The sequence below is a fragment of the Arthrobacter glacialis genome, assembly GCF_002909415.1.
Taxonomy (GTDB): domain Bacteria; phylum Actinomycetota; class Actinomycetes; order Actinomycetales; family Micrococcaceae; genus Specibacter; species Specibacter glacialis.
Genome location: NZ_PPXB01000001.1, coordinates 343,913 through 459,255, shown reverse-complemented (window position 1 = coordinate 459,255; position 115,343 = coordinate 343,913). Strand labels below are relative to the sequence as shown.

General features: G+C 62.4%; 101 protein-coding genes, 5 tRNA genes and 1 riboswitch (2 of these 107 running past the window's edge). Of the genes, 47 read left to right on the top strand and 59 right to left on the bottom strand.

Annotation, left to right across the window (positions count from 1 at the left end; translation table 11 throughout):
- Nucleotides 1-686, bottom strand: the 5' portion of a protein-coding gene (locus CVS28_RS02020) for a trans-sulfuration enzyme family protein (RefSeq protein WP_103480486.1). It extends 493 nt beyond the left edge of the window; the window shows 686 of its 1,179 coding nt (coding positions 1-686); the start codon lies at nt 684-686; the stop codon falls past the left edge of the window.
- A gap of 125 nt (nt 687-811) precedes the next feature.
- Here CVS28_RS02020 and aztD point away from each other — a divergent pair, with 125 nt between their 5' ends.
- Nucleotides 812-2,119 (top strand): zinc metallochaperone AztD, encoded by a 1,308-nt coding sequence (gene aztD / locus CVS28_RS02015; RefSeq protein WP_243399632.1) that lies wholly within the window; start codon nt 812-814, stop codon nt 2,117-2,119.
- Between the two features lie 86 nt (nt 2,120-2,205).
- Here aztD and aztA read toward each other — a convergent pair whose 3' ends face one another.
- On the bottom strand, nt 2,206-2,853 hold the full coding sequence (aztA, locus tag CVS28_RS02010) for a zinc ABC transporter ATP-binding protein AztA (protein WP_103464086.1): 648 nt from the start codon (nt 2,851-2,853) through the stop codon (nt 2,206-2,208).
- A gap of 51 nt (nt 2,854-2,904) precedes the next feature.
- Here aztA and aztB point away from each other — a divergent pair, with 51 nt between their 5' ends.
- From aztB to CVS28_RS01975, 7 genes are all read left to right on the top strand, one after another.
- Nucleotides 2,905-3,786, top strand: coding sequence for a zinc ABC transporter permease AztB (gene aztB / locus CVS28_RS02005; protein ID WP_103464085.1), 882 nt, complete (start codon nt 2,905-2,907; stop codon nt 3,784-3,786).
- A gap of 50 nt (nt 3,787-3,836) precedes the next feature.
- Nucleotides 3,837-5,054, top strand: coding sequence for a PQQ-like beta-propeller repeat protein (locus CVS28_RS02000; RefSeq protein WP_133159023.1), 1,218 nt, complete (start codon nt 3,837-3,839; stop codon nt 5,052-5,054).
- Nucleotides 5,051-6,016 carry a zinc ABC transporter substrate-binding protein AztC gene (aztC, locus tag CVS28_RS01995; protein WP_243399631.1) on the top strand — a complete coding sequence of 322 codons (966 nt, stop codon included), beginning with the start codon at nt 5,051-5,053 and terminating at the stop codon, nt 6,014-6,016. The genes CVS28_RS02000 and aztC overlap by 4 nt, the downstream gene beginning before the upstream one ends.
- Before the next feature lie 143 nt (nt 6,017-6,159).
- The gene (tmk, locus tag CVS28_RS01990; RefSeq protein WP_103480450.1) at nt 6,160-6,855 is read left to right on the top strand and encodes a dTMP kinase; all 696 of its coding nucleotides are present in this window, start codon (nt 6,160-6,162) and stop codon (nt 6,853-6,855) included.
- Nucleotides 6,852-8,021, top strand: coding sequence for a DNA polymerase III subunit delta' (locus tag CVS28_RS01985; protein ID WP_103480449.1), 1,170 nt, complete (start codon nt 6,852-6,854; stop codon nt 8,019-8,021). Before tmk ends, CVS28_RS01985 begins: the two co-directional genes overlap by 4 nt.
- Before the next feature lie 18 nt (nt 8,022-8,039).
- On the top strand, nt 8,040-9,587 hold the full coding sequence (locus tag CVS28_RS01980; protein ID WP_103480448.1) for an alpha/beta hydrolase: 1,548 nt from the start codon (nt 8,040-8,042) through the stop codon (nt 9,585-9,587).
- A 119-nt stretch (nt 9,588-9,706) separates the two neighbouring features.
- Nucleotides 9,707-9,782: transfer RNA gene (locus CVS28_RS01975), tRNA-Thr, on the top strand.
- Nucleotides 9,783-9,968: 186 nt separating this feature from the next.
- On the opposite strand, the gene CVS28_RS01970 is transcribed toward CVS28_RS01975, so the two are convergent.
- The 8 genes from CVS28_RS01970 to CVS28_RS01935 all read right to left on the bottom strand — a co-directional run bounded on the left by CVS28_RS01970 (nt 9,969) and on the right by CVS28_RS01935 (nt 21,173).
- Nucleotides 9,969-11,114, bottom strand: coding sequence for an ABC transporter ATP-binding protein (locus CVS28_RS01970; protein WP_103464080.1), 1,146 nt, complete (start codon nt 11,112-11,114; stop codon nt 9,969-9,971).
- Nucleotides 11,111-12,709, bottom strand: a complete 1,599-nt coding sequence (locus CVS28_RS01965; protein ID WP_103480447.1) for an ABC transporter permease — start codon at nt 12,707-12,709, stop codon at nt 11,111-11,113. The genes CVS28_RS01970 and CVS28_RS01965 overlap by 4 nt, the downstream gene beginning before the upstream one ends.
- 5 nt (nt 12,710-12,714) lie before the next feature.
- Nucleotides 12,715-13,770, bottom strand: coding sequence for an iron ABC transporter substrate-binding protein (locus CVS28_RS01960; protein ID WP_103464078.1), 1,056 nt, complete (start codon nt 13,768-13,770; stop codon nt 12,715-12,717).
- Nucleotides 13,771-14,047: 277 nt separating this feature from the next.
- Nucleotides 14,048-14,917: a sugar phosphate isomerase/epimerase family protein gene (locus CVS28_RS01955; RefSeq protein WP_103480446.1), complete on the bottom strand. Its 870-nt coding sequence runs from the start codon at nt 14,915-14,917 to the stop codon at nt 14,048-14,050.
- Nucleotides 14,918-15,088: 171 nt separating this feature from the next.
- A complete protein-coding gene (locus CVS28_RS01950) occupies nt 15,089-16,729 on the bottom strand; it encodes an extracellular solute-binding protein (RefSeq protein ID WP_103480445.1) in 1,641 nt (546 codons plus the stop codon).
- 52 nt (nt 16,730-16,781) lie between these two features.
- A complete protein-coding gene (locus CVS28_RS01945; RefSeq protein ID WP_103464075.1) occupies nt 16,782-17,675 on the bottom strand; it encodes a carbohydrate ABC transporter permease in 894 nt (297 codons plus the stop codon).
- Nucleotides 17,672-18,652 carry an ABC transporter permease gene (locus tag CVS28_RS01940; protein ID WP_103464074.1) on the bottom strand — a complete coding sequence of 327 codons (981 nt, stop codon included), beginning with the start codon at nt 18,650-18,652 and terminating at the stop codon, nt 17,672-17,674. Before CVS28_RS01940 ends, CVS28_RS01945 begins: the two co-directional genes overlap by 4 nt.
- Nucleotides 18,653-18,680: 28 nt before the next feature.
- Complete coding sequence (locus CVS28_RS01935; RefSeq protein WP_103480444.1) at nt 18,681-21,173, bottom strand: glycoside hydrolase family 95 protein; 2,493 nt, start codon at nt 21,171-21,173, stop codon at nt 18,681-18,683.
- Nucleotides 21,174-21,438: 265 nt separating this feature from the next.
- On the opposite strand from CVS28_RS01935, the gene CVS28_RS01930 reads away from it, so the two are divergent.
- Nucleotides 21,439-22,440, top strand: coding sequence for a hydroxyacid dehydrogenase (locus tag CVS28_RS01930; protein WP_103480443.1), 1,002 nt, complete (start codon nt 21,439-21,441; stop codon nt 22,438-22,440).
- Nucleotides 22,441-22,455: 15 nt separating this feature from the next.
- On the opposite strand, the gene CVS28_RS01925 is transcribed toward CVS28_RS01930, so the two are convergent.
- From CVS28_RS01925 to CVS28_RS01895, 7 genes are all read right to left on the bottom strand, one after another.
- Nucleotides 22,456-22,962, bottom strand: a complete 507-nt coding sequence (locus tag CVS28_RS01925) for a hypothetical protein (protein WP_103464071.1) — start codon at nt 22,960-22,962, stop codon at nt 22,456-22,458.
- 5 nt (nt 22,963-22,967) lie between these two features.
- On the bottom strand, nt 22,968-23,630 hold the full coding sequence (locus CVS28_RS01920) for a bacterial proteasome activator family protein (RefSeq protein ID WP_103480442.1): 663 nt from the start codon (nt 23,628-23,630) through the stop codon (nt 22,968-22,970).
- 169 nt (nt 23,631-23,799) lie between these two features.
- Nucleotides 23,800-24,045, bottom strand: coding sequence for a YbdD/YjiX family protein (locus CVS28_RS01915; protein WP_103464069.1), 246 nt, complete (start codon nt 24,043-24,045; stop codon nt 23,800-23,802).
- On the bottom strand, nt 24,003-26,270 hold the full coding sequence (locus CVS28_RS01910; protein ID WP_103480441.1) for a carbon starvation CstA family protein: 2,268 nt from the start codon (nt 26,268-26,270) through the stop codon (nt 24,003-24,005). The genes CVS28_RS01915 and CVS28_RS01910 overlap by 43 nt, the downstream gene beginning before the upstream one ends.
- A 176-nt stretch (nt 26,271-26,446) precedes the next feature.
- Nucleotides 26,447-29,374 carry an FtsX-like permease family protein gene (locus tag CVS28_RS01905; protein WP_103480440.1) on the bottom strand — a complete coding sequence of 976 codons (2,928 nt, stop codon included), beginning with the start codon at nt 29,372-29,374 and terminating at the stop codon, nt 26,447-26,449.
- Nucleotide 29,375: 1 nt separating this feature from the next.
- Entirely contained in the window at nt 29,376-30,101 is a 726-nt protein-coding gene (locus CVS28_RS01900; RefSeq protein ID WP_103480439.1) for an ABC transporter ATP-binding protein, read from the bottom strand.
- On the bottom strand, nt 30,098-30,721 hold the full coding sequence (locus tag CVS28_RS01895; protein ID WP_103480438.1) for a PadR family transcriptional regulator: 624 nt from the start codon (nt 30,719-30,721) through the stop codon (nt 30,098-30,100). Before CVS28_RS01895 ends, CVS28_RS01900 begins: the two co-directional genes overlap by 4 nt.
- A 184-nt stretch (nt 30,722-30,905) precedes the next feature.
- Between CVS28_RS01895 and CVS28_RS01890 the strand changes: the two genes are divergently transcribed.
- On the top strand, nt 30,906-31,418 hold the full coding sequence (locus tag CVS28_RS01890) for a hypothetical protein (protein ID WP_103480437.1): 513 nt from the start codon (nt 30,906-30,908) through the stop codon (nt 31,416-31,418).
- A gap of 151 nt (nt 31,419-31,569) precedes the next feature.
- Here CVS28_RS01890 and CVS28_RS01885 read toward each other — a convergent pair whose 3' ends face one another.
- Nucleotides 31,570-32,553, bottom strand: coding sequence for an NAD(P)H-quinone oxidoreductase (locus tag CVS28_RS01885; protein WP_103464132.1), 984 nt, complete (start codon nt 32,551-32,553; stop codon nt 31,570-31,572).
- Nucleotides 32,554-32,648: 95 nt separating this feature from the next.
- Here CVS28_RS01885 and CVS28_RS01880 point away from each other — a divergent pair.
- Both CVS28_RS01880 and CVS28_RS01875 read left to right on the top strand, forming a co-directional pair.
- Nucleotides 32,649-32,736, top strand: a tRNA-Ser gene (locus CVS28_RS01880).
- Nucleotides 32,737-33,029: 293 nt separating this feature from the next.
- Nucleotides 33,030-37,811, top strand: coding sequence for an ExeM/NucH family extracellular endonuclease (locus CVS28_RS01875; RefSeq protein WP_103480483.1), 4,782 nt, complete (start codon nt 33,030-33,032; stop codon nt 37,809-37,811).
- Between the two features lie 124 nt (nt 37,812-37,935).
- On the opposite strand, the gene CVS28_RS01870 is transcribed toward CVS28_RS01875, so the two are convergent.
- Entirely contained in the window at nt 37,936-39,879 is a 1,944-nt protein-coding gene (locus tag CVS28_RS01870; RefSeq protein WP_279325052.1) for an FAD/NAD(P)-binding protein, read from the bottom strand.
- Between the two features lie 80 nt (nt 39,880-39,959).
- Between CVS28_RS01870 and CVS28_RS01865 the strand changes: the two genes are divergently transcribed.
- The 3 genes from CVS28_RS01865 to CVS28_RS01855 all read left to right on the top strand — a co-directional run bounded on the left by CVS28_RS01865 (nt 39,960) and on the right by CVS28_RS01855 (nt 43,068).
- Entirely contained in the window at nt 39,960-42,080 is a 2,121-nt protein-coding gene (locus CVS28_RS01865; protein ID WP_103480436.1) for a prolyl oligopeptidase family serine peptidase, read from the top strand.
- A 116-nt stretch (nt 42,081-42,196) separates the two neighbouring features.
- Nucleotides 42,197-42,284, top strand: a tRNA-Ser gene (locus CVS28_RS01860).
- Nucleotides 42,285-42,396: 112 nt separating this feature from the next.
- On the top strand, nt 42,397-43,068 hold the full coding sequence (locus CVS28_RS01855; RefSeq protein ID WP_103464062.1) for a FadR/GntR family transcriptional regulator: 672 nt from the start codon (nt 42,397-42,399) through the stop codon (nt 43,066-43,068).
- 238 nt (nt 43,069-43,306) lie between these two features.
- Here CVS28_RS01855 and CVS28_RS01850 read toward each other — a convergent pair whose 3' ends face one another.
- From CVS28_RS01850 to CVS28_RS01815, 8 genes are all read right to left on the bottom strand, one after another.
- On the bottom strand, nt 43,307-44,290 hold the full coding sequence (locus CVS28_RS01850) for an ABC transporter substrate-binding protein (protein ID WP_103464061.1): 984 nt from the start codon (nt 44,288-44,290) through the stop codon (nt 43,307-43,309).
- 60 nt (nt 44,291-44,350) lie between these two features.
- Complete coding sequence (locus CVS28_RS01845; protein ID WP_207767426.1) at nt 44,351-45,373, bottom strand: ABC transporter permease; 1,023 nt, start codon at nt 45,371-45,373, stop codon at nt 44,351-44,353.
- A 16-nt stretch (nt 45,374-45,389) separates the two neighbouring features.
- Nucleotides 45,390-46,937, bottom strand: a complete 1,548-nt coding sequence (locus CVS28_RS01840; RefSeq protein WP_103480435.1) for a sugar ABC transporter ATP-binding protein — start codon at nt 46,935-46,937, stop codon at nt 45,390-45,392.
- A 221-nt stretch (nt 46,938-47,158) separates the two neighbouring features.
- A complete protein-coding gene (locus CVS28_RS01835) occupies nt 47,159-48,028 on the bottom strand; it encodes an amidohydrolase family protein (protein WP_243399630.1) in 870 nt (289 codons plus the stop codon).
- Nucleotides 48,021-48,989: an aldo/keto reductase gene (locus CVS28_RS01830; protein WP_103480434.1), complete on the bottom strand. Its 969-nt coding sequence runs from the start codon at nt 48,987-48,989 to the stop codon at nt 48,021-48,023. Before CVS28_RS01830 ends, CVS28_RS01835 begins: the two co-directional genes overlap by 8 nt.
- Nucleotides 48,986-49,300, bottom strand: a complete 315-nt coding sequence (locus CVS28_RS01825; protein ID WP_103480433.1) for an L-rhamnose mutarotase — start codon at nt 49,298-49,300, stop codon at nt 48,986-48,988. Before CVS28_RS01825 ends, CVS28_RS01830 begins: the two co-directional genes overlap by 4 nt.
- On the bottom strand, nt 49,297-50,631 hold the full coding sequence (locus CVS28_RS01820) for an alpha-L-fucosidase (protein WP_103480432.1): 1,335 nt from the start codon (nt 50,629-50,631) through the stop codon (nt 49,297-49,299). The genes CVS28_RS01825 and CVS28_RS01820 overlap by 4 nt, the downstream gene beginning before the upstream one ends.
- Before the next feature lie 4 nt (nt 50,632-50,635).
- Complete coding sequence (locus CVS28_RS01815) at nt 50,636-51,970, bottom strand: enolase C-terminal domain-like protein (protein WP_103480431.1); 1,335 nt, start codon at nt 51,968-51,970, stop codon at nt 50,636-50,638.
- Nucleotides 51,971-52,180: 210 nt separating this feature from the next.
- On the opposite strand from CVS28_RS01815, the gene CVS28_RS01810 reads away from it, so the two are divergent.
- Together CVS28_RS01810 and CVS28_RS01805 are read left to right on the top strand one after the other, a co-directional pair.
- Nucleotides 52,181-53,074 (top strand): fumarylacetoacetate hydrolase family protein, encoded by an 894-nt coding sequence (locus CVS28_RS01810; RefSeq protein WP_103480481.1) that lies wholly within the window; start codon nt 52,181-52,183, stop codon nt 53,072-53,074.
- Nucleotides 53,075-53,833 carry an SDR family NAD(P)-dependent oxidoreductase gene (locus CVS28_RS01805; RefSeq protein WP_103480430.1) on the top strand — a complete coding sequence of 253 codons (759 nt, stop codon included), beginning with the start codon at nt 53,075-53,077 and terminating at the stop codon, nt 53,831-53,833.
- A gap of 118 nt (nt 53,834-53,951) precedes the next feature.
- On the opposite strand, the gene CVS28_RS01800 is transcribed toward CVS28_RS01805, so the two are convergent.
- The gene (locus tag CVS28_RS01800) at nt 53,952-56,120 is read right to left on the bottom strand and encodes a RecQ family ATP-dependent DNA helicase (protein WP_103480429.1); all 2,169 of its coding nucleotides are present in this window, start codon (nt 56,118-56,120) and stop codon (nt 53,952-53,954) included.
- Between the two features lie 96 nt (nt 56,121-56,216).
- On the opposite strand from CVS28_RS01800, the gene CVS28_RS01795 reads away from it, so the two are divergent.
- The 4 genes from CVS28_RS01795 (at nt 56,217) to CVS28_RS01780 (ending at nt 59,877) form a co-directional block, all read left to right on the top strand.
- Nucleotides 56,217-57,632: a phosphomannomutase/phosphoglucomutase gene (locus CVS28_RS01795; RefSeq protein ID WP_103480428.1), complete on the top strand. Its 1,416-nt coding sequence runs from the start codon at nt 56,217-56,219 to the stop codon at nt 57,630-57,632.
- A gap of 61 nt (nt 57,633-57,693) precedes the next feature.
- Nucleotides 57,694-58,152, top strand: coding sequence for a hypothetical protein (locus CVS28_RS01790; protein ID WP_103464053.1), 459 nt, complete (start codon nt 57,694-57,696; stop codon nt 58,150-58,152).
- A complete protein-coding gene (locus CVS28_RS01785; protein ID WP_103464052.1) occupies nt 58,152-58,601 on the top strand; it encodes an RrF2 family transcriptional regulator in 450 nt (149 codons plus the stop codon). Before CVS28_RS01790 ends, CVS28_RS01785 begins: the two co-directional genes overlap by 1 nt.
- Nucleotides 58,602-58,710: 109 nt before the next feature.
- Nucleotides 58,711-59,877, top strand: coding sequence for a globin domain-containing protein (locus tag CVS28_RS01780; RefSeq protein ID WP_103480427.1), 1,167 nt, complete (start codon nt 58,711-58,713; stop codon nt 59,875-59,877).
- 88 nt (nt 59,878-59,965) lie between these two features.
- Here the strand turns inward: CVS28_RS01780 and CVS28_RS01775 are convergent, their stop codons facing one another.
- A complete protein-coding gene (locus tag CVS28_RS01775; protein WP_103480426.1) occupies nt 59,966-61,795 on the bottom strand; it encodes a phosphoenolpyruvate carboxykinase (GTP) in 1,830 nt (609 codons plus the stop codon).
- Between the two features lie 298 nt (nt 61,796-62,093).
- On the opposite strand from CVS28_RS01775, the gene CVS28_RS01770 reads away from it, so the two are divergent.
- A tRNA-Arg gene (locus CVS28_RS01770) sits at nt 62,094-62,166 on the top strand.
- A 430-nt stretch (nt 62,167-62,596) separates the two neighbouring features.
- On the opposite strand, the gene CVS28_RS01765 is transcribed toward CVS28_RS01770, so the two are convergent.
- The 3 genes from CVS28_RS01765 to CVS28_RS01755 form a co-directional block, all read right to left on the bottom strand.
- Nucleotides 62,597-63,343, bottom strand: a complete 747-nt coding sequence (locus tag CVS28_RS01765; RefSeq protein WP_103480425.1) for an alpha/beta hydrolase — start codon at nt 63,341-63,343, stop codon at nt 62,597-62,599.
- Nucleotides 63,340-64,086: an alpha/beta fold hydrolase gene (locus tag CVS28_RS01760; RefSeq protein WP_103480424.1), complete on the bottom strand. Its 747-nt coding sequence runs from the start codon at nt 64,084-64,086 to the stop codon at nt 63,340-63,342. The genes CVS28_RS01765 and CVS28_RS01760 overlap by 4 nt, the downstream gene beginning before the upstream one ends.
- 479 nt (nt 64,087-64,565) lie before the next feature.
- Nucleotides 64,566-65,297: a FadR/GntR family transcriptional regulator gene (locus tag CVS28_RS01755; protein ID WP_103464047.1), complete on the bottom strand. Its 732-nt coding sequence runs from the start codon at nt 65,295-65,297 to the stop codon at nt 64,566-64,568.
- Nucleotides 65,298-65,642: 345 nt separating this feature from the next.
- On the opposite strand from CVS28_RS01755, the gene CVS28_RS01750 reads away from it, so the two are divergent.
- The 9 genes from CVS28_RS01750 to CVS28_RS01710 all read left to right on the top strand — a co-directional run bounded on the left by CVS28_RS01750 (nt 65,643) and on the right by CVS28_RS01710 (nt 77,113).
- Nucleotides 65,643-67,262, top strand: a complete 1,620-nt coding sequence (locus tag CVS28_RS01750; RefSeq protein ID WP_103480423.1) for an ABC transporter substrate-binding protein — start codon at nt 65,643-65,645, stop codon at nt 67,260-67,262.
- A 134-nt stretch (nt 67,263-67,396) separates the two neighbouring features.
- The gene (locus CVS28_RS01745; RefSeq protein WP_165788026.1) at nt 67,397-68,353 is read left to right on the top strand and encodes an ABC transporter permease; all 957 of its coding nucleotides are present in this window, start codon (nt 67,397-67,399) and stop codon (nt 68,351-68,353) included.
- 3 nt (nt 68,354-68,356) lie between these two features.
- Nucleotides 68,357-70,390, top strand: a complete 2,034-nt coding sequence (locus CVS28_RS01740) for a dipeptide/oligopeptide/nickel ABC transporter permease/ATP-binding protein (RefSeq protein ID WP_103480422.1) — start codon at nt 68,357-68,359, stop codon at nt 70,388-70,390.
- Nucleotides 70,390-71,211, top strand: coding sequence for an ATP-binding cassette domain-containing protein (locus CVS28_RS01735; RefSeq protein ID WP_103464044.1), 822 nt, complete (start codon nt 70,390-70,392; stop codon nt 71,209-71,211). Before CVS28_RS01740 ends, CVS28_RS01735 begins: the two co-directional genes overlap by 1 nt.
- 70 nt (nt 71,212-71,281) lie before the next feature.
- Nucleotides 71,282-72,211, top strand: a complete 930-nt coding sequence (locus CVS28_RS01730) for a dihydrodipicolinate synthase family protein (protein ID WP_103464043.1) — start codon at nt 71,282-71,284, stop codon at nt 72,209-72,211.
- A gap of 136 nt (nt 72,212-72,347) precedes the next feature.
- Nucleotides 72,348-73,280, top strand: coding sequence for an ROK family protein (locus CVS28_RS01725; protein WP_103464042.1), 933 nt, complete (start codon nt 72,348-72,350; stop codon nt 73,278-73,280).
- Between the two features lie 25 nt (nt 73,281-73,305).
- Complete coding sequence (locus CVS28_RS01720; RefSeq protein ID WP_103464041.1) at nt 73,306-73,992, top strand: N-acetylmannosamine-6-phosphate 2-epimerase; 687 nt, start codon at nt 73,306-73,308, stop codon at nt 73,990-73,992.
- A gap of 284 nt (nt 73,993-74,276) precedes the next feature.
- On the top strand, nt 74,277-75,080 hold the full coding sequence (locus CVS28_RS01715) for an ABC transporter ATP-binding protein (protein ID WP_103480421.1): 804 nt from the start codon (nt 74,277-74,279) through the stop codon (nt 75,078-75,080).
- Nucleotides 75,077-77,113: a YhgE/Pip family protein gene (locus CVS28_RS01710; RefSeq protein WP_103480420.1), complete on the top strand. Its 2,037-nt coding sequence runs from the start codon at nt 75,077-75,079 to the stop codon at nt 77,111-77,113. Before CVS28_RS01715 ends, CVS28_RS01710 begins: the two co-directional genes overlap by 4 nt.
- A gap of 31 nt (nt 77,114-77,144) precedes the next feature.
- Here CVS28_RS01710 and CVS28_RS01705 read toward each other — a convergent pair whose 3' ends face one another.
- The 4 genes from CVS28_RS01705 to CVS28_RS01690 all read right to left on the bottom strand — a co-directional run bounded on the left by CVS28_RS01705 (nt 77,145) and on the right by CVS28_RS01690 (nt 80,974).
- Nucleotides 77,145-77,666: a SixA phosphatase family protein gene (locus CVS28_RS01705; protein ID WP_103480419.1), complete on the bottom strand. Its 522-nt coding sequence runs from the start codon at nt 77,664-77,666 to the stop codon at nt 77,145-77,147.
- Between the two features lie 100 nt (nt 77,667-77,766).
- Nucleotides 77,767-78,609: a winged helix-turn-helix domain-containing protein gene (locus CVS28_RS01700; RefSeq protein ID WP_103480418.1), complete on the bottom strand. Its 843-nt coding sequence runs from the start codon at nt 78,607-78,609 to the stop codon at nt 77,767-77,769.
- 622 nt (nt 78,610-79,231) lie between these two features.
- The gene (locus CVS28_RS01695; protein WP_243399629.1) at nt 79,232-80,497 is read right to left on the bottom strand and encodes an MFS transporter; all 1,266 of its coding nucleotides are present in this window, start codon (nt 80,495-80,497) and stop codon (nt 79,232-79,234) included.
- Nucleotides 80,498-80,974, bottom strand: a complete 477-nt coding sequence (locus CVS28_RS01690; RefSeq protein ID WP_103480417.1) for a MarR family winged helix-turn-helix transcriptional regulator — start codon at nt 80,972-80,974, stop codon at nt 80,498-80,500. It lies immediately after the preceding gene.
- 215 nt (nt 80,975-81,189) lie between these two features.
- Nucleotides 81,190-81,386, top strand: a riboswitch (cyclic di-AMP (ydaO/yuaA leader).
- 2 nt (nt 81,387-81,388) lie between these two features.
- On the opposite strand from CVS28_RS01690, the gene CVS28_RS01685 reads away from it, so the two are divergent.
- Nucleotides 81,389-82,108 (top strand): aggregation-promoting factor C-terminal-like domain-containing protein, encoded by a 720-nt coding sequence (locus CVS28_RS01685; RefSeq protein WP_103480416.1) that lies wholly within the window; start codon nt 81,389-81,391, stop codon nt 82,106-82,108.
- A gap of 30 nt (nt 82,109-82,138) precedes the next feature.
- Entirely contained in the window at nt 82,139-82,921 is a 783-nt protein-coding gene (locus tag CVS28_RS01680; RefSeq protein ID WP_243399628.1) for a formylglycine-generating enzyme family protein, read from the top strand.
- 164 nt (nt 82,922-83,085) lie between these two features.
- Here the strand turns inward: CVS28_RS01680 and upp are convergent, their stop codons facing one another.
- Entirely contained in the window at nt 83,086-83,724 is a 639-nt protein-coding gene (gene upp / locus CVS28_RS01675; RefSeq protein WP_103480415.1) for a uracil phosphoribosyltransferase, read from the bottom strand.
- Between the two features lie 85 nt (nt 83,725-83,809).
- Here upp and tadA point away from each other — a divergent pair, with 85 nt between their 5' ends.
- Nucleotides 83,810-84,241: a tRNA adenosine(34) deaminase TadA gene (gene tadA, locus CVS28_RS01670; RefSeq protein WP_103480478.1), complete on the top strand. Its 432-nt coding sequence runs from the start codon at nt 83,810-83,812 to the stop codon at nt 84,239-84,241.
- A gap of 145 nt (nt 84,242-84,386) precedes the next feature.
- Here the strand turns inward: tadA and CVS28_RS01665 are convergent, their stop codons facing one another.
- Together CVS28_RS01665 and CVS28_RS01660 are read right to left on the bottom strand one after the other, a co-directional pair.
- Nucleotides 84,387-84,635, bottom strand: coding sequence for a hypothetical protein (locus tag CVS28_RS01665; protein ID WP_133159022.1), 249 nt, complete (start codon nt 84,633-84,635; stop codon nt 84,387-84,389).
- 92 nt (nt 84,636-84,727) lie between these two features.
- Nucleotides 84,728-85,903 carry a DNA glycosylase AlkZ-like family protein gene (locus tag CVS28_RS01660; RefSeq protein ID WP_243399627.1) on the bottom strand — a complete coding sequence of 392 codons (1,176 nt, stop codon included), beginning with the start codon at nt 85,901-85,903 and terminating at the stop codon, nt 84,728-84,730.
- Between the two features lie 81 nt (nt 85,904-85,984).
- Here CVS28_RS01660 and CVS28_RS01655 point away from each other — a divergent pair.
- Nucleotides 85,985-86,074: transfer RNA gene (locus CVS28_RS01655), tRNA-Ser, on the top strand.
- 62 nt (nt 86,075-86,136) lie between these two features.
- On the opposite strand, the gene CVS28_RS01650 is transcribed toward CVS28_RS01655, so the two are convergent.
- Complete coding sequence (locus CVS28_RS01650; protein ID WP_103480412.1) at nt 86,137-88,479, bottom strand: coiled-coil domain-containing protein; 2,343 nt, start codon at nt 88,477-88,479, stop codon at nt 86,137-86,139.
- 190 nt (nt 88,480-88,669) lie between these two features.
- On the opposite strand from CVS28_RS01650, the gene CVS28_RS20060 reads away from it, so the two are divergent.
- Together CVS28_RS20060 and CVS28_RS20055 are read left to right on the top strand one after the other, a co-directional pair.
- Nucleotides 88,670-89,011: a hypothetical protein gene (locus tag CVS28_RS20060; RefSeq protein WP_243399626.1), complete on the top strand. Its 342-nt coding sequence runs from the start codon at nt 88,670-88,672 to the stop codon at nt 89,009-89,011.
- Nucleotides 89,008-89,382, top strand: a complete 375-nt coding sequence (locus tag CVS28_RS20055; protein ID WP_243399625.1) for a potassium channel family protein — start codon at nt 89,008-89,010, stop codon at nt 89,380-89,382. The genes CVS28_RS20060 and CVS28_RS20055 overlap by 4 nt, the downstream gene beginning before the upstream one ends.
- A gap of 122 nt (nt 89,383-89,504) precedes the next feature.
- Here the strand turns inward: CVS28_RS20055 and CVS28_RS19885 are convergent, their stop codons facing one another.
- Both CVS28_RS19885 and CVS28_RS01635 read right to left on the bottom strand, forming a co-directional pair.
- The gene (locus CVS28_RS19885) at nt 89,505-90,383 is read right to left on the bottom strand and encodes an excalibur calcium-binding domain-containing protein (RefSeq protein WP_103480411.1); all 879 of its coding nucleotides are present in this window, start codon (nt 90,381-90,383) and stop codon (nt 89,505-89,507) included.
- Nucleotides 90,384-90,529: 146 nt separating this feature from the next.
- Entirely contained in the window at nt 90,530-91,264 is a 735-nt protein-coding gene (locus tag CVS28_RS01635) for an NUDIX hydrolase (protein WP_207797144.1), read from the bottom strand.
- A 106-nt stretch (nt 91,265-91,370) separates the two neighbouring features.
- On the opposite strand from CVS28_RS01635, the gene CVS28_RS01630 reads away from it, so the two are divergent.
- Together CVS28_RS01630 and CVS28_RS01625 are read left to right on the top strand one after the other, a co-directional pair.
- Nucleotides 91,371-92,414, top strand: coding sequence for an SPFH domain-containing protein (locus CVS28_RS01630; RefSeq protein WP_103480409.1), 1,044 nt, complete (start codon nt 91,371-91,373; stop codon nt 92,412-92,414).
- 7 nt (nt 92,415-92,421) lie between these two features.
- On the top strand, nt 92,422-93,318 hold the full coding sequence (locus CVS28_RS01625) for a diacylglycerol kinase catalytic domain-containing protein (RefSeq protein ID WP_103464014.1): 897 nt from the start codon (nt 92,422-92,424) through the stop codon (nt 93,316-93,318).
- A gap of 39 nt (nt 93,319-93,357) precedes the next feature.
- Here the strand turns inward: CVS28_RS01625 and CVS28_RS01620 are convergent, their stop codons facing one another.
- A complete protein-coding gene (locus CVS28_RS01620; RefSeq protein ID WP_103480408.1) occupies nt 93,358-94,002 on the bottom strand; it encodes an MBL fold metallo-hydrolase in 645 nt (214 codons plus the stop codon).
- A gap of 159 nt (nt 94,003-94,161) precedes the next feature.
- Here CVS28_RS01620 and CVS28_RS01615 point away from each other — a divergent pair, with 159 nt between their 5' ends.
- The 5 genes from CVS28_RS01615 to CVS28_RS01595 all read left to right on the top strand — a co-directional run bounded on the left by CVS28_RS01615 (nt 94,162) and on the right by CVS28_RS01595 (nt 98,698).
- Nucleotides 94,162-94,899: a response regulator transcription factor gene (locus CVS28_RS01615; RefSeq protein WP_103464012.1), complete on the top strand. Its 738-nt coding sequence runs from the start codon at nt 94,162-94,164 to the stop codon at nt 94,897-94,899.
- Nucleotides 94,890-96,458: a sensor histidine kinase gene (locus CVS28_RS01610; protein WP_103480407.1), complete on the top strand. Its 1,569-nt coding sequence runs from the start codon at nt 94,890-94,892 to the stop codon at nt 96,456-96,458. Before CVS28_RS01615 ends, CVS28_RS01610 begins: the two co-directional genes overlap by 10 nt.
- Before the next feature lie 28 nt (nt 96,459-96,486).
- On the top strand, nt 96,487-97,128 hold the full coding sequence (locus tag CVS28_RS01605; protein ID WP_103480406.1) for a hypothetical protein: 642 nt from the start codon (nt 96,487-96,489) through the stop codon (nt 97,126-97,128).
- A gap of 74 nt (nt 97,129-97,202) precedes the next feature.
- Complete coding sequence (locus CVS28_RS01600) at nt 97,203-97,907, top strand: YcnI family copper-binding membrane protein (protein WP_103464009.1); 705 nt, start codon at nt 97,203-97,205, stop codon at nt 97,905-97,907.
- 134 nt (nt 97,908-98,041) lie between these two features.
- A complete protein-coding gene (locus CVS28_RS01595) occupies nt 98,042-98,698 on the top strand; it encodes a DUF4232 domain-containing protein (RefSeq protein WP_103480405.1) in 657 nt (218 codons plus the stop codon).
- Between the two features lie 39 nt (nt 98,699-98,737).
- On the opposite strand, the gene CVS28_RS01590 is transcribed toward CVS28_RS01595, so the two are convergent.
- Nucleotides 98,738-99,307: a hypothetical protein gene (locus tag CVS28_RS01590; protein WP_165788025.1), complete on the bottom strand. Its 570-nt coding sequence runs from the start codon at nt 99,305-99,307 to the stop codon at nt 98,738-98,740.
- 206 nt (nt 99,308-99,513) lie between these two features.
- Between CVS28_RS01590 and CVS28_RS01585 the strand changes: the two genes are divergently transcribed.
- Together CVS28_RS01585 and CVS28_RS01580 are read left to right on the top strand one after the other, a co-directional pair.
- Complete coding sequence (locus tag CVS28_RS01585; protein ID WP_207797143.1) at nt 99,514-104,382, top strand: ATP-dependent helicase; 4,869 nt, start codon at nt 99,514-99,516, stop codon at nt 104,380-104,382.
- Nucleotides 104,375-105,217, top strand: a complete 843-nt coding sequence (locus CVS28_RS01580) for a DNA-formamidopyrimidine glycosylase family protein (RefSeq protein WP_103480403.1) — start codon at nt 104,375-104,377, stop codon at nt 105,215-105,217. Before CVS28_RS01585 ends, CVS28_RS01580 begins: the two co-directional genes overlap by 8 nt.
- Here CVS28_RS01580 and CVS28_RS01575 read toward each other — a convergent pair.
- The 3 genes from CVS28_RS01575 to CVS28_RS01565 form a co-directional block, all read right to left on the bottom strand.
- A complete protein-coding gene (locus CVS28_RS01575) occupies nt 105,207-105,650 on the bottom strand; it encodes a GNAT family N-acetyltransferase (protein WP_103480402.1) in 444 nt (147 codons plus the stop codon). The genes CVS28_RS01580 and CVS28_RS01575 overlap by 11 nt on opposite strands.
- Nucleotides 105,651-105,682: 32 nt before the next feature.
- Nucleotides 105,683-106,333, bottom strand: coding sequence for a maleylpyruvate isomerase family mycothiol-dependent enzyme (locus CVS28_RS01570; RefSeq protein ID WP_103480401.1), 651 nt, complete (start codon nt 106,331-106,333; stop codon nt 105,683-105,685).
- 64 nt (nt 106,334-106,397) lie between these two features.
- On the bottom strand, nt 106,398-107,051 hold the full coding sequence (locus CVS28_RS01565) for a hypothetical protein (RefSeq protein WP_103480400.1): 654 nt from the start codon (nt 107,049-107,051) through the stop codon (nt 106,398-106,400).
- 135 nt (nt 107,052-107,186) lie between these two features.
- Between CVS28_RS01565 and CVS28_RS01560 the strand changes: the two genes are divergently transcribed.
- Nucleotides 107,187-108,113: a pseudouridine synthase gene (locus CVS28_RS01560; protein ID WP_103464001.1), complete on the top strand. Its 927-nt coding sequence runs from the start codon at nt 107,187-107,189 to the stop codon at nt 108,111-108,113.
- A gap of 74 nt (nt 108,114-108,187) precedes the next feature.
- Here CVS28_RS01560 and CVS28_RS01555 read toward each other — a convergent pair whose 3' ends face one another.
- The 12 genes from CVS28_RS01555 to ppc form a co-directional block, all read right to left on the bottom strand.
- Nucleotides 108,188-108,553, bottom strand: a complete 366-nt coding sequence (locus CVS28_RS01555) for a hypothetical protein (RefSeq protein WP_103464000.1) — start codon at nt 108,551-108,553, stop codon at nt 108,188-108,190.
- Nucleotides 108,550-109,161 (bottom strand): Asp23/Gls24 family envelope stress response protein, encoded by a 612-nt coding sequence (locus CVS28_RS01550; protein ID WP_165788024.1) that lies wholly within the window; start codon nt 109,159-109,161, stop codon nt 108,550-108,552. Before CVS28_RS01550 ends, CVS28_RS01555 begins: the two co-directional genes overlap by 4 nt.
- Nucleotides 109,158-109,727 (bottom strand): RNA polymerase sigma factor, encoded by a 570-nt coding sequence (locus CVS28_RS01545; protein ID WP_243399623.1) that lies wholly within the window; start codon nt 109,725-109,727, stop codon nt 109,158-109,160. The genes CVS28_RS01550 and CVS28_RS01545 overlap by 4 nt, the downstream gene beginning before the upstream one ends.
- 137 nt (nt 109,728-109,864) lie before the next feature.
- Entirely contained in the window at nt 109,865-110,122 is a 258-nt protein-coding gene (locus CVS28_RS01540) for a GlsB/YeaQ/YmgE family stress response membrane protein (protein WP_103463998.1), read from the bottom strand.
- A 39-nt stretch (nt 110,123-110,161) separates the two neighbouring features.
- Entirely contained in the window at nt 110,162-110,389 is a 228-nt protein-coding gene (locus CVS28_RS01535; RefSeq protein WP_103480399.1) for a CsbD family protein, read from the bottom strand.
- Between the two features lie 38 nt (nt 110,390-110,427).
- On the bottom strand, nt 110,428-111,045 hold the full coding sequence (locus tag CVS28_RS01530; RefSeq protein WP_103480398.1) for a hypothetical protein: 618 nt from the start codon (nt 111,043-111,045) through the stop codon (nt 110,428-110,430).
- Nucleotides 111,042-111,686: a DUF6286 domain-containing protein gene (locus CVS28_RS01525; protein WP_133159021.1), complete on the bottom strand. Its 645-nt coding sequence runs from the start codon at nt 111,684-111,686 to the stop codon at nt 111,042-111,044. The genes CVS28_RS01530 and CVS28_RS01525 overlap by 4 nt, the downstream gene beginning before the upstream one ends.
- Entirely contained in the window at nt 111,683-112,075 is a 393-nt protein-coding gene (locus CVS28_RS01520) for a hypothetical protein (RefSeq protein WP_103480396.1), read from the bottom strand. Before CVS28_RS01520 ends, CVS28_RS01525 begins: the two co-directional genes overlap by 4 nt.
- Complete coding sequence (locus tag CVS28_RS01515) at nt 112,072-112,278, bottom strand: DUF2273 domain-containing protein (RefSeq protein WP_103480395.1); 207 nt, start codon at nt 112,276-112,278, stop codon at nt 112,072-112,074. Before CVS28_RS01515 ends, CVS28_RS01520 begins: the two co-directional genes overlap by 4 nt.
- Nucleotides 112,275-112,781, bottom strand: coding sequence for an Asp23/Gls24 family envelope stress response protein (locus CVS28_RS01510; RefSeq protein ID WP_423716373.1), 507 nt, complete (start codon nt 112,779-112,781; stop codon nt 112,275-112,277). Before CVS28_RS01510 ends, CVS28_RS01515 begins: the two co-directional genes overlap by 4 nt.
- Before the next feature lie 265 nt (nt 112,782-113,046).
- Nucleotides 113,047-113,352: a hypothetical protein gene (locus tag CVS28_RS01505; protein ID WP_103480393.1), complete on the bottom strand. Its 306-nt coding sequence runs from the start codon at nt 113,350-113,352 to the stop codon at nt 113,047-113,049.
- A gap of 125 nt (nt 113,353-113,477) precedes the next feature.
- On the bottom strand, nt 113,478-115,343 hold the 3' portion of the coding sequence (gene ppc / locus CVS28_RS01500) for a phosphoenolpyruvate carboxylase (RefSeq protein WP_103463990.1). Its footprint extends 954 nt past the window's final position; only the last 1,866 of its 2,820 coding nucleotides appear in the window; its start codon lies off the right edge, out of view; the stop codon is at nt 113,478-113,480.

Here is a 115,343-nt window from a genome sequence, read left to right as displayed (position 1 = left end):
GGATTGGAGGTGGCCAGGGCACCCAGCACCACGTCCGAGTGCCCGGCCAGGTATTTGGTGACGGAGTGCAGGACGAGGTCGGCACCCAGTTCCAGCGGCTTTTGCACCAGCGGGGTGGAGAAAGTGTTGTCAGTGACGATGATGGCACCCACGGCTTGAGCCGAACGGCACAAGACCTGCATGTCGGCCACCTCCAACATGGGGTTGGTGGGGCTTTCCAGCCACAGCATGCTGGCGGCCTTTTCGCCCGAGCCGGTGAGGGCCGCAATGACCTCGTCATTGTTGGCAATGTCCACGGTACGCAGAGTGAACAGGCCCTTTGCCGATTGCTCCTGCGCCATGACCAGCGCACCTTGGTAGGAGTGGGTGGGCATGACCAGCACGCCGCCCACGGGAATCAGGGACAGTGCCGCCGAAACTGCAGCCAGGCCCGAGCTGAAGAGGAGTGCCGGAAGTGTGGCACCCTCCAACTCCGACAACGCCTCCTCCAACGGATCCCAAGTGGGGTTGGAGTAGCGCCCGTAGGCCCTGTCCCCATCCACCACTGCGCCGGTGCCCACGTACGTCGAGGACAGCACAATGGGCGGGTTTACGGGGGAATCATGTTCCCGCGCCGGCCGTCCTGCCGCCACAACCATGGTGTCGGGGCTGAGGTTCTCAAGATGGTTGGGTGCGTGGAGAGTCATACCCTCCAGATTAGTGCCCCGCGTCACCGTGGTGGCAATTTCATGACGGCGACGGCCCGCGCACTTGGCCGTCACACCTTTCCTTCATTTTGATAATGATTCTCATTAAGATTAGCATCGGTGTCATGACCATCACACAACACACCCATCCACCAGAAACCACCACCCGGCGGGCACGGCGCCTCACGACACCTGCCCTGTCGGCTTTTGCACTCGCCGCAGCATTGGCCTTGTCCGCCTGCGGCAGTGCGCCGACACCGTCCGCCGCCGACCAGCACACCAGCCATGCGGCACATGCCGAGGGGGGCGATGAAGCGGAGACAGCCCAGAGCCGGCTGGTCCTGACCCACGACGGCGGCATGAGCGTTCTCGACGCGGACACAGGCAAGGTTGCGGCCGAGCTGCCCCTGTCCGGATTCAACAGGGTCAGTCCGGCTGGCGACGGCCGGCACGTGCTGGTCTCCACTGCGGGCGGGTTCCAGGTCCTCGACATGGGCAGCTGGTCCGAAAAGCATGGCGACCATTTCCATCACTTCACGGGGACCCCCGCCTTGGAAGAACTCAAATTCCCGGCCAACAAACCGGGGCATGTGGTCAACCACGACGGCCGCACGGTCCTGTTCGACGACGGAACCGGCAGCATCCAGATCTTCAATCCGGGCGACCTTGGGCAAGGCGCCCTGCCGGCGACACAGGAATTCAAGACCAGCGCCGCGCATCATGGCGTGGCCGTGCAACTTGCCGGCGGCGAGCTGGTGGTCACCGAGGGCACCAGTGAGAGCCGCTCAGGCGTCAAGCTGCTGGCAAAGCCGGCAAGCAACGGCACCCGGGAAGTCCTGGCGGAAAGCAATGACTGCCCAGGGGTCCACGGTGAGGCAACGGCGCAAGGCGGGGCCGTCGTCGTCGGCTGCCAGGACGGCCTGCTGGTGGTCAAGGATGGAAAGATCACCAAGATCGCCGCACCCGAGCGCTATGGGAGGATCGGTAATCAGGCCGGCAGCGACGCATCGCCGGTGGTTCTGGGCGACTACAAGAAGGACAAGAACGCCGAATTGGAGCGCCCCGCAACGTTTTCGCTGACCAACACGGCCACCGGAACACTCACGCTGGTCCCCATCAACTACTCGTACTCCTTCCGCTCCTTGGCCAGAAGTGCCGACGGGGCCGCGCTGATTCTGGGCACGGACGGCAAGCTGCACATCCATGACGCCAACTCCGGGAAGGAGAGCGGCGCCGTCACGGTTGTGGCGCCGTGGGAGGAACCCCTGGATTGGCAGCAGCCGCGCCCGGCCATCTTTGTGGATGGAACCACCGCCTACGTGAGCGAACCGGCCAAGAAACTGCTCCACGTGGTGGACCTGGGCTCGTCCACCGTCACGGCAAGCCACTCGCTGGCGCACACACCCAATGAAATCACCGGCATCTCCGGCTGATCCAGCCAGTCTGATCCACCCGGCGCGGGTGTTGCGGGCTCCGCGGAGCCCGCAACACCCGCACTTTTGCATCAGGGCTTCACATCCTAGGCAACGCCCAGTGAGTCGGACACCAGGCGGCCGTCCGCCAGCACAAGCACCCGCCCAGCTTCCGCGGCATCGGCATTGCTGTGGGTCACCTCGATGACAGCAACCCCGCGCGCCAGTTCATGGGCGATGACCTCCCGAATCCTTGCATGCGATTGCTCATCCACACCCGCTGTTGGCTCGTCCAGCAACAGCAGCTTTGAGCGCTGGGCAAGCCCCTGAGCCAGCAACACCCGCTGGCGCTGCCCACCGGAAAGCTCCCCCAATTGGCGATGCGCCAGCTCGGTCAAGCCGAGCCGGTCCAGCAACTCCGCCACCTCCCCGCGCTCTTGCGCACGCAGGCGGCGCAGCCAGCTGCGATTGCCCCAACAACCCATTTCCACCGCCGCCCGCACGGTCAGGGGAAGTGCCTGGGAAACAGCGCTGTGTTGCAACACCAAGGCGGGACGGGCCGCCTCGGCCAGATGAACGGCCCCCTGCGAGGGCCGCAAGGTGCCGGCAATCAAACCCAGCAAGGTGGACTTCCCCGAGCCATTGGCGCCCTTGACAGCCGTTAGCGCCCCGGCACGGAAATGAATGTCCAACCCGTCAATCACCCGCCGCGATCCATAGGAGAAAACAACGTTCTCAACACTGGCAGCACCCAAGGCACACTCCTTCGTAATTGATAATGATTCTCATTATAGTATGCTCAAGTGATGGACTGGCTGCTTGAACCCTTCGACGTTTCCTTTATCCAACGTGCCCTGATTGGCGGTTTCGCCGTCGCACTACTCTGCGCCATGGTGGGCACTTGGGTGGTATTGCGGGGCATGGCGTTTCTGGGCGACGCCATGTCCCACGGCATGCTCCCGGGCATCGCCGTGGCGCTGCTGCTTGGCGGCAACCCCGTAGTGGGCGCAGCCGTCAGCGCCGCAGCCATGGCGTTCGGCGTTTCAGCGATGTCCCGGCACCGGCGGCTGACCCACGACACCTCGATCGGGCTGCTCTTCGTGGGGATGCTGGCGGCAGGTGTCATCATCATTTCGCGCTCTCGGTCATTTGCCGTGGACCTGACAGGGATTCTCTTTGGCGACATTTTGGCCGTCAAATTCAGCGACATCTGGCTGCTCTGCGGCATTCTGGCGGCCACAGCCCTGGTGGCAGCCATTTTTCACCGTCCGTTTACGGCACTGGCCTTTGACGCACGCAAGGCGGCAACCCTGGGAATGCGCCCCGATCTTGCGGCAACAGTACTTTTACTGCTGGTGACAGCCGCCATGGCCGGATCGTTCCAAGTAGTGGGCACCTTGCTGGTATTTGGCCTGCTCATCGCCCCACCCGCGGCCGCCCTGCCCTGGGCGAAGTCCATTCCAGCCGTCATGGGCGTCGCAGCAGTTCTGGGCTGCGTGTCAGTGATGGTGGGAATCCTGCTGTCATGGCACGCACGGACGGCCGCCGGCGCCACCATCGCCGCCACGGCCGTGGCGCTGTTCTTCATCTCCAGCGCCATCAAGGCGGCTTGGCCCCTGCTGCGCCAACGCCGCTGTTCACCGGCAGTTCCCACCAGCGCTGACACAAAACCCGCCCCCACCACATGACTTCACAAACTGATGCCACCGTCGCGGTGGTGCAGAAAGGTTCTTCCCGCATGACTTCTCAACAAGCCACGCTGACCGCCATGGCAGCACTGACCATCACCGCCCTGGCTGCGTGCGCCCCTGCACCGGCACACACCCCTGTCCCTGGCAGCAGCGTGGCTGCCCACGGCTACGTTGCCGGCGCCACAGAGACCGGCGAAGCTCAAAGCCTGCTGCCGTACCTTTCGGCGGCAAACGGCACCGTCGCCATGGTTGATCCACTGTCCGGGGAGGAAAGTTTCAGCGCCTCCCTTCCCGGCGCGAGCTCCATGGCGGACGACGGCCGGTATTTGTTTGTTCACACAGCAACCACCGGGAAGCTGCACATTATCGATACCGGCGTGTGGACAGTGGAGCACGGCGACCACAAACACTTCTACCGCACCGCCGCGCGCCAGTTGGCAGGTGATCTATCTGTGGGGGCCGGGTCCGTTGCCGGCGATGGGCACCACGTGGCGATCTTCGAGGAACAGACGGGGAAAACATCGCTCCTCTCCCGGGAAGACCTGGACTCGGGTGAAATCAAGGTGGCGGCGACCATCCCAGGGCCACCGCACCGTGGCTTGGCGGTCCCTTATAAGGGGCATGTCCTGATCACGGGCTCCCCCGGCCCGGACAAGCTGCCCACCACCATCAGCGCCTTCGATTCCGCGGGGGGCGACGAAAAAGCCCTGGCCACCACGTGCCCGTCGCTCATGGGCCATGCGAGCACCCGGCACGGTGTTGTGTTTGGCTGCAGCGACGGCGTCCTGGTGGTCAATGACGACGACGGATCCCTGACGTCCACAAAAATTCCCTATCCCAGCCCTGCCGAACGCATCACGGCCTTTGACCACCGGCCCGGCTCCAGCGAATTGGTTTCATTGGCGGGCGCCGCGGGATTGTGGCACCTTGACGTGGCCAGCGCAAAGCTGCAATTCATGGCCAGCCCGGAACCCCTGGCGGCTTCCACCACTGCCGGCAACGGCTCCGCCGCCTTGGGTGTTGGCAGAAGCGGGACCTTGTACGCGTTTAACACGCTCACGGGCACGGTGGAGAGTCAGCAGAAAATTCTCCCCGAGAGTGAAGAGGGCGCTCCCCCGTCCCTGCTGGTGGATGCCACCCGCGCCTACCTCAGCCACCCCGCAACCCAGACCATCCACGAAATCGACTACCGGGACAAGCTGCGGGTGGCCCGGACATTCGCCACCTCCGGAGCCACATCCCAGCTCGCGGAGACCGGACTGTGAGCGGGCGGTTGGCAGTCCCTTGGCAGCGGGCCGGGGCAGGCCGCCGTCGTGCAACCATCGCGGCGGCGGCACTCATGGCAGCAGCAGGGGTGTTGACGTCCTGCGCGGCGGTACCTGCGGGCAGCGAAAAAGCCACCATCATGGTCACCACCAATATTTTGGGTGACATCACACGCAACATTGTGGGCGACGCTGCCGACGTGGTGGTCCTCATGGAGGCGAACGCCGATCCGCATTCCTTCGGCGTATCCGCCCACCAAGCGGGCCAGATGGAACAGGCGCAACTGATTGTCTTCAATGGCCTGGGACTGGAGGAAGGTGTCCTGGCTCACATCGACTCAGCCAAGGAACAGGGGGTGCCGGCATTGGAGGTGGGCGTGGCAGTCAATCCACTCGCAATCCAGGACGCAGGGTCTGCGGGCACACCCGACCCGCACTTCTGGACAGACCCCCAGCGCGTCGTGATGGCCGTGGATGCCATTGAGGACGCCGTGGCACAGCATGTGAGCCTGTCCGATCCGGGATTGCTGCACAGCAACGCAGCCATCTACGGCGCACAGGTGGCCGCCCTGGACCAGTGGATGGCCACGGAATTTGCTGCCTTGGCTCCAGACAGGCGCAAAATCATCACCAACCACCATGTGTTTGGCTACCTGGCGCACCGCTTTGGCTTGGAGGTCATTGGCGCCGTCATGCCCAGCGGCACCACACTGGCGGCCCCCAGCGCCGCTGACCTGTTTGATTTGGCCACCACCGTCCGGGACGCAGGGGTCCCGGCCATCTTTGCCGACACTTCCCAACCGGACAAGCTCGTGCGTGTCTTGGCAGAAGAGGCCAACGTGAAGGTGGTCATTGTGCCGCTCTTCTCGGAGTCACTCAGTGTCCCAGGCGAGGGCGCCGGCAGCTATTTGGAAATGATGCGAACCAATACGAGCCGTATGACCGCTGCCCTGTCCTCCTAGCCAGCAGCTGCGCCACGCCCGGACCGGTCTGAGGATTATTTGAGGGTAGTCAACGTCTCGCCGCTCAGGAGCGAGGCGGCGGCGGCGGCGGGGCCTGTGGATGACTCGAGGAACCATACAGCTTGGGCCGGTAGGCTAATGGTGTGACTCCTACTTCTGCCCCGTCGCCGGGCTTATTCATCGCTTTTGAAGGTGGCGACGGTGCGGGAAAATCAACCCAAACTGCGCTGCTCACCACATTCCTTACCCAGACGGGCCGGACGGTGGTGCGCACCCGCGAGCCAGGCGGCACCCCCATTGGTGAAAAACTGCGCTCCCTGGTCCTTGACCATGGGCAGGGCGAGATTGACGCCAAAACGGAGGCTCTCATTTTTGCCGCCGCCCGGGCCGCACATGCCACCCAGGTTATTGCCCCGGCGGTGGCCCGCGGCGAGGTGGTCATCAGCGACCGCTACGCCGATTCCTCCATTGCCTACCAAGGCGCCGGCAGGGGGCTGGGCATCGACACCATAGTGCAACTCAACGATTGGGCCACCAGCGGTCTGTGGCCGGATTTGACGGTCCTGCTGGATGTAACACCTGCTGCAGGCCGGTCCAGGCGCACGGCAGGAGATGCGCAGGAAGACAGGCTGGAATCCGAACCTGACGCCTTCCACGCCACGATTCGTGCCGCATTCCTGGAGCGGGCAGCGGCACACCCCAACCACTATTTGGTGTTGCCCGCCGGCGATGCAATACCGGAACTTGCCCAGGCCATTGAACAACGTGTTACGGCACTCCTGGCTCAGAATTCCGCCCAAAATGCCGGGACGGCCACCGGCGACGCTGGCCGCGCATGAGTGTCTGGGTAGACCTCCAGGGGCAGGACTCCGTGGTGGCACAGCTGCGCCGCGCAGCCCAGTCGGAGAAGCCCACACATGCCTGGCTTTTGACGGGCCCGCCGGGATCCGGCCGCTCCAATGCGGCGCTGGCTTTTGCCGCGGCACTGGTGTGCGAACGCCCGGAGCTGGTGGCAAGGGGCTGCGGCATCTGCAAGGCGTGCCACACCACGTTGGCCGGAACCAATGCCGATGTCACCTTCGTCGCCACGGAAAAAACCACCATCTCCATCGAGGAAGCCCGCAACTTGGTGCGCAAGGCCCACGACAGCCCGTCTTCCGCCCGCTGGCGCGTCATGATCGTGGGCGATGCAGACAGGATGGCCGAGCGCACCACCAATGTGCTCCTGAAGGCCATCGAGGAGCCGCCGCCTAGGACCATTTGGATCCTCTGCGCACCCAGCCCGGCGGACGTGCTTGTCACCATCCGTTCCCGGTGCAGAACCCTGACATTGCGCTTGCCGCCGGTGGCCGATGTTGCCGCCTTGCTGGTGCGCCGTGACGGCATTGACCCCGAACTGGCCCTCAATGCTGCCCGCGCCGCACAAAGCCATATTGGCATTGCCCGCCGCCTGGCCAGCGACCCCGGAGCCCGGGAGCGCCGTGTTGCCACTGTCCGGCTGCCGTTGAATCTGCGCGATGTCACCACGGCTGTTCACGCCGCGGCGTCCTTGCTGGAGCTTGCCCAGGCCGAGGCGTCCTCCTCCAATGAAGAGCGCGACGCCGTCGAGAAGGCCACGCTGCTGCGCAACCTGGGCGCCCCCGAGACAGGGGCACTGCCGCCATCGATGCGCAGCCAGGTCCGGGCCCTGGAAGAGGACCAAAAACGCCGCGGCAAGCGCTCGGTGACGGACCACTTGGACCGGGCCCTGACCGACCTGCTCTCCTTCTACCGGGATGTGCTGGTACTGCAGCTTGACACCCGGGGAGGGTCCGGCGTCGAACGGGAAACCGTGGAGCTCGTCAACGACCCGCTGCGTGCACAGTTGCAGGAATTTGCGGCCCGTACCCGGCCCGAACAAACCCTTGAGCGCATGGACGCCGTCAACGCCGTGCGCCGACGCCTCACCACCACCAATGTTGCCCCGCTGCTGGCCCTTGAAGCCATGGCAGTCAGCCTGCTCTAAGCTGTGAAGGATTTATCTATGTCTGCCGGAAAAGTATTGCGGCGCCACCGCCACCGCCTGTTCCTCACCGCCGCGGCCAGCATTGCAACATTGTTGCTGAGCTCGTGTTCAGTGCTGGCGCCCGATGCGCCCGTCAAGATCTCTGCGGCGCCGGAGGTTGTGGGTGATGTGCCGGCTGAATTGCTGGACTTCTACACCCAGAGCGTGACATGGAGTTCGTGCAACGGCGGTTTCCAATGCGCCGAGGTTGACGTCCCGATGAACTACGAGGATCCGGCGAAGGACTCCATCAAGCTTGCCGTGACGCGGCTGCCTGCCACCGGAAAACGCTTGGGCGCCATGCTGGTCAACCCCGGCGGGCCCGGCGGCTCGGGCGTGAGCATGGTCAAGGACGGGGCCAAAAGCTACTTCTCCGACAAGCTGCGCGGCGCCTACGACGTGGTGGGCTTTGACCCTCGCGGCGTGCAAGCCTCCGCCGGCGTGAAATGCCTGGACGACGCCCAGATGGACGCCGCCCGGCAGGTGCCCTTTAACCCGTCCACCGACGCCGGCCTGGCCCGCGCGGAGGACGAGACCAAGCGCCAAACAGAACTGTGCAAGAAAAACTCCGGGCCAGTCCTTGAATACATTGACACTGTCAGTTCAGCCAAGGACATGGACATTTTGCGGGCCATTGTGGGCGACGCTGCACTGAACTACATGGGGTTCTCTTACGGCACCAAACTAGGTGCCACCTACGCCGGACTATTCCCTGCCCGGGTTGGAAAATTCTCCCTTGACGGCGCCATGGACCCGTCCCTGGACATTGACCAGGTATCCATGGGCCAGGCCGTTGGTTTTGAAAATGCCTTGCGGGCCTGGGCCAAGGACTGCTTGGGAACAAACGAATGCCCCGTCACGGGAACCGTGGATGAAGCCATGGCGCAGATCCGCGATCTGCAGGCCGTCTACACGGCCACCCCGCAGGAAACCCCTGCCGGCCGTGTGGTCACTGGAACAGAGTTCACCGGTGGACTGGCCTTTGGCATGTACTCCACCGATCTCTGGGAACCCTTGAGGGGCGCCTTGAAACAAGCATTCGCCGGCGACGCCTCAGGGATGCTGCTGTTGGCTGATTTCTCCGCCGACCGCGATTCGGACGGCAAGTACCAGTCCAACACCGCAGCCGCTTTTACGTCCATCAACTGCCTTGACTACCCCATGAACTCGGACATTGCCCACATGCGCGAACAGGCGGTTGCCCTTGAAGAGGCTTCCCCCACCTTTGGGAAGTTGCTGAGCTTCTCCGGACTGTCCTGCAAATACTGGCCGCACCAGGCCACGGGAAATCCCGCCCCCATCTCTGCGACTGGTGCGGGCCCCATCCTGGTGGTGGGCACCACTGGCGATCCTGCAACACCGTACGGGTGGGCGGAGGCGTTGGCCACGCAGCTTGACTCAGCTGTTTTGGTCACGTGGAACGGCGATGGCCACACGGCTTACGGCCGCGCCAACGAATGCCTGACATCCACGGTGGACGCATACTTTGTGGACGGAAAAGTGCCGGCATCTGGAACCAGCTGCTAAATCTTCTGACTTCTGGGCAGCTTCTGGGCAGGGCCGATTTTGTACATCCGCCCCGCGCATATTAGAGTTGTTTCTTGTGTTCAGCAGCTAGCCCCAATAGGGACTTTCAGCTAGCACAGGCCTCCATAGCTCAGTTGGTAGAGCGTTTCACTCGTAATGAAAAGGTCAACAGTTCGATTCTGTTTGGAGGCTCCACTAAAACCCCGCCAAGGCGGGGTTTTTTGGTTAATGAATGCTGGGTTTCGGCCCCTGCCAGCCGCCGAGTCCTATTCTCCGCCTCACCGGTCTTCTGATTCCAAACCGCAGCTGATGCGGGTGCGACGCCGTCGCACCCGCATCAGCTGCGGTTTGGAATGGGTGAAGGGCCTGAACTGGCCCGAATCAGCCCTCCAGCGGGAAGACGACGCCCTCCCCCACAACTTTCAAGAACAGTTCAGTTCCCGGCCGGGCCAGCATGGCGTTCCAATGCCGGATGCTGATGATCTCCCCGCCCACCGGCTGGTGCGGGTCCACGGGGTGGGCTGCATCGGCCGCGATGGGTTCCAGCTGGATCCGCACAGTGGTTTCCGGGCCAAAGTAGTCGGTGTCCACCACACGGCCGCGGATGGGCCCGCCACTGGCAATCCGGATCTGCTCGGGGCGCAGCATCAAGTTCACCTTGCCTTGGGCAGGCGGGCGGCGCACAGGGATTCCACCCAGTGAACACAGGGCCAGCGAGCCCTCCATCCACGCCTCAAGAATCACTGCGTCCCCCAGGAACTCGGCCGTGGCCCTATCCGAGGGCCGCGTGTAAACAACAAACGGGCTGCCGATCTGCGCCAATTTGCCGTCCCGCATGACAGCCACTTGATCGGCAAAGCTCAAAGCCTCGGCTTGGTCATGGGTCACCAAAATGGTGGTGACACCTGCCTGCTCAAGCGTCTGGGCCACGGCCCGGCGCGTAGCAACCCGCAAACCGGCGTCCAGGGCGCTGAACGGTTCATCCAGCAGCATCAGCTCGGGCTGCCGGGCCAGGGCACGCGCCAGCGCCACCCGCTGCTGCTGGCCGCCGGAAAGCTGGTGCGGGCGGCGCTTGGCGTAGGAGGCATCCATCGACACCATTTCCAGCAGCTCCCCCACCCGCAAGGAGGCAGCCTTGCCCCGCAGGGGCAGGCCAAACGCGATGTTTGCGCCAACGCTCAGATGTGGGAACAGCGCCCCATCCTGGGCCACATATCCGACGCTGCGCTTGTGGGCCGGAACCCAGGTGGATTGGCCCGCCACTTCCTCACCGGCTAAGGCAATGCGGCCGGAATCGGGGGCTGAAAAACCGGCTATCAGGCGCAGTAGCGTGGTCTTTCCCGAACCGGAGGGGCCAACAATGGCCGTGGTGCGGCCCTGCGCCACAGCCAAATCCACACCCTTAAGCACTTCGGTACTGCCAAAATTCTTGCGTACGCCCGTCACCTGCAAGTGGTCCGGCACGTCACCGGCGGTCCGGCCCGCCTTGTTGGTGGTGCCGCCGGGGTTGGTGGGCTGAGACGTCATTGGCCTGCGGCTTTCTTGGATTGCACAAAAAGTAAGTACGTCATGGGAGCTGAGAGCACAATCATCAACAGCGCATAGGGCGCTGCACCCATGTAATCAATTTCGCTGCTGAGGGACCAAAACGCGGTGGCCAAAGTCCGGGTGCCGTTGGGTGCCAGCAGCAAGGTGGCCGTCAGTTCGTTGACAATTCCCAGGAACACCAAGGCAGCGCCACCCGCGGCCGCGGGGGCCGAAAGACGCAACGTCACCCGCAGGAAGGCAATGAACGGCGGCTTCCCCAATGCCTGTGCCGCTTCATCGAGCTCACGCGGCACCTGCGCCAGCCCGGCCCGCAGATTCACCAGGGCCCGGGGCATGAACAGCAGTGCGTAGGCTGCCACCAGCACCACCGAGGTTTGGTAGATGGCGGGGACGTTGTGAACGGTGATTGTCACCAGCGCCAGCGCCACCACAATGCCCGGCATGGAGCTGGAGATGTAGTTGACGGCCTCAAGGACCTTGCTGAAGGGGCCCGGATGGCGCACCACCAAGTACGCCAGCGGAAAGGCCAGCACTGTGGTCAGGGCGGCGCCGGCCAGGCCGTAGCCAAGGGTTTGCAACAACGCGGTTAGCAGATCGTCCCGGACCCAAATTTCGCTGCCTCCGGCAAGCAGCCAGCGGCCCACGTGCCACAGCGGCACACCGAATGCCAGGACGGTCAGAGCCACCAGGGCCAACTGCCCCGGCAGCTGCCACATCCCCAAGGCCAGGCGTGTGGGGTTGGACTGCACTCCGGCACCCACCCGCGCATACCGTGCGCTGCCGCGCGATTTGGACTCAGCCACCAGCAGCAGCAGGCAAAACAGCACCAGTACACTGGCCAGCATGTTGGCCGCCGCCCCGTTGAACGTTGACCGGTACTGGTCGTAGATGGCTGTGGTGAAGGTGTCGAAAGCAATCATGGCGAAGGCGCCGTATTCAGCCAACAGGTGCAGTGCCACGAGCAATGCGCCACCGGCCGCCGCCAGCCGCAACTGCGGCAGCACCACCCTGTAAAACACCCGCCAGGGTCCCAGCCCCAGTGACGCTGCGGATTGTTCCAGGGCAGGGTCCAGCCTGCTCAGCACCGCCGCCACTGGAATGTAAACCAGCGGGAAGTAGGAAAGCACGGAAATCAGGACGCCGCCAAAGATTCCACCCAGGGACGGAATGGCGCTAACCCACGCATAACTGTTCACAAAGGCCGGGATGGCCAGCGGCGCCGCCAGCAACACCGCCCACGCCTTGTGCCCGGCCAGGCGGGTGCGCTCCACCAGCCATGCCCCGCCAATGCCCAGCACCACACACAGCGGCACTGTGATCAGGACCAGTGACAGCGTGTTAAACAACAATTCGCCAACACGCGGGCGGAACACCAATTTCACAACGGTGTCCCACCCGGCGTTGGCGGTGGCAACCACCACGAAGCCCAGCGGCAGCAGGGAGAACGCGGCAATCAGCAAACAAAGTACGACGACGGGCCGGGGGCCTAGGCGTGAGCCCCGGCCCCCAGCGGCGCTAGGTGAGATTGTGGCACCCGGCGCACCATCCGCCGTCGTACTGTGTTCAGAGGTCATTGAAACTACAGTAGACCAGCCTGCGTCATCAGCTCAGTCACCTTGGCGGAGTTCAGCTTGGCAGGGTCAATCTTGGGGGCCTGAAGATCGGCAAGCGGGGTCAGCTTCTCGTTGGCGGCAACGCCGGAGCCAACCGGGTACTCAAAGCTGGTGCCGGTCTGCAGAATGGTCTGGCCGGCCTTGCCCGTGACGTACTCGAGGAACTTCGAGGCGTTGTCCTGGTGCTGGCTGGAGGCCAAAACGCCACCGCCGGAGATGGAGACAAAAGCGCCCGGATCTTCATTCTTGAAGTAGTGCATGGCCACGTTTTTGGAATTCTCGCCGGTCTTGTTCTGATCGCCGAACCAGTAGTAGTGGTAGATGACAGCGCCTTCAACTTCGCCGGCGTTGACGGCTTTCATGGCGGTGCTGTTGCCCTTGTAAGCCTTGAAGTTTTCCTTCATGGACTTCAACCAGGACAGCGTTGCATCCTCACCCTCGAGCTCCAACATGGCGGAGACGATCGCCTGGAAGTCGGCGCCGGACGGTGACGCGGCCCAGCGGCCCTTCCACGCGGGATCGGCCAAGTCCATGAGCGACTTGGGCAGCTGATCAGCCTTCAGCTTGGTGGTGTCGTAGGCAAAAACGGTGCTGCGAGCGGCAATGCCGGCCCACTTGTTCGTGGAGGGGCGGTACTCGGCAGGAACCTGCTCCTGCACCTTGGCGCTGATGTCGGCGAAGAGGCCGGCATTTTCAACCTGCGTCATGGCGGGAGAATTCTCGGTCAGGAACACATCGGCCGGCGACTTGGCGCCTTCTGCGATGATCTGGTTGCTCAGCTCCAAGTCGTCACCGTTGCGCACGGTGACCTTGATGCCGGTTTCCTTGGTGAACTCGTCCACCCACGCCTGCGTCAGCGACTCATGCTGGGCGTTGTAAACAGTGATGGCGTCAGTGGCTGAGCCTGCTGCGCTTGTGCTTTCGGCCGGTGCCGCTGCGCCACTGCAGGCGGCAAGTGCCAGAACGGATACTCCAGCCAGCGCCGTCAAAGCGGCTTTGCTGAACTGCAATTTGCTAAACATTATGGGGGCCTCTCGGCGGTAGAGATAATTAGCGAACAAAAATTGATCGCAATCCATTAGAAGGGCAGGCTCACCTTAGGCGCAACTCAATGTGACGCAGGTCTACCGATTTCACGTCATTTTTAGTGACTAAGCCGAGCTACTTGTCAGTAAGCGGCTTTGTTGTGTAAAAGCTGGCCAGCACGGCTCACGTGCTGGCGCACTATTTCTGCCTTGCGTTCGACGCCGGACGGCTCACCCATGCCGAGCCGCAGCAACGCCAGCGGACACACCTCGACTAACACGGTTGCACGAGAGACCGGAGATAGGTGAGATTGTCGGCGGTACGTTCTGCGAGGGGCAATTCGGTGGAGAAGTCCTCCACTGTCACCCAGCCGTCATAGCCAACGGCAGCCAGAGCCCCGAAATACCGTGGCACGTCGGCGATTCCACCTCGCAGGGTTGACCACTCGTGTTTCCAAGCGGATTCCGCACCCGTGCCAGGGAGTTGACGCCACGCAGCGTTTTTGACGTGGACATGGGCGAGGTAGTCCCCCAAAAGTTGCAGCCCTGCCAGGCTTTCTTCACCACCTTCGACGACGAGGTTTCCCAGATCATGGATGACGCCAACATGGTTCGGGTCCAGCCCTTCCAGCAAGCGCAAGGCGGACGACGGCGATGATGTCACCGTCTGGTGGTGGAGCTCAACCAGGGCCTTCACGCCATGGAACGAAGACCGTTCGGCAACCCAGGCAAAGTGCTCCCGAGTTTCCGCAAAAAGGTCCCGGTAATCACGCCCGGTGGGCTCTCCGCCCATGGCAGAGGCGCCCAATGGCAACACCACAATACGGACTTGTCCGGCACCCAGGTGAGCCGTCGCCGCCAGGATGCGCTCAACGTCATCATGGTTGTCACACCGCACGTATCCGCCGATACCGGAGTACTCGAGGCCGGCTGCTGAGGTGACGGCCGCGATTCGCGCCAGAACCTTTTCCAGCCCGGTGAGGGCCCACGTGGACCTATTACCGGCCCAGAATCCTGGTTCAGCGGCTGGTTCCTGATCGGTGATTCGCCATTCAATCCCGTCCCACCCTTGCGCGGCGAGGGTTGCTGCAGCCTCCTCCGGCGTCCATTCCGGAGTTGAAGCGGTGAATACTGAGAATTTCATGGTGTGCTCTTTTCGATGCGTCCGGACGGGTACGGTGGCAGGCCTTCGTTTCACTAGGCGGACGGTCCGCGCGCAGAGAACTCAGGTGCGCGGACCGTTCCGTGTCAAGTTGTTCCAGCCATTTATAGGCGCACGGCCTGCTCATTGGGATCCGGCCATGGTGGGATGGGGTCAGGCGTTTTTGAGTTGGGCAAACGCCTCTTCATACTCTGAACGCATTTTGTCACCGGCTTTGCCCTGCCAGTCCTTCACTCCTGCATCCCAAGCGGATACCGGCTTACGGCCCTGAACAATGTCATTTTGCAGTGCCTCCATCGACTTGAGCTGTTGCGCCCCGGTACGTGATGCGGTCGCAGAGTACAACCCGTTGCTGGCGTCCTTGACGGCCAGGGGCACCAGGGCTTCCTCCGCGTCATGGCGGGCCCGTACTGCGTCCTCACCCTGTGAGATGTACAGCGTTGCTGGTGACCCGGTGAGGTAGACGGGATTTGCCTTGATTTCAAGGGTGCCCTGGTCCGTCAAAATGGGGTCGCTCCCATCCAGCTCATAGTCGAGCCCCTCAACGCCATACTGCCTGAGCATGTCTTCTTCGGTGCCAAACGGTGATGCCAGCCAGTTGAAAACGTTCAGAATGGTTTCCACCCTGTCCTTGGACTTTTTGTTGATGGCGCTGATGGAGTGGTTGGGATCTCCGAGCCAAAAGCTGCCACTTCCACCGTCAGCACCGGGTGCCGGGTACGCGGCCATCTTGAACCCCGGAATGGCGACGCCTCGGCGCTGGAATCCCTGCCAAGCGCTCAAGCTGTCTTCAACCATGACAGCCGTGCCAGCGTCAAACCATTTTTTGTATTGCGCCTGCGCCGATGCGAACGCGTCAGGGTTGACAACTTTTGCAGCAACGAGCTGGCGGCCTGCTTCCAGTGCTGCCTTCATGTTTTCATGTTCGAAAAGATGACTGAAGGCCCCGTCGTGTTCAGACCAGTTGTTGGGCAGCTGGTACATTTCCTGAACGAACGTCATGGGAAGACTGGCAAGGGCCCAGCGGTTCTTGGAGGGTTCGGTCACTGTTTCACAGAGTTCGAGGAATTCGGCAAAGCTGGTCGGCACGGCGGTGGCCCCCAACTGCTCAAGAATGTCCTCCCTGCGGTAGAGGATTCGGGATGTGGTTATTCCGCGGGGAATCGGCAGGCCAAAAATCTTGCCGTTAAAGACTGCCCCACGCCAGCTTTCCGTGGGGATGTTGGCCAGCGCGGGATACTTCTTGATGGCGTCGCCGGCCAGATACGGCGTCAGGTCCAGGGCCTTGGCCTCCAGCATCGAAGGAAAGTCGGGAGTTTCATTCAACAGATTGAAGACGTCCGGAAGCTGATCGCCGGCAATGGTCGTGGCCAGCTTCTGGGACCAGTCGGCAGAGGGTGTCCACGCCACTTTCAGCTCGGAACCCAACCTCTTGTTCAGCTCCTGCGCGTAGGCGTTCTGGTCCGGGGCCGGTGGGATGGCGCCGGCCGCGGGCATCATGACGGTGATGGGCTTGCCGTCACCGGGAATCCCTGTGGTAGTTTTCGGCGGGTTGGCCGGGTAGGTGAAATACCCATCGGTGACGCCTGCATTGGTGCCGGGCAGGTCGGCAGTGACACCAGGGAATTTAACGAAAGTCGGGAGCGAGGCGTTGCCCGCATTGGCTCCGGCAGGTATGCCGCCGTCACCACACGCGGTGAGAAGCGGTGCGCCAAATGCGGCGATTACACCCATGGCGAGGGTTCCTCGAAGAATTCCGCGGCGTGACAGTTCTGATTTTTGGAAAGTTTTCATGGTTTCATCTCTCTGGTGGATTCAAAGTCAATTATTGGCAATCAGCGACTGGCTAGCCCTTGACGGCGCCAGTCATCACGCCCTTGGCAAAGTGCTTTTGCAGGAACGGGTACACGAGCAGAATGGGCACAATCGCAATGACGAGGATGGCCATTTGAATTGATGGCTCCGGCGGAAGCACCGCGTCCAGGGCTCCCAGATCGGCTTCGCCGAGTTGGGTGCCGTTGACCACGTACGTCCGCAAGACAAGCTGCAACGGCCACTTTGCAGAATCGCTGAGGTACAGCATGGCGTTGAAGAAGGAGTTCCAATATCCAACGGCGTAGAACAGGCCAATGACCGCCATAACTGCCTTTGAGAGAGGCAACGCGATCCGTCGGAAGATTTGCCACTCGCCGGCACCGTCCATCCTCGCGGCATCAATAAGTTCAGCGGGAATACCTGAGAAGAAGGAACGCATGACAATGACGTTGAAGCCGCTAACCATGGTGGGAACAATCAGGGCCCAGTAGGAATCGAGCATTCCAAGCTGCTTGACCATCAGGTAGGTGGGGATCATCCCGGGGGTGAAGAGCAGACTGAACAGGACCAGCATGATCATGAACTTGTTGCCCACCATGCTGCGCCGGCTCAGTGCCCAGCCCAGCATGCTGGTGACTGTGAGGCTGAGAAGCGTTCCAACAACGGTAATGCCTGCACTGACAAACAAGGAGCGGGTGACCACTCCCCCGGAGAGGACGGACGCATAGGCTGACCACTGCACCGAGTCCGGGAATAGGACAAATCCACCGGCCTTATTCACTTGCTCCGGTGAGGCCACTGACGTCGAGATGATGCCAATGAACGGGACGATGACCACGGCGCAGATAAGGAGAAGGATGAACCCCTTGAGTAGCCTTGTCCCCATGGCGGGCGCGGGCATTCCGTCAATAATTTTCCGGCTCATGATTTGTAAACTCCTTCTTCGCCGAAGAAATGGGCTAGTTTGTTGGCCAAAAGGACCAGGACCACACCGACAACGCCCTTGACGAGCCCGACGGCGGCTGCGACTCCCCACGCTCCGCCGATAATGCCGTTGTTGAATACATAGGTGTCCAAGACTTCTGACACGCCCAGCCCCACCGCCTGCTGTTGGAGGACCAATTGTTCGAAACCGACGGTGAGGGAGTCCCCCAGCTTCAAAATAAAGAGCAGGATGATAATGGAACGCAACCCGGGCAGGGTTATGTGCCAGGTCTGCATCCAGCGGCTGGCACCATCGACGGCCGATGCCTCATAAAGGGAGCGGTCAATTTGGGCGAGCGCTGCCAGAAAGAGAATCGTTGCCCAACCCGTGTCTTTCCAAATAACCTGGCTCGTGATCACAGTGGTGAACAGTTCCGAATTTCCAATAATGGAGATGGGGTCATGGCCGTTTGCCCGCAAGTAATTGTTGATCATGCCGGAGCCGCCCAGGATCTGCTGGAAGACAGCAACAACAATGACCCACGAGAGAAAATGCGGAAGGTACAGGATGGATTGGACAATTTGCCGGATTCTATTCGACAGCAGGCTGTTCAGCAGAAGAGCGATCAGGATTGGCGCCGGAAAAACGAAGACCGCTTGCAGGGCCGTGATGATCAGCGTGTTCTTGAGGGCGTTGAGAAATGCCGGGTCACCGTTGAAAATGACGGAAAAATTGTCGAAGCCTGACCATCGCGAGTGCATGATCCCCAGGAACGGTTGGTAGTCCTGGAATGCAATCACATTTCCGAGCAGCGGAATGTATTGGAAGGTCAACAGCAACGCTATGCCTGGCAAAGCAAAGAAAAGTAGGAGTTTATCGCGCTTGATCCGTGACCACAACGAGAGCTTGGGCCTGATAGGCAGGTCTTTCCTTGCTTCCAGAGGCGGCGGCGATGGGCGAATTTTGGTCAAGCTCATGGACAATTCCTTTCGAGTGGATGTTCCATCAATGTGCCAGTGCCTCGTGATTGAGGGCCGTCGCAGCAGGACGGCATGGATTCAAACGGTATTTTCCGGATTCCGGAATTTGAATGGTGTGCACTACGTCCAGGTTCAAGGCTTGGGCCGAGAGGGTGGGCAGTCGCAACCGGACCACTTGCAGGGGCCTGCCCTCGAGCTCAACGAAGGAAACCACGCCGTCCGCCCAGCCAATGGCTGCAACCAGGCCGTTTCGGGCTCGTAATCCGCGGACGCTTCCCCGCGGCCATTCCGGCGGGAGGGCCGGGAGTATTTTTACTTCCCCACTGTGGCTCTGCAACAACATTTCGGCCATGGCAGCGGCAACTCCAAAGTTTCCATCGATCTGGAAGATCCGGGGCGGGTGGAGGTCCAGCAAATTGTCGGCCACGGAGTCGCTCAGGAGCGAGTTGATGCTTCGTAAAGCTGCCGATCCGTCGCCGAGCCTCGCCCACAGGCACGCGACCCACGCCTGGCTCCATCCCGTTCCGCCACCGCCTGACTTGAGTCGGCGCTCAAGTGCCAGTCGAGCCTCTTCGGCCATGCGTGGAGTCTGATGGAGATCCACCAGGTTGGAGGGGTACAGTCCATAAAGATGGGACAGGTGACGGTGGCCGGGGTCCTCATCCTGATACTTGCTCTCCCATTCATTGATGCCACCACCCTCCAGCAACCCAATGTCCGGCAACCTGTCCAGGGCCTCTGCGAGGCGGCTGGAAAATCCGTCCGGGGCCAACGCCGCACACTGCGCATCAGTGGCTGCGAGGCGGAGGCAGGAGCCGAACAGCTCCCTGATCAGCCAGTTGTCCATGGTGGTCATGACCCCCAGGGCCATCACTTGACCGTCCGGCCCAATGAATGAGGCCTCCGGTGACGTGGAGGGCGCCGTTACCAGGGTGCCGGGGGCCGCTGTCGGCCGCGGATCTGTCACAAGGAAGTCGAGCAGGAACTCCGCGGCTCCTCGAATCACCGGCCACGCCCGCCGACGAAATGCCGGGTCCGGGGAAAAATCATTGTGGTCAACGAGGTGGCGGCACAGCCAGGCCGCCGAGAGGGGCCACATGGACCACCGCGGCTTGCCGTCACCCCCACCTACAGGCCATGTGGTTCCCCAAATGTCGAGATTGTGGTGGGAGGTCCAACCGCCAGCGCCGTAGAGTTCCGTCGCTGTGTGGCTGCCGGATTCTGCAAGCTCGGCGATAAATTCGAGCAGCGGTTCGTGGCACTCCGCCAGCCCCGTTGTCTCGGCAGCCCAGTAGTTCATCTGCACGTTGATATTGGCGGTCCAATTCGAGCGCCAAGGCGGACGGACGTCCGCGTTCCATATTCCCTGCAAGTTCGCAGGTTTGGTTCCTGGCCTGGAGGAGGCGATTAGAAGGTACCTGCCAAAGTTGAACAGCAGTTCGGCGAGGCCGGCATCCGTTGATCCGGCTCTCAGGCCCACGAGCCGTTCATCCGTGGGCGATGCGTTCTCCGAAGCGGTACCGCCAAGGTCCAACTCAACACGATTGAACAGTTTTGAGTTGTCGTCCCGGTGGCGGGCCAACAATGCTTCATGGTCCAATTCGGCCGCGGCAGCCAGGATCGCCAGATTTGAAGCGCGAAGATCGTCAAGCCGTTCATGTGGTGCGGAGGACCAGCCGATGTAGGAGTCAGCTGCGCTGAGCAGAATTGATACCGTCGTCGCCCCCCGGACTTCCACCGACCCGTCAGCACAGAGTGAGACTTCGCCCTGATCTGCAGTGACCAGTGCGGCAAGGTCGAACAGCATGCCCTGTTGCTGACTGTACGAAACGCCTGCATCGACGTCGGAGCCCATACCGGGAATGGAATCCGGAGCGCGTCCCGACAGGCCCATGGTTTGCTCCAGCGGACGCGGAGACCTGCCTCCATCAGGTGCTGCCACGGACTTGTGCACACTGTGAAGCGTGACACGCAGATTCAACCCGCCCTTGATGGTCGATACCTGCCGGACAACCAGCACATTATCTGCGTGGGGACAGAATGCTTCCCGGGAGAATCCTCCCTGCTGACTGGCAAAGTGTGTGGTGGCAACAGCAGTGGAAAGATCCAGCTCACGACTGTAGACATGGGATGTTTCATCTGCCATGGCGTCGAGCTGCTCGATAATCAAATCGCCCAAAGGCTGGAATGATTCAGTGGCTGGACCCTGCATCTGCCGGGCGAGGGCATCCACGCCAGACGGGTCCGCATTGCCGTCAAAAATCAGTCCTCGCATTGCCCGGAGAATGTCCGGACCACCGGAGACATTGTGGTTCCGGGGCCCCCCAGACCAAAATGTGTCCAGGTTCAGTGCGATGCGCTCACGCTGCACCCCACCATGGACCATGGCCCCCAGGCTTCCATTTCCAAGAGGCAGGGCATGGAGCCACTGTTCTGCCGGTTTCCTGAAAGACAAGAGTTTTTCGGGATTCTTCCGCACCTCTTTGCCGTCGTTCGCTCCCTCAGCAGCGATAGTCATGAATACTCCTTCGTAATCGTGTTGACCATTGTTTGGATCCTGTTAGTTGCCCGGCCCCGCGTTGGGACTGCTCTCCGGTAATCCCCGTCGAGCCTTGATCGCAACGGCGCGGTCGATGCCATGGACGACTCCACCCCGGACAGGAAATATTCAGACGTTCACAGGGCGAAAATGCTAACCTTGGAAAGCGGTTGCCACAAAACTATCGCATGACCTGAATCACGTCAAACATCCGATGTTAATGATCGGACCGGGAAGGATTGCCATGTCTCAAAAACTCCGTGCACTGCTGGTTATGAATGACGATCGACGTGCGGATGTATACCCCCGCCATATCCTGGACCGGCTGGAGGAATCAGTTGATTTTTGCCACCCGCCACTGAATCGAAGCCAGTTGGCTGCTTCCCCCGACCTTATGAATGACGTCGACGTGCTGCTGACCAGCTGGGGTGCCCCAAGGCTGGACGCCAATTTCCTGGCCTCAGCCCCCAACTTGAAGGCCGTACTTCTCGCTGCTGGATCGATCAAAGAAATCGTCACGGACGACTTCTGGTCCCGGGAAATTCCCATAGTTTCAGCCGCTGCAGCGAATGCCATTCCCGTCGCCGAGTTCACGCTGGCCCAAATCCTGCTGAGCCTGAAGCGCGCCCCTGTCCTTGCTCGTGAAACGGCACGAGCTGGAGCGCTTGCACAGCGCCCACCCCTGGCCGGAACCTATGGCAGCAGGGTTGGCCTGCTCTCACTGGGGGAGATCGGACTCCAGGTGGCCAGGTTCCTTCAGGCTTTCAGTGTCGATGTGGTGGCCCACGACCCCTACGCTTCAACCGAACAGGCAACAGCGGCCGGCGTCGAATTGGTCACCCTTCAGGAATTGTTCGCGAGCTCGCAGGTGGTCAGCATCCACTGCCCGCTTTTACCGGCGACTCGCGGCATGGTGAACAGGGACCTACTCGAATCCATGCAACCGGATGCCACACTGATCAACACTGCCCGCGGGGCGCTGATAAACGAATCGGACCTGATAGATGTCTTGGCTGTCCGACCCGACCTGACGGCCATGTTGGATGTGACGTGGCCGGAGCCTCCGGCGCCCGGATCTCCGCTCTACACCTTGCCGAATGTGTTTCTAACACCCCACATTGCCGGTTCGCTGGGATCCGAGTGCGGCCGGCTGGGCGCTTTGGTGGCAGACGAGTGCGAGCGGTTCGTCAAGAATGAGAACTTGATCCACGAAGTCAGTCAAGCTAGGGCCCAGAAACGGGCCTAGCGACCCACCCGGGACCTACCCGCCTGACTGCTTGCGTGCCAGCAGTTCCTGTGCCCTGCTGACGTGTTGGCGCACGATCACCGCTTTACGTTCGACGCCGGACGGCTCGCCCATGCCGAGCCGGAGCAACGCCAGCGCTTCAGCTGTTGCCGCCAGGGCATTGCCGGCACGTGAGAGTTCACGGTGGACGTCGTTGAGGTACCCGCCGCTGCCTGCGGGGATCTCCATCCCTTCGCTGGGCCCCACGGTTTGGGCTTGGGTGGCAATGCTGCGCACCTCGGGCAGGAGCTCGGCAAGGCTGTTGGCCAACTGCACCATGGCCTCATAGTTTTGGGCTGATTGCCGGGCCACTTCCGTGGACGCCGAGGCGTCTGGCACTGCCTCCGCCAATCCCTCAAGCATTTGATGGAAGCGGTCAAGGCCGCGACGGAATCTGTCGTGGGCGCGGCGCCACACACCCTTGCCGAGGTCGGCGTCGTCGCGCTTGGCCTGCCTGTTGACGCTGAAGAGTCCCTTGAGCATGCGCGTCAGAGGTATTGTCCGGGGCCACCGGAATCCGAATCGCCAGATGCTGGCTCACTGCCTGAACCGCCGATGGGTACGCCCGACTGCCCCGCAGGAGCGCGGCGCGGTTCACCGTTTTCACCCACCACAACACCCGGGGCAATCACTGTTCCAGGGGCAAGCTGATGCATGGCCAGCCTTGCTGCAAGTTGCTGGTTCGCCATGGACTGGGCCGCCAAGGCTGTCTGGATGCCGTGGAACAAACCCTCCAACCACCCCACCAACTGCGCTTGGGCAATGCGAAGTTCTGCGTCCGAGGGCGCCTTTTCATCGGTAAACGGCAGGCTCAGCCGGTGCAGTTCGGCTACGAGTTCCGGGGCCAGGCCGTCCTCGAGTTCGGTGATGGACCGCTCATGGATTTCAGCGAGCCGGGTCCGGGCGGCATCATCGAGCGGCGCGCTTTTCACTTCGTCCAGCAGTTGTTTGACCATGGTGCCAATGCGCATCACCTTGGCTGGCTGGTCAACCATGTCGGCGACGCTCACGGGTTTGCCGAGCGACTCATCCGGCATTCCCGAGCGCGTTGGTCCTCCTGCTGGTCCTCCCGCCAGGGAGGGTGCAATGCTGTCCATGATCTTCCCCTCCGCGGCCAAACCTTTAGCCTGTGTGTGCGCCTTGTCAGTCATAGTGAAAGTCTCTCACGGAGGCGCCGGTTCCGTCCCGGGCCCTCCCCTCGGAACACGAAACCAGGAACAGCCCCACCATTCCCCGAGGCCGTGCCAAAGTGGCGGGGGCGCATGAAATTTCACCCACCCCCGCCACTTTGGCACGCCGTCGGCGGCAGGGATCGCCGCGTTAGCAGCAGCGGCCCTCCGGATTTGCGTCCTGGCGGTCAGTTTTGTCGCGCCAGAACTCCTTGAGCGTCATGGGTTCTGTGGCGCATCCGGTGGCCCCGTGGTGGTCAAGGTACTTCTCATAGCTGTCCTCCCCCAGGACCCCCTTGAGGTACTTGCCGACGGCGCCCAAGGCACCGCCAGCCCGGCGCAGCGAATCCACAGCTAGTGCCCGGACCGCACCGGTTGCTTGCCCGATTCGGCCCATTCCTTCAGGATGGCCTTTTCCGTGGCTGTGGCTGCCATGGAGGCCGGCGCGAAAATGCGCGATGCAACGGCCGGGTCTTCCTTGCTGACTCCGCCGCCTGCCTGGATGGAGCGGATGGCGACCCTGACCGCCGTCGTAATCACAATGATGGACAGCACCACAAAGATGATGGACAAGGTGCCCTGAACTGCCGAGTTGCGGACCACGGCTTCCATGGCTTCCACGGTCTTGGCGTTGCCGAACGTGGTCTTTCCATCCGCCAGAGCCTGCTTGAATGCCAGGTGTTGCGCCCAGTAGCCCACGGCGGGGACCGTGGAGAAGATCTTCTGGAAGGAAGCCACCACTGTCACAACTGTGACAAAGACCAGCGGCAGCGCCACCATCCACAGGTACTTGATGCGCGTGTTCTTGGAAACGATGGTCAGGCAAACGGCCAGCGCAATGGCGGCCAGGAGCTGGTTGGCGATGCCGAACAGCGGGAACAAGGTGTTGATGCCGCCGAGCGGATCGGTCACGCCCATGATCAGGATGGCGCCCCAGCCGGCCACCATGATGCCCGTGGTGATCCACGAGCCCAGCCGCCAGGACGTGTCCTTGAACTTGGGGATGAAGTTACCAATGGAATCCTGGAGCATGAAGCGGGCCACGCGGGTTCCGGCATCCACGGCTGTCAGGATGAACAGTGCCTCAAACATGATGGCGAAGTGGTACCAGAAGCTCATCATGGCCTTGCCGCCGGCCACCTGCTGCATGATGTGGGCCAGCCCCACTGCCAGTGTTGGTGCGCCGCCGGTGCGGGACACGATGGACTCCTCGCCGACGTCGGACGCGGTTTGGGCTAGCGTGGCGGCGTCAACGCTGACGCCCGTGAGACCCAGGGAGTTCACAAACGCGGCCGCACCCTCAATGGTCCCGCCGGTGGCTCCAGAGGAGGAGTTCATGGCGAAGTAGATGCCACGGTCGATCGACAGTGCAGCCACCAGCGCCATAATGGCCACGAAGGATTCCATGAGCATGCCGCCGTAACCGATGTAGCGGGCTTGGCGCTCTTTTTCGATCAGTTTGGGCGTGGTGCCTGAGGCAATCAACGCGTGGAAACCGGACAGGGCGCCGCAGGCGATGGTGACAAATAGGAACGGGAACAAGGATCCGGAGAACACCGGACCGTCCGAGCGGCCAGCGAACTCGCTGAATGCGGGGACGTTGATTTCGGGGCGGACCAGCACAATGGAGCCGGCCAGCATCACGATGGTGCCGATCTTCATGAAGGTGGAAAGGTAGTCGCGCGGTGCCAGCAGCAGCCAGACGGGCAGGATTGCGGCAATGAACCCGTAGATGATGACGGCCCATGCCAGTGTGGTCCTGTCCAGGTGGAAGGTCGCCGCGCCCCACTCGGTGGCAGCAACCATGCCGCCGCCCACAATGGCTGCCAGCAGCAACACCACGCCGATCAAGGACACTTCCATGACCTTGCCGGGGCGCAGGTAGCGCAGGTATACGCCCATGAACAAGGCGATCGGGATGGTCATGGACACCGAGAACACGCCCCACGGGGATTCACCCAGGGCATTGACAACCACCAGCGCCAGGATGGCCACAATGATGATCATGATCAGCAACGTGGCGATGAGTGCGGCAGTGCCGCCGATGACGCCGAGCTCTTCGCGGGCCATCTGGCCCAGGGAACGGCCGCCGCGGCGCATGGAGAAGAAGAGAACAAGGTAGTCCTGCACGGCGCCGGCAAGGACGACGCCGACAATGATCCAGATGGTGCCTGGCAGGTAACCCATCTGGGCTGCCAGGATGGGACCCACCAAGGGACCTGCGCCGGCAATGGCGGCAAAGTGGTGGCCAAAGAGCACGTTGCGGTCCGTGGGGACAAAGTCCTTGCCGTCAGCCTTGTATTCGGCCGGGGTGGCCCGCAAGTCATTGGGCCGGATCAGGTACTTTTCAATGACCTTGGAGTAAAAACGGTAGCCGATCAGGTAGGTGCACACTGCGGCGAAGACAAACCAGATGGCGTTGACGGATTCTCCGCGAACCACCGCCAAAACAACCCACGCGACACCGCCCAGAAGCGCGATGGCAGCCCAAAGGGCAATCTTCAGCGGCGTCCACTTTTGCTTTTCCGCCTCAGCGTCAAGATCAACTGCCACGGGCGGCAACTCTGGATCCTGAACGAGAATATCGCCCGGATCGGCGGCCCTCTGTGACGGCAGTGTCATGATTTTCCCTACGCTAAGACTTAAATATGGCCACTTGACGGTAGCAGTATGACCCGCAGCACACGGGCGGTGTGCTGCGGATCATGCATGAAAATCTGTCAAAGGTAGCGTTGACGCGACGAACGGCAATTCCGTCAAACGGCGACATTTTGCTCGGAAGTCCCTCGTTCGGTGGCTCAGACCAGGGTTTGCCTCCGCGTCATGGGCAGTTTGCCCTTGGTGAGGAGCCACGCGGCGGCTGCACCGAACAGCGGGACCAAGATCATCAACGCAGCTATTTGCAGCCAGGGGATGACGATGGGGAAGCCACGCTGCAAGGACAACACCACAATAGTTGGCACCGCCCCGGCAAAGACGCCCAATACTGTCCCCAGCATGGCGGTCATCAGCGTTTGCGAACCAGAGATGGCCTTGCGCAGCTGCGTGTCTGCCCCAATGCTGGCCAGGGTCGCATGGTCATTACGGCCGTCGGCGAGCGCCAGACCGGCGGTAATGCCGGCTGCGCTGAGCGTGATGAGGGCCCCGCCAGCAACAATGAGCCAGAGGATGCTCGCTATGTTGCCGGCGGGACCCTTTTCAAAGAAGACACTGTTGTACTGGCCCAAAATTGGAGCCATGGCGGATTGGACCTGGTCCGTTTCCGCCTGGCTAAGGCTCTTGGGTGCCGTGACCAACAGGGTCTGGTCACTCACAGGCATGTCCATGGCCGCCGCCGTTTCAGGCGAAACGACACCGTAGAAGTTAAGGTTCTTCTCCGGCGCTTCCACTACCGCCGGCAGCGACCGCGAACTCAGTGGTGTCACGAGTGGTCGCATGTACTGCCTGCCGGGAGTGCCGGGAACATCTTGGTCGCGGTTCCCGGGCGACGATGGATCAAAGGTGATGACCTTCGCGGTGCCGTCTTGCTGTAGATAGACCTTGTTGGTGATGACCATGCCGCCACTCCGCAATGTCTGCAGGGCATCGGCGCTGGGCGCCCGCCCCAACAAGGCAGCTAGTTCTTTTTCCCCTCCGGCGACAATGGCGGGGATGTTGCTGCCATAGCTGCTGTTGCCCATGGCCCCGGTGCAACGCCAGTCAACGAGATCTGCTGGTTTCCTGTCCGACGCCACTTCGCAGCGGTTTGTTGCAGGTTCCGCGAGCGCCCACTTGGGGCATGGTGCGGCATTGGGCAGCTCGTGCCCGGAGTTGTTTTCCATGGCGAGTTCCTGTTGGTCCAACTCGCACTGGGTGTTTGCGGGCGTGCCCCGCAAGACGTGGGTTGTGATGGCGGGGCCCAGGGCATCAACCATGAGGTTGGTGGCTTCCTTGGAGTTCACGGTGGCCAGTCCCTGTGATTCCCACCGCTGCGCCCCACCGCCCATGTCTGTGATTTTGGCTTTCACAAATTCCAGCGGCACGCCGGTTTGGTTCAGGTTGTACTGCCACTGGTGGTTATTGCTGCTGTCCTGCATGGCACTGGCGGTGCCCACCATGAGTGCCCCTGACAGCGTGGCTGCCGCCAGCACTGCGGCGACGGCCGGAACCGTGCGTCCACGGTTGCGGGCCGAATCCCGGGCAGCCAGTCTCAGTGGAACGGGCAGCCAGGACGTCCTGGCCGTAAGTAACGCAACGATGCTTCCCGTCAAGCAAATCAGGCCAACAACCAGCGCCACGGCACCGCCAATGATGAGGCCTGAGCTGAGCGGCAACCACACATAGGAGTCGACCTGCCCCCTCACCGTGAAGCTCACTACAGCCCCGGCTCCCATGACCACGGCCGCCAACCCCAAGAAGCCCAGGCCAACCCACTTGGTCCACTTGGACGGCAGCTCGGCCGTCCGCCCAGATTTTAGCGCTGACAGCGTGGCTTGCCTGGCAACGGCGCGGGCGGGCACCATGGCCGCAACAAGGCCTGCCACAACTCCCAGGAGGACTAGGCCAAGGGCCGGCAGCCACGTGACGTGCAAGCCAGGGAACATGGCGCTGCCCTGCCCCCGGACCACCAACACCAGCACTGCTGCGGCAATGCTGCCCAGCACGGCCCCCACCATGCCGCCGGCCAAGCCCAACCACAAACCGCTGGCCGTAACGGTTGTCCGCACCATGGAGCTTTCCGCACCCGATGCGGCAAGCAAGGCGAGGTCGCGCTGCTGCTTTCTGGCCCCTACCGCAAAGGCGGCGCCGGCCAGCAGCCCCACTTCCATGAGGGCCAGGACTCCGATGAGAGAAGCTGCCAGAATTGTGGTGACCATGTTGCCCTGCCGCCAGTCACCATTCATGCTCCCGGCATCGGCTCCCAGCTCCGCCTTGTTGGGCGGGTCCAGAAGAAGACTGCGGGATGTCAGAGTGATGCCCTTAGCGTTGAAGGCCTTGGCATCGGCCCATTTCAACGACTTGTCCCCCGCAAGATAAACGACGGCGGGGCTCAGCTCCGCCGCTAGCGCTGCCGGGATCTGCTTTGGGCTCAGGAATAGGTACGACTCCCCGTCACCCTGGCGCTCGGGGCGGATGGTGCCGACAATCTCAAAGGTGCCGGCCGACGTCGTCAATTCCTCGCCAAGCTTCAATCCGAATCGCTCCATGAGGCCGCGACTTGCCAGTGCTTGACGATCGGAGGCTGGTGCCACGCCGTCGAGCAGCGTGTACTTGCCCGTGAAGGCGGGGTTGAGAACATCGGTGACGGTGATGGGCACCTGCACCTGAGCCTTGCCCACAGGCGTGTGGACGGTTGCTGTCTGCCAAAGGATGGTGGTGAAGCCAGCCGGTACGGCATCTACGGGGGCAGTCGCCGCGAAGGCGGGGTCGGGCCCAACCCCGGGGGCACCCAGCCCGAAGCTCAGGTCACCCTGAACGGATTGCACTGACGTGGAGTTCTGGGCACCCATGTCTGTCAAACGCCCTTGGGTCTGGCCCAGCTCCATGGCGACAGTTTCGGCTGGGGTGGCCTGAGTGCTCATGCCCGCCGTGGCTGCGAAGGACATGGCAACGATGGGCAGCGCGATCAGAGTAACAATCAATGCCGAACGCCCCTTGTGGCGGCGAATGTCCCGCCATGCCATGGTCAGGGCAAGGCGCAGCCGGTGCTGCCCGCCCCCTTTGACGGGCGTCAGGTCAAGCGCCACCTCAGTGCGCCCATCCAGCCAACAGCACTGACGGGTCCTGCTGCGAGGCGGCCTCGTCAACAATGCGGCCGTCCTTGAGGAACACCACCCTGTCAGCCCAGCCGGCGTGCCTGGCCTCATGCGTGACCATGACGACGGCGGCCCCGGCCTCAGCCCGGCTACGCAACACTTCCAGGATGCCGTCACCCGTGGCCGAATCCAGCGCGCCCGTGGGCTCATCAGCAAGAATCAGACGACGGTTGCCCACAATGGCGCGGGCAATGGCCACACGCTGCTGCTGGCCCCCAGACATTTGATCCATGAACCTGTCAGCCAAGTCCTCAATGCCCACCAGGCGCAGCGCATCCTTGGCCTGGCGTCGGGCCTTGCGGGCAGGAATGCCATCAAGTTCCCGGGGCAAGGCAACATTTTCGGCGGCCGTCAATGTGGGGACAAGGTTGAAGTCCTGAAAGACGTATCCCACGGCACGACGGCGCAACCTGGCCAGCTCGTTGATGCTGAGCCCGCCCAACGGGGTTCCTTCCACGAAAATTTCCCCACTGGTGGCCTTGTCCAGGCCGCCGGCGAGCGTCAGGAGCGAGGACTTTCCGGACCCCGAGGGCCCCATGACCGCCACGAACTCGCCGGCGTTGATGGTCAGGCTCACGCTGCGCAGAGCCGCCACGGACATGGCGCCTTCACCATAGGTCCGGCTGACGCTTTCAAGCTGCAAAATTTCGTTGCTCATTTGGCCACCGCCGTGTCAGCAGTGGCGCGTGCCTGGGCCGGCTTGGCTGCTGTGCCCGCCGATGCTGCGCGTTTGGCCATCCAGCCTTCGCAGTGGTCCAGCCAGCGGACCTCGGCTTCCGTGGTGAAAATGAGCGAATCCAACACCAGCAGCCAGGCTGCGTCGTTGGCGTTGCCCGTGCCGGGCTCGCCGGAGAGTTGTGTGCCAGCATGGGTGGCCGCGGCTCGGCGTTGGCGGGTGTAGTCCTGCAACAGTTTCATGGAGGCTGTGCGCTGTGCCTGAACGACGGCGGAAACGTTCACGTCGGCGAGCGTCAGGGCCAGCGCCAGCTTGATGGCCAGCTCATTGCGCGGCGGGTTTGTTGCGGCAACGGGCTGGGCAAACCAACCCATCACCTCGGTGCGCCCGGCGTCGGTGATGCTGTAGATGACGTGACCTTCGCCGTCGTCGCCTTCCTTTTCCACCAGGGCATCCCGCTCCAGACGGTCAAGGGTGGTGTACACCTGCCCAATGTTCAGCGGCCACGTGGAACCTGTCCGCTCCTCGAACTCGCCGCGCAGCTGGTAACCATAGCGCGGACTTTCCGCCAATAACGCTAGTAATGAATGCTTAATGGACATCTGCAGCCCCCTTGTTCGGCGCGAGAGCCCCCAACGAACCCTCACGACAACGGTATACATACCGCGTATGCCTAATGTAGCTACTGAGTATGGTCAACGCAAGCGCTGACTGGGACTTTCGCCAAAATGACATCTCTGCGGCTTGCTTGCTACCTTTTAGTCACCCGAAAGGACGAAAGGCACCGTGCTCCCCGAATTTTCCGACATGACCGAGGGCCACATTTTTTTGGTCATATTTTCAGCGGCGCTCGCCGCCGCATCCTTCATGGCCACCTGGTGTGGACTGAACGGAAAACGCCGCGGTTGGGTCTTCTACAGTTACCCCAGGCATCTGGCCAATTGGCCCTTCAAGATGGCCTCAGGCGGGGTCTTTTTGCTTGTCATACTGCTGGAATCCCTGCTGAAGTACTCCGACTACGAGAATCTTGCGAGGGGCCCTTTCATTGCGTGCCTAATGATGCCACCCCTCTTGGGAGTCGCTTGCTCCTCCTTCTGGTGGCCGCCCTTCCTCGGACCACGCTGGTACCGCGAGTGGCGGGCATCGGCTCACCCGGAGCGAACCGCGCCATACTCGCAGCGAGAGATCACTGTCATCCGGGCGCGCCCCGACAGTCCCCAAAAGCAGCGGTTGCTTGCGCAGATCGACGGACGCACGCCGAAGATCAGGGCCCCGCGTCAGCGCAACCACGGCAAATAGGAAAAGCCGGCGCGCAGTGGCGCAGCGCCAAACGACCATCGAATAAAAGCGCCCCGTTCCGCTTTTCGCGCCCGGTCAACGGGGCGCCGGAAGCGGAACGGGGCGCCGGAAGCGGAACGGGGCGCATTTTTCGAATGCAGGCGGCTAAGCGCTACAGCGTCAGCAGCACCTTGCCCACATGGGCACCCGAATCAAAGTACTCGTGTGCCGCGGCAACCTGGGTCAGCGGGAACGTCTTGTCCACCATGGGCTTGACGGCTCCGCTGGCCACCAGCGGCCAGACGCTATCGCGCACGCCCTCCATGATGGCCGTCTTCTCATCTACCGGGCGGGCCCGCAGCGTGGTGCCGATGATGGCCGCGCGCTTGGTGAGCAGCGCGCCCAAGTTGAGTTCCGCCGTCGCACCTCCCTGCAGGCCGATGACCACCAGGCGGCCATAGGTGGCCAGTGATTCAACATTGCGCGCCAAATACTTGGCCCCGACGACGTCGAGGATCACGTTTGCGCCGAGCCCGCCGGTGAATTCGCGGACCCGTTCCACAAAGTCCTGGGTGCGGTAGTTGATGGCCAGGTCCGCGCCGAGGTAGCCGGTGAGCATGGCGGCCTTCTCGTCACTGCCGGCCGTGGCGATGACGCGGGCACCGGCAGCCTTCGCCAGCTGAATGGCCATGGCGCCAATACCGCCGGCACCGCCATGAATCAAGACTGTTTCCCCGGCCTGCAACTGCGCCGTCATGAACAGGTTTGAATGCACGGTGGCGGCAACCTCGGGCAGGGCGGCGGCCGTGACAACGTCGATTCCCTCGGGCAGGGGCAGCACTTGGCCAGCCGGGACGGCCACCTGGGCGGCGTAACCGCCACCTGTGAGCAACGCCACAACCTTGTCGCCCAGGCTGAAAGGCTTGGTCACATTCGGGCCAAAGGCGGCTATCCGGCCGGACACTTCAAGGCCCAAAATCTGCGATGCGCCCGGCGGCGGCGGATAGAAGCCACGCCGCTGCTGCACGTCAGCACGGTTGATTCCCGCAGCAACCACGTCAATGAGCACCTCGCCCGGACCCGGCACCGGAGCTGGCGCCTCCGTGAGAGCCAAAACTTCCGGCCCGCCGGCACCCGTTGTAATAATCGCCTTCATGACCTTCTCCATCGCCTTCAAGTACCCGTGAATCCTCGTTGTGCCGCCGCTCATTTTGGTGGCACAGCCCTGCTTATGAAACACTACTAGGGTAAGGAAGGTTGTCCGAGCGGCCGATGGAGCTGGTCTTGAAAACCAGTGTGCGGTAACCCCGTACCGCGAGTTCGAATCTCGCACCTTCCGCGCGTATGAAGGGAAGCAGTCTCATCACGAGGCTGCTTCCCTTTTCTTTTGCCCCGGCGCACCCCCGGCCGCCGTCGGGCCGCCCTAACCTTTTGACTGGTTTTCAACAAAACCCCTGGTATTTCATTGACCGCGGCCGTCCGTTCATGGTTGATTCACATTCACGTGTTTGGCTCAAACACATTCCCGCGCGGCAGGTTGAGGGCCGCCTTGTGCCGTCCTCCACCCTTGAAAACTGCGGATCATCATCACTCACGGCGTTGGGGAACGCCACACTTTTGAGAGTTGGAGACATGACGAGCAACACCTTCATCAAGGCTGGGTTGGGCGCCGTACTGGCCCTTGGCCTGGCGGTGGCCCCGCTGGCGGTTTCACCCGCCCTGGCCACAGACGACACGGCAAACACCGAATCCACCGGGGCTGCCGCTTCCACACCCACTGAAAGTGCGACGGCGGCACTCGCCCCAAGCGGCGCGCTCGCCCCCGCTGTCGCCCTGCCAGGCGCCTTGGCCGCACCGCACGTGGTCATTAACGAGGCGTACCTCAACGGTGGCAGCGCCAACGCCACCTACAAGAACAAGTTCGTGGAACTGTACAACCCCACAGGTGCCGACATCAGCCTCAACGGCTGGTCGCTGCAGTACCGCTCCACCACCGGCCAGGCGGCACCCACCGGGCTGACAGCCCTGACCGGCACCATCAAGGCCAACGACTATTACCTGATCAAGGGCAACTCCAATGGGGTTGTGGGCAGTGAACTGCCTACCAGCGACGCGGATTCGAGCGGTTTTGCTTTTGCCGGTGGCGGCGGCACGCTCATCCTCTCCAGCCAAGCGTCACGACTTCCGGCCGATCTCCCCACCGGATCATTGGTGGGAACCGCCGATGTGGTGGACCTGCTCGGTTACGGCACCTCCAACAGCTTTGAAACCGCGGCGTCCTCGGCTGCGAACGCTTCCTCCTCACTGAACCGCACGGGCTTTGCCGATACGAACAGCAACGCGGCAGACTTCACCACGGCGGCTCCCTCGCCGGTTGGCACCGGTGGCGGCGCCGAACCACCCGCTCCACCGGTTGATTCCGGGTCCAAGACCATCGCCGAGATTCAGGGCAACGGCGCAGCGAGCCCCTTGGTGGGCACCAGTGTCACCACCAAGGGCAAAGTTACTGCGGCCTACCCCAGCGGCGGCTTCAACGGTTACTTCATTCAGACTCCGGGCACCGGCGGCGACCTTGACCTCGCCACGCATAAGGCTTCCGATGGTGTGTTTGTGTACTCCCCCGCCACGGTGGCCACAGTCAAGATTGGTGACTACGTCCAGGTCACTGGTCTGGTCAAGGAATTCGGCGGCGCTTCAGACACCGCAACCACTACAGAGATTGATGTTGCCGCTGGCGGAATGACCCAGCTCTCCGAACCTGCCACGGAAGTCAAGGCGGCTGTCATCACCGTGCCTGGGTCCGTCGCGCAGCGTGAAACCCTTGAGGGCATGCTCGTTGCGCCCCAGGGTGACTTCACCATCACGGACAACTATTCACTGAACAACTACGGTGAGGTTGGCTTGGCCACCGGAACCACACCGCTGGTTCAGCCCACGGCGGTGGCACCCTACGGTTCAGCCGCGTACACCGCCGCAGTTGCCGAGAACACTGCCCGTGCCATCAAGCTCGACGACGGCGCCAGCACCAATTTCCTCAGCACCGCCGGTTCCTTGGTGCCGCTTCCCTGGTTGAGTCAGGCAACGCCGATGCGCATCGGCTCCACCTCAGAATTCATGGCCCCGGTCATCTTCGACAACCGCAACAACGCCTACAAGTTCCAGCCCCTGGAAGCACTCACGCCTGCGAATGCCGGCACCGTGCAACCCATCGCTTTCGGGAACACCCGCGCCGACGCACCGAAGCCCGTTGGCGGAAACCTCAAGGTTGCCTCCTTCAACGTGCAAAACTACTTCACGGAGACTGGCGACAAGAACCCCTCATGCCAGTTCTACACGGACTACAACGGCAACAAGATCAGCGTCAGGGGCGGCTGCGACCAGCGCGGCGCTGCTGATGCGGCGAACCTCCAGCGCCAGCAGGACAAGATCGTGGCCGGCATCAATGCTTCCGGCGCTGACGTGCTCTCGCTGGAAGAAGTAGAGAACTCAGCCAAGTTCGGCAAAGACCGCGACAGCGCCCTAGCTACCCTGGTTGGCGCTCTCAATGCTGCAACGCCGGGGGTCTGGGACTACGTCCGCTCCCCCGCAACGCGACCCGCCGAAGCGATTGAAGACGTCATCCGCACGGCATACATCTTCAAGAAGAACGTTGCCGAGCCCGTAGGCGATTCCGTCATTCTGGACGACAAGGCGTTCACAGGCATTGCCCGGCAGCCGCTGGCCCAGTCTTTCAAGCCCGTGGGTGCCGAGGATTCAGCCAAGGTGCTGCTGATCGTCAACCACTTCAAGTCCAAGGGCTCAGCCATTGGCAATGACACCGATCAGGGCCAGGGCAATTCAAACCTTGCCCGCACAGCCCAGGCCCAGGCACTTGTTGCCTTCTCCACCAAGCTGCAGCAGGACCAGAACACCGACAAGGTGCTGCTGATGGGTGACTTCAACGCTTACAGTTTTGAAGACCCCATCAATGTCATGACGGCTGCTGGCTACGTGGACCAGGATCCCAAGACCGGAAAACACTCCTACAGCTTCGGTGGCATGGTCGGCTCGCTGGACCATGTCCTTGCCTCGCCTGCCGCAGAAGCGCTGATCACCGGCGCGGACATCTGGAACATCAACTCCGCCGAATCAATTGCCATGGGCTACAGCCGCTACAAGTACAACGCCACCGATTTCTACACGGCTGGACAATACTCTGCCTCCGACCATGACCCCGTGGTGGTGGGCCTGAACCTGGGTGACGTTCCGGCGGCAACCAAGGACATCAACCTCCTGAACATCAATGACTTCCACGGCCGCATCGACGCCAACACAGTGAAGTTTGCCGGCACGGTTGAGCAGCTCCGCGCAGCCGCCGGTGACGCCAACACGGCTTTCCTTTCCGCCGGCGACAACATTGGTGCCAGCTTGTTCGCCTCGGCCTCCCAGAACGACAAGCCCACCATTGACGTCCTCAACGCACTGAAGCTGCAGGCATCCGCCGTCGGAAATCACGAGTTCGACAAAGGCTATGCAGACCTGGACGGGCGCGTCACCGCTGCGTCCGACTGGGACTACCTCGGCGCCAACGTGTACGCGAAGGGCACCACCACGCCTGCGCTCGATGAATACAAGATCGTGAGCGTCAATGGGGTGAAGGTTGCCATCATTGGCGCCATCACGCAGGAAACCCCCACGCTGGTCACCCCGTCCGGCATCTCCATGCTGGACTTCGGTGACCCTGTTGAAGCCGTGAACCGCGTGGCCAAGAAGATCACCGACGGCAAGCTCGCCGATGTCATCGTGGCCGAATACCACGACGGTGCCGGTGCCGGAACGCCCGAGAAGGCAACCTTGGCGGAAGAAATCGCCACCGAGGGCATGTTCAAGGAGATTGTGACCAAGACCAGCGCATCGGTCAACGCCATCTTCACGGGCCACACGCACAAGCAGTACGCGTGGGACGCTGCGATCCCGGGCGCTGCTGCTGATGCGGCATTGAAGACTCGCCCCGTGCTCCAGACCGGAAGCTACGGCGAGTTCATCGGCCAAATCGTCTTGACGGTCGACGCGGACAACAATGTTGTCTCCTACACCCTGAAGAACGAACCCCGCACCAAGGCCGACGACGCCGCACTGGTAGCCGAATTCCCCCGTGTTGAAGCAGTCAAGACCATCACTGACAAGGCCCTGGCCGATGCCAAGATTGCCGGCAGTGTTCCCGTCGGCAAGATCTCAGCCGACATCACCACGGCACAGACCTTCGACGCCGCAACGGGCAAGTACACACGCGATGACCGCGCCAGTGAGTCCGCCTTGGGCAACCTGGTGGGCAACTCGCTCTTGGACGCCCTCAAGGGTGAGCAGACCGGCGGAGCCGAGATCGGCGTCGTCAATCCCGGCGGACTCCGTGCGGACCTGCTGTACAAGAATGCGGGCTTCGAGGACGGCGTGGTCAGCTATGCGAACGCCAACGCCGTGTTGCCGTTCGTGAACAACCTGTGGACCACCTCCCTCACCGGAGCCCAGGTGAAGACCATGCTGGAGCAGCAGTGGCAGACCAACGCGGATGGCAGCATCCCCAGCCGCCCGTTCCTGAACCTTGGCCTGTCCTCCAATGTGGACTACACCTACGATTCCACCCGCAAGCTGGGCGACCACATCACCTCCGTGGTCATCAACGGTGCACCGCTGGATCCCGCACGGTCCTACCGCGTGGGTACGTTCAGCTTCCTGGCAACAGGCGGCGACAACTTCCGCGTCTTCACGGAAGGCAGCAACACCAAGGATTCCGGTTTGATTGACCGGGACGCCTGGATCAAGTACCTGGGTGAAAAGTCGGCCACAACGCCGATTGCGCCAGACTTCTCCCGCCGCGGCGTGGACGTTGTCAACGCACCGGCCACTGTCACGGAAGTCCAAAAAGTCAGCCTCGGCCTGAACAAGCTGGACCTGACCTCGCTGGGAGTCACCAAGTCCACCCAGGTCACACTCCGCTACGAGCCTTCGGGCAGTGGCGGCGGAACCGGTTTCGCCATCCTGGCCGGCGCGGTCCTGCCGTCCGAGCTGGGCACCTCACCGGTCACCGGTGGTGTGGCAACACTGAGCTTTACGGTCCCGGAAAAGCTCAACGCCGGCCGCTTTGTCATCACCACTGATGGTGGAAGCTACGCCCGCCTGCCGATCACCATCCCGGTCACTGCGGATACGGGCGTTCCGGCGCCCTCCACCAGCACGACGCCGGGAACGTCACCTTCTGCGACGGCCGGTGCGGGTGCGGGCAACGGCTCGGGCTCGGGCTCGGGCTCAAGCTCAAGTGACCTTGCTGCCACGGGAACCGCAGCACTTCCGCTGGGCTTGGGCGCACTGGTCCTGCTCGGTGCTGGTGCCGCAGTTGCCCTGGCGTCACGGCGCAAGGCGGCCGCCAAGCACTGATCCCCACTGGCACCCTGCCAGCGTGGGCCCACCCGATGCATCACCGCGCCCGTCCCCGCTTTTCGCACCCGTTCCTACGGGCGCGAAAAGCGGGGACGGGCGCGGTCGTGTCAGGGAAGATCGATCAGGCCAGAATGTCTGCGGCGATCGCGTCGGCGTCCAGGACGGTGCGGTAGCCGCTGCGGTACTTCGCCGAAGCCTCGGCGGCGATGGCAGTGCCCCATTGCACCGAGGACAACTGCAGTCCCAGGACATACAATCCGTCAACGGGGACGCCCGTGCCGTCCAGGGGCCTGTACGGCGGCGCCGAGACGTCCAGGCCGCTGGTCACAACGGGTTCGCCGTCGGACGGGAGCATGACGCGGGGACGTGCCAAACCGTCGGCGAGCAAGTTTGTCAGCAACAGTGAGTCGCTGTTCACGATTTGGTTCGCCGGGGCCAGCGCCTCCACCAAATAGCTGGCTTCCCACGGATGGTCGGCGACCCAGGGCGAATTGACGCTAAACAGCCCGTGCTCGATTCTAAAGACCGGGTCGGGGCCGGCAAAATGGACCACACCGGCCCGCACCAGTGCCGCCAGCTGCTCCATGCGCACTGCAGGAGGCCCGCTGGCCAGCCCCTCCACGAAGCCCTCGAACCAGCCGCGCAGCTCCCCGAGCCAGGAAACCTGAGTGATTCCCTTGTCCGCCACGAGCGACTTGATGATGGCCCGCCCGGCATTGAGCGCACCAATGGCCATCTTGACGGGGTCATCCTCGCCGCGGGCCGAACCGGCAGCATCGGCGCTCAGGTACGCCAGCACGGCCGCGTCCATCTGTGCATGTGAGGAGAATCTGTGGGTTGTGCCGGGGCGCAGCGGGTGCTTGGTCAACGGCCGGGCAAGGCCCCGCAAATCAAGGATGTGGTCAACGTGGACGTGCTGCACCAGCAGGTCCTTGAGCCGCAGCGCCCACCCAGGGTCGCCGCCGTCGAGCCCGGCATGCAGCAGTGCATCCAGCTCCGGCAGCAACTGCGCCGAGACAGTCTCAGGACGGGTCCGCGCCAGCGTGGTGTAGTACGCCCAGAGGGTGTCGCGGTGCAGCAGCGGCCAAATATCGTGGTCAAACCCGGCCGTGGCGCCCATGGCTTTGATGGCGGCAACCGCGTCCTCACCCAGAAAACGCAAGGTGACACTGTGCGGATAGTAGCTCTGAAGCTCCGCCTTGGCCCGGTACGGGGTGCCGCGCCGGGAGGCCCCCACAATGACGGGTTCCTGCCCCGAGGCCACGTATCGCAGCGCCTCGCCGGCTGGCTGTCCCGTGGGTTCAAAAGTGCCGCCGCGCCCCTCGGTGAGCTGGCCCAGAACGTCAAAGAAGTTCAGCCCCATGCCGCGCACCAGGACAGTGGCACCCGCGGGAAGCTGCGCCCAATTCACGTCATTGGGCACGGCTGGCGGCAGGTACGTCAGTCCGTTGGCGCGGGCGTCGTCACGCAGGGCACGCTGGGCGGGGTTCAGTTTCGATTCCACATGGCCCACAGCCAGCACCACCTGATGGGCGTGCAGTTTCTCCCCGTCCAGAAGTGCGACGTCGAACCCACCGTTTTCGTGGTCCCTCGCCACCCGCTTCGCCTCAGTGGCGTGGACTGTGAGTGTGACGTTATGGGGCAGTTGAGCCACGAGCCGCTCAAAGGACCAGCTCAAGTAGCGGCCGTAGAGGGCCCGGCTGGGGAATCCGGTGGCTGCGAGCGCGGCAAGTTCGGCCTTGTCTTCGGCAGTGAGCATGTCCGCGGGCTGTTCCCTCTGGGCAGCACGCCACTCGTTGAAGCTGGAACCGGCCAGCGGCAGGGCAGACACACCCTGGTCCGGGATCAAGGTGGGGAAAAAGCTCTGGGTGTTCATCAGGTACAGCCGTGATTGCCCGGTGCGCCACACATGCCCGGCACCCGGCGGAAAGGGATCCACCAGGTGGATGTGCAGCTCGTGCGCTGACTGCTTGTTCACATACTGGGCCAGCAGGCGTTCCATGACGGAAGTCCCGCGGGGCCCCGCCCCCACAATAACCACAGTCTGCGCGCCCAAAGATTTCACCCCTTGAGCTTAACTGATGCGTCCCAACGCCGCTGGCGGAACCGTGAACGGGCGCCCGCGTGGGTGCCTAGGATGGGGCTATGACGCAAGCACCAACACCTTTGAACATTGCCCCCGAGCCCGCCGATGAGAACCTCTGGTTGGAGGACATTCACGGCGAAGCCGCCATGGCCTGGGTCCGCGAGCGCAATGCACGCACCGACTCCGCACTGCTGACTCCGGGCTATGCGGCTCTTGAAGCATCCGTGTTGGAGGTGTTGGACTCCAAGGACAGGATCCCCATGGTGTCCAAACGCGGCGACTGGTATTACAACTTCTGGCGCGATGAGACCAACCCGCGCGGGCTTTGGCGGCGCACCAGCTGGGAGAGCTACCTGGGCGAATCCCCTGACTGGCAGATCCTGCTGGACGTTGACGCCCTGTGCGAGGCGGAGGATGCCCAATGGTTGTGGGCGGGGGCCTCGCTGCTGCGCCCGGCACCCGGACAGGAGTACCGGCGCGCCATGGTGGCACTGTCCCCCGACGGCGGCGACGCGGTGGCGTACAGGGAGTTTGACCTGCCCACCCGCAGTTTTGTGGAGGGCGGCTTTGACCTTCCCGCCGCGAAGACCCGCCTGAGCTGGCGTGATGCCGACACCCTGTACGTGGGAACTGACACTGGCGAAGGATCCATGACTACCTCCTCCTACCCGGCCGCCACACGTGTACTGCGCCGCGGCGAGTCCCTGGCGGATTTGACCGTCAAGGAGCCGCTGTTCGCGGTTCCCGTGGACCACCTCAGCGGCGGCGTTTCCCACAGCAGCACACCCGGATTTGAACGGGACGTTGCCTACGATGTGCTGGATTTCTTCAACTCGCGCAGCTACCTGCGCGTGGGTGACGACTGGGTGCACATCGACGTCCCGGACAGCATGAACGTTTCACTGCACCACCAGTGGCTCCTGTTGCGCCCGCGCAACGATTGGGCTCTTGACGGCGCTGTCCATGCCGCCGGGACCCTGCTGGCCATTGAGTTGGCTGCTTTCCTGGCTGGCAGCCGGGACTTGCGCACCGTCTTTGCCCCCACGTCGGCCCAGTCGCTGCAGTCATGGAGCTGGACCCAGGACTACCTCCTGCTGAACCTGCTGGCGGATGTGTCCTCCAAGATCCTGGTGCTGAACCCTGCCGCGGATTGGGCTGTCCAGGAACTTGACGCCTGCCCACCTCTGCATTCCGTGGATGCTTACGCCGTGGATTCCGAGGACGCCACGGCCGGCAACGACTACTGGCTCATTGCCACGGGCTTCCTCACCCCCTCCACCGTGTACCGCGGAACCCTGCCCGCAGGTCTTGGCACCCACGCCACCGGCACCCCGGTGGCGCCGGCAACGCTAGTGCGGGAGGCACCGTCGTTCTTCACGGCCGAAAAATACAGCGTGGAACAACACTTTGCGGTCTCGGCCGACGGCACCCGCGTACCGTACTTTCAGGTGGGGCCCAAGGATCTGCGGCTCGACGGCGCGAACCCCACCTTGCTGAGCGGGTACGGCGGCTTTGAGGTGTCCCGCACCCCCGCCTACAGCGGCACCGTGGGCCGGACGTGGCTGGATCGCGGCGGCGTGTACGTGGTGGCGAACATCCGTGGCGGCGGTGAGTACGGGCCCAGCTGGCACACGGCCGCACTGCAGGAAAACCGTCACCGCGCCTACGACGACTTTGCCGCTGTGGCCCGTGACCTGTCGGCCCGCGGCGTGGCATCACCAGCGCACCTGGGTTGCGCGGGCGGCAGCAACGGCGGGCTGCTGGTGGGCAACATGCTCACGCACTACCCCACGCTCTTTGGCGCCGTGTCTTGCGGCGTCCCGCTGCTGGACATGCGCCGCTACACGAAGCTCTCAGCAGGTGCCTCCTGGATGGCTGAATACGGCGACCCCGACGTGCCCGAGCAATGGGAGTTCATCAAGACGTTCTCGCCTTACCACCTGCTGCGGTCCGACGTTCAGTATCCGGCAACGTTCATTTGGACGGCGACCTCCGATGACCGGGTGGGACCGGTGCAGGCGCGCAAGATGGCTGCCCGGATGGAAGCCATGGGCATTGACGTGTGGTTCCATGAGGCATTGGAGGGCGGCCACGCGGGGGCCGGCAACAATGAGCAAGCAGCCCGACTCCACACGGCGTCGCACGAATTTTTGTGGCGGGCACTCACCGGCGGATTGTAATTATCTGCAGTAATTGCGTCGGTAAAGGCGCCACCCCTCCCCTCGTTTTGCATTGAGGGCCCTCTCATGGGTAAAGTTTGGGATGCTGGTTAGGGGCTTCTACCTTAGCCAGTGCTGGAGACGTGCCAGAGCGGCCGAATGGGCTTCACTGCTAATGAAGTGTGGGGCACAACTCCACCGGGAGTTCAAATCTCCCCGTCTCCGCAGTGAAAATGCACCCTCAAATTTGTTGGGGGTGCATTTTTGTATGGACTTGCCGTGCCGCCAACTGCGCGTTGGCCCGCAAAAATAAACATCAGACCATTAGACTGGTTCCATGGCCGTAACTGACGAAGCAATCACCAGAATCAAGGAAATGATCATCTCCGGGGAGCTCTGCGCCGGGGATCGATTGCCGCCGGAAAAGGAACTCAGCGAGAAGCTGGGACTTTCCCGCAGCTCCCTGCGTGAAGCCGTCAAGGCGCTGGAGATCATCCGGGTCCTCGATGTGCGCCGCGGCGACGGAACGTATGTGACAAGCCTTGAACCCAAGCTGCTCACCGAGGCCATGACCTTCATCGTGGACCTGCACCAGGACGAATCAATCCTGGACATCTTTGAAGTCCGCCGCATCTTGGAACCCGCCGCTGCCGCCATAGCCGCCGGTCGCATCACGCCCGAGCAAATTGCTGCACTGCGGGCCACCATGGAGAACATCAACGATGAAACCAGTGTTGAGTCCTTGGTTGACCACGACCTAGTCTTCCATGAACTCATCGCCACAGCGGCCAACAACTCCTACTTGTCCAGCGTTCTGGACGGGCTCTCCAGCAGCACTGTGCGCGCACGCATCTGGCGCGGCCTCACCCAGGAGAAGGCCGTGGACAGGACGCTCTCGGAGCACGCAGCCATCATCGAGGCCCTGGAGCGCGGCGACGCCGAACTGACCAAGTCCCTGCTGACAGTGCACATCAGCGGCGTGGAGCACTGGCTCCGCCAAGCCCTCTAACACCGCAATAGGCGTGACGGCGTGCCAAGCTGGCGGGGGCGTATGAAATTTCATACGCCCCCGCCAGTTTGGCACGCCCTCGGCACGTAGGGGCGAAGTTTGGCACGCCCTCGGCGAGCCGGCACATGAAGGCAAGCACCGGCGTCGAACGTTAAAAACAAACTGACCCGCAGAAAACGCCGAAAATCACGTCAAAATCGTGAATTTTCGCCGTTTTCTGCGGGTCAGTTGCGAAATTCTACTCGTAGAGGTTCGCGGCGATCTTGGGATCGGCAATGTTGGTCTTGTCGTACCAGTAGAAGCCGGTGTCAATGACCTTCTCCACCGTTTCACCCTTGATGGCGGCAACGGCTGCCTTGACGGTCTCGTAGCCAATGCCAACGGGGTTCTGGGTCACGGCGCCTGCCATGAGGCCGTCCTTGATGGCGTCCATCTGGGCCTTGCCGGAGTCGAAGCCAACAATGGTGAGCTTGCCGGTCTTCCCGGCTTCCTTCACAGCGTTGACGACGCCGATCGCGGCACCTTCGTTGGTGCCGTACATGCCAGCCAGGTTCGGGTAGGCGGTCATGATGGACTTGGCGGCGTCGGTGGACTTGGCCTGGTCGCCGTCGGCGTACTGGATGTCAACGATCTTGATGTCCGGCGCATTGGTCTTCAAGTAGTCAACGAAGCCGTCGCGGCGGTCGGTGCCTGAGGTGGCCGTCTGGGAGTGGCCGATGATGGCGATCTCACCCTTCTTGCCCAACAGCTCGGCCATGTGCTTTGCAGCTTCGGCGGCAGCAGCCTTGTTGTCGGTGGAGGCGGTAGCCAACGGAATATCCGAATCCACGCCGGAGTCAAAGGCAATGACGGGAATGTTCTTGCCCTTGGCGTCCTGCAGAATGCCTTCAGCAGCCTTGGAGTCCAAGGCGGCCAGGGCCAGTGCCTGCGGGTTCTTGGCCATGGCGTTATTCAGCTGGTCCATCTGCTGCTGAACGTTGGTTTCCTTGTCGGGACCTTCGAAGGAGATTTCAACGTTGAATTCCTTGGCAGCGTTCTCGGCACCCTGCTTCACTGACTGCCAGAACTGGTGCTGGAAGCCCTTGGAAACAATCGCGATGTACGTCTTGCCGTTGGTGGCTGCGGCGCCGCCAGCTGCGGGGGTGGCAGCCGTGTCACAAGCAGCAACGCTCAAGGACAGGGCAGCTACTGAGGCCAAGGCCAGAAATTTTCTTCTTTGCATGGGGGTCTAACTCCTTCGTATAAACACGTGAACAAATGGGGTGCTGCTGTTTGTGGAAAACTAGTTGGCGGCCTTTTTGCGGCGCATCATGTCCAGGTACACGGCCAGGAGAATGACTACACCGACAGCTACCTGCTGCCATTCCTGCGGGATGGACATGATGGACAGGCCATTGGTCAGCACGGACATGATCAACGCACCAATCACGGTGCCGATGATGGAGCCCTTGCCGCCGGCCAGGGAAGTGCCGCCAATGACGACGGCGGCAATCGCCTGGAGTTCCAGGCCTGCACCGCCCGCGGGCTGGGCTGAGTTCAAGCGTGCCGTGGCGATGACGCCGGCCAGACCGGTGAAAGTTCCTGCAACCGTGTAGATCAGCACAGTCCACTTGGTGACATTCACGCCGGAAAGAGCCGTGGCCGCCTCATTGCTGCCAATCGAGTAGGTGTAGCGGCCCAAAACAGTCTTGGACAGCAGCAGACCGGCCACGACGGCGGCTGCAAACAAGATGAAGACGGCATTGGGGATGACCAGGCCGGGGATGGACTTGCCCAGGGCGAAGATCTTCTGGAAGCCCTCAACCTCTGTGGTGTAGACGGGCTTGGTGCCGGAGATGACCAAAGCCAGGCCCGCAGCCACCATCATCATGGCCAACGTTGCAATGAAGGGGGGTATTTTCATCACGGCAACTAAGAAGCCGTTGATCCCACCCATCAGGGCACCGAACAAAACACCACACAGCACGCCCACAATCATGGGCATGCCCATCTGGGTCATGAACACAGCCGTCATCACCGAGCACAAGGTCATGCCCGTTCCGATGGACAGGTCAATACCGCCGGTAATGATGACGAATGTGGTGCCCAGTGCCAACAGGCCCGTCACAACGGTGGAGAGCAGGATGTTGGAGAGGTTTGCGGCCTGGTAGAAGTTGGCGTTGGCCACGGAGAAGAACAACACCAATGCCAACAAGCTGGCGAAAGCTAGAAGCTGTTGGAAGCTGGCCCGGAGCCGGGTGTTCATTTCTGATTTCTTGTTACTGGCAATCTGGGCAGCTTGCGCAGCGTCCTTTGTCAACGTCATTGTTTGCCGTACTTTCTTACGTCGTGGAGCGCTGCGCGCTGGAGGTTGGTAGGGGTGTCAGCACTGAACTCCCACTGTTTTGTGTTGCCAGTTCCATGATGTTTTCCTGGTTGGCTTCGGCATTGCTCAGGAACCCGGTGAGGCGGCCTGCACTCATCACGGCAATGCGATGCGAGAGGCGCAGGACTTCGGGAAGTTCCGAGGAAATCATGATGATGGATTTGCCCTGGGCCACCAGATCGTTCAGGAGTGCGTAGATTTCCTCCTTGGCGCCAACATCGATTCCCCGGGTTGGTTCATCAAAGATCAACACATCGCAGTCCTTGACGAGCCACTTGGCAATGACAATCTTTTGCTGGTTGCCACCTGAAAGGTTCTTGGCGATCTGGCCGCTGGAGGGGGTTTTAATCCGCAGCTTGTCGATATAGGTGGAGGCCGTTGATTTCATGGCCTTGTTGTCCAGCACACCCATGCGGCTGAACATTTTCAAGGAGCTCAGGGCGATGTTGTCCTTGACGTCGCGCTCCAACAGCAGGCCCAGGTGCTTGCGGTCCTCGGAAAGGTACCCCACGCCCAGGCTGGCGGCAACGGCCGGATTGCTGATCTTCACTGGCTTCCCGTTGAGCTCAATGGTGCCGGCCGAGATGCTGTCAGCGCCAACAATGGCACGCGCAATCTCGGTGCGTCCGGCACCCATCAGGCCGGCGAAACCAAGAATCTCGCCCTTGTGCAGTTCAAAGTTGATGTCCCGCAGCAGGGATTTGGTGGACAGCCCGCTGACCTTCAGCACCACATCGTTCGACGGCGTGGTGGGTTCCGGACGCTGGTTGCCGGAAATTTCACGCCCCACCATGAGATTGATGACCTCACGCATGGTGGTTTCGGCCGTGCCCACGGTGTCGATGTATTCGCCGTCGCGAATCACAGTGATGCGGTTGGAGATGGCCTTGAGCTCATCCATGCGGTGCGAAATGTAGATGACACCGGTTTTTTCGTTCGTGAAATTGCGGATCAGATCGTGCAAGGTGGCCACTTCGGCGTCGTTGAGTGCAGCCGTGGGCTCGTCCATGATCAGGATCCGGGACTTGTAGGACAGGGCCTTGGCAATTTCCACCATCTGCTGCTTGGCAACAGTCAGATCGCCCACCCTGGCCTTGGGATCAAGGTCAATGTTGATCCTGTCAAAGAGCAGGCGGGCCTTGCGGTTGAGGGCGCGTTCGCTCAGGAAGAGGCCCCCGACGCGCGGTTCGCGGCCAATGTAAATGTTCTGGGCCACTGTCAGGTCCGCCATCAGGTTGAATTCCTGGTGGATGATGCTGATGCCCAGTTCCTGCGCATGCTTGGTGCCATTGATGATGACTGGCTCGCCATCAATTTCAAAGGTGCCCGAATCCGGGACGTAGATGCCGGAGAGCAGTTTCATCAGGGTGGACTTGCCAGCACCATTCTCGCCAACAAGGGCCAGTACCTCATTGTGCCCCAGCTCCAGCTGCATCTCTGATAGCGCCTTGACGCCGGGGAAGCTCTTGTTCACCCCGGAGATCCGGAGAAGTTGATTACTCATACTGCCCTCTCAAGCTTCAATTCAAAAGATCTGACATCAGACCTCTTTTGAAGCCTTACGTCGTTGATCGAAATCAGTCTTTTCGCCCATGAAAATGCCGGAATTCCGCCTGATTTGGCGGACACTTTGGCCGCCGATGCCGTTCAACTTTCACCATGGTATGTTACCTGCGACACAAATACATACTTTTTACGCTAATACATCCGATGTTTACGGAAATGTTATCGCTTATACACGCGTTGTGCAGTTCCAGCCCAGAAGGCCTGTGATTCCGCTCCGCTCAAGGAGTCCATCAGGGTGGCCGCGAGCTGGATAGTTTGCGCATAGCTGCCGCCGAGCAAACTCACCGGCCAGTCGCCGCCAAACATGAGCCGGTGCGGACCGAAGGCCTCCAGCGCCACGTCCCAGACCTGCTCCAGGGCTTGGGCGGAAAACTCCGCCGCGTCCGTGTGCAACCCAGATACTTTAGCGACCGTGTTTGGCAGAGCGGCAACGTCGCCCAATTGTTTCGCCCATAGTTGCATTTGCTCAGCAGTGCCACCCCGCGGCGGCTTTCCCAGATGGTCCACAACAATCATCAGCTCGGGCATGGCCGCGGCAAGATCTGCCACCTGTCGCAGGTGCCGGGGAAAGGCGTCGGGCACATCAAAGGGGATGCCCGCCCTCGCCAACAGAGCCAGCGATGCACGCACTGTTTCCAACTCCAGCACATGGGGGCGCGGGTCGCTATGGATCAAGGTGCGGACACCGCAAAACTTGTCGTTCTCCGCCCACCGTTCCAAGAGGGCTGCCGCCGCAGATGGTTCCTCCAAGGGCAGCCATCCCACCACGCCAACAATCCAGTCATGGGCGGCTGCTGCGGCCAGCATGGCTTCGGTGTCGGCAGCAGTGTCATCGGCCTGCACCAAAATGGCTTGGCCAACCCCTTGTGCCGCGAGCGCCTGCCGGGCCATCTCCGGGGTAAAGGTGTTGTACAGAATGCCGTGGGCGGGCTTCACCCAGGAATACTGCCCATCGCCCAGCGCCCACAGGTGCAGATGGGAATCCAGCCGCAGCGGCGCTGACCGTTCAGCCGCGTTGAGGCTAGACATGGACCAGGCTTTCGCCAAGCAGTCCTCGGGCAACCAGGGCTGCCCACAATGCGGCCGGAATCTCCGCTGCCATCCGCGCTGCGGTTTGGCTGATCTGCTCCGCGGTGGACGCGCCAACCACCACATTGCATACGGCCGGGTGCGCCGCCGCGAATTGCAGGGCGGCCGCGGGCAGTTCCACGCCAAACTCGTCGCAGCAGGCGGCGAGGGCCTTGGCTTTGGCCAGGATGTTCGCCGGTGCCGGTGCGTAGTTGTAGTTGGCGTGCTCCGGCACCACGGGGCGGGCCAGCAGGCCGGAGTTGTACACACCGCAATTGGCTACCATCACGTTGCGTTCTTGGCATAGCGGCAGCAAGTCGGTGACGGCTGGCTGTTCCAGCAGGGAGTAGCGCCCGGCCAGCATGATCACATCAAGGTCGGCGCCGAGCACGCACTCGCGCAAGGCGTCGGCGGAGTTGGCGCCCACACCAATGGCTGCGACCAGCCCTTCGGCCCGCAATTTTTCCAAGGCCGGCAAGGCTTGCTTGATGCCCGCGTCAAGATCGTAAACATCGGGGTCGTGGAGGTAGGCAATATCGATCCGGTCAAGGCCCGTGCGTTCCAGGGAATCCTCAATGCTGCGGCGAATCCCAGCTTCTGAGGGATCCCAGCGCCGAACAACGTCTGCCGGCACGTCAAAGCCCTGCGAGTCCCTGGCACCGGAGGGGTTGGCCACGGGTTCCAGGATCCGCCCCACCTTGGTGGAGATGACAAATTCATCGCGCGGCTTGGTGGTCAGGAAGGCGCCGAGGCGGCGTTCGGACAGCCCCAAGCCGTAGTGCGGTGCCGTGTCAAAGTACCTGATGCCGGCGTCCCAGCTGGCAGCAAGGGTGGCGTCAGCAACGTCGTCGGACATGGCTCGGTACAGGTTTCCGATTCCTGCGCCACCAAAACCCAGGCGGCCCAACTCCGGCAGGCTCATGGCAGTTCCCACACTTTCGCCAGGCCCATGTCATCGCCTGAGTAGTCGTCTTCAACCTCGAGCAGTTCGCTCATGACGGCCTGCCAGGCAATGTTGACGGGGTTAAGCGCCAATTCCTTGCGCATTGCCTGGTAGTCGGCCACCTCCACCACGTGGAAAAGCTCCCGGCCGCTGCGCCAAATGTTCCAGCTCGTGACCCCGGCGGTGCGCAAGGCAGCGTCAAGATCGCCGCCAATCGTGGCGTGGACGGAATCATAGTCAGCCTCCTTGCCGGGCAACAACCTGGTGTGGAGCGCAATTTTCTGGGTCATGACGCATCGCTTTCGTCGTTCAGGAATAGCTCAATGACGGGGACGGCCACGCCGGGCCGCTGGACGGGGAGTTTGAGGGTCAAGGTTCCCGATGCCTGGCCGGCGGGTGTCATATGCCCGGCAGACTGCCCCGGGTCCAGCACCATCATGGCCACTTCAGAGGCGTCGTTGAGCAGTTGCGCATAACGCACCTTGCCCGCCAGCCCCGGCAGGTGGATGAACTGGAACGGCCACGCGAACAGGTGCAGGTACAGTCGGTTTCCGCGCAAGGTGTAGCGCGCATCTTGTGGCGCGGTGATGCCCGCGGCCCCGGCCCCGTAGATGGAGCGGCTGTGCAAGTGCATCCAGCCCCCAATGCCTGCCAGTGCCTGGTGTGCCCGCGGGTCAATCTGCCCACGGGCGGTGGGGCCAACGTTGAGCAGCAGGTTGCCACCCTTGGAGACGCCGTCAATGAGCATGTGGATCAGCTGCTCGGAGGACTTGTAGTCCAGGTTGTCCCTGTCATATCCCCAACTGCCGTTGAGCGTTTGGCAGGCTTCCCAGGGAACTTCCTTGCCGCCACTGAGCATGGCGCCGGCGGGCTGGTACTGCTCGGGGGTCACAAAGTCACCGGGAACGTTGAGCCTGTCATTGACCACAATGCCCGGCTGGAGGTCGCGGATCATTTCCATGAGCTCCACGGAACCCCAATCGTTGGCGCCCTTGCCGGCGAACTTGGCTCCGCCGTCGGGGTTGGCAGTGGCAACATCCGGGTACGAGAAGTCAAAGAACAAGTAGTCGATCTGCCCGTAATTGCTCAGCAGCTCGCGCACCTGGCCGTGCAGGTACTCCCTGTACTTGGCGCCGTCGCGAGTCTTGTTCAACTCCTGCCAGTGCGGATTGTTCCTGTCAGCGTGGTTGCCGTCGATGGTGTAATCCGGGTGGTGCCAGTCAATGACCGAATGGTAGAAGCCAACTTTCAGGCCGGCCTCACGCAACGCGGCCACATAAGGCGTCAGCAGGTCCCGCCCGCACGGGGTGTTGGTTGACTTGCACTCCGTGAGAGCGGAATCCCAGAGGGCAAAACCGTCGTGGTGCTTGGTGGTCAGGACCACGTACTTCATGCCGGCATTCTTGGCTGCCGCCGCCCACTCCCGCGGATCGTAGAGGTCCGGGTCAAAGTGTTCAAAGTACTTGCTGTACTCGCCCACGCTCATGCTCTCCCGGTACATCACCCATTCATGCCGGGCAGCCAGGGAATACAAACCCCAGTGAACAAACATGCCGAGGCGATCGTCGGTGAACCAGGGCGCATGCGGGATAACAACCTGGGTGGGAGGCGTTGCTGCCATGATGCTAGACCAATTCCTTCTGTTCTGCGTGCTGTGCGGCGTCTGCCACCCAAAATTCTCCGTCGGGGAAGGTGTACTCGGCCACCGAGGCGGCATACATTTCGCTTCCACCTCCGGGAGCCAGCGGCGGCCAGTAGCAGCCGTGGTGCACATCGATGGGGGTGACAAAGTGTTCGTGGAGGTGGTCCACAAACTCGATCATGCGGTCATCTTTCTTGCCGGACACTGCTACAAAGTCAAACATGGACAGGTGCTGGACGGCCTCACACAAGCCCACACCGCCGGCGTGGGGGCAGACCCTGACACCAAATTTGGCGGCCAGCAGCAAGATGGCAACGTTTTCATTGACGCCGGCCACGCGGGCTGCATCAATTTGGAGCACCTGCAAGGCGTCCGCCTGGAGCATCTGCTTGAAAACCACACGGTTTTGCACATGCTCGCCCGTTGCCACCGGGATGGGTGCAACGCCGCGGGCAATGGCCGCGTGGCCCAAAATGTCATCCGGGCTGGTGGGCTCTTCAATCCAGGCGATATCAAATTCTGCCAGGTGCGACATCCACTCGATGGCCTGCGCCACGTCCCAGCGCTGGTTGGCATCCACTGCCACCTTAATATCAGGTCCGACGGCGGCACGTGCTGCCCGCAGTCGGCGAATGTCATCGTCCAGATCGGCACCCACCTTCAGCTTGATCTGCTTGAAGCCAGCGGCAACAGCCTCATGTGCCAGGCGTGTCAGCTTCGCATCCGAGTAGCCCAACCAGCCGGGTGTGGTGGTGTAGCCCGGGTAGCCTTCAGCCAGCAACGTGGCGGTGCGCTCCTCGCGGCCAGCTTCTGACGCCCGCAAAATATCCAGTGCTTCTTCGCGGGTCATGGCGTCCGTCAGGTAGCGGAAGTCGACCAGGTCAACCAATTCTTCCGCGGACATGGTGGCAAGCAGCTGCCACAATGGCAGACCCGCACGCTTGGATTTCAGGTCCCACAACGCGTTGACAACAGCACCGATGGCCATGTGCATGACACCCTTTTCCGGGCCCAACCAGCGTAGCTGGGAATCATGGGTCAGCTCCTTCCAGGTGCCGCCCATGTCCGCGAGCAACTCTTCAACATTGCGGCCCAGCAAGTACGGAGTCAGCGCCTTGATGGCTGCTGTTTCCACATCATTGCCGCGGCCAATGGTGAAAACAAAACCGTGGCCCTCAAGACCATCCTCGCTGTCTGTCACCACACGAAGATAGGCCGCCGAGTAGTCGGGGTCTGGATTCATGGCGTCAGAGCCGTCCAAATTGCGCGACGTCGGGAAACGAACGTCGCTGGTCTCCACGGCAATGACTGTACTCACGGGCTGCTCCCTATAGAAATCAGATAAATGTGCTGAAAAAGTTAGAACAAGCTAAACATCCGATGTTTTACATGTCAATATAGAACATGTAGCTGAAATAGCCACATAGTGTGGGTAAAGTTGCCTGAAAGCTCAGATGTTAAGATCCCGCAATGGATCATCAACCATAAGAACCGCGCCGAACAAGCGGCTGTAGAGGATATGAATTTCATGAAGATTGCACGCCTTGGCGAGCAGGGGCGGGAAATTCCCGTTGTCATTGCCGCCGACTCCACCGGAACCGAGCAAAGCTACGATGCGAGCTCGGTAACCAGCACCATTGACGGCCCGTTCTTGGCCAACAAGGGTCTGGCCGCCTTGCGCGAAGCACTGGACAAGGGCGCCTTGCCGGTGCTGGAGAATGCCGCCGCACTGCGCATCGGCTCCCCCATTGCGCGGCCCAACAGTGTCATCTGCATCGGCATGAACTACGCCGCCCACGCGGCAGAGTCGGGCGCCTTGCCGCCCACCATCCCCGTTGTTTTCCTGAAGCCGAACAACACAGTTGCCGGCCCGTTTGACGCTTCACCGATCCCGCCACTTTCCGCAAAATATGACTGGGAAGTTGAGCTGGGCATTGTGGTGGGCAGTGAAGTCAGCTACCTCTCCACCCTCGAGGAAGCCGCTGCCGCCGTTGCTGGCTACGTGGTTGCCAACGACCTCTCCGAGCGTGAATATCAGCTCCCGGGCGCCGCAGGCCAGTGGACCAAGGGCAAGTCCCTGCCCAAGTCCACACCGTTGGGCCCGTGGCTTGTTCCGGCCGCCGACATCGACGCCAACAACTTGCAGCTGCGCAGCTGGGTCAACGGTGAGCCGCGCCAGGATTCCAACACGGCGGACTTGATCTTTGACGTGCCCACCATCATCCACCACTTGAGCCAGTACATGGTGTTGGAACCGGGCGACGTCATCCTGACAGGAACCCCTGAAGGTGTGGCCCTCTCCGGCCGCTTCCCCTACATCCAGGACGGCGACGTTGTGGAAGTTGAAATTGCCGGCTTGGGACGCCAGCGCCAGGAATTCTTCCGCGCCGGAACCCCTACTTCTACTTCGCAGGAGGCATAAATGAGCCAGGAACTTTCAACACTGACAGCTGTTGTCACGGGCGGTGCATCAGGAATTGGTGCAGCCATAGCGGCAAAACTGCAGGCCATGGGCGCACAGGTTTCTGTCCTTGACCTGAACCCAAAGGATCTTCCCGAAGGCCAGCTCGGCTTTGCCTGCGACGTATCTGAGGACACCTCGGTCAAGGCGGCCATCGACGGCACCGTAGCGGCCTTTGGTGGCGTGGACATTGTTGTCAACAACGCCGGCATTGGCGCCATCGGCTCCGTTGAGGACAACGACGACGCCGAATGGGCGCGCGTTTGGAATATCAACGTCATCGGCATGGTCCGGGTTTCCCGCGCCGCCCTGCCGCACATGCGCCAGTCCCCCAGCGCGGCCATTGTCAACATCTGCTCCATTGCAGCAACCGCCGGCCTGCCCCAGCGGGCCCTGTACTCAGCCACCAAGGGTGCGGTACTGTCCCTGACCCAGGCCATGGCTGCCGATCACCTGCGCGAAGGGGTGCGCGTGAACTGCGTCAACCCTGGCACGGCCGACACCCCGTGGGTTGGCCGGCTGCTCTCTGCGGCCGATGACCCGGCCGCCGAGCGCGCTGCACTGAACGCCCGCCAGCCCCACGGCCGGCTGGTCAGCGCCGAAGAAGTTGCCGGCGCCGTGGCTTACCTGGCCAGCCCGCTGTCAGGTTCCACCACCGGCACCTCCATAGCCGTCGACGGCGGCATGCAAGCCCTGCGCCTGCGCCCCGTCGAGGCATAACCCCAAGCGACGCTCGCTCACTAACGGGGCACTTTTTGGCAACGCTCGCTCATCAGGTGAGCGAGCGTTTCCCGATCCGGCCCCCGTTAGTGAGCGAGCGTTGATTCGGGCGTGGGGATTAGCCGGCCTGCGCGAGCACCAGGGGCAGGACTTGATCGGCTCCGGCTTGGCGCAGTGCCCGACCCGCCACCGTGACCGTCCAGCGGCTGTCCACCAGGTCATCGAGCAGCAATACCGGGCCGCCAGGATAGGCGGCGAGCGCCTCGCCAAGTGCCGGGCCCACACTGAAGCGGTCCCAGACACCGGCCAGGCGGTAGGCGCTGTTGCCGCCACGCTGCCCCGTGGGTCCACCAAATTCCAGGGACATTTCGCCCAGATACGGCAGCCTGCCAATGTGGCAGATGGCCTCCGCAAAGGACTGTAGCAACAGTGGCTTGCTGCGCGAGGGCATCGACACAACAGCCACCGGGCGTCCGGCTCCTTCCCAACCAGCCTGGCCCCACTCCCGCAGCACGGCCACCACGGCCTGGGCCATGGCAGGATCCATGGGCGCATCCTGTGCACCCGCGGCGAACATGGCCCGCAGGGAATTGCCCCAGCCAAGGTCGGTGAGCCTGGCCAGAATCCGCCCCGTTGAGATCAGCTCATCGGCCTTGAGCTTGCCTTTGACGGGGACACCAAGCCTGTTGATTCCGGTGGGCCACATGGCCCGCGGTTCCAGCGGCAGCCCGGCATGGCGCAGCGCCTCCCCGGCCGCCTCGGAGGCACTGGAAATGACCTCTGCACTGAACCAACGCCCGGCGCAGTTGTCGCACCTCCCGCACGGGGACGCCGTGGAATCGTCAAGCGCCGCAGCCAAGTACTCCATCCGGCAACCGGACATGCGCTCGTACTCCACCATGGACTGCTGCTCATCCACCCGCGCCTGGGCAATGCGTTCATAGCGCTCCGCGTCATAAACCCACGGTTGGCCTGTTGATTCCCACCCACCAGTGACCCGGCGCACGGCCCCGTCCACGGCCAATACTTTCAGCAGCAGCTCCAAGGGTGTCCGTCGCAGATCCACCCGCGCCTCCAAGGCCGGCGTCGACATGGGCTTGGGCGATTCACCCAAGGCTGTCAGCACCGCCATGGCCTTGTCCTGGGCTGGCATGGAGGCAGTGGCGAAGTATTTCCAAATCTCCGCGTCCTCGGTTCCCGGCAGAAGCAGCACATCGGCGTTGGCGCTGCCACGGCCGGCGCGGCCCACCTGCTGGTAGTAGGCCACAGGGGACGACGGCGCGCCCAAGTGAACCACGAAGCCCAGGTCAGGTTTGTCGAACCCCATACCCAAGGCACTCGTGGCCACCAAGGCCTTGACCTGGTTGTTCTTGAGGGCTTCCTCCAGTGCCTCGCGGTCCATGGTGTCGGTGCGGCCGGTGTACGCCTTGACCACGTGACCCGCCTCGGCCAGCAACCGGGCAGTGTCCTCGGCGGCTGAGACGGTCAGCGTGTAAATGATGCCGCTGCCAGGCAGCTCCGCCAGATGCGTCAGCAGCCAGCCCAGCCTGTCGCGGGAGTCAGCCAGCCGCAGGACACCGAGCCGCAGTGACTTGCGGGCCAGCGGGCCTCGAATGGTGAACACCCCCTTGCCCAACTGCTCTTCGATGTCGGCAACCACCCGGGAATTCGCCGTGGCGGTGGTGGCCAACACCGGAACGGAAGCTGGCAACTGGGCAATCAAGTCAGCAATGCGCCGGTAGTCGGGACGGAAGTCGTGCCCCCAGTCGGAAATGCAGTGGGCCTCATCAATCACCAGCAAGCCGGTGCGCTGGATCAAGGTGGGCAGCTGGTTCTCCCGAAAAGACGGGTTGGTCAGGCGTTCCGGCGACACCAGCAACACATCCACCTCATCGGCGTCCAACGCCGCAGTGACATCACCCCACTCGGTGGCATTGGCCGAGTTAATGGCCATGGCACGCACGCCTGCCCGCTCGGCGGCTGCCACCTGGTCCCGCATCAAGGCCAGCAGGGGCGAGACAATCAAGGTTGGCCCGGCACCCCGGGAGCGCAACAAGAGCGAGGCCACAAAGTACACGGCCGACTTCCCCCAACCGGTCCGTTGGACAACCAGCGCCCGGCGGCCGGAATCCACCAACGCCTCAATAGCCTCAAACTGGCCGTCGTGAAAATCAGCATCCGCGCGCCCCACCAGTGCCTGCAGCACGACTTGCGCTTGGGCGCGCGTGTCAGTGGTGGCGGCTGGTTGAACAACCGAAATTGGTCCGTGGGCTGGTTGCAATGTCATTCACCCAGTATTCCAGCGCCCACCGACACTGGATCACATGGCTCAACAAAGCTGTGGATAACTTTTGGGTTTGGCCACCGGCGGTACCATGGACGGGTGACTACTGAAGATAATTCGCAGCTTGACCTGTCCTCCTCCTTTAAGGCTTACGACGTTCGTGGCCTTGTTGGCAAAACCATCACCGCCGATTCGGTACGGGCAGTGGGCGCAGCCTTTGTAGATGTGCTTGCACTGAAAGGTCAAACCGTGTTGATCGGCGGGGACATGCGCCCCTCCTCCCCCGAATTCGCACAGGCGTTTGCCGACGGCGCGTCACGCCGCGGCGCCGACGTGGTCATGCTCGGGCTGATCTCCACCGACGAGCTCTACTTCGCCTCCGGCGTGCTCAACGCCGCCGGCGTGGTGTTCACCGCCAGCCACAACCCGGCCGAATACAACGGCATGAAAATGACCCGCGCCGGAGCCGTGCCCCTTTCCTCCGAAACCGGTTTGACCGAGATTCGCGACCTGGCCCAGCAGTACCTGGCCAACGGCATTCCGGCAGCATCCACCACCGGAACCCAAGGCGAACAAGACGTATTGCAGGACTACTCCGAGTACCTGCGCAAGCTCGTTGACCTCACCGGCTCCCGCCCACTGAAGATTGTGGTCGACGCCGGCAACGGCATGGCTGGCATGACGACCCCCGCAGTTCTGGGCGAAGCCCTGCTGCCGGGGCTGCCCTTCGAGATTGTCCCGCTGTACTTTGAGCTCGATGGCACCTTCCCGAACCACCCGGCCAACCCGCTGGAGCCGGCCAACCTGCTGGACCTGCAGGCCGCCGTCGTTGCCCATGGCGCCGACATTGGTCTGGCCTTCGACGGCGACGCCGACAGGTGCTTTGTCATTGACGAGCTCGGCGCACCCCTGTCGCCGTCGGCCGTGACGGCCTTGGTGGCCCGGCGCGAAATTGCCCGCGCCAAGGCACTCGGCGAGGAACAACCCACAGTCATTCACAACCTCATCACCTCACGCGCCGTGCCTGAACTGATCGAGCACGACGGCGGCCGGGCCGTGCGCACCCGTGTTGGCCACTCCTTCATCAAGGCAACCATGGCTGAGGAAGGCGCCGTTTTCGGTGGCGAGCACTCCGCGCACTACTACTTCCGCGACTTCTTCAACGCAGACACCGGCATGCTCGCAGCCATGCACGTCCTGGCTGCCTTGGGCGAGCAGGAGGGGCCCCTGTCCGAGCTGGGCCGCGAATATGAGCCGTACGTCTCCAGCGGTGAGATCAACTCGCAGCTGGCCGATGTCCCCGCAGCGGTGGCCCGGGTTCGCGCCGCGTACACCACCGAGGATGTGGTGGTTGACGAGCTCGATGGCGTCACGTTCACGGCCAAGGACGGCACCTGGTGGTTCAACCTTCGCGCCTCCAACACCGAGCCCTTCCTACGCCTGAACGCCGAAGCTGTCGATGCCACCACCATGGCCGATCTCCGCGACGCCATCCTCGACTTGGTGCGCCAATAGCAGCTGCGACGCTGTCGGCATCGAGATCACCCACGTAACCGCACCATTTTTAGGAGTATCCATGGAGCCAAACAGCACCGAGCAAACCCCGGCCGAGCGACTGGTCCAAGAGGACTTGAACAAGCTCATTGGCACGGCTTTTGGTGTTGCCGGGGAACAGCTTGAGACCCACGGCGCCTTTTTGCCGGTGGGCCTTGTCCTCAAGCACGACGACGAACTCAACCTGGTTGCCGTGGCCCCCAACACGGTGGAGGGCGATGAGGAAAAAGAGCTCGACGCCGACCAAATGGTGGCCGACCTGTTTGAAGCCTTGACCCAGCAGGGCGATCAAAACAAGGCTGCCGCCGTGGTCTGTGACATCCACCTGCCCGATGACGCGACGGACGCCATCCACGTCATGGCCGAGCACAGCACTGGTGTGTGCGTTTCAGCCGTCCGCCCGTACCGCCAGACACCCACTGGATGGGAGTTCGGCAACCCGTTTCTGGAAGCCGGCGATAAAGTGATCTGGCCTGCCTAGTGCGCATCAACAGCTTTTCGGATGTGAGCCTGCGCCTGCTCACGGTGCTCTCCTCCGTGCCGGAGCATGAGCTGCCCACCACTCGGGAGCTTGCCGAGGCTGTGGGGACACCGTACAACCATGTCAGCAAGGCCGTCCTGAAGCTGCGGCAGATGGGTCTGGTTGAGGCCATCCGTGGCCGCAGCGGCGGCGTGCGCATCTCCGCCGACGGCAAGAAGGCCACTGTGGGCCGTGTTCTTCGTGTTTTGGACTCCCACAGTGACGTTGCAGAATGCCAGACGGACATGGGCGCATGCCCCCTCATTCACGAGTGCGGGCTGCGCGGTGCACTGAATCATGCCCGCGAAGCCTTCTACGCTTCGTTGGACAATGTCACCATCTACAGCCTGGCCCGAAAGACTGCAGACGGCCCCGTACCTGTGACCTTGAGCACAGTGCGACCCAGCTAAACCGCCACAAATCAACATTTTTCTACAACTCGTAGAAATTGTGGCTTTAAAGTTGCATCTGAAATGCTACTTTGGGATTATCACCATGAATCACACCCAAGGAGTAAGCATGCTTTCGGAAAAGTCCCGCCCACTCATTGCCGCAACACTGCCACTGGTAGGTTCCCGCCTGGGCGCCATCACACCGAATTTTTACACCCGCATGCTGACCGCCCACCCCGAGCTGCTGAACGGCCTGTTCAGCCGCGCCAACCAAAACAATGGCGAGCAGCAGAAGGCCCTGGCCGGATCCATCGCAGGATTCGCCACGGCCCTGATTGCCAACCCTGACCTCATCCCGGAGCAGATGCTCAGCCGGATCGCGCACAAGCACACCTCTCTGGGCATCACCGAAGACCAGTACAGCATCGTCTACAAGTACCTCTTTGAGGCCATCGCTGAGGAGCTGGCGGATGTCATCACGGCCGAGATCGCCGAAGCCTGGACCGAGGTGTACTGGCTCATGGCCAACGCCTTGATCAAGCTGGAGAAGGGCCTCTACGCCATTCAGGCCAATGACAAAGTGTGGATGCCGTGGAGGGTTGTTGAAAAGAACCCCGCGGGCACCGACGCCATCACCTTTGTGCTGGAACCGGCCGATGCCACCGCCGTCACGGTTGCCCGCCCCGGACAGTTTGTCTCGGTCAGGCTTGCCCTCCCGGACGGGCTGCTCCAGTGCCGCCAGTACTCACTCAGCGCCGATGTTGAGTCCACCACCCGGCGCGTGTTCACCACCAAGCGGGACGACGGCGGCGAGGTCTCACCCGTGCTGCACGGCCATGTAAAGGTGGGCGACGTCGTCGAACTTTCCAATCCTTACGGCGATGTGACGCTCGACGGCACAGGTCCGGTGGTGTTTGCCACGGCAGGGATTGGCTGCACCCCCTCGGCGTCGGCGCTGCGGTCCTTGGCGGCTGCGGGAGCGGACCGCGAAGTTTTGGTGCTGCACGCCGAGAAGAACCTTGACGCCTGGGCGTTGCGTGATCAGATGACGGCCGATGTTGCGGCCATTGACGGGGCACAGTTGCAGCTGTGGCTGGAAGAGCCTGCCGCCGGTTTCCACAAGGGCTTCATGTCTCTGGAAGGCCTGGACCTGCCCGCCAATGCCTCCATGTACGTCTGCGGGCCGCTGCCGTTCATGAAGGCGATCCGGAACCAGGCGATCGAGGCGGGAATCCCGTCAACCAAAATCCACTACGAGGTCTTCGGCCCCGATCTCTGGTTGGCCGGCGCCTAAATTAAACAACTGACCCGCAGAAAACGGCGAAAATAGCGTCAAAAACGCATATTTTCGCCGTTTTCTGCGGGTCAGTTGTGCTTTGCTCCTAGGCGCCGAAGCGGGCCTTCAAGTCCTTGAGCTCTTCCGCCAACTGTTCCGGCAGCGAATCACCGAAGCGGGCGTACCACTCCTGGATGCCTGCAAGCTCTGATTCCCATTCACTGGGCTCCACCCTGAGCGCGTCCGCCAGGTCAGCGGGGCTGACATCCAAACCCGTCAGATCCAGTGAACCAACGGCCGGGACAAAGCCAATGGGTGTCTCCACTGCCTCAGCGGTACCCTCAATACGGTCAACTACCCACTTGAGCACACGGGTGTTCTCACCGAATCCGGGCCACGCAAAGCCGCCATCGGCCGTGCGGCGGAACCAGTTCACCAGGAAGATCTTCGGCAGGCGCGCCTGATCAGCCTTGGCGGAGAGGTCAATCCAGTGCTTGAGGTAGTCACCGGCGTCGTAGCCGATGAAAGGCAGCATGGCCATGGGATCCCGGCGCACCACGCCAACGGCACCAGTTGCCGCGGCCGTGGTCTCCGAAGAGAGCGTTGAGCCCATGAAGATACCGTGGGTCCAGTCACGGGCCTGGGTGACCAAGGGAATGGTTGTCTTGCGGCGGCCACCGAACAAGATGGCGTTGATCTCAACGCCTTCCGGGTTGAAGTAGTCCTTGGAAAGCATGTCCACCTGGTCGATGGGCGTGCAGAACCGTGAGTTGGGGTGTGCTGCCGGACGGTCGGATTCCGGCGTCCAGTCATTGCCCTGCCAGTCGGTCAGGTGCGCGGGCACTTCCTTCGTCATACCCTCCCACCAGACACCGCCGTCGTCGGTCAAGGCAACGTTGGTGAAAATGGAGTTGCCTTTGGAGATGGCCGCCATGGCGTTCGGGTTGGTGTGCCAGCCCGTTCCCGGCGCCACACCAAAGAGGCCGGCCTCGGGATTCACGGCACGAAGTTCACCTTCCTTGCCAAAGCGCATCCAATTGATGTCATCACCTAGTGTCTCTGCCTTCCAACCCGGGAGGGTGGGTTCCAGCAGGGCCAGGTTGGTCTTGCCGCAGGCTGAGGGGAATGCAGCCGCCACGTGGTAAGTCTTGTCCGCCGGGCTGGTGAGCTTGAGGATGAGCATGTGCTCGGCCAGCCAGCCTTCATCGCGGGCCATGACCGATGCGATGCGCAACGCAAAGCATTTCTTGCCCAACAGTGCGTTGCCGCCGTAGCCGGAGCCGAAGGAGAAGATGGAGCGCTCCTCGGGGAAGTGCACAATCCACTTTTCCTCGTTGCACGGCCACGCAACATCCGCTTCGCCGGGAGCCAGCGGGGCACCCACCGAATGCAAGGCGGGGACAAAGAATGCGTTGGTGTCCTCCATCTTGCGCAAAACGTCAGTACCAATGTTGGCCATGATGCGCATGGATGCCACGACGTAGGCGGAATCGGTGATCTCCACACCAAACTTGGGATCCTCGGCGTCGAGCGGGCCCATCACAAACGGAATGACGAACATGGTGCGTCCGCGCATGCTGCCGGCAAATTTCTCGTTCAGGATGTCCTTCATAGCTGCCGGGGCCATCCAATTATTGGTGAATCCGGCGTCGCGCTCATTTTCTGAACAAATGAACGTTCTTCCTTCAACTCGAGCCACATCCTTGGGGTCCGAGAAGGCTGCGAAGGAATTAGGGAAGAGCTCGGGGTTCAGTCGGGTGAGAGTTCCCTCTGCCACCAGGTGGTCAGTGAGCAGGGCTTGTTCCTCCACGGACCCGTCCACCCAACGAATGTGATCCGGCAGGGTGAGAGCTGCTACTTCGCCAACCCAGGCGGCGAGGCCCTTATGGGTGGTCATTGCTTGCTCAACGATTTCCTGCACTGGCGCGTGGCCCATTGGCTTTCCCTTCATCGAATGGGTAGGTGGTATCTAAAGGCTAGGGGGCGGGATCCGGGGATTTTAGGTATGGGACATGGGATGTATGGACCTCTTTGGTGGGCAAAACCTCTAGTTTTCGCGGGTTATCATTTTTGTTACGGCCAACATTTGTGATCCAGATCACGTAGACCGGTCTAGTGGTGGAGGACACCGCCGATTTACGCCTTCTCGATTTGTACACCAGAGAAAAGTTGGGCTATAGTTATTCACGGCCCGAGGGTCGGAAACAAAACAAAGAAACAAAGAAACAAAATATGCGTGCGTAGCTCAACGGATAGAGCACCTGACTACGGATCAGGAGGTTGGGGGTTCGAGTCCCTTCGCGCGCACTTTAGAAAGAAGCGGTCCACTTCGGTGGGCCGCTTTTTTGTTAACTATTGCCGAGGACTGAGCCCCTTGGACAACTGATGCGTAAATAGGTTGGGTTGGGCAGTTTGGCTGCGGCTGACCTCGTATCCGAGCTGCCCACGGCTCTTCAAGCGTCTGCTGGTGACCAGCTGTGTGGTTTCTGCTTTGGGCATGCGCGCTACTGATACCGGGCATGGCGCCAGTGTCACAGCTGCGCCGCACTGGCTCCTGGCTCGACGCATAGCCAAAGCAGGCGTGCCCAGAATGGGTACATGCGCCACACACGTTTCCACGGCTGCGCATAAGCCACGGCAGTCCTGCATCAATCCTGCCAGCGGATATCAGACCTGCCAATAACCATCAGAGAGGGACGAAGTTGGGGAACGGGTGTGGACTACTGCGGGCCAGTTGTCAGGGCTGTTTGCCCAGCTTCACCACTGCCTGTTCGACGGCGGTGAGAACCGTTTTGTCCGACAGCGTGCGGAAGTGCCCGGAAACGGGCACTTCCACGTTGACGGCCCCTGGCAGTGCGCTGCCGCCGGGAATGTGCGGATCAAATTCGGAATAGATGGACACCACGTGGGCGTTGACGTCCGTCGCTGCCTGCAGAGAAAGCAGAACCGTGTCGTCTGGTGAAAAATGACGAAGCGTCCGCGAAATCATGTACCGGGCATACAAGGATCCGGAGAACGGCGTGCCTATGGCTACCATCCCCAAGATTTCCATCGGGCGAGCCAGCGCGGCAACGGTTGGTCCGGCGTCGTCCGGGTGGGTCAACGCCGCGTCCAGCATGGCATGCTTGCCAATCAACCCGCCCTTGCTGTGCGCCAGCAGGATGCAGCGCGAAACGCCTTGCACGGACGCCAGATCAGCCAGCGTTCTGGCGAGGATTTCAGCGGACTCCGGAATGGCCCGTCCATTGATCCCCAACCCGGGGACGGAGAACACCCGGTAACCCAAGGCATTGAGCCGTTGCGCGGCAGGTTCCAAGAAGATCCAGGTCTCGTAGACGCCAGGTAGCAGCACGATGGCCGGCAGCGACGGCTCTCCCACGGCATAGCTGTCAGGGCAGCGGCGTCGAAAGATTGAGCGTAGTTGCCACCATCCGGCATACAGGTAGTCCACCATCCACCACCACCCTCGCAGCAGCAGCTTCATGCGTGGTCCACGTGCGAGATGTGGTCCAGAATGTAGCCGGCCACGCAGGCACCGTCCTTGACCATGGTTTCGTGCCCGCGGTTGTCCACTTCCACCATGGTGGCATTGGGGATCAACGCAGTGACTTCCTCAACCCACACGAGGGGACATACGGGATCTCGTTTGCCCCGGATAACCAGCGTGTGAGCCTGGATTTTCACCAAGGTGTCCTCAATGGCGTGATCCATCATGCTGCGTAGCTTCTTGATGAACCAGCGCGGACCTGTTTTGGCATAGTTGCGCATGCCTATGCCCAAGACTTGGGGGCTTTCGCCGAAAAGGTCCTGCGCCATGCGCCAGGCCTGCCTGCGAACTGTGCGCTCATGCCTGTTCACTGTTGGTGCCACCAACACCACTTCAGGGAAAAGGTCTGGTCTTTGCGCGGCGGCTTCCGCCACCACCTGCGTGCCCATGGAATGGCCCACAAGGACCGGGTGACCCAGCTCCTCCAACTCAACAAAATCAATGAGAACCTTGCCCATGGCGGCCATTGTGAGCGCGCGGGCTGGTTCGGGAGCGTCGCCAAAGCCAGGCAAGTCAATGGCCACCACACGTCCATGGGATTCCAAGGAAGCACTCAGCTGGGCAAAATAGGAGATCCCCATGCCAATCCCGTGGACCAGCAGAAAAGTCCGCCCAGACTGGTAGTCGGTGTCTGTGGTGACAACCTCATATCCGGACACTAAAACTTTACGCACACTCATAGTCACAGTATCGCCGAGATGCGGGCCCCCGGGTTGGCGCCACTCAGATCGTCAAGCCCGCAAACCAAACTAGCCCGCAGAAAACGCCGAAAATCGCGTCAAAAACGCATATTTTCGCCGTTTTCTGCGGGTCAGTTGAGTCAGCTGGTGGGCGACCTGGCCGCGCCAGTGGCACCTGAAAATTCTGCTGTGGCTTATGCGCAGCCGTGGAAACGAGTGTGGCGCATAGACCCTATTCTGGGCACGACGACTTTGGCTATGCGTCGCGCCGGGAGCCAGTGCGGCGCAGCTGTGACACTGGCGCCAGGCCTGGTACCAGTAGCGCGCATGCCCAAAGTCGCCCCGGCTTATGCGGGCCCCCGGGTTGGCGCCACTCAGATCGTCAAGCCCGCAAACCAAACTAGCCCGCAGAAAACGCCGAAAATCGCGTCAAAAACGCATATTTTCGCCGTTTTCTGCGGGCTAGTTTGAGGGGAGAATTATTCGGCGTCGACGAAGAGGTGGATCTTGGCCCGGATGCCGTCAAAGTGGGTGCGCAGGAGCTTGGCTGCGGTCTTGGCATCCTTGGCAGCGACCGCGTTGTAGATGTCCCTGTGCTGGGATGCCGTATGAACCAGGTCGGTGCCGCCGGTGCCGATCTCCACGTGGATCTTGCGGTAAACCTTCCAAAAAACGCTCATCAAGTTCATCAGAAGGTCGTTGTTCAAGGGCTCAAAAAGCAACCGGTGGAATTCAGCATCGGCTTCGGGGAAGGATTCGGAGCGTTCTGCAAGCTCCTCCATTCTCACCACAGCAGCCTCAATGCGGACCAAGTGCTCGTCCGTGACTACCGCTATGCAGGCGCTGATGAGGCCAGCCTCCAATGCCTGGCGGATGTCAACAAGCTGCAACGCTTCAAGACCCTCATGACGCAGCGACAGGCGGCCGCGGAAGGTCAGCCCGTCAGCAAGTGCGTCAAAGTTGCTAGGTGCCACAAACATGCCAAAACCGTGGCGGATTTCTATGACGCCCAGGGCCTGCAATACCTTCAACGATTCACGCAGTGTATTGCGGCCAACACCGAGAACTTCAGAGAGTTCACTCTCGGTGGGCAGTGGATCGCCGGCGTCAAGGTCTCTGTCCAAGATGAGTTCCATGATGTCTGCCTGCAAGGCGCGAAGCCGCACCTGCGCGCTGAAGCGGGCCTTGGGTGCTACCGTCGAAATGGACAACAAAACTCCTCCGAAATATTCGTCGCATGTACAACGCTTTACTCACTTTAGTAGTGATGACGGGACAAACTGCCCGGTATCCCCAAGCGAGGAGCTCTGCGACTCACGTGCCGTTGGCGCCAACTGAGCGCCAACGTGATCCAAACCATAGAATATCGGATGTCCGACAACTTGCCTACACCATAGCAATGTTATTTTGCGCGCCATGGCCCGCTGCGGGCAACCGAGACCAAAATGAGACCGTGGACTCACTTGACCAATCCCTGTGATGGCTATTACAGTTTCATCATAAGCATCGGACGTCCTACATCCGATATAAAACAGACGAAATGGTGAGTCAACAGAATGAGCAATACTCTTCAGAACCTGCCTGCGACACCCGCATCGCGGCGTACCTTCCTCAAGGCCGCTGGTGTCCTTGGTGCAGCAACCGCTTTCACCGCAACCCTTGCAGCTTGCGGATCCAATGACGCTCCCAAAGACAGCGCCACAACGGCTGCCGTGAACAAGGATCTCAGCATCGAAGCTGGCATCTCCTACTCACTGTCCACCGGCTTCGACCCGATGAGCTCCTCAGGCGCCACCCCGCTGGCCGCCAACCTGCACATCTTCGAAGGCTTGGTGGAACTTCACCCGGCAACGCGCAAGCCCTACAACGCCTTGGCTGCAGCCGACCCCAAGAAGGTTGACGACACCACTTACCAGGTCACCATCCGCGATGGCGCCAAGTTCCACGACGGCACCCCGGTCACCACCGACGACGTTGTCTACTCGTTCGAGCGTGTCAAGGACCCGGCCAACAAGGCACTGTTCGCACAGTTCATCTTCTTCATTGAATCCGCCACCAAGGTTGACGAGAAGACTGTCGAATTCAAGCTGAACACCCCGTTCGCCGGCTTTGGCCCGCGCATCTCGGTGGTCAAGGTTGTCCCCAAGGCAACCGCCTCGGCTGACCAGAAGGCCTTCGACGCCAAGCCGATCGGTACCGGCCCGTACAAGTTCGTTTCCGCAGCCAAGGACGACAAGATCGTCTTCGCTCGCAACGACGAGTACAACGGCCCGATGCCGGCACTGGCCAAGGACATGACCTGGTTCCTGCTCTCCGACGCTTCAGCCCGCGTTACTGCCATGCAGTCCGGCCGCGTCCAGGCAATCGAAGATGTCCCCTACTTGGACGTTGACGCGCTCAAGTCCAAGGTTGATGTTGAAGCCGTGCAGTCCTTCGGCCTCATGTTCCTCATGTTCAACTTGAGCAAGGCTCCCTTCGACAAGAAGGAAGTTCGCCAGGCACTGCACTACGCCCTGGACAAGGAAAGCATCATCAAGACTGCCCTGCTGGGCAACGCGACGGCCGCTTCTTCCTACTTCCAGGAAGGCAGCCCGAATTACCAGAAGGCTTCCACCGTTTACACCTACGACGCCGACAAGGCCAAGTCCTTGCTGTCCGGCGCAGGCGTCAGCGGCTTGAAGCTGACCTTGACCAGCACGGATACCGCGTGGGTCAAGGATGTTGTGCCGTTGATCAAGAAGAACTGGGATGCCATTGGTGTTGAAACCACCCTTGAGCCCCTGCAGTCTTCAGCAGTCTACGGTCCGGACAAGGTTGGCGGCCTGAAGTACGACGTCGTTGCCGCCCCCGGCGATCCCTCGGTGTTCGGTAACGACGCTGACATCCTGCTGAGCTGGTTCTTCCGCGGAGACACCTGGGCCAAGAACCGCTTCGCCTGGAACGACTCTGCAGAATACAAGGAAGTTCAGACCAAGCTCAACGCTGCTCTGGCCGCTTCCGAGGCTGACGCCAAGAAGCTCTACAGCGAGATCATCAACATCATCGCTGAAGAAGCACCGTTGTACCCGATCTTCCACCGCAAGCTGCCCACAGCTTGGGACAGCAAGAAGCTCAGCGGCTTCGCACCGCTGCCCACCACGGGCGTTGCATTCATCGGAGTTGGCCGGACCTCCTAGGTTCGTCCGCTTTTCACAGACCGGAGGGGCTGTGGCCGTTCCTGGCCACGGCCCCTCCCGTCTGAGACCATTTATCCTATGACGCAGCACACAGTCCCCCCTGAGGTGTTGCAAATAGAACCGGAGTTAGTACATTGGCAAACTTTTTGCGACTGCTGGGACGCCGGCTCGCAGCACTACCGTTGATGATCCTGGGTGTCACCCTGCTCGTCTTCGTAGTACTGCAGTTCGCTCCCGGTGACCGTGCCGTTGCCGCGCTTGGTGAAGGAGCCTCACAAGAGGCTCTCGATCAATACCGCGAAGTCAACGGATTCAACGATCCCCTCTTCATTCAATACTTCACCTACCTGGGCAAGCTCATCACGGGCGACTTCGGCACCACTTTGCCCCCCGCAAAGCCCATCACCGAAGTCATCGCCAGCGCCTTCCCCGTCACGCTCCAGCTGACATTCCTTGGCGTTGTGATAGCAGTCGTGATCTCCCTCGTCTTCGGTGTCCTTGCGGCCCTGTACCGCGACACCTGGGTTGACCAGGCCATCCGCGTCTTCTCAGTCGCAGCCATCGCCACCCCGTCCTTCTGGTTGGGCATCTTGCTCATCCAGTGGTTCGCACTGGGCGACAACTCCTGGTTCCCCTCAGGCGGCCTTGCCGACCCGGACGATGGCTTCATGGGCTGGCTCAGCTCCATGACACTGCCGGCACTGGCCCTGGCAATCCCCGTTTCTGCCTCCCTGATCCGTGTGGTCCGCACCTCCATGGTTGAGGAACTGGACAGGGACTACGTCCGCACTGCCATCGGCAACGGCGTCCCCTACACCACTGTTGTTTCCAAGAACGTCTTGCGCAACGCCCTTGTCACCCCGGTGACAGTGCTGGGTCTTCGCATCGGCTACCTGCTCGGCGGCGCCGTCGTGATTGAAATGATCTTCTCTCTGCCGGGCATGGGTCAGCAGATCCTCAACGGCATCACCAGCGTTGACACCAACCTGGTGCAGGGCGTTGTGCTCGTCATTGCCGTCACGTTCGTACTCGTGAACATTCTGGTGGACCTTCTTTACCTGCTCATCAATCCCCGAATCAGGACGGTCTAAGTCATGCGTAGCAAACTTGCCGAACGGCTAAGCGCGCCGGGCCTGCGCTTCAAGGCCCTGACACTGGGCTCCAAGTTGGCCCTTCTCTTCCTGATCTTCATTGCCGTTGTGGCCGTTCTGGCACCCTGGATTGCCCCGCACGATCCCTTGGAAACAGGCGATCCGGCGCAGGCACCCAGCGCAGTGCACCTGTTCGGAACTGACCGCATTGGCCGCGACATTCTCTCCCGCCTGATGTACGGTGCCCAGGCGTCCCTGATGATCGGTCTCGGCGCGGTTGCCCTGGCCATCATTGTTGGTGGCACGCTGGGTTCCTTGGCCGCAACATCCACCAAAGCCGTCAACGAAACCATCATGCGCATCATGGACGTACTGATGGCATTCCCCGGCATTGCCCTTGCCGCCGTGCTGTTGACAGCATTCGGCAACTCGGTGCCCACCATCATCTTGGCCATCGGCATCATCTACACCCCGCAGATTGCCCGCGTGGTGCGCGCCAACGTCCTGGCCCAGTACGGCGAGGACTATGTCCGGGCCGAACGCGTCATTGGTGCCGGCCGCGCCTACATCCTGCTCAAACACATTGTGCGCAACACAGCAGCCCCCGTGCTGGTGTTTGCAACTGTCATGGTTGCCGACGCCATCATCTTGGAAGCATCCTTGTCCTTCCTGGGTGCAGGCATCCAGGACCCGAACCCCAGCTGGGGCAACGTCATCTCGTACGGACGTAACCTGGTTCTTTCCGGCGGCTGGTGGGCAACCACCTTCGCCGGTATGGTCATCCTGCTCACGGTACTTGCCTTGAACATTCTGGCTGAAGGCCTCACCGACGCCATGGTGAACCCGAAGCTGAAGAAGGCCGCTCGTGTGAAGGACGACGACGGTTCGGCAGCTGCCGCTCTGGAACTCGCCAAGGCTGATGCTGCAGCACGGGCAGCCATTGAGGACCCGTTCGTGGCCCTGAACAAGGAACTGCTGCTTCTGCAGGCTGTTGAAAAGTCCCGTGCGGACCGCCTCCCCCAGGTTGGCCCGGATGCCCGGGTGATCTTGGAAGTCAAGAACCTCTCCATCCGCTTCCCGGGCCGCTTCGATCAGACCCCCATTGTGGACAACGTCTCCTTCACTGTCCGTGAAGGCGAAACCATGGGTCTGGTGGGCGAATCCGGTTGCGGCAAGTCCATCACCTCCCTGGCCATCATGGGCCTGCTGCCCAAGACGGCTGAGGTGACTGGTTCCATCACCTTTGACGGCAAGGAACTTCTGGATCCTGCCACGAAGCACAGCTCCGCTAAGGCCTACGAGGGCCTGCGCGGCGAGCAGATCGCCATGGTCTACCAGGATGCGTTGAGCTCGCTCAACCCGTCCATGCTGATCAAGGAGCAGATGTTGCAGCTGACCCGCCGCAACGGCCGCAAGACGCCTGCTGAACTGCTGGAACTTGTGAAGCTGGATCCGGTGCGCACGCTCAAGAGCTACCCGCACGAGCTTTCCGGCGGCCAGCGCCAGCGCGTGCTGATCGCGATGGCGCTGTCCCGTTCACCGAAGATTGTGGTTGCCGATGAGCCCACCACGGCTTTGGATGTAACAGTTCAGAAGCAGGTTGTTGACCTGCTGAACGAACTGCGCGAGCAGCTCGGCTTCGCCATGGTCTTCGTCAGCCATGACCTTGCCCTGGTGGCCTCCCTGGCCCATAAGATCACCGTCATGTACGCCGGCCAGGTGGTGGAATCCGCACAAGCTTCCGAGCTGTTGACCCACCCCACCCACGAATACACCCGTGGCCTGCTGGGCGCCGTTCTCTCCATCGAGTCCGATGCCGTCCGCCTGCACCAGATTCCGGGAACTGTTCCTTCACCCCGCGAGTTTGCCCTGGGCGACAGGTTTGCCGGCCGTTCACAACGCCCCGACGCTGATCCGAGCCAGAAGCTGGCGTTTGTCCCCATCACCCGCGACGGCGTGACAACTGACCACTTCTGGGCGAGCCACAGGCCCGAGGATGCACTGGCAGTTTCCGGAACAGACAAGGAAAACGCATAATGAGCAAGCACACAGCGCCCGTTTCCGCTACCACCCCGGTTATTGAACTCAAGGACCTGCACGTCCACCACCGGACACGTTCTGGCGGGTTGTTCAAGCCCAGCTACGTCAAGGCCGTCAATGGCGTTGACTTCTCCATCAGCCGCGGCGAGACCGTGGGCATTGTTGGCGAATCCGGCTGTGGCAAGTCCACGCTGGCCTCGGTGCTGGTTGGTCTGCAGGAACCCACCTCCGGTCAGGTACTGTTCCACGGCAAGCCGGCCATCAAGCGCAACGCAAGCATGCGCAAGGAATTTGGCCGGTCTGTTTCGGTGGTCTTCCAGGACCCTTCCACGGCACTGAACCCGCGCATGACCATCCAGGACATCCTGGTTGACCCGTTGGCTATTCACGGCATTGGCAACGGCGCATCGCGCCTGGCCAAGGTCGCCGAACTGCTCTCGCTGGTTGGCTTGCCGCAGTCGGCAGCCGAGGTCACGCCGTCGCAAGTTTCCGGCGGACAGCGCCAGCGCGTAGCTATTGCCCGCGCACTGGCACTGGACCCGGACATCATTGTGGCCGATGAGCCCACCTCCGCACTGGATGTCTCCGTCCGCGCACAGGTGCTGAACCTGCTCTCTGACCTGAAGAAGGAACTGAACCTGGGCATGGTTTTCATCAGCCATGACATCCAGACGGTCCGCTACGTTTCTGACCGCATTTGCGTCATGTACTACGGCCAGATTGTTGAACAGGGCTCGGCTGAGCAGATCTTCGACAACCCGTCCAACGACTACACGAAGAAGCTCCTCGGCGCTGCGCCGTCGCTTCTTCACATCTAGTCCCCGCGCCCTCCTAGGGCGCGCGGGCCCCTAATTTTCTACTAATCAACACAATTTTGGAGTAATTCACGTGACTACCGTCGCTTCTCGTTTCCAGGGCGTAATCCCTCCCGTATGCACCCCCCGCACCGCTGATGGCGCCATTGACGTTCCCTCCTTGGAGAACCTCACCCGCCACCTGCTCGACGGCGGCGTCACTGGCCTGTTCGTCAACGGCTCCTCCGGCGAAGTGACCCACCAGACCAACGACGAGCGCGACACCGTGCTGAAGACCATTGCCGGCGTTAACGCCGGACAGGTCCCGCTGTTGGTTGGTGCTGTTGAGCAGACCACCAACCGTGTTGTTGAAGAAGCACGCCGCATGGTCTCCCTGGGCGCCGACGCCATCGTGGCAACCAGCCAGTACTACGCCATCAGCAACGCTGAAGAGACCGGGCGCCACATCCGCACCGTGGCCTCGGCTGTTGACGTGCCCGTGTTCGTCTACGACGTTCCGGTCCGCACCCACTTCAAGATGCCCACCGACCTGCTCCTGGAGCTGGGCCGCGAAGGCGTCATTGCCGGTGTCAAGGACTCCTCCGGTGACGATGTTTCCTTCCGTCAGCTGCTCATCGGCGCCAAGGACATCCCGAACTTTGATATCTTCACCGGCCACGAAGTGGTTGTTGACGGTGCACTGCTCGGCGGCGCACAGGGTGTAGTTCCGGGCCTGGGTAACGTTGACCCGGCTGCTTACCGCCGCATGTACGACCTCTCCGTTGCAGGCGACTGGGCCGGTGTAGCTGCCGAACAGGACCGCATCGCCGATGTCTTCAACATCGTTTACACCCCGAAGCCTGGCCGCTTGTCCGGCAATGCTGCAGGCTTGGGCGCGTTCAAGACCGCCCTGGTCCTGATGGGCATCATCAAGACAAACGTCATGAGCGCCCCCATGCTCTCCCTGGACGAGGACGAGACCGCAGCCATCAAGGTTATCCTTGAGCGCACGGGCTTGATCTAACACTCCTTTTACAACTGACCCGCAGAAAACGCCGAAAATCACTCCGAAATGGATGATTTTCGCCGTTTTCTGCGGGTCAGTTGGTGAATGGGCGCATCTTTTTTGCTTTGAACGTTTTTACTCTGAAGGATTCACTATGCGGTACGTAGTTGGCGTTGACCTTGGCGGAACCAAAACAGCCGCCGGGGTTGTGGCGCAGGACGGTTCGGTGCTGCTCACCGATCAGATCCCCACGTTGAACCGCGACGGCGGTGAAGCCATTCTGGACGCCACGGCAGCCATGGTGCGCTCACTCATTGAACGTGCCGGTGCGCAGGGCCTGGTGGTTGACGCCGTGGGCGTTGGCTCGGCAGGCGTCATCAACGCCGCCGAGGGCACTGTCATCTCCGCCACCGACGCCATCCTGGGCTGGACCGGAACCCACATCACGGCGGGCCTCACCCAGCGTCTGGGACTGCCGTGCGCCGTGGTCAATGACGTGCACGCCCATGCTCTGGGCGAGGCGTGGCACGGTGCCGGCGCCGGCGCCTCCACGGCCCTCATGGTTGCCTTTGGTACCGGCGTTGGCGGCAGCTTTGTGGTTAATGGCCAGCCGTTGCTGGGCCAGCACTTTGTAGGCGGGCATGTGGGGCACTTCGCGTCGCCCTTCGCCGTCCATCGCGGCACGGCACTGCCCTGCTCCTGCGGCCATTCCGGTCACGTTGAAGCCATCTCCTCCGGTCCCGCCATCCACGCAGCGTACTTGCGGGAAGGCGGCAGCGCGGCCCTCACCGACACCCGCGCAGTATTTGATTCAGCCCGGGCCGGCGACGAGCTGGCACTGCAGGTCATTGCCATAGCGGCTGCCGCTGCCGGACAAGCCGTGGGCGGTTTGATCAACATCCTGGACCCAGCAGTTGTTGTGGTCTCCGGTGGATTGGCGGACGCCGGCGATCTCTGGTGGAATGCCATGGAGAAAGCTCTGCGCGCCGAGCTGCTGGCACCGCTGGCCGCCGTGCCCGTGGTGCGTGCCTCGCTGGGCAACACAGCCGCCATTGTTGGCGCGGCGTCCTTGGTCTTTGCTCAATAATTAGTTCTACTTTCTAGGAGTCACCGTGACGCTGAAACTTACCAACCTCGATTCTCTCGCCGGACAACTTGTGGTTTCCGCACAGGCTTACCCGGGCGAACCCATGCGTGACCCGCGCACCACAGCCCAGGTTGCGGCGTCGGCCGTCATTGGCGGAGCGGGCGCCATCCGCGTCCAGGGCATTGCGGACATCCAGTTCACCCGCGCAGCAGTGGAAGTTCCCGTCATTGGTTTGTGGAAGGACGGCCACGACGGCGTCTTCATCACCCCCACGCTGCGCCATGCGCTGGCTTGTGCCAATGCCGGTGCCCACATTGTGGCCATTGACGGAACCCGCCGCCCCCGCCCGGACGGTTTGAGCCTTGCCGAGACCATCGCCGGCATCCACGCCGAATCCAATGCCCTTGTCATGGCGGACTGTGGTTCCTTCGACGACGCCGTTGCTGCCGTAGAAGCCGGAGCTGACCTGATCGGCACCACCTTGGCAGGCTACTCGGGCGAGCGCCCCAAGACCGAGGGCCCCGATCTGGAACTGCTGGCCGAGATTGCTGCCGCAGACCTGGGCAAGCCGCTCATCGCCGAGGGCCGCATCCACTCCCCCGCCCAGGCCCGTGCAGCCATGGACGCCGGAGCCTTCGCCGTGGTTGTTGGCACCGCCATCACCCACCCGTCAACCATCACCGGATGGTTCAAGGCAGCACTGAACGACTGATTTCTCCGGCTTGTGCCGGCCAGGGCGGCCTCCTCGCGTCAAAACGCGGGGAGGCCGCCTTCTTTGTGCCCTGGGGAGCTTTGAAACTGCAGCTGATGCGGTTCCCGGGGCCAGCAACCCGCATCAGCTGCTGTTTGGAATTGGAGGTGAATGCGGCGGGGCAGTCATGGGTTGGACGCGCTCGTGTGGAAAAGTGGCTGGTGAACGAATCCGCGTGAATTTTGCACTGACTGGTCAGCACTGATAATTTTGTGCAGCTGACCCCATCTCCTAAGGAGCGCCCAATGCTCGTTGCTCACCAGTTGCACATCGATGGGCGCAGGCACACGCTGCTTCCCGCGACCTCCGTGGAGGCACACAAGGCACAAGTGCTCCTGATTCAAGCCGACGGCCAGGAGCGGCGCACAGCCCTTGCCCTGGCCTTGACGGGCCGCATGAAGCCTTCCACGGGCACTGTGTCCCTGGGACACGACGGATCCATGGTGTCCCTGCGACGCCGCAGCGCCATTGTGGACGCCCCCGACGTCAATGCCCCCGAGAACCATCTCACCGTGCGGTCCCTGACATCGGAGGACCTGGCGCTGGTCCCCTTCAAGTTCCGCGACCGCACACGCCCCACGGAGTGGCTGGTCAAGCACGGCTTCAGGGACATCTTGGAGAAATGGGTGGAGGAACTTGAACCCGCCCGGCTCCTGCACCTGCAACTTGAATTGGCGCTGGCCAACAAGGATGTTGACGTGGTGGTTGTGGACTCCCCTGACCGCCACACAGCAGACGTCTCCGCCTGGCTGCCCCTCCTGGAGCGGACGGCCAGCGGCTCCTTGGGCTTGGACCCCGATGCACCCGCCGATGCCCCGCTCCGACCCTTGATGGTGGTTGGCGTGGTGGGCAGGCTGCCCGATGATTGGGTCGGTTGCGCCGCAGTTGCCGGCAACGCCCATGCGCATGCCGTGTCCGACGGCGTGGAGCCCCCTGCCGCCGTAGCTGCGGAACCGGAGCCGGAACCGGACGAGCCCGCTGCGGACTCACCCGCCGTCGAAACACCCGCCAGTGAAACAGCAAAGCACACCACGGAGGAAATCCAGTGACAGTCTTCCGATTGGCCTTGTCCGAACTCAAGCGCATGACGGGCGGCCTGCTGCCCAAGCTCACGATTGTGGCCATGGTGATGGTCCCGCTGCTCTATGGTGCCGTGTACCTGTACGCCAACTGGGATCCCTACGGCAATTTGGATCAGCTCAAGGCCGCCGTGGTGGTCCAGGATGAAGGTGTTGTCACCAAGGACGGCAAGGAACTGCGCGTTGGCGAGGATGTGGCGGAAAATTTGGTGGAGGGCCACGAGTTCGACTGGCGGCTGGTGGACACTCCTGCCGAGGCCAATGAGGGCGTGAAGAACGGCGAGTTTGCCTTTGCCCTGGTGATTCCGAAGGATTTTTCTGCCAATCTGGCGTCGCCGGAGAATTTTGACTCGGCCACACAGGCCATGATGAGCGTGACCACCAACGACGCCAACAACTATCTGTTGACCTCCATTGTGGACAAGGTAACCACCCAGGTCCACGCGTCGGTGGCGCAGCAGGTGGGACTGCAGACGGCCAACTCTTTGTTGAGCGGCTACGGGACCATCCATGCCCAGCTGGTGAAAGCGGCCGACGGCGCCCAACAGCTCGCCGAGGGTGCCGCCACCTTGGACACGGGAGTGGGGACGCTGAAAATCGGCACGGGGGACCTTCGCAACGGCACCAATGACCTGGTGGCGGGCCAAACGAAGCTAGTGACCGGTGCCAAGCAGCTTCAGGCTGGTGCCGCAGCCCTGGACAAGGGCTTAGGCCAGCTGGAATCCCAAACCGCAACACTGCCCGATGACACCAAGAAACTCTCCGCCGGTGCCGCCGCGGTGGCGGCCGGCAACGCTGCGTTGAATGATAAAGTCCAGGGCGCCATTGGGACGGCAGGGAAGGTGGATGCCGCTGCCACGGCGGCTATCAACGACAAGCTGACACAACTACTCAGCGACGGAGTTCTCACACAAGCACAGGCGGCGGCGATCCGCTCCTCGCTGGCCGGCGCAGCGACGAGTCCCACCGTCACCGATTTAAAGAATCAGCTGGCCACGGACGCAGCCGACATCCAAAAACTGGCCGACGGCTCCACCGCCGTGGCAGAAGGTGCTGCCAAGCTGGCCGGCGCCACGCCGACACTCACCGCTGCGATTGCCCAGGCCCATGCCGGGGCCGGGGAGCTTTCCGCAGGTGCGGCCACTTTGGCAGACGGGCAAGAATCAGCCTTGGACGGAGCAAACCAGTTGGCGGCCGGCGCCACCAAGCTCAACACCGGTGCGGGCGATTTGAAAGACGGGTCCGGCAAGCTTTCCACTGGCGCTGCCGAATTGTCCAAACAGTTGCTCAGCGGCGCAGGTTCGGTGCCGGATCCCAACGACAAGGACAAGCTCAACGCAGCCGGCGTCATTGCCGATCCCATCCGCGTGGATTCCATCTCGCAGGCCAAGGCCGCGAACTACGGATCCGGCCTGGCGCCGTTCTTCCTGGTCCTGGCCCTGTGGATTGGTGCGTTTATGCTGGTCCAGGTCATGCGGCCTTTGACTGTGCGCGCCCTGGCCTCCAACGCCCCGTCCTGGAAGATTGCCGTGGGCGGCTGGCTGCCATTTGCCGCAGTCGCCACGGGGCAGGCCCTGCTGCTGTACGCGGTAGTGAAGTTTGGGTTGGGGCTGGAGCCGAGCCACCCGTGGCTGACCCTGGGTCTGTTGTTGCTGGCGTCGCTGGCGTTTACCGCCCTGATTCAGGGAATTGTGGCGCTTCTGGGCACGCCGGGGAAGTTTGTGGTGCTGATCTTACTGGTGCTCCAGCTGGTTTCCTCCGGCGGCACTTTCCCGTGGCAGACCACGCCCGAACCGCTGCACATCATGCATCAGATCCTGCCCATGGGGCATGTGGTGGAGGGCATGCGGCACCTGATTTATGGCGCGGATTTGGCGCCGTTGATACCCATTGTGTTGGGTCTGCTGGGCTACACGGTGCTCGGTTTGCTGTTTGCCTGGGCGGCCGTGAACAAGAAGAAGACGTGGACGCTGAAGACGTTGATGCCGGAGATCGAGGCGTAGAACCTAAGCGCTGGAGCCCACCCACTAGGGCCTAGCGCGGCACCACAAAGTTGCTCAGCTGGGCATCCTGACCGTCAAGGGCTGCCCAGTCACCGGTGTAGTCAAAGACGGCGAATGCGCTGGTGGGGAAGCCTGACGCCAGGTCCATGTAGGCGTCCTGATCCGAATCCCGTGAGGCCAGGCGCAGGGCCAGGGACTGGATGCCCGGCATGTGACTAATCACCATGAGCGTGTTCACGGTTTCCGGCACATGGTTGACCACCGAGAGCATGGAGGTGGCCCCGGCGGCGTAGAGCGCTGTCTCGAGCTTGGGTGTGGGAGCCTTGTCCGCCAATTGCTGGCACACCCAGGTACAGGTTTGTCGGGTTCGCAGGGCAGAGGAACACAGGATGAAGTCGGGGAGCACCGAGTTCTCCACCAGCCATTTGCCGGCCAGCGGCGCTTCACTATGGCCGCGCTGGGCCAACGGCCTGTCGTGGTCTTCCACACCCAGCGGAAAAGCCGCCTTGGCATGGCGCATCAAGATCAACTTTTTAATGTGGTGTTCGCTCATGTTCACAGTTTAGTGACACTTAAAGCAGTACGACGGCGGTTGCCGCACCTAAGGTGAGACAACCGCCGTCGTACGTGCCGGAACTAGTCCGGGACCAGCGTCAGATGGAGTATTCCGGGGCGGCCCAAACAACCACTTCGGGGTGCTCGTAGAAGCGGTAGCCTTCGCCGCGGACGGTGCGGACGGTGTTGGCCAGGCGGCCCAGCTTGGAGCGCAGGCGGCGGATGTGAACGTCGATGGTGCGCTCGTTGGGGACCTCGTCGGCGTTGCTCCAGAGGCCCTCAAGGAGTTCGTCGCGGCCCACTGTACGAGTGCCGTTTTCCACTAGGTAGTTCAGCAGCTCGAATTCCTTGAACGTGAGGTTCAGGGTGTCACCGTCGAGGTGCACTTCGCGGCGGGCCAGATCGATCAGGACGCCCGTGGGTCGCTGATCGGCAACCGGGACGCGAACTGCTTCCTGGCGTTGGCGGCTGGCCACGGTGGGGTCTCCAAAGGTGGAGCGGACAACGTCCAAGGCGGTGCCAACAGCGTCCGACGGCGCAATCGCCACGGCTGCGTAGCTCTGGGCTTGCGGCACCAGGCTTTGAGCGTAGGCACGGATGTCCTGCGCCAGTTTGGCCAGGGACGTTCCGGCTGCGGCGGCCGTGTCTTCATCCACGCCGACGTACAGAACAAATCCTCGTGCCACATTGTCCGGGCTGACACCGCGCAGTTTGTCGCCGCCGGCAATCACCGGGGTGGGCGCCGTCATGGGGTAGCCCTCAGCTGCGGGGACAGCACGCAGCCGGGATGCGGCAGTGGTCGTGTCGGGACGGTAGGCGCCTGAGTATCCGGGGTGCTCAGTATGAGCAGAATGGGCCAGCGCGCCCTGACTGCTGTTGCGGGCAACGGCCTTGGCGGCGTTTCTAACGGAGATGTGGACGTATCCGGATGCTACTGACATTGAACTACCTAAGGTGTATGGCCGTACTCGACGGCGCGAATGCTTCCTTCAGCTCTGAGAATCCAGAGCTTTATTGCCCTCTTTACGAGGGCCAGCCCATGGGCCAAAGCCTGAAATTTGCCATGTGTTGCTACATCCCCCAATGGCTTCCAGGTATTGCGATCTAGGCCTGCATTCGACAACTGCGCAAAAACTGTCCCCTCGCTTCGAGGCGGACAGTTGCTGCTGCTGCAGAATTCACTGAGTGGGTGTTCACATACGTCAGTGTCCTACGTAACAAAGCATCCTTGCAAGTAACAAAGGCCCCAAACGTCCAGCATGTGAGATTGTGCTCTAATTTGTGATGAACCTTACATTGTAGTTTTACTCTCAATTTGACGGAAAATGACGATTTGAGTCAAAGATAATCACCATAATCGCGTAATGCACGCGCACATATTTTGCTGGACTCACTATTTTGATAATTTTGTTCAAACCAAGTTTTTGCACGATTACTATGCCCTCGACAAGTTCTCACTGAAACCCAGCTTTTTCCCAGTTTTTTACGCTAAGTAAACAAATGTTTACCTAAAGCGCTGGACGTAGGACCTTGGCTGGCTGGGGGGTGCCTCGTGGCCGGCAGCTAGCGGTGAAGTGCCCGCGCCAGGGCGAACGGGCGGAGGGCAGCAATTTGCTCCCGCATCGTGACGTTGTTGCGCTTGTTCAGCATCAGCAGCGCAGCAAGACCAGCAACAACTGCCACAACGCCGCCCAAGCCCAGCGACCAGCGGGGGCCGAATTCCGTGGCGATCCACCCCACCAACGGCGCTCCAATGGGCGTCCCGCCCTGCATCACCACCATATAGACGGCCAGCACGCGTCCACGCATGGCGGAGTCGGTGGTCAGCTGCACGGTGGTATTGCACGCGTTCATGAACGTCAGTGAGGCCAACCCCACCGGCACCAGGGCAATGGCGTAGAGGGCAAAGCTGGGCATGAAGGCGGCCGCGCCCACCGTCACGCCGAAGGCCAGCGCGCCACCGACGATGTAGACCATGCGCATGGTCTTGCGCCTGGCAGCCAGCAACGCCGCAGCCAGGGTGCCAATGGCCATGACCGAGCCAAGCAGCCCGTACTCCCCCGGCCCCACATGGAAAACTGCCGTGGCCATGAGTGCGTTGGTGATTTGAAAGTTCATCCCAAAGGTGGCCACCAGGAACACCAGCACCATGATCATCATCAAATCCGGGCGCTGCCTGATGTAAACAAAGCCTTCACGAATCTGCCCCTTGGCCCGGGGCACCCGCACTGCGGGAATGAGCTCGCTGGTGCGCATGCGCCACAGCGAGACGATCACGGCAGCAAAGCTCGCGGCATTGATCAAGAAGGCCGGCCCCGTTCCCACCAGCGCAATGACCAGACCCGCAACGCCGGGCCCTGCCAGGCGGGCCAGGTTGAAGGACGCACTGTTGAGCGCCACGGCGTTGGGCACATCCTCCTTGGCAACCACCTGGGACACAAACGCCTGACGTGACGGGGCATCGAAGGCGCTGGCCACACCCAGCAGGGTGGCCAATACATAAACGTGCCACAGTTGTACAGCCCCCGTGACAACCAATATTCCCAACAAAAGCGCACAAATTCCCATGGCGGTTTGGGTGATGAGCAGCAGTTTCCTCTTGTTGACGCGGTCGCCCACCAGCCCTGCGTAGGGCCCCAGGAACACGATGGGCAAGAATTGCAGGCCCGTGGTAATGCCGGCAGCGGTGCCTGAATGATTGGTGAGGACCGTCAGGACCAGCCAGTCCTGGGCGACGCGCTGCATCCAGGTACCGATATTGGACACCAGGGCTCCTGTCACCCAGAGCCGGTAGTTGAAAACTCTCAGCGAACGGAACATGGAACTCATTTAGGAGCTCATCTCCTGCAAAATCAGAGCTGCCTCGTGCAGCGTTGCACGCTGCTTCGGGGTTAGGTCCGCCACGCGCTTGGCCAGCCAGGCGGTTCGTTTTGAGCGTGCCCGCAGCAGCGCGGCGGCTCCTGACTCGGTAATTTGAACCAGCACCTGGCGCTTGTCCTGGGGATTCTCTTCGCGGCTCACCAGCCCGGCTTCAGCCAGCGCATTCACAATCCGTGTCATGGAGGGCGCTTGAATCTGCTCGCGCACAGCCAGCCAGCCCACAGTTTGCGGACCTCTGAGCACGGCCGCCAGAACCGAATACTGCCCCGGGCTGATCTCCCTGGTGGCAGCCTCGGCCCGCAGCCGCCGGGAGGTGCGCATAATCGCCACCCGCAATTCAGCGGCCAGGGGTGCCACGCCGATGGGCTTGCGGGACGCCAAAGGTGCCCTGTCCGGCGTCGTAGTGCTTAGAGAAGTTTCAGTCATCACGTGTCAGCTACCTAAAGAAAAAGTTTCGTATCGTCTTGCTTTTCACCCTAGATGGTTAGCATTGCTAAGTAAATGAAAGATTGCTCACCATGCCACTCACCTCGCTACAAAGGTTGTTACCAAAACGTGACATGACTGTCCTTATGGACTAGTCTGATATTTGTGCCTGCTGAATCACCTACGATTTTTGGCACAAATGGACGGATCGCCGAGCTCTGCCGCCGCCCATTTCCCTCCATTCCCATGGCAGAGACGGGGGACCCAATCTTTGCGGGCCTTCCACATGGAAGCCCTTGGGGTTAAGCCAGCGCAGTTCTTTCAAGCAGTGAACTCTGCCTGCCATTACTGCGTGGCCGGATTCTCTAGTCCGTTCCCGACAGCTCACCTCGCAGGCGTAGAGAGGCTACAACTATGTCTGCACCACAGCAGCGCGGCCGTCGTCGCGCCGAATCAACCCGCCGTCCCTCCCTTTTTGGGCTCGCCTCCGCAAGCAACGGAACACGCGCAGCCAGCAAATCCTCCCCCGTAACGGCCACCGCCAAATGCATGGCTGCCGTGGCAGTGCTGGGCGCGTTGGTGGCAGCCGGCTCCGTGGCACAGTCCGTGGAAAACACTCTTTCCGACCAGGGCAACACCAGCCTGGTTTCCGCCGTGGACCGCTCGGTTCCGGCGCCGGCAGTGTCAGTTCCCACGGATGCTGCCATTAGCTTCCCCGGCATCGCTGTCAGCTCTTCGCCAAAGGCCGCGGCCACTCCTGCCGCCGTCAAGGCCGAAGCGGAGCAGGTCAAAGCCGTTACCGCAGCGCCTGCCCCTGTTGCCGTGGATGACCCCGCCGCCGCAAAGGCCTACGCCTCCGGTCAAATGGCCGCTCATGGCTGGGGCGCTGACCAGATGAGCTGCCTCACCCTGCTCTGGCAGCGCGAGTCCGAATGGCTCACCTCGGCAGAGAACGCCTCCAGCGGCGCCTACGGCATTGCCCAGTCCCTGCCGGCCAACAAGATGGACAGCGAAGGCAGCGACTGGAGCACCAACTTCCAGACCCAGATCCGCTGGGGTTTGAGCTACATCGAAGGCCGCTACGGTTCACCGTGTGGGGCCTGGGGCCACTCCGAATCCGTGGGCTGGTACTAAATAACTTCTTGAACTAGGGGCTGAGTACTTGTGGCTGGTGATTTTTCGGATCCTGATGCGCTGCTGCCGATCCCCGGCGGCAGCATTGCGCTGCGCGACGCCCGATCGGAATCCACCCGCGACGTTTCATTGACACCATTTTGGCTGGGCCGGACGCAGGTCACAGCGGCCACTTGGCGTGCTGTCATGGACGACGCCGGAACCTCGCCTTTAGCTGCCAGCGTGCCTGCGCACCCCGTCACCTGGTTCGACGCCGTGCAGTGGTGCAACGCCGCCTCCGCTCTGGCTGGCTATGCGCCCGCCTACAGTGTGAGCGGCCGTGAGGTGGGCTGGGATGTCAGCGCTGACGGCTACCGGCTGCCCACCGAGGCCGAATGGGAATGGGCGGCTCGCGCGGGCACCGTGACACCCATCTACGGTCCGCTCTCCGCTATTGCCTGGACAGCACTGGATGAGGTTGAGGGGCCTCAACCAGTTGCTGGCAAGGCCGGGAACAGCTTTGGCTTGTTCGACATGATCGGCAACGTGTGGGAATGGTGCTGGGATTACGCTGACACGGCCCGCTATGGCGATTACAGAAGTTTGCGGGGAGCTGGCTGGGATGATCCTTCATGGAGCGCCCGGGCCTCCGTGCGCCGAGGCAGCGCCCCGGATGCCGTCCTGGAAGATGTGGGCTTCCGGATGGCGCGCGGAGCCGTTGGCGACGCCGGTTCACATGCCGCCCAGGGCTGGTCAGCCGATGCCGATAGGCACCGAGCTGCCATTAAGGGTCCGCTGCCCGTGGGCTGGACGCCGCTGCGCTCGCTGCTGTAGCCACTCGTGGCCGATCCTGCGAAAAATGCCGCCGTTCCCGCAAAATGCCACCTGTCTATCGGTGGCAAAAAGCGGGAACGGCGGCATTTTTGGAATAGGGGTTGGTGGGCCCACAACCCCGAGGGCCCCGCCGCGAGCTTGCGAGCGGTGGGAGGGGTTGGGGATTACTCCGCTACGCCATAGAGGCGGTCGCCGGCGTCGCCCAGTCCGGGCACGATGTAGGAGTTCTCATCCAGGCCCTCATCGATCGAGGCAAGAACTACGTGCACGTTGTCGCGGTCGCCGTGGGCGGCCTCGAGCTTGGCCAGACCTTCCGGTGCGGCCAGCAGGCAGATGCAGGTGATGTCTGCGGCGCCGCGGTCAAAGAGGAACTTGAAGGCTTCGATCAAGGTGCCGCCGGTGGCCAGCATGGGGTCCAGCACGTAGACCTGGCGGCCGGTGAGGTCCTCGGGGAGGCGCTCGGCGTAGGTGATGGCCTCGAGGGTTTCCTCGTTGCGGGCCATACCCAGGAAACCAACCTCGGCGGTGGGCAGCAGACGGGTCATGCCCTCCAACATGCCAAGTCCTGCGCGCAGGATCGGCACCACCAACGGTGTGGGCTTACTCAGGCCGGTACCCACGGTGGAGGTCACGGGTGTCTGAATGTTGACCGGTTCCACGCGAACTTCCCGCGTTGCTTCATAGGCCAACAAGGTGACAAGTTCTTCGGTCAGCTGACGGAAAACGGAGGACGGAGTGTCCTTGTTCCGCAGGACGGTCAACTTGTGGGCAATTAGCGGATGATCCGCAACCAGTACGCGCATGAATAAAAGCTACCATTGAGCCGTGCCCAACACCGAGAAATCTCACCCAATCGAGACCACCGCCACGGCTTTTCACGCCGGATGGATGGGCATTGCCCTCACGGAAGCCCGCCGGGCCCTGACCACAGGGGATGTCCCCATTGGCGCCGTCGTCCTAGGGCCCGACGGCGACGTCCTGGGTTTGGGGCGCAACGAACGTGAAGCGCACGGAGACCCCACGGCCCATGCCGAGGTGGTGGCGATCCGCGAAGCCGCAGCGAAACTGGGTTCTTGGCGGTTGAATGGCTGCACACTGGTGGTCACGCTCGAGCCGTGCACCATGTGTGCCGGGGCCATTGTGTTGGCGAGAGTGCCGCGCGTTGTTTTTGGGGCGTGGGATGAGAAGGCCGGGGCGGCAGGATCAGTGTTTGATGTGCTCCGGGAACGCCGGCTCAACCACTGGGTGGAAGTTTTTCCCGGTGTTCGTGAGGACGAATGTGCGGCGCTGTTGAAGGACTTTTTCAGCGGACACCGCTAAGAGCCCGCCCGCTACGGCTCAATCCGCAGCGGCATTGACGGCATCACACAGGACACCAGCGTGATTTCCTTCGCCCCAAGGGCCCCCACGCGGTTGTTCCGCCCCATGTCATCACACCAATCCACGTTGTAAGGGTAGGCGGCCATCATGCCCTCGCCGGGACTGCATCAGTCGGCAGGTCGAGGCTCACACTGAATGCACCGGCGTCGTTCGTGGGCGCCAGCGTCTCAAGAACTTTGGCGCCGGAACCGTCGTACACTTCCACCTGAATCTGGGCGTTCTCGCCGTACCGTGGGTTGCAGCTGGCGTCATCCGCCGCGACGGTGATGCTCGCGCCGGACTTGGCAGTGGCGGGGCTGAGCGAGAACGACGGCGGGAGGCACGGCTGCGACATTCCCGGCTGCGTACAGGCGGCCAACGCGAGGCAAGACAGCCCCAGCGATGCCAACACCGCTGCTATCCGCGACCACACCACCCTAGCCACTTTCAGCCCGCCGCGTTGAGGGCGTCGATCCGCTTTTGCCGGCTTTGCGGCGAATCAAGGCTGAAGGTGCGGAAGTCGCGCAGGTCCTCGCGAATGAACGCCGCCACCTCCTGGATCTTGTGCATCACGGCGCTGGTGGGCGCGCTGAAGAGCCAGTGGGCAATGCGTTCCTGGCCGGGATCGTACTGCCACAGGCCAATGATGCGGCCGCGGTCCACAATGGGGTGGTCGGGCAAATCGCCCTGAAGCGAGAGTTTGGCGTCGAGGAACTTCAGGTCAGCATCCTCGTCGGCAACGTGCTCGGCAGCATTGCGGCGAAGCAGGAACAGTGAATCGCTGCTGGCAAGGAGTTGGATTTGCTCCTCCTTTTCAGGGACAAAGTCTGCTGCCTTCTGCGCGTCGGCTGGCAGCATCCACATCCCGTGGGCCTCCACCGCCTGGGCGGCTGCGAGCGCAGCCTTGGTCTGTGCCACTGTGAACGCGGTAAACCACTGGGTCTGTTTGAGCGTGGCTCCGCCCGTCCAGCCCAGATAGTTCTCCATCAGTTTGGCCCGGGCCTGCTCGGGCGACTCCGGCGATGGCGGCAGGCCCCAGGCCGCGTAGGCGTAGCGTTGCTGGTCGAGCCTGCCATTGACGGGGACCCTGCGGATGCGGCCATCGGCTTGCAGCAGACCCAGAACGGTGGGCAGCGTGGTGGAGGCACCTTTCTTCTTGCCCTCCTCGCCCAGGCTGCGCACGGCGTCGCCCAGTAGTTCCTTGAGCTGTTTGGGATCTAGGGGCCCCTCGCCGCTGGTGGCAGCATTCTGCAGGACCTGCAAAGTTTGCGCTTCAAGGGCGTGGACTTCGTCCCTGGCCACCCCTAGTCTGTCCAAGACTTTCAGCGTGGACTCGGCAGCGGGCTTTCCGAGCGTCAGCGCCCAGTCAAAATCGGGTGCGCCCAGCACATAGGTGCAGCCGCGCGCCGTCGGAAGTTCATGGATGCGCAGGGCCACCACGTCGGCGTCAACCTCTTCCCTGCGAATGCCCGCGCGGGAGAAAAGTGTCAGGTAGGGGTTGGCGCCGCCGATGGACCGTGCCCACCCGGCGTTGCCCAACACAGTTGCGGCGTTGCTGCCGGCCAATGATCCGTCCAAACCTTGTTTGTGCCAGCTCCAGGCACGTCGCATTGCGCTGTCCATAGGGCTATCTTGCCCCATGTGAGCGCTTGTCTGTGGGCTCATTTTTGTTGTGGGGCTTTGAACCGGTATTGTTGACGCGTTGGTGACGTGTCCGAGCGGCCGAAGGTGCAACACTCGAAATGTTGTTCAGGTGAGAGCCTGACGTGGGTTCAAATCCCACCGTCACCGCCAATGCGCAAGGCCCCTGCTTCCCTTTGTTTATAAGGGAAGCAGGGGCCTTTGCTGTACCCAAATCAAGCAGCGCAGCCACCCAGCGCGATCTGGCCGTCAATGGCCCCGATCTGCCTCTGCACCCATCCCAGCTGGTCCTGCAGGCCCCTGACCAAGTCCTTCTGGGACTTGACCGCGTCCTTGTTGGTTTTTTTCTGGGCCTCCAGGTCACGGAGGGTTGCCTGCGCAGCGGTAACCTGCCTGTCCAGCGACGTCAGCTGCCCCTGCAGCGCCGCCAGCGCGGCGTCCGCAGCGGTGATTTCACCGTTGAGGGAATTCAGCCGTGCCAGCAACGGCGCCACCTGCCCCTGCAGCGCCAAAACATCGGCCTCCTGCGCAGTGATCTGCGCATTGATCCCCGAAAGAATGGCGAGCAGGTGAGTCACAGCGATGTTTAGGGCGGCGATGTCGCCCTGCTTGATGGCCACGGATGCGTTTGTATTGTCCACCGCTTCCTGGAGCGCCGGCAATTCGCCATTGAGTGTGGCAAGTTCGGCACTCTTGGTGGCCACGGCCCCCTCGGCCGCCACCGCGGCGTTCTGGGCGTCGACCAACTGGCCCTGCAGACCCCCCAGCACGGACCTTTGGGCATCAATTGCGGCACGGGCTTCCGCCAGCCCCTCGGTCAATGACGGCAGCGTGGCCTCGAGTGCGGCAACCACCTGTTTCTGCACCACAACAGCGGCCTTTGCAGAATCCTCAGCGTCCTGGAGTGCCGGCAACTGGCCCTGCAAGTTGCTCAACTCCCGTGCCTTGTCGGTCACGGCTGCGTTGGCTGCAGTCACGCCAGCCTGAAGCGCCGGAAGCTGCCCCTGCAGGGTTGCGATGTCTCCCAGCTTGGTGGCCACCGCAGCGTTCGCCGCGTCCAAGGCGGCCTGCAGCGGAGCCGACTGCTGCTGCAGTGCGCTGCTGTCCTGTTGTTTGGCCTGCAGCTGAGAGTTCAGCGCGTTGACGGCGGAATGCAGCGCTGTCAGGTCGCCCTGGTAAGCGGCGATTTCGCCTGTCTTGGCTGTGATCTGAGTTGTGATGGAAGTAAGTGAGACCTGCTTGAGGTCACGCTCGGCCATCAGTTCCTGCTTTTTCTTGCCATTGCTGGTGGGCGGAAACTCGGTGGCAATCCTGTGCTCAAGCGCGGCGATCTCGGCGGTAAGCGTGGCCGCATTGGCCTGCAAGGTGGTCAGCGTGCCTTGCGCCGTCGCAAGCTGCGCCCGCTTGGCGGCAATACTCGAGTTCCCAGCAGTGATCTGGCCCTGCAGCGTGGCAATACTGGCGTTGGCGGCGGTGATCATCGCTGTGTTGTTGGAAACAGCAGCGGCTGCATCAACCGCCGCCGCCGTCAAACCAGCCAACGCTACCTGCGCCTGCGTAATTTCCGTGTTCTTGGCCGTGACCGCGGCAGCTGCGGCAGCAGCGGCAGTTTGGAGGGTTGTCAGTTCTCCCTGCGCCTGCGTGATCTCCCCGTTCTTGACAGTGACTGCTTCCGTTGCGCTGGTGGCGGCAGTCTGCAAAACCGCTAGGGCCGCGTTTGCCTCGCTGACCTTGACCGTCTGGGCATCGAGTTCGGTCTGGGCTGCGGTGCCGAGGTCTTCCAAACGGCTGAGCTCGGTAACGGCGTCCGTGACTGCCTGCGTCGCAGCTGCGACGGCAGCATCGGCGGCATCGGCGATTTGGACAAGATCGACCAATGCGGCCTGGGCGTCGGCGATCTGCGTGTTCTTGGCAGCGAGCTGGGCGGCAGCATCGCTGGCGGAATCCTGCAGCGTTGCAAGTTCGCCTTGCGCTGCAACAACTTCGGCCGTCTTGGCCACCACCTGGCCGGCGACCGCCTGGGCTTGGGTTTTCAGCTGCGCCACAGCGGCTTGGCTGGCCTCGAGCTGTGACTGCAGAGGCGTGAGCTGGGCCTGCACGGCGTCCTTCTCCGCGTTCAAATTCTCGATGCTTGTTTCTGCTTCCGCAATGGCCTGCTGAGTGGTTGCCTGCTCCGCCTGCAGCGCGGCCAGATCAGTATTTGCGGCAGCCAGTTCAGCGTCCAGCTGCACTCCCTGTGCTTCAAGGCTGGCGATCGCCTGGTTCCCGGCCACAATTTGTGCGGCGAGATCATTTGCGCTGGTTTGAAGCTGGGCACGCTCGGCCTGCAACTGTGTGATGATGGCGGCGTTCTTTTTTGCGGCGGCCTTCAGCAAGTTCTCCTGGACCACTCCGCGGTGGGCCAGCTGGTTGATGACGCCGTTGCAGATGCCCCCTGATGGGCTGGAAACGGCAGTCGCAGGAGGCGCAAACACCAACATGCTGGTGACAACACCAGTCATGATGGCAGCGCTGGCCAGCCTGCGCGAGGAAAGGGACGCAGATCTCATATTGCTCATGGAAACCCCCAGGGTTTGTGGTGATGATGCAGGAATACATCACTGCACTCGGCCGGCGGCCGGTGCACAAGGCTCAGGCTATGCAGCAATCTCAGGGAAAACGCGAGTGGTGACTACTTGCTTTTCACGGAGTACTTGTTTGTACCAACTGACGCCGCCGTGAACCGGGCACCCACGATAAGATCACGCGATGACGTTGCAACGCTGGAAATCATTGACTGACTGGCCACTGATGGTCACTGCCATCCTCTTTTTGGCCGCGTATTCGGTGCAGGTTCTGATGACGGGGCCAGCCTCGGACGTGGCAGGCTGGTTCCTCGCCGCGACGTGGGGATTGTTCCTGATTGACTACGTTGTTTCGTTGATGCTTGCTCCGCAGAAGGCCCGCTGGTTCCTGCACAACCTTCACGTTCTGGCTGTTGTGGCGCTTCCCATGCTCCGACCGTTGCGAATTCTCCGGCTGGTCACCCTTATCAGCGTTCTGCAGCGCGTGGCTGGCAATGCCCTGCGCGGTCGCGGGTCATCTATGTGATCGCCTCATCTGCCCTGCTGGTCTATGTTGGCGCGCTTGCCATGTACGACGCCGAAAAGGCCTCACCTGACGCTTCCATCGCCTCCTTCGGGGACGCATTGTGGTGGGCCTTTGTCACCATCACCACTGTTGGGTATGGCGATCTAACGCCAACAACGCTGCTGGGACGCTCCATAGCTGTGGGACTGATGATCGGCGGGATTGCCCTGCTCGGGGTGGTCACAGCCACTCTGGCCAGTTGGCTGGTGGAGAAGGTGTCCGCACAGGAGACTAAGTCTCAAGAAATCACAGCAGAAGAGTTGCAATCCCTGCGGGATGAGATTCGGATGTTGCGTGATGACCTAGTGCTGCGCCGTGAAGCGAGCAGCTAGATGGGCTGGGCAGCACAAGGGATCCGCCAAAAGCAGCAAAGGGCCCTTGACTCGTCACATTCCAAAGAAGAATCAAGGGCCCAGATTGGCCTAACTAACCGCAATTTCGCCGGTTGTTGATACTACTTATCGCAGGCAATGCCGTCCTTATCCCTGTCCAGTGGACCCCGGTAGCCAGGCTGGCCCTGATAGATGGGCGCCACACCGGCAGCCTTGGCGGCATCACAGTTCGCGTAGTAGGCCCCGGCGGGAGCAGGAGCCTCAAGGAGCGGCTGCGGTGCAGGCGCCTGCTGCTGGGCTGCCTGTTCTGCCGCCAGCCGCGCGGCCTCATTCGCGGCGGCCTGTTGCGCAGCGGCAGCGGCGGCCGCGACTCTGGCCGCTTCCGCACTGGCCGCCTCAGCCACTACTGCCGCAGCCTTGTCCGAAGCAAGCTTTTCTTCAGCAGCCTTTTCTACGGCAGCCTCGGTGGCTTGGACCTGCTCTGCCACAAGTTTCTTGGCGTCCTTCTCCGTCATCCACACCAGCACGCCCTTGTCATTCTTGGCGCATTTTAGGGTGCCGCCGGGCTCAACAAACGATGTGCCGTCGGAGACGCACTCGGTGAGCAGCTTGCTTTTGGGCGTGGGGGTAGGGGACGGCGACGCTGTCGTGGTCGCTACGGCTCTTGTATCCGCAAGTGGCGTGATGGTACTGGGCACCGGACCTGCTGCAGCAGCAACCACCCCTCCCACAACCAAGGCGACAACACCCGCACCCACTGCAGCACCCGCTCCCTTGCGGCTGGGCAGTCCGAGCCAAGACCTGCGGCCAAACAGCAGCGCATAGAGGGCCGTCACGATCAAAAACAGTGCGAACAATACGAGCCAGACGCCGAACGTGCCGGAGACGCCGGTGGCCAGCATGATGATCAGGAGCAGAAGCCAAACCCCCGCTGTAATCCAAAAGGATTTTGTCGGACGCCATCGAGCCTTACTGGTCCCCGCAGAAAAGTTGGTGGTCATGTTGTTCCTCAACAAGTAGTTGGACTGTCATGGGGCGAAGTTTCGCCTGGACTCGCCAACGGCCAGTAGAGGACACAGGTCACATTCGGGAACCTTTCAGTAAATGTCTAGCTGAATGCCAGCAAAAAAGTTGGAAGCCGCCAGCCTCAGCCGTGCGGGCGCATGAGCGGCGGGTTCAGCAGGGCACGCGTTGGCTGACCTGCCGAGGCCCGAGCCGCGGGCGCCAGCCGAAACAGGGCTGCCGGGCGGCCGGCGTCGCCCATGAACATCTGGCCGGTGTCCTCCAGGAATCCAGGGGTGCCTGTGGCTTTGCGGTGGAAGTTCCGCGGATCCAAGCGGGTGCCCCAGACGGCTTCATACACGGCGCGGAGCTGGGCAATGGTGAATTCCTCGCCGCAAAACGCAGCCCCCAGCGGCGAATACTCGAGCTTCGATTTTGCCCGCTCCACGGCATCGTCAAGAATCTGCCTGTGGTCGAAGGCGAGCTCCAAACTGCCGTCCATGACGTTGCCAACCGAATGCCACGCGGCATGTTCGGCGTCGCTCCCTGCCGCCAATACGGGGAAGTTCGGCGCCATCAGGAGGTGCGCCACCGTGAGTACATCCCCACGGGGATCGCGCCCTGCAGGACCATAACTCCCCAACTGCTCCAAATGCCCGGGGACTTGCTCCACGCCGGTCTCCTCCGCCAACTCGCGCCGCGCCGCCGCGACTAGGTCCTCAGCGGCCAGTACAAATCCTCCCGGCAACGCCAGCGTCCCCCGGAAGGGCTCGAGGAGGCGGGTAATGAGCAGCACGTGCAGGGCGCCGCCGAGGATGGTGAGTGCGACGACGTCGACAGTCACCGGGAAGCGCGCAGGCGCCGGGTATGAATCAGGCATGAACCCATCGTAGATACTTATCGTCACATTGACAATAAGTAAACAGTGGTCCTATAGTTTTATTATCGTCAAAGTGACGACAACTAAAGAATTCAAGGAGCACCTCATGGCCAGCATCAAGCGCTACCCCTGGATCAGCCACTTCCTGGGCAGCCCCACCGGTTACGTGGTGCACCTGCAAAAAGGCGCAGTCAAGCACCAGGGCGTGGGCCAAGCTTTCTGGTTCCGGCCGGCAAATTCCGTGTTGAGCGAGGTCCCCGTTGACGATCAGGAACTGCCCACCCTTTTCCACGCCATCACCCGCGACCACCAGGACGTCAGCGTGCAGGCCAACGTGACCTACCGCTTCATCGACGCCGTTTCCGTCTCCAGCCGCCTCGACTTCGGCCTCCAGGGCGCAGGCGCACCTCCCGCCGCCGGCAAGGAACAGGTGGCCACCATCATTGGCCAGCTCTGCCAAAGCCATGCGATCGACCAAATCGCCGCCACCACCCTGGCCCAGGCACTGGAACACGGTGTCAGCCAGCTCCGCAACGTCCTCACCGAGGCTCTCCGCACGGACAGCAGGCTCATGTCCACCGGCATCGAGATCCTCGGAGTGCAGGTTCTGGCGGTCCGCCCGGAGTCCGACGTGGAACGCGCCCTGCAGACCCCGGTCCGGGAACAGCTCCAGGCCGAAGCCGACCGGGCCGTGTACGAACGCCGGGCAGTCGCCGTCGAACGCGAACGGACCATCTCCGAAAATGAAATGGCCAGCCAGATTGAACTGGCCACCCGGCGCGAAAACCTGGTCACCCAGGAAGGCATCAACTCACGCAGGGAGGCCGAGGAGCGCGCCGCCGCCGGACTCATCCAGGCCCATGCTGCCGCAGAACGCCAGGGAATCAGCGCCACCGCGGAGGCAAACCAGGTTCGCATCGTGGGTGAAGCCGCCGCAGCCAAAGAGGCCGCCACCATGGAGGTCTACCAGGGCATGGACCAAGCCACCTTGCTGGCCCTGGCCTTCCGCGAGGCCGCAGGATCACTGCCCAACATCGGCAACCTCACCATCACACCGGACCTCCTGAGCGGCGCACTGGCCGGCCTGTTCAAGGACGCTCCGGCAGTCCAGCCCCAACCAGCCGCTGTGACAGCCCGCAACGAAAGGTAAGCCCGCCATGCCAACCCGCCGCCTTGTCATTGTCTACCGGCGCACCGAGCTGCAAGAACTCCTGGACCGGCACGCCACCCGCGGTCAGGCCGAGTTTTTCCTGCGCACCCGCGGCCGCACCATCAACGACGTCCAGGAACGCCATGAGCATCTCATGACAGCCTTGGCCACTGTCCGCGCGGCCATTCCGGCCGAGTGGCGCCGTGCCGAGGTGGAACGTGCAGACCTCAGCAGGTTCATGCTCACCCCCGAGGACATCATCGCCGTGGTGGGCCAGGACGGGCTCGTGGCCAACGTGGCCAAGTACCTCAACGGCCAGCCCGTCCTGGGTATCGACCCCGAGCCCGGTGTGAATCCGGGTATCCTAGTGCGGCATTCACCCGCCGCCGCAGCCCGGTTACTGCAGGTCCTGAACCAGACAGCTGGCTTGGAGCAGTTGCGCTGCGAGGAGCTTGCCACCGTGACGGCCCGGCTCGACGACGGCCAGGAGCTCTCCGGGCTCAATGAGGTCTTCATTGGACACGCCTCACACCAGTCGGCCCGCTATCAACTCACGACGGCGGACGGCCGGGCCGAGCGCCATTCCTCCTCCGGGCTGATCGTGTCCACGGGCACTGGCGCCACTGGCTGGTGCGCATCCATCGCCCTCGAACGCGGCGGACGCGCCCTGCCGGCCCCCACGTCACCTCAGCTCGCATGGTTTGTTCGTGAGGCCTGGCCCTCCCCCATCACCGGAACGTCCCTGACCGAGGGAGTGCTGGAAGCAGGTGAATCCCTGCGCATCACTGTGGCCTCCGATCAACTGGTGGTGTTTGGCGACGGCATGGAGGATGACCGTCTGACCGCCTCCTGGGGCCAGGAAATCAGCGTCCAGGTGGGCGAACGGCCGCTCCGGCTCCTGTAACGAATCCAAGACGATTCCTCCAAGGACCTCCAGCAGGCCCTATTGCGGACCCGCCAGCAAGCCCTTCAATGCGCCAAAGGGGTTGGCCACCTCGGCACCATGGGAGAACAACACCCGCTCCGCGTGGAGGGCCGCTATACGAATAAGCGACTCCTGTGCCTGGTCCAGGTCGTGAGTGAATGCTTCGGGTGACCGGCGAATGACAGACCCATCGCTGCCCGCCACATCACCGGGGAACAGCAATGAACTCTGCGCATGGAACAGGCTGCGGTGGCCTGGCGTATGTCCCGGAGTTGCCAACGCAACGAGCCCTCGAACTGATGCTCCTTCCGCGAGCGCCCGCAAGCCTGTTTCATGCGGAATCTGGGCGTGATCCTCAACGCCGGCCCAGACAAGAGGGTTATGGGTCATCCCCCAAATGTCAGCAAGTCCGCCAATGTGGTCCAGGTGTGAGTGCGTAAGAACAATGTCACTGATGTCCCGCCATGAGGCGTCGATTCCCGCCAGAGCTTCGCCGATCAGCCCCACGCTGCCGGGCATGCCCGTGTCGATGAGGACAACCCCATCGGGATGGGGAACCAGGAAGCAGCGAACGTCAAAATCGAGGGGTTCCGGACCTGCGACTCCCGCTGGCACATGGACATCCATGATGACAGCTTGAACGGCTGAATTGTCAGTTTCCATGGTGCCACCCCTGAGTCCTGGATAAGTTTCCTTCAGTATGGGCGCCTGCCGTACCGACGGCAACGCCGAACAAGGACATTGGGCGGCCCGGAAACAGGACACAGAGAACACTCGGGAATCATTCAGTAAACGTCGGGGTGGATGCCAGAGAATGGAGTCATGGCCCTTCCCACTCCAGCATCAGCAACCCCCAAGCTCAGCCGGGCAGACGGCGAACCCATCCGCGCCCTGGTGGTGGATGACGAACCGGAACTGGCTGACTTGATGCGCCGGGGCCTGGAAATTATCGGCTGGGAAGTCGCCGTGGCCCACGACGGCTTCGAGGCGTTAAAGATTTCGCGCGAGTTCATGCCCGATGTTCTGGTCCTGGATGTCATGATGCCGGGCATGGACGGGGTAGAACTGCTGCAGCGGATCCGCACCATCTACCCCGACGTGCCGGCGCTGTTCCTGACGGCCAAGGACGCTGTGGCGGACAAAGTCACGGGCCTCCAGGCTGGCGGCGACGACTACGTCAGCAAACCCTTCAGCATGAAGGAAGTTCTGCTCAGGCTCCACCGGATCGTCCAGCGCTCAGGCATCATGGCCCCGCAGTTCGCCCTGCTGAGCGTGGGGGATTTGACCCTGAACAAGGACACGAAGGTGGTCCAGCGCAGTGGTGTGGACATTTCGCTGACCACCACGGAGTTTGAACTATTGAAGTTCCTCATGGAGAACCCCCGCCACGTCTTGAGTAAGTCACGCATTCTGGACCGCGTGTGGAACTACGATTTCGGTGGCCAAAGCAACATTGTGGAACTCTACATCTCCTACCTCCGCAAGAAAGTCGACGCCGAGCAGGAACCCATGATTCACACCGTTCGAGGCTCCGGCTATGTGATCAAGCCATGCCTGTAAACAACCTCAAATTCACCCAGGCCCGGGCCCTCCTGCACCCCGGCAGCTGGCATCTGAGCACCCGCCTCGTGGCGATCATGCTGGCCCTGCTGACAGTCATCTGCGCCCTGGTGGGCCTAGTCAGCTACACCACCTTGAGCGTCACGGTGAACAACCAGCTGGACTCTTCACTTCAGCAGGCCGCCGTGCGCACCACAGCCTTTTATACCGGCTCCGGCCAGTCCCCCAACGGCGCCCTGCCCGACCCCCTCAACGCCCGCGCCACCAGCGCCGGCCAGCTCAGCGCAGTCCTGAGCAACGGTGTGGTCCACTATGCAGGAATCCTTTCCGGCTCCGGCACGCGCCAGCAGCTGACAACGGCCGACGCCGACATCCTGGCCGGGCTGTCCACCAACGGCGACCTCAGCACCAAGCGGCTCTCCCTGGGCGAATACCGGCTCCAGGCGCAGGCCGTCCCCAACGGTGACATCCTCATCACGGGCCTGCCCCTGGCCGCCACCCAACAGACCTTGAACACACTGGTGCTGTCCATTGTTCTGGTCTCCCTGGCCGGGCTCATGGTCCTGGGCTGGGCCGGCACAGTCATCATCCGGCGCAACATGCGCCCACTGGCCCAGCTCTCGGACACCGCCACCAAGGTTGCCACGCTAAGGCTCGACGCCGGTGAGGTCGCCTTGAGCGCCCGGGTCCCGGAGAATGCCGCACGCCCCGGCACCGAGGTGGGCAATGTGGGGAACGCCTTCAATGCCATGCTGGAGAACGTATCCCACGCCTTGGAGGCCAGGCAGCGCAGCGAAACCAAACTGCGACGTTTTGTTGCCGATGCAAGCCATGAACTGCGCACACCGCTGACGGCCATTCGCGGCTATGCGGAGCTGCTGTCCATGACGGAACCCCTCAGCACCGACGGCCAAACATCCCTGAGCCGGGTGCAGGACCAGTCGGTGCGCATGAGCCGCCTGGTGGAAGATCTGCTCACCCTGGCCAGGCTGGATGAAGCCCAGCAGGGTCCCAAAGGCGTCGCGGCGCAGAAACATGGCGCCCCAGCCGCGCCCGTCAACATGAGCCCGCTGGTCATGGAGGCCGTGAATGACATCCAGATGGTCAACGACGACCACCAGTGGAGCTTCACGGTCCCCGACGAGCCGGTTGACGTTTCATGTGACGACACATCCCTGCGCCAGGTGCTCTTGAACCTGCTGGCCAACGCCGCCAAACACACCCCTGCCGGAACAACCGTCCACACCTCCTTATCCCAAACCGCTGACGGCACCTGCGTGCTCGACGTCAGTGACAACGGCCCCGGCATTGACCCTGCCTTCCAAGAGGTCATCTTTGACAGGTTTTCACGCGCAGACCAGGCCCGCACCGCCACCGCCGGCAGCACCGGCTTGGGCCTGAGCATTGTGCAGGGGCTGGTGCGCTCACACGGCGGCACAGTGACCGTGACCAGCGCGCCAGGCCACACCACTTTCACTGTGCGCCTGCCCGGCGTTTTTCACCGCGGGGCTCCCTCGGAAACCCCAGGTGCACGGAACGGAAATTCCTCGATAAGCTAGGACAGTTGTCCGAGTCGAAGGGAGCAGTGTGCACAACGCTCCTTTCAGGTTGCTCCGGACCGTTTCCGTTGGCGCCACAGTTCTTGGCTTGGCCGCCGGGGCACACCTTGTGGCAGGTGGCACCTTGCCCGCATCAGGCATCATGGTTGCGCTCCTGGCGCTGCACGTGCTGTGCTCAACCGTTGCCACGCATTTCCGACTAACCCTGCCGGCCATGGTTGCCTTGTTGGGCAGCAGCCAGGTGGTGTTGCACCAGGCGTTTGAAACGCTTTCCCACAGCGCCACGGCAGCTCCCGGGACTGCGGGCCTGCATCAGCACGGCCTGTCCGCGGAAGCGAACACGGCAGCTCTGCTGGCAGCGGTGAACACCACGGCAGCACCGGGTCTGGAACACCTGGGCCACGCCGGGGCAATGTCCGGCTGGATGTGGGCAGCCCACATCACGGCCACACTGGCCACAGCCGCGCTGCTGGCCTACGGCGAAAACGCACTCTGGTCCCTCGCCAACTGGCTCCGACCGCTCTACCAGCGTGCCGCCGTCGTCCATGTCCTGCGGGTACAAAGTGCCCGCCCCAGAGTCATTCCGCGCCCCCTCCCCCGGCTGCCGTGGCGCAATCTGCGCCCCGACACGCGCCGCGGGCCACCCGCGCCGGCAACAATTTTCGCCTAGCACCCTTCGAACAACTCGCAGGGTGTCATTCCCCCCTGTACTTTGCGCCCTTGCGCGTTCGAAAGGTTTCACCCATGCGTATTTCCCGTACCCTCAAGACCACTCTTGCCGTTGGCGCCACCACGTCCCTGATGATGTTGGGGCTGGGCAGTGCCTCCGCCCACGTCAGCGCCACCCCCACCGAAACAGCCGCCGGCGCCTACTCGCTGGTGACATTCTCGGTAGGCCACGGCTGCGAAGGATCCCCCACCACCGCCGTCACCATCACCTTGCCCGATGAGCTCAACGACGCCACGCCCACGGTCAACCCGAACTGGACCATCACCACGGCCCAGCAAAAGCTGGAAACCCCACGGACCCTGGCCAACGGCAGCAAGATCAGTGAGCGCACCGAGTCCATCACCTACACGGCCAAGACACCGCTGGCCGACCACCAGCGCGACACGTTCACCTTGTCGGTGCAATTGCCCGAAACGGCCGGAACTACCTTGCATTTCCCCACCTTGCAGACATGTGAAACCGGCCAGACGGACTGGAAGGAAATCCCTGCCGCTGGTGCCGACCACGATTCCGTGAAAGCCCCGGCACCCGAACTGACCGTCACTGCCGCGGTGGCGCAGGACGCCCACGACGGCCACGATGCTGCTGCTTCTGTTGCTTCTTCCGCTTCCGCGAGCGACGCCGGAACCACCTGGCCGGCCTGGCTGGGCCTGGGTGCCGGGCTGGCCGGGCTGATCCTCGGTGGCCTGGCATTCTGGCGCACCAGCCGCAAGGCATAACCGCCCCTTTTCGCTCCATCCCGCGGGGCAGCCAGCTTTGACGCTGACCTGCTGCCCCGCGGGACGAGTTTCAGCTACGGGGCTTTACGGCGGGGCCGGTTGACTCGGGAACCTCTGACGGCAAAAGTGGAGGCATGACTTCCGCTCAGCGCACCCACACCGGCCGATTCCGCAACAGTCAGGCACTCGCCTTGCTCGCAGTCCTCGGCATAGGGGCATCATTGACAGCGTGTGGCCCGCAGAACACCCCGCCGACTCCCGAAGCTTCCAGTGCCAGCCCCAGCGCAACGGCAACCGCCAGCAGCACTGAAGGGACGCCGTCGTCCGCGCCAACCGCGGCCCCCAGCACCTCGGCGAGCACACCGGCAGCCACTCCACTATGCACGGCTGCATTCTTGACGGGCTCACTGGATGATTCGGGCGGCGGCGCGGCGGGGCACATTTTCATGAAGTTGATCGTGGCCAATTCTTCCGGCGCGGATTGCATCTTGGATGGCTATCCCGGGGTTTCCATGGTCCAGGCCGGCAGCATCACGCCCATCGGCGCGCCGGCCGAACGTGACCCGCAGGCACCTTCCAACGGGCCCATCACGCTGGCGCCGGGGCAAAGCGCAGCAGCAGTTTTGCGCTACACCCAGGCCGGCAACTACCAGGACTGCCAGCAAGTTCAGGCCGATTCAGTTCTGGTCTACCCACCGAGCGCAACCGACAGCCTGGCGATCCCCCACGCTTTGACGGCGTGCAGCAATGACGCCATCAAGCTGCTGAGCATCGGAGCGTTCCAGCCGTAGGTTTATGCACGCTCGTTTGCGCTTGCTGGTTTGCGCACGCTAGGGGCGGAGTGCTTCTTCGGGATCAAACTCTTCGAAGGAGCCAATGAATCCGGGGTCGCTGTCCTGCGATTCCCGGCGGGTTCCGTGGCGCAGCACGTAGAGTTTGTTGGCGGCAAAAGCCAGGATGCCAGCCGAGAGCAGGTGAAGTGCGCCGCCCAGAACGTCTGCTTGAATCACCATGGCCAGCAGGCCGGCAAACGCCACGCTGCCGCCCAAAGTCATCAGGAAGCGGAACCGTTCAAACTTGCCGTATGTGACTATTGCCGCGCCAAGCACAACCCAGGGGCCGCAGCCGTGCAGGAAGGGAATCAGGGCGCTTAGCAGGACTCCCAACAGCGTTCCGCCGGCAAGGTACAAGTAGTGATTGCGTGGGGCCAGCCACCATGAGGGGTGCTTCCACAGCCACCCGGCGCTGGCGGCACCAACCACCAGGGTGCCCACAACAAAAACACCGGCAAAGGCGCCATTGCCGCGCCCAGCCACCATGCTGATGGCCCCGGAAACGAGAAACAGCAACGACAAACCAAGCATAGGGACCCAATTGTTCCCAATATGCTTTGTCTTCACTGCCTTGTCCTCCCGGCCATCGGATGCTTCAGGAGTACGGCCAGTCGCGCAACAAAACTATGGACTGGCAACGGCAACCATTGCCACCCCTACCGATTAGATTACCGCTAGGCACAGACACTCGCGGACAGTACGGCGTGTCACGCGCGACACGTCTACCCCGCAGCATGTGACGAGCCGGTGTCCAGTGCCACAATGTCAGTCCAATGCGGCATGATGGAGCCGTGCAAGCAACTTCGCCAACAGCAGTCATGAACCAATTCGCAGCACCCACGCGCGAATGGTTTCTTGGCGCGTTCGGCTCCCCAACACCAGCCCAGTCCGGGGCTTGGGACGCCATTGCCAGCGGCGCACATTCCTTGGTGGTGGCACCCACCGGTTCAGGCAAGACACTCGCCGCCTTCCTGTGGTCCCTGGACGGACTCATTGCCAGGGAAGGTTCGACGGCGGACACCTCCCCTGCACCGGGCTCCCCGGCTTCAGCTGCACCCCCGTTCAAAAAAGGCACCCGTGTCCTGTACATCTCCCCCCTGAAAGCTTTGGGCGTCGACGTGGAGCGGAACCTGCGCGCACCCCTCATTGGGATCACCCAAACCGCTGCCCGGCTGGGTGTGGAAGCACCGCATGTCACCGTGGGAGTCCGCTCCGGGGACACCCCGACCAATGAACGCCGCCGCCTGCTCAGCCATCCCCCGGACATTCTGATCACCACGCCGGAATCCCTGTATTTGATGCTGACGTCCAAGGCGCGCGAAACCCTCACCGACGTGCACACTGTCATCATTGACGAGGTCCACGCGGTGGCCGGCACCAAGCGCGGCGCACATTTGGCTGTTTCGCTGGAACGCCTCGACGCCCTTCTGGACACCCCCGCCCAACGCATTGGCCTGTCCGCCACGGTTGAACCACACTCCACCGTGGCCCGTTTCCTGGGCGGCAACGCACCCGTGACCGTCGTGGCCCCGCCCAGCACCAAAAACTGGAACCTGGCCGTCACCGTACCCGTTGCGGATATGACAGAGTTGCCTGCGCTGGCCGCTGCCCACGATCTTGGCCCGGCTTCCGGCCTTGCGCCCAATGCCTCCATCTGGCCGCATGTGGAGGAAAAAATTGTGGACGCCGTGCTGGCCAAGAAATCCACCATCATCTTCGCCAACTCGCGCCGACTGGCCGAGCGGCTCACAGGCAGACTCAACGAGATTTACGTGGAGCGGCTGGAACTTGCTTCCCTGACAGGCGCGACCGAGGCCGACGTCGAACCCTCCCCGGCGCAACAGTGGCGGTCCGCGCCTGAGTCAGGGCCGTCCCCCACGAGGCTGCCGGCGGAAATGATGGCGCAGGCCGGCTCCGTGGCCGGTGCACCCAACGTGCTGGCGAAGGCGCACCACGGATCGGTGTCCAAGGAGCAGCGGGCGCTCATTGAGGACGATCTCAAGTCCGGGCGCTTGCGTGCCGTGGTGGCCACCTCCAGCCTGGAATTGGGCATTGACATGGGCGCCGTGGACTTGGTGATTCAGGTGGAGTCGCCGCCGTCGGTGGCCAGCGGTTTGCAGCGTGTGGGCCGCGCAGGGCACCAGGTGGGCGAGATTTCCGACGGAATCTTGTTCCCCAAGCACAGGGCCGATCTGCTGCACTCGGCCGTGACCGTGGAGCGGATGCTGGCCGGCCAAATAGAGCCGCTCTCCATCCCGGCAAACCCGCTGGATATTTTGGCCCAGCAAACCGTGGCCGCCACGGCGCTGGAGCCTCTGGATGTGGACGAATGGTTTGACACCGTTCGCCGCAGTGCGCCATTTTTGGCCCTGCCGCGTTCGGCCTTTGACGCCACCTTGGATCTGCTGGCAGGGCGGTACCCCTCCGATGAGTTTGCCGAGCTGCGCCCGCGCATCGTCTGGGACAGGACGGCCGGCACCATCACTGGACGGCCCGGAGCGCAACGGCTGGCCGTCACCTCCGGCGGGACCATCCCGGACCGTGGCCTGTTTGGCGTGTTCATTATTGGTTCGGAGGAACCAGGGGCCGCCGGGGCAGCCAACAAGGGCGGGCGCCGCGTGGGCGAACTCGACGAGGAGATGGTCTACGAATCCCGGGTGGGCGACGTGTTTGCCCTGGGTGCCACGAGCTGGAAGATTGAGGACATCACCTTTGACCGGGTGCTGGTCTCCCCCGCGTTTGGCCAGCCGGGCAAGCTGCCATTTTGGAAGGGCGATTCCCTGGGGCGCCCGGTGGAGCTGGGCAAGGCGCTGGGTGCTTTCATCCGAGAGGTCAGTGCGGCGCCACGCAAAAAGGCGCTGGCCAGGTGCACGGCCACGGGCCTGGACGAATGGGCCGCCAACAACCTGCTGGGCTACCTGGATGAGCAAAAGGCCGCCACCACACAGGTCCCCGATGACAAGACACTCATGGTGGAACGCTTCCATGACGAGCTGGGCGACTGGCGTGTGGTCCTGCACAGCCCCTTCGGCATGCCGGTCCACGCCCCGTGGGCCTTGGCCGTGGCCGCCCGGCTGCACGAACGCTACGGCTTGGACGGCTCAGCCATGGCGTCCGACGACGGCATTGTGCTGCGGGTGCCCCTCATGGACGACGAACCGCCGGGCGCAGAACTGTTCATCTTTGAACCCGATGAACTGGATGGGATTGTCACGGCGGAGGTGGGCGGCTCGGCCCTTTTTGCCAGCCGCTTCCGCGAATGCGCCGCCCGGGCACTGCTGCTGCCCCGGCAAAACCCCGGCAAGCGCTCTCCCCTGTGGCAGCAGCGCCAACGCTCCGCCCAACTGTTGGATGTGGCGCGGAAGTACCCGCAGTTCCCCATCGTGTTGGAAACAGTGCGCGAATGCCTGCAGGATGTATACGACCTCCCCGCGCTGAAGGCCATCGCCACCAGCATTGAGCGCCGCGAGCTGCGCATGGTGGAAACCACCACCAGCGAGCCCTCCCCCTTTGCCCGCTCGCTGCTCTTTGGGTATGTGGCCAGCTTCCTCTATGAGGGCGATTCCCCGCTGGCCGAGCGACGCGCGGCAGCACTGTCCCTGGACCCCGCGCTGCTGGATGAACTGCTGGGCAGGGCCGAGCTGCGCGAACTCCTGGACCCCGGCGTCATTGCCACCACCGAAGCCCAGCTGCAGCGCCTCGCCGGCAGTGGCAAGGACAGCGACCGCCGCGCCCGCGGACTCGAAGGCGTGGCGGACCTGCTGCGCCTCCTGGGCCCGCTCACCGTCAGCGAGGTTGCCGCGAGGCTTGTCCCGTCCAGCGATGCGGGGAGCAACGACGCCGGGACTTTGCCCGAGCCTGCTGCCTCGGCTGAGCATCTCGCCGAGTCCGCCGCGCACCTGGCCGAACTCGTCTCCGCGAACCGCGCCCTGCGCGTGAACATGGCGGGCGAGGAACGGTTCGCCGCCATCGAGGACGCGGCCCGGCTGCGCGACGCCCTTGGCATCCCGCTGCCCATGGGCGTGCCGCTGGCATTCATCGAACCCGTGGCCGATCCGCTCGGGGACCTCATAGGCCGCTATGCCCGCACCCACGGCCCCTTCACCGCGGCGGACGTGGCCGCTCGGCTGGGCCTTGGGGTCGCCGTCGTCCATTCAGGATTGGCCCGGCTCGCAACAGACAAACGCGTCACCGAGGGTGAGTTTTTGCCGGCTGGTTTCGCACGCCCCGATGGCGGCTCCGAGTGGTGCGACATTCAGGTGTTGCGGCAGCTGCGCAGCCGGTCCCTCGCCGCGTTGCGGGCGGAGGTTGAGCCCGTGGACGCCAGCACTTTTGCGCGGTTCCTGCCCGCCTGGCAGCACGTCACGGCGGCATCCAACGCACCAGCCTTACGAGGTTTGGACGGCGTGCTGACAGTGGTTGACCAACTGGCGGGGGTGCCCATTCCGGCGTCGGCGTGGGAGCAGCTGGTGTTGGCGGCGCGGGTGGCGGACTACCGTCCGGCCATGCTGGATGAGCTGACGGCCACGGGCGAGGTCCTGGTCTCCGGCGCCGGCTCCCTGGGTTCCAACGACGGCTGGCTGAGCCTGCATGTGGCCGAATCCGCCGAGCTGACCCTGCCGCCGGCCCAGGACTTCACCCCCACCGAGCTCCATCAGGGTGTTTTGGCTGCCTTGAGCAACGGGGGCGCGTACTTCTTCCACCAGCTGCGCGAGATGGCCGCCCACGGCCCCGACGTTGTGCCCTCAGATGACGAGCTCACTGCCGCTTTGTGGGACCTGTTGTGGGCCGGGCTGATCAGCAATGACACGTTTGCCCCTGTTCGTGCCATGTTGGCCGGCGGGCATACGGCGCACAAGCAAAAAGCGCCCCCCTCGCGGCTGCGCCCTGCCCGGGCTGGGCGCTATGGCCGGCTGCCGGGGCGGGCTGCGGGCGCGCAACGCGGGGTTCCCCCGCTGGGTGCCGGCCGCTGGAGCGCACTGCCCACTTCACTGGCTGATCCAACCACGGAGCCCAGCACACAGACCACGCTGCGCAGCCACGCCCTGGCCGAGCTGTTCCTGGACAGGTATGGGGTGGTGACGCGCGGTTCCGTCATGAATCAGGGAATTCCCGGCGGGTTTGGGCTCATGTACAAGGTGCTGGCCCGGCTGGAGGAAACCGGAAAGTGCCGCCGCGGCTACTTCATCGAGCATCTGGGTGCCGCCCAGTTTGCCGTCTCCGCCACCGTGGACAGGCTCCGGACCTTCAGCGAGGACGCAGCCCTGGGCCACCGCGCGCCGCAGGCCTTGGCTCTGGCCGCCACAGACCCCGCCAATCCCTACGGTGCCGCACTGAGCTGGCCGCCGCTGGATTCCGGTCACCGCCCCGGGCGCAAGGCCGGCGCGCTGGTGGTGATGGTCGACGGCGCACTGGTCCTGTACGTGGAACGCGGCGGGCGCACGCTGCTGTGCTTCAGTGACGATCCGGTCCTCATTTCCCTGGCGGGCGCCGCCCTGGTTCAGGTAGTCAAGCGTGGCGCCATCGACAAGATGGCCATTGAAAAAGTGAACGGCGCCGGGATTCTGGACACCCCCCTGGCAGCGGCGTTGTTGGCTGCCGGAGCCTACAGTTCCCCCAGCGGAGTGCGGATCCGTGCCTGAGGGCGACACCGTCTGGCGGCAGGCCCGGGATCTGCGCGCCGTCCTTGAGGGACAAACCCTGACAGCCACTGACTTCCGGGTGCCTGCGTACGCAACATTGAACTTCAGCGGTCAGCCAGTGACGTCCGTCCAGTCAAGGGGCAAGCACCTGCTCATGATGGTGGGCGGCAGTGCCAATGGAGCCAGAGCTGTCATCCATTCGCATTTGTCCATGGAAGGCCACTGGGACATTTATCCTGTGGCCCCGGGCGGCCGGGCCGGGCGCTGGCGGCGGCCCGCATTCACGGCGCGCGTGGTGCTGCAAACGGAGCTGGCAACGGCGGTGGGGTTTTCTCTGGGCACGCTGGAAGTCCTCACGCCGACCGAGGCCGCGGCCGCCGTCGGGCATCTTGGGCCTGATCTGCTGGGGCCGGATTGGGACGCGCAGGAGGCCCTGCGCCGTCTGCTTGCCAACCCGGACCAGGCCATTGGACTGGCACTGCTGGATCAACGAAACCTGGCCGGAATCGGCAACATTTACCGCAATGACCTGTGCTTCCTGGGCGGCGTGCACCCTGCTGTTGCAGTGGCCGAGGTGCCAGACTTGCCGCGGATGGTGGCGCTGGCAAAACGGCTGCTTGAGGCCAACAAGGACAGGTCGTTGCGGTCCACCACGGGTGGTCCGGCGCGGGGCGATGCCGCGGCATGGGTGTACGGGCTGGCCGGCAAACCGTGCAAGCGATGCGGCTCGCTGATCAGGCACGCAACCCTGGCCGATCCGGCAAACCCCGCACGGGCGGCGCGGGACATTTACTGGTGTCCGCGATGCCAGGCCCCGGCGGTCTCTAGCGTGTGAAGGTGAAGAACGTGACGGGCGCGGCGTCAGCACCCTGGGCTCGGTAAAATTCCAACGCACCCGCGTCCTCATTGTCGGCCGGGACAAATACGTTGTAGATGCCTATCCGGGCAGCGCCAGTGCGTAATTCATCCACCAGCCGGGTTGCGACGCCCTGCCGCTGGTGGTCTTCGCGGACCGCAAGATCGTAAATAAACACCTCCGACGACGGGGACCGGGTCATCGGCAGGGTGTGGGCAGTGAGGCCGCCCACCACGTCCGCACCGTCAAACGCCGCCATGGCCCAGAAGGAATCACTGCCGAGCAGCTTCCGCACGTATTCCTCGGAGAGCGGCGCACTGCCCTCGTCAAAGACCGCAGCCATCATGGCAAACAAAACGGCGGCCACGGCCTCGTCGCCGCGGGCCAACCGTTTGACCTCCAGATCACCCATGGCAACATCATGCCATGGGTGGCGTCTGGCGGTCAGTGCCCGGTACCCATGACCCGTGACTTGAGGATCTGCACGCCGGGTCCCTCCAGGTCCTCGAGGTAGGGCGCGCGTCCGGCCATTGCCATGACCAGGGCCAGGGTCGTCCCGGTGACCAGGGCTCCAACACCAGCAGCGAAGGGCCCGTCGTTTGCCTTCAGCTGCAGGCCTTTGGCGTTGCTGCCGCTGGCCACTGCGAAATTGCGGCTCGCGTAGAATTCCGCAACCGGCGTCAACGCCTCAATCGACGGTGTGCGGGTCAGCCCTAGTGGTTGGCGGATGTCTTGTGCGTGGACAAGGATTTCTCCCAGGTATGCCGGGGTGTGGGACGATGGCGCGAGGCTGCTGTTGATGACGGCACGGAACCGGTCAAGAGTCTCAGCCGGGGTGCTGCCGAGGTGCTCCTGCAGACGGCGTTGATTGTGGATGTCAGGCCGAAAGCGCGCACCCAGCATGCTGCGCATCCATTGCCACTGGCCCACGCTCGCCGCCGCACTCAGATGCGCAACCACCTGTTCAACATCCCACTGCCCGCACAGCGTGTGCAGATGCCATTGCTCAGTGGTGAGTCCGGCCAAATCGTCAGCCAGGGCCGCACGCTCAGCATGCGCAAGGGCCCACAATGTGCTGTCCAAGGGTTTTGCCATGGTTCCGGTCTCCTTATTTCAATGTCGGGGCCGCCAGCAACATCCGCTGAAGGCAGCTGCCTGGTCATGTCAGCTTTGAAACGCCCACAATGATGACCTGCGTGGTCTTGCTGCCGTCGTAGCGGAGATCGTATTCAACGTTGAACCCCAAGGCTTTCCCGACACCAACGGCATAGCTTGACTTCTTGCCGGGCTCCTCTTGAGTGCTGGTAATCCAGCGTTCCACCGGGTCTGCGTCAAGGCCGTAACTGTGCACGGCATCTCGCAACAATGCCACATATTCGTCAAGAGTTTCTGCCGTCAGGAAATAGTGGACAACATCCAACACCGGGCTGCTGTCTGTTGTCACGAAGCGAACATGGTTGGTGTCTGCCTCGAGCGTGCCGCTGCTTCCCGCGATGGTCAGCCGAAGTTTCTCCCCTTCGTTGGCGATGACGTCGGGGCCATACGCTGTGTCCGGCAGCCCGACGTCGGACTTGGCGATGGACCCGGCGCGAAAGTCCAGGCGGAGGGACCGTGATGCCTTGGCCCGGGCGATCCCGAGCTCGTCAAGGGTGGAGAGTTCGGCGTTGTCCACCAACTCCTCCGGGGTGAAGTCGGGTGGTCCGCTTGACTTGCGGACCGAGAATCCGCATCCGGCGAGGGCCGGTCCGAGCACGGCCAGGGCGCCTGCCACCACCATCCGGCGTGAGGGGTGTGCGATGAATTGATCAGACACAGACAGTCCTTCCGGCAGTGTTGCTTCCAGCCTAGGCGATCAGCGGGTGCGGGCGGCCCCGTGCTTTCGAGCATCCGCACAGTTGTCAGGGGCATGGTCAGCGCCATGACGAACCGTCGGTACCCTTGAATGGTGATGAAATCTCCCCTTCCCGTGCGCAATGGCGTCAATGCCACCCGCGTGCGCATCCCCGATGAGGGTCCCTGGACAACAGCCATGGAGTTTGTGCTGGAAAAGTTCGGCCATGTTGACCCGGCCGGGATTGTGGACAGGTTTGAACGCGGCGAAGTCATGGCGCTGGACGGCGAAATTATCACCCCCGCAACACCGCTGAACCAGCACATGTTCATTTGGTACTACCGCGAAGTCCCCGTGGAAGAACGCCTGCCCGTGGAACTGTCCGTGTTACACCACGACGACGACCTTGTTGTGGTGGACAAGCCGCACTTTTTGCCCACCACGCCCGGGGGCATGTACGTGCAGGAATCGGCGCTGGTGCGTTTGCGGGTGCTCCTGGATTTGCCCGAGCTGGTGCCCATGCACCGGCTGGACAGGATGACCGCCGGAGTGCTGCTGTTCTCGGCCAACCCGGACACCCGCGGCAAGTACCAAACACTGTTTGAGAAGCGGCGCATCCAAAAGACGTACCGCGCAGTGGCACCCGTGCGCGAAGACCTGGAACTGCCGTTGGTGGTGCACAGCCGCATGATCAAATCGCGCACCTACCTATTAGCCCAGGAAGTTCCCGGCGAGCCCAACGCCGAAACCCGGATTGAGCTCATGGACACGCGCGTGGATGAATCTACAGGCGAGAAGCTTGGCCTGTATGACTTGGCCCCGCACACGGGCAAGACGCACCAGTTGCGCGTGCACATGGCATCCCAAGGCATCGGGATCCTCAACGATTCGTTCTACCCTGTCCTGCACGAAAAGGCGCCGGATGACTACACCAAACCGTTACAGCTGCTGGCCCACAGCATTTCCTTCATTGACCCGCTGACCCGCGAACCCGTGACGTACTCCTCGAAGCTGGAGCTTGCAGCCTTCCCGAACCACAACTAACCCGCAGAAAACGTCGAAAATTCGCGATTTTGGTGCGATTTTCGGCGTTTTCTGCGGGTTAGTTGCAAAGCGGGTCAGGAACCGATCGCGGCGATCGCCACCACTGCCCTGACATCCACCTCGGGTCGCTGCAGCGCCACCTGTGCACGTATCAGGGCCGCCACCGAACGCGCTGTGGCGGGCGCCGGCAGCGTGCCGTCGGTGCCGATCCGCACTTGGACACTCATGACGGGCCGCGTGGCACCCGCACCGGACTCGTCGTCGGCCAGGCCAGCTTCCTCGGTGCACACAACAAAGGGCACCGGCGCTGGCTCACCGTTTGGTCCCAACAGCGCCCCCAACGCCTTGACGGCATTGAGCCAGAGCGGATCCGCGGAGTACACGGCGGCTACCCCGTCCGCACCCAGCACCATGTTGTGGATGTCCTCCTCCAAGCTCACTGCTTTCCCTCTTCCGTGCTTTCAGGCGCCTCTGCATTCCGGGTACCGTCCCCCAATGGCGGGCGCATGTCGGTGAATGCCACGTTGACGGCTGCAATATTCAGTTCAGTTTGTACCAAAATTTGCGCCAAAACAGCTTCCCGCAGTTCCTGCGCCAGCGACGGCAGCTGGTAGCCGTAACGGGCTGAGACGTTAATGTTCACTTCCACGGGCGCACCGGGGACGCTCACATCACCCTCAAGCCGGCAGCGCCCAATGAGCACCCCGCCCAGGGAGTCTCCCACGGCGCGAACCATGGCAATGACTGAGCCTTCAGTCGCGCTCAAGTCCTCCATATCGCCGCCTTCCAAGGGAATGGACCGTCCGGCCCGGGTCTCCAGCTTCAAGTTTGCCAAGATGCCATCCAACCAACCTGTATCCCCTGCACTTGCGCTGGCCACGTCGTCGTCCAGCAACTCCATGGCCGCAGCATTGAGGCTGCGAAGCCCCGCCAGCCGCGCCTGGCATTGCGGGCAGTGGTCAATGTGTTCTGCGTCCGGGGAGGCGCCAGTGTCCAGGTAATCACTGAGGTCTTCGATGTGCCTGCCGCAATCTTGCGTGTGGTTCATCGCCATTCCTCCATTTCCTTCACAAGCGTTGTCCGTGCCCTGGCCAGCCGGCCACGAACACTGGCGGCACTGATGCCCAGCGCCTCGGCAATTTCCTCATAGGACTGCCCACCAAATTCCTTCAAGACCCAACATCGTCGTTGTTCCTCGGGCAGCCGGGCCAGCGCAGTACTCAACGCCTGCCGCGCGGAGCCCGCAACGGCCGCCTGATCGGGAGTGGGAGCCTTGTCGGCCGTCTCCGGCTGCTCGTCCACATTCCCATGGGACTTTCGACGCCGGCCCGCATCCACCGCCCGACGCCCCACGATCCGCATCAGCCACGCTTTTACCGCTGTCCCGTCCTGCAGAGACCCAATGTCCTTCCACGCCGTGATCAGCGCGTCCTGCACTACGTCGTCGGCCTCGTCGTAGGTCCGGGCAAGGCGCCGGGCATAGGCCCGCATCAGCGGTCCATGCCGCCGGGCCAGGGCCTCAAATGCGGCCACATCGCCGTCGCCGGCCCGCTCCGCCAGAACAGCGTCAGGGGCGTCGGCGAGCTTGCCCGTTGGATTGTGTAATCGTGTCACCGGTATTGGCCTCTCTTGATGTCCCCGCCATGTCCGTGCTCGGTGCTCAACAGCGTTGCCCCCATGGACAACGATGAGCCCATGCGCAGCATTGGCCGGCAGAACGGAAGCTCCTGCCGGCCAATGCTGCACGGTGTTTAGTTGCGGCCCTTGATGGCGCCGTACCCTGCTGCAACCACAAGACCGCCGCCGATGGACAGCAGCCACGTCCGGATGTCGAAGAAGGAGCCCAGATCCGTGCGGAAGATGAGCGTTCCCAGGAAACCGCCAACAATGGCGCCAACAACACCCAAGATGATGCTGGTGACCCAACCGCCGCCCACCTTGCCCGGCATGACGGCCTTGACGATGACGCCCACAATGAGGCCCAGAAGAATGAAACTAAAGAAACCCATGATGTTCTCCTCGTTCGGTTATTTGCGTGTTCAAGCTAGTTACTTGTTGAAGCCGTCTTTGAGTTTCTGGGCGGCACTCTTGATGTCCCCGCCCACCTCGCCGGCCGCGTCCTTGATCTTTTCGCCAGCCTGCTTGGTCGACGCTGATGCCTGATCCACGCGGCCCTCCTGTTCCAGATCCGGGTTGCCCAACACGTGGCCAGCCTTTTCCTTGGCAGCGCCGAGTCCCTTTTCTGCACTGTTGCTGATCTTCTCATTCAGTCCCATAATGTACTCCTTATTGATTGCTGCATAGGGTTATTTTCTTACGCCACGCGTTCGCTGCGGGCAAATTTACTGCGGGTGCCGGACGTGATGCGGACCAGCACCGGGATTTGGGTGCCCAGCAGCGCGTCGATTTCCGTGACCAGATGTTCGACGTCGTTGGCCAGTTCCACCGGTGAGGCTCCCTTGCGGGCCTGGACACTGAGTTTCAGCCCGGTGCCTGTGATTCCGGAGCCGCCCTTGGTTTTCCAGGACTGCAGGGACGTTGACAGCACGTGGGTATTCTGTGCCAAGGCAGCCTTCACGGCTTGGCTCACCACGGCAGTGTCCACAGTGGTGTCCCCTGCCTCGCTTTGCATCTGTGCCACCTGGTTGCTGCGGCCGGTCCCCTGCGAGGCAATCCAGCACACCAGCAGCACGGTGGCGAACAGAAGCAGCGAAAACACAGCAACTGTCCACCAGCTGATCTCTGTTCCGGGTATCCGGGCCGCACCCAGCTGTTCCTGGATGCGGGCCCAGACGTCCATGCCGGCCTCGGTCCAGGACAGGGCGAATCCCCTGCTGGTGCCGGCAAGTATTCCCAGGCCTGCGGCTGCGATGAGCAGCAGGCCCAGCAAGGCCAGAAGCGTGCGGTTCAGTCCGCGGCGGGTGCCGTTCATGCGCCCACCGCCTGGTGCAGGCTCGCTTTGGTCTGCGGAGTGGACACGGTGACCGCCAGTGGACGGCGAAGTCCGTAGCCGGCCACTTCACGTTCCACGGCATCCTTGACGCTATCCGCGTCCGCTGCCAGGCCGGAGCCCGGCTGGAGCACAACGTCGATACGCTTGCGCCCAACGCTGCTGGACACTTGTTCCGGCGCTATCTTGGCCACCGTGCGGGCGATCCGGGAAACTGCCGCTGCCAACACTTCGCTGTCAACCACCACGGCAGAACGCGGGTTGCTGGTTCCCCCGGGGTTTCCCATGATGTGCCGTGCTTTGCGCCCTGGCACTACGGCTGCCGCCAGCAAGGCTATGCCCAGAACTGCCAGCACCGTACCGGCTGCCACCAGGGCACCCGGGATAGTTTCCGTGGCAACGGTGGCTGTGCGCCTTGCAAGCTCAGCCGGGGACATCAGCAGAGCTGCATTTCCCGTGGCCGAGAGGACCATCTCCACCATCAGCCACACCAACACTGCCACCAGCACCGCCGCGGTAACGATCGAAAGGGCCGCCCTGCTGGAGTGGGTTTCGCGCAGGCCCAGCCGGCGCACAGCTCGTTGCAATTTTGCTGGTGCCTTGCTTGCTGGCGCATTACTCACTGGACTCTCCTGACTTTTCTGTGGTCCTGGCCATGAATGCCGGTGTAGCGGATGTCCACCCGCCGCACAGCGGTTCCGGCAAGCTCTTGAATGCGTGCGGCAACCAGCGCCCTAGCCGCAGCCGCCCGCTCAAAGATGGTGCCGCCGTCGTTCCCCATCCGCGCGGGGTCCCATAGAGCCAGGGGCACGGCGAGCTGGACGCTGAGTTGTCCTTGCTCGTCGCGCAGGCTGGCCCGGACATCCTTGCTGGGGACGTTGCAGGCCTCGGCGGCAACCGCTGTGATCAGTTGCGTCATGGTGCCTGGGGAAATAGTGGTGTACCCGGCACGCGTGGTGGGGCGGATCTGCTGACTGTCACCGCGCACCGAGGCCAGCGTGCCGGCACTCATGAGGAGGTGCGCTTCCCGCGAAGGGCATCAACAACGCCCCGCAGATCCACTGTGCGGCCCAATGACCGGCCGGCCACGGCACCGCCCACTACGGCACCGATGACCATGAAAATCGCCACCAACAGCATGGCCCAGAAGCCAAACGACAGTGCGCTAATGGCCAGCACGGCGGCTACGGCCGTTCCCGTCTGGGCGGGGGTCATGAGACGCGGGAGCCGCGCGGTTCACGCTGCTCGTCGTGGTCGGTGCGATTGACCTGGGCGGGCGTCTCATCGGCTTCGTCGGCGTCGATGTGGATGTCCGTGATGGACACGTTGACTTCGGTGACTTCCATGCCCACTACGTCCTCAACGGCCGAGTAGATGGCGTCACGGACAGCATCGGCAACCTTTTGCAACGGGTGCGGGTATTCCACCACGATGGTGACATCCACTGCAACCTGCGTCTGGCCCACTTCGACGCTGACGCCCTGGGTGAGATCCTTCTGGCCAACGGCCTCGCGGAGCGATCCCAGTGCCCGGGCTGCTCCACCGCCGAGGGCAAACACTCCCGGGATGTCCTGGGCGGCAATGCCGGCGACCTTGGCGACTACGCCGTCTGCCACCGTGGTGGTGCCACGGCTGGTGCCAGTCTGCTTTGTTGCTGCGCTATTGGCTGCAGGGTTGTTTGTTGCAGCGGGGTTCTTGGGCTGAGGCTGAATAGTCAAAATAATCACTCCAGAAATTCTTCGTGTTTGGATTGCTTCAAACTCGGTGCCTGGCGGCGCCTACATGGATAAGGCGTACCGAGTGACGAAATCCTCACGGTGAATTTCACGTGATCCGTGTCACATGTCAAACTAGCCCGCAGAAAATGGCGAAAAATGGCGTTTTTTATAGATTTTTCGGCGTTTGGTGGGCCCCCGCGCCCGAGGGTTCCCTGGCCGAGCTTGCGAGGGCAGGGAGGGCGCGGGGAGGGCTAGTTGCATTGAACTAGAGGGGGAGCCACTTTCCAGCCGAGCGGCGGGCGGTGCGCAGCGCGCCAGTGGTGGCCACAGTATTGATCCCGTGCGCCATGGAAACCGCAGCGTTGCGCGCAAACTGGTTCTCGGCGTCGTACTCGCTGGCCTCCACCATGAAACGGACCGTGATGCGCGGGGTTCCGGCCACAATGTCCAGCTGATTGGCCTCCACCACATGGGCGGCCCCAACGGCGGCAACCGCCACATCCATGACTTCCTCGGGAGCGTGGCCCGGGCGCAGGCCGGTGATTTGGATGGTGGCGCGGAAGGAAGGCATGGTTCCAGCCTAGAGGAATGGGGGACCACGCAAAAAAGACGGCGCTTGCGCAAAGGGACGCCGGTGGAACGGTGTCTTTTTGCGCAAGCGCCGTCTTTTCCCAAAAAAGTGGGAGCGGGTGCAGGTTAGCCGGTGTTGCGCAGGCCGGCGGCCACTCCGTTGATGGTGATGAGCATGGCGCGTTGCAGGCGCTCGTCCACGTCGGCCTTGGTGATGTCGGCTTCACGAACGCGGCGCAGCAATTCCACCTGCAGGTAGGAAATGGGATCCAGGTACTGGTCGCGGACGTTCAGTGAGCGCTTGAGCAACGGCTGGTTGTCCAGCAGCTCGGTCTCGCCCGTCAGCAGCTGAACTTCTGCAACCGTGAGGTCATACTCGGCGCGAATGGCCGCAAAGAGGTGGTGCAGCGGTTCCGGAACCAGCGTGGCCACGTAGTGCGCGGCAATGTCCATGTCCGTCTTGGCCAGGGTCATTTCCACGTTGGAGATGGTGGAGGAGAAGAAGTGCCAGTGCGCCAGCATTTCCTTCAGCTCAGCACCACGGCCGGCCTCGCGGGCGGCCTTCAGGCCCGAGCCAACACCGAACCAGCCCGGCACGATCTGGCGTGACTGGGTCCAGCCAAACACCCACGGAATGGCGCGCAATCCGCCCAGGCCGGAGCCCGAGTCGGGGCGCTTGGATGGGCGTGAACCAATATTCAAAGAGCCCAGCTGCTCCACCGGTGTGGATGCCAGGAAGTAGGCCGGCAGGTCCTCATGGTCAATCAAGGTCCGGTACGTGCCAAAGGCTGCGTCGGAGACAACTTCCATGATTTCGCCGAAGCGGCCCAGGTCATCGTCCGAGTGGCGCGGGGCCTGGTGCAGGGCCGAACCCTGCATCACGGCAGCCAGTGACAGCTCAAGGTTTTCACGGGCCAGTTCTGGCAGGGAGTACTTGTCGGAGATGACCTCGCCCTGCTCGGTGAACTTGATGGCGCCTTCAAGCACGCCATTGGGCTGGGCCAGGATGGCGTCGTAGGTGGGTCCGCCACCACGGCCAACGGAGCCGCCGCGGCCGTGGAACATGCGCACGTTCACGCCGTGCTTGACGGCAACGTCGCGCAGCTTGCGCTGGGTCTTGTGGATTTCCCACTGGCTGGTCATGACGCCGGATTCCTTGTTGGAGTCCGAGTAGCCGAGCATGATTTCCTGCACGTCGCCGCGGAGGCGGACCAGCTCGCGGTAGGACGGGTCGGAGAGCAGCTGGTCGACAATTTCTGCCGAGGCACGCAGCTCGTCAACAGTTTCCAACAGCGGGGCAAAGCCGATCTTGGCGTAGCGATTATCGCCCGTGAGCTGCACCAAACCGGCCTCGCGGCCCAGCACAGCAGCCGCCAGCACGTCGTCGGCGCCGCGGGTCATGGAGATAATGTACGTTTCGATGACGTCCGGGCCGTACGTGCGCAGGGCGCGGCGGACTACACGGAAGACGTCGTACGTGCCGTCGGCAATGCCATCGAGCTTGATGGGGTGGCCGGACAGCGGGCGGTGGCTGGCCAGCTCGGTGCTCAGCACGGCCAGGCGCCCAGCACGGTCCAGCTCGGCGTAGGGTGTGCCCAGCTCGCCAACACGGTCCATGAGCTGCCCGACGGCGTCGTGGTGGTAGTCTGCGTGCTCGCGAATGTCCAAGGTGGCAAGATGCAGGCCGAAGGAGGAGATGGCCCGGCGCACCGAGGCGAGGGCGCCGTCGGCCACCAACGCCGCAGAATTGTTGCGCAGCGAAACTTCCAGCAACTCCAGGTCGGCAATGAGCTCCGCGGTCTCGCTGTAATCGCGGCCCACCTCATGGTAGGAGTCATTGGCCACGCGCTTTTGCGTGTTGATCAGTTTGGCCTTGATGCAGGTGAGCTTGAGGCGGTAGGGCTCGTCGGCGTTGAGTTCAAGGACGCGGGGATCAATGTGGGGCAGGTTCGCCAGATCGGTGGCGATGGAATCGGTCAGCTCCGCATCAGC

Excerpts from the sequence above, each read along its gene's own strand:
- CVS28_RS01690 (WP_103480417.1), bottom strand. The coding sequence starts at position 80,974 with ATGACTGAAACTTCTCTAAGCACTACGACGCCGGACAGGGCACCTTTG.
- CVS28_RS01695 (WP_243399629.1), bottom strand. The coding sequence starts at position 80,497 with ATGAGTTCCATGTTCCGTTCGCTGAGAGTTTTCAACTACCGGCTCTGG.
- CVS28_RS01630 (WP_103480409.1), top strand. The coding sequence starts at position 91,371 with ATGGCCAGCATCAAGCGCTACCCCTGGATCAGCCACTTCCTGGGCAGC.
- CVS28_RS01960 (WP_103464078.1), bottom strand. The coding sequence starts at position 13,770 with ATGTTTAGCAAATTGCAGTTCAGCAAAGCCGCTTTGACGGCGCTGGCT.
- CVS28_RS01935 (WP_103480444.1), bottom strand. The coding sequence starts at position 21,173 with ATGACTATCGCTGCTGAGGGAGCGAACGACGGCAAAGAGGTGCGGAAG.
- CVS28_RS01865 (WP_103480436.1), top strand. The coding sequence starts at position 39,960 with ATGACGCAAGCACCAACACCTTTGAACATTGCCCCCGAGCCCGCCGAT.
- CVS28_RS01570 (WP_103480401.1), bottom strand. The coding sequence starts at position 106,333 with ATGGCAAAACCCTTGGACAGCACATTGTGGGCCCTTGCGCATGCTGAG.
- CVS28_RS01845 (WP_207767426.1), bottom strand. The coding sequence starts at position 45,373 with ATGACGTTGACAAAGGACGCTGCGCAAGCTGCCCAGATTGCCAGTAAC.
- CVS28_RS01940 (WP_103464074.1), bottom strand. The coding sequence starts at position 18,652 with ATGAGCTTGACCAAAATTCGCCCATCGCCGCCGCCTCTGGAAGCAAGG.
- CVS28_RS01920 (WP_103480442.1), bottom strand. The coding sequence starts at position 23,630 with ATGACTGACAAGGCGCACACACAGGCTAAAGGTTTGGCCGCGGAGGGG.
- CVS28_RS01970 (WP_103464080.1), bottom strand. The coding sequence starts at position 11,114 with ATGACGTCTCAGCCCACCAACCCCGGCGGCACCACCAACAAGGCGGGC.
- CVS28_RS20060 (WP_243399626.1), top strand. The coding sequence starts at position 88,670 with ATGACGTTGCAACGCTGGAAATCATTGACTGACTGGCCACTGATGGTC.
- CVS28_RS01685 (WP_103480416.1), top strand. The coding sequence starts at position 81,389 with ATGTCTGCACCACAGCAGCGCGGCCGTCGTCGCGCCGAATCAACCCGC.
- CVS28_RS01850 (WP_103464061.1), bottom strand. The coding sequence starts at position 44,290 with ATGCAAAGAAGAAAATTTCTGGCCTTGGCCTCAGTAGCTGCCCTGTCC.
- CVS28_RS01915 (WP_103464069.1), bottom strand. The coding sequence starts at position 24,045 with ATGGGCCGAATCGGGCAAGCAACCGGTGCGGTCCGGGCACTAGCTGTG.
- CVS28_RS01620 (WP_103480408.1), bottom strand. The coding sequence starts at position 94,002 with ATGGAAACTGACAATTCAGCCGTTCAAGCTGTCATCATGGATGTCCAT.
- CVS28_RS01930 (WP_103480443.1), top strand. The coding sequence starts at position 21,439 with ATGTCTCAAAAACTCCGTGCACTGCTGGTTATGAATGACGATCGACGT.
- CVS28_RS01775 (WP_103480426.1), bottom strand. The coding sequence starts at position 61,795 with ATGGGCCACGCGCCAGTGCAGGAAATCGTTGAGCAAGCAATGACCACC.
- CVS28_RS01600 (WP_103464009.1), top strand. The coding sequence starts at position 97,203 with ATGCGTATTTCCCGTACCCTCAAGACCACTCTTGCCGTTGGCGCCACC.
- CVS28_RS01660 (WP_243399627.1), bottom strand. The coding sequence starts at position 85,903 with ATGGACAGCGCAATGCGACGTGCCTGGAGCTGGCACAAACAAGGTTTG.
- CVS28_RS01705 (WP_103480419.1), bottom strand. The coding sequence starts at position 77,666 with ATGAGCGAACACCACATTAAAAAGTTGATCTTGATGCGCCATGCCAAG.
- CVS28_RS01895 (WP_103480438.1), bottom strand. The coding sequence starts at position 30,721 with ATGTCCATTAAGCATTCATTACTAGCGTTATTGGCGGAAAGTCCGCGC.
- CVS28_RS01610 (WP_103480407.1), top strand. The coding sequence starts at position 94,890 with ATGCCTGTAAACAACCTCAAATTCACCCAGGCCCGGGCCCTCCTGCAC.
- CVS28_RS01585 (WP_207797143.1), top strand. The coding sequence starts at position 99,514 with ATGCGGCATGATGGAGCCGTGCAAGCAACTTCGCCAACAGCAGTCATG.
- CVS28_RS01740 (WP_103480422.1), top strand. The coding sequence starts at position 68,357 with ATGCGTAGCAAACTTGCCGAACGGCTAAGCGCGCCGGGCCTGCGCTTC.
- CVS28_RS01925 (WP_103464071.1), bottom strand. The coding sequence starts at position 22,962 with ATGCTCAAGGGACTCTTCAGCGTCAACAGGCAGGCCAAGCGCGACGAC.
- CVS28_RS01550 (WP_165788024.1), bottom strand. The coding sequence starts at position 109,161 with ATGAACCACACGCAAGATTGCGGCAGGCACATCGAAGACCTCAGTGAT.
- CVS28_RS01765 (WP_103480425.1), bottom strand. The coding sequence starts at position 63,343 with ATGAAGCTGCTGCTGCGAGGGTGGTGGTGGATGGTGGACTACCTGTAT.
- CVS28_RS01735 (WP_103464044.1), top strand. The coding sequence starts at position 70,390 with ATGAGCAAGCACACAGCGCCCGTTTCCGCTACCACCCCGGTTATTGAA.
- upp (WP_103480415.1), bottom strand. The coding sequence starts at position 83,724 with ATGCGCGTACTGGTTGCGGATCATCCGCTAATTGCCCACAAGTTGACC.
- CVS28_RS01635 (WP_207797144.1), bottom strand. The coding sequence starts at position 91,264 with ATGCCTGATTCATACCCGGCGCCTGCGCGCTTCCCGGTGACTGTCGAC.
- CVS28_RS01650 (WP_103480412.1), bottom strand. The coding sequence starts at position 88,479 with ATGAGCAATATGAGATCTGCGTCCCTTTCCTCGCGCAGGCTGGCCAGC.
- CVS28_RS01910 (WP_103480441.1), bottom strand. The coding sequence starts at position 26,270 with ATGACACTGCCGTCACAGAGGGCCGCCGATCCGGGCGATATTCTCGTT.
- CVS28_RS01840 (WP_103480435.1), bottom strand. The coding sequence starts at position 46,937 with ATGAGTAATCAACTTCTCCGGATCTCCGGGGTGAACAAGAGCTTCCCC.
- CVS28_RS01810 (WP_103480481.1), top strand. The coding sequence starts at position 52,181 with ATGAAGATTGCACGCCTTGGCGAGCAGGGGCGGGAAATTCCCGTTGTC.
- CVS28_RS01805 (WP_103480430.1), top strand. The coding sequence starts at position 53,075 with ATGAGCCAGGAACTTTCAACACTGACAGCTGTTGTCACGGGCGGTGCA.
- CVS28_RS01530 (WP_103480398.1), bottom strand. The coding sequence starts at position 111,045 with ATGAACGGCACCCGCCGCGGACTGAACCGCACGCTTCTGGCCTTGCTG.
- CVS28_RS01855 (WP_103464062.1), top strand. The coding sequence starts at position 42,397 with ATGGCCGTAACTGACGAAGCAATCACCAGAATCAAGGAAATGATCATC.
- CVS28_RS01945 (WP_103464075.1), bottom strand. The coding sequence starts at position 17,675 with ATGAGCCGGAAAATTATTGACGGAATGCCCGCGCCCGCCATGGGGACA.
- CVS28_RS01715 (WP_103480421.1), top strand. The coding sequence starts at position 74,277 with ATGCTCGTTGCTCACCAGTTGCACATCGATGGGCGCAGGCACACGCTG.
- aztB (WP_103464085.1), top strand. The coding sequence starts at position 2,905 with ATGGACTGGCTGCTTGAACCCTTCGACGTTTCCTTTATCCAACGTGCC.
- CVS28_RS01725 (WP_103464042.1), top strand. The coding sequence starts at position 72,348 with ATGCGGTACGTAGTTGGCGTTGACCTTGGCGGAACCAAAACAGCCGCC.
- CVS28_RS01665 (WP_133159022.1), bottom strand. The coding sequence starts at position 84,635 with ATGTCGCAGCCGTGCCTCCCGCCGTCGTTCTCGCTCAGCCCCGCCACT.
- CVS28_RS01835 (WP_243399630.1), bottom strand. The coding sequence starts at position 48,028 with ATGTCTAGCCTCAACGCGGCTGAACGGTCAGCGCCGCTGCGGCTGGAT.
- CVS28_RS01820 (WP_103480432.1), bottom strand. The coding sequence starts at position 50,631 with ATGGCAGCAACGCCTCCCACCCAGGTTGTTATCCCGCATGCGCCCTGG.
- CVS28_RS01615 (WP_103464012.1), top strand. The coding sequence starts at position 94,162 with ATGGCCCTTCCCACTCCAGCATCAGCAACCCCCAAGCTCAGCCGGGCA.
- CVS28_RS01515 (WP_103480395.1), bottom strand. The coding sequence starts at position 112,278 with ATGACCCCCGCCCAGACGGGAACGGCCGTAGCCGCCGTGCTGGCCATT.
- CVS28_RS01985 (WP_103480449.1), top strand. The coding sequence starts at position 6,852 with ATGAGTGTCTGGGTAGACCTCCAGGGGCAGGACTCCGTGGTGGCACAG.
- CVS28_RS01520 (WP_103480396.1), bottom strand. The coding sequence starts at position 112,075 with ATGAGTGCCGGCACGCTGGCCTCGGTGCGCGGTGACAGTCAGCAGATC.
- CVS28_RS01535 (WP_103480399.1), bottom strand. The coding sequence starts at position 110,389 with ATGGGACTGAATGAGAAGATCAGCAACAGTGCAGAAAAGGGACTCGGC.
- CVS28_RS19885 (WP_103480411.1), bottom strand. The coding sequence starts at position 90,383 with ATGACCACCAACTTTTCTGCGGGGACCAGTAAGGCTCGATGGCGTCCG.
- CVS28_RS01825 (WP_103480433.1), bottom strand. The coding sequence starts at position 49,300 with ATGACCCAGAAAATTGCGCTCCACACCAGGTTGTTGCCCGGCAAGGAG.
- CVS28_RS01790 (WP_103464053.1), top strand. The coding sequence starts at position 57,694 with ATGGAGCCAAACAGCACCGAGCAAACCCCGGCCGAGCGACTGGTCCAA.
- CVS28_RS01750 (WP_103480423.1), top strand. The coding sequence starts at position 65,643 with ATGAGCAATACTCTTCAGAACCTGCCTGCGACACCCGCATCGCGGCGT.
- CVS28_RS02000 (WP_133159023.1), top strand. The coding sequence starts at position 3,837 with ATGACTTCTCAACAAGCCACGCTGACCGCCATGGCAGCACTGACCATC.
- CVS28_RS01760 (WP_103480424.1), bottom strand. The coding sequence starts at position 64,086 with ATGAGTGTGCGTAAAGTTTTAGTGTCCGGATATGAGGTTGTCACCACA.
- CVS28_RS01800 (WP_103480429.1), bottom strand. The coding sequence starts at position 56,120 with ATGACATTGCAACCAGCCCACGGACCAATTTCGGTTGTTCAACCAGCC.
- CVS28_RS01700 (WP_103480418.1), bottom strand. The coding sequence starts at position 78,609 with ATGTCAGTAGCATCCGGATACGTCCACATCTCCGTTAGAAACGCCGCC.
- CVS28_RS01560 (WP_103464001.1), top strand. The coding sequence starts at position 107,187 with ATGAAATCTCCCCTTCCCGTGCGCAATGGCGTCAATGCCACCCGCGTG.
- CVS28_RS01955 (WP_103480446.1), bottom strand. The coding sequence starts at position 14,917 with ATGAAATTCTCAGTATTCACCGCTTCAACTCCGGAATGGACGCCGGAG.
- aztD (WP_243399632.1), top strand. The coding sequence starts at position 812 with ATGACCATCACACAACACACCCATCCACCAGAAACCACCACCCGGCGG.
- CVS28_RS01625 (WP_103464014.1), top strand. The coding sequence starts at position 92,422 with ATGCCAACCCGCCGCCTTGTCATTGTCTACCGGCGCACCGAGCTGCAA.
- CVS28_RS01780 (WP_103480427.1), top strand. The coding sequence starts at position 58,711 with ATGCTTTCGGAAAAGTCCCGCCCACTCATTGCCGCAACACTGCCACTG.
- CVS28_RS01900 (WP_103480439.1), bottom strand. The coding sequence starts at position 30,101 with ATGAGCAACGAAATTTTGCAGCTTGAAAGCGTCAGCCGGACCTATGGT.
- CVS28_RS01575 (WP_103480402.1), bottom strand. The coding sequence starts at position 105,650 with ATGGGTGATCTGGAGGTCAAACGGTTGGCCCGCGGCGACGAGGCCGTG.
- CVS28_RS01830 (WP_103480434.1), bottom strand. The coding sequence starts at position 48,989 with ATGAGCCTGCCGGAGTTGGGCCGCCTGGGTTTTGGTGGCGCAGGAATC.
- CVS28_RS01505 (WP_103480393.1), bottom strand. The coding sequence starts at position 113,352 with ATGCCTTCCTTCCGCGCCACCATCCAAATCACCGGCCTGCGCCCGGGC.
- CVS28_RS01885 (WP_103464132.1), bottom strand. The coding sequence starts at position 32,553 with ATGAAGGCGATTATTACAACGGGTGCCGGCGGGCCGGAAGTTTTGGCT.
- CVS28_RS01540 (WP_103463998.1), bottom strand. The coding sequence starts at position 110,122 with ATGGGTTTCTTTAGTTTCATTCTTCTGGGCCTCATTGTGGGCGTCATC.
- tadA (WP_103480478.1), top strand. The coding sequence starts at position 83,810 with ATGGGCATTGCCCTCACGGAAGCCCGCCGGGCCCTGACCACAGGGGAT.
- CVS28_RS01595 (WP_103480405.1), top strand. The coding sequence starts at position 98,042 with ATGACTTCCGCTCAGCGCACCCACACCGGCCGATTCCGCAACAGTCAG.
- CVS28_RS01965 (WP_103480447.1), bottom strand. The coding sequence starts at position 12,709 with ATGACCTCTGAACACAGTACGACGGCGGATGGTGCGCCGGGTGCCACA.
- CVS28_RS01875 (WP_103480483.1), top strand. The coding sequence starts at position 33,030 with ATGACGAGCAACACCTTCATCAAGGCTGGGTTGGGCGCCGTACTGGCC.
- CVS28_RS01980 (WP_103480448.1), top strand. The coding sequence starts at position 8,040 with ATGTCTGCCGGAAAAGTATTGCGGCGCCACCGCCACCGCCTGTTCCTC.
- CVS28_RS01950 (WP_103480445.1), bottom strand. The coding sequence starts at position 16,729 with ATGAAAACTTTCCAAAAATCAGAACTGTCACGCCGCGGAATTCTTCGA.